Origin of the sequence: Rhizomicrobium palustre, assembly GCF_011761565.1 — a bacterium.
Classification (GTDB): Bacteria; Pseudomonadota; Alphaproteobacteria; order Micropepsales; family Micropepsaceae; genus Rhizomicrobium; species Rhizomicrobium palustre.
Map to the genome: position 1 here is coordinate 1,652,195 of NZ_JAASRM010000001.1, position 114,043 is coordinate 1,766,237.

The following is a 114,043-nucleotide window of genomic DNA, read 5'->3' on the forward strand; positions in this document are numbered from 1 at the left end:
CGGCGCTGGCGGCGGTGGGCGAGCCGACCCTGATCATCGACATCGATCCGCAAGGCAATGCCTCCACCGGTCTCGGCATCGGCCGCAACGAGCGCGATCTCTCTATATATGATGTGCTGATGGGGCAGGCGAGCGTGGCCGAGGCCATCCAGCCGACCCGCATCCCGAAGCTCTCCATCCTGCCGGCGACAGTCGATCTTTCCGGTGCCGAGCTTGAACTGATCGGGGCGGAGGGGCGCAATTACCGGCTCAAGGACGCGTTGGACGAATACTCCGCACACGGACAATCTCAATTCAAATATGCGCTGATCGATTGCCCGCCGTCTTTGACGCTGCTCACCGTCAACGCCATGGCGGCGGCGGATGCGGTGATCGTGCCGCTGCAATGCGAGTTCTTTGCGCTGGAAGGTCTTTCGCAGCTCCTCAACACCATCGAGCTGGTGCGCAACGGGCTTAATCCCGTGCTGGAAATCCAGGGCATCGTGCTGACCATGTTCGATAAGCGCAACAAGCTTTCCGATCAGGTCGCCGCCGATGTGCGCGAGCATATGGGCGATAAGGTCTATGACACGGTGATCCCGCGCAATGTGCGCATCTCCGAAGCGCCGAGCCATGGTCTGCCCGCGCTGGTCTATGACCTCAAATGCCCGGGCAGTCAGGCTTACATCAAACTCGCGGGCGAAATGATTCAGCGCGAAAGAAGCCGCGCCGCCGAAGCAGCGGAATAAGAACATCAACATGACGACGGAGGCGAAAGTGGCAGATGAACGCCCGCGCGGTTTAGGACGGGGATTGTCGGCGCTGATCGGCGGCGACGAGGGTGGTTCACGCACACCGGCGGGGAACCGTTCCCCGCGCACTGTGCCGACCGCGTTCTTGCGCCCCAACAAATTTCAGCCGCGCAAAACCTTTGTCGAAGAGGATCTTTCCGATCTCATCGCCTCGGTGAAAGACAAAGGCATTTTGCAGCCGATCCTGGTGCGCCCCATCGCGGGCGATGCCAATGCCTATGAGATCGTGGCGGGCGAACGGCGCTGGCGCGCGGCCCAGGCGGCTAAGCTTCATGAAGTGCCGGTGACGGTGAAGGAGCTGAATGACGGCCAGGCCCTCGAATACGCCATCATCGAAAATGTGCAGCGTTCCGACCTCAACGCGATTGAAGAGGGTATCGCCTATCAAGAGTTGATGGACCGCTTCTCCTACACCCAGGAGCAGCTCGCGGGTGCGGTCGGCAAATCCCGCCCCCATGTGGCCAACACCTTGCGGCTTTTGAAGCTGCCGGAATCGGTGCGGATTTTGGTGCGCGACGGCAAGCTTACCGCCGGACATGCCCGCGCGCTGATCGGCGATCCTGATGCGGAAGCCAAGGCGCTGGCGATCGTCGAAGGGGGCTTAAATGTGCGCCAGGCCGAACAGGCCGCAGTGAAGAAAAAGCCCAAAAAGCCCCACAGCCTGCCTGTGGAAGATCCCAACATCAAAGAGCTGGAACAGACCCTGGCCAGTGCCACCGGCCTGAAAGTCCAGATCACCGACGACCCCGATAAGGGCGGTGAAGTGCGGATTTTCTACAAGACCCTGGAGCAGCTCGACGACCTCGTCCTGCGTCTGAAACAGAAGTGGTAACAGCCTATCCACAGGCGGGCGAGGGGTGTGAGTTTTCCCTCTCCCCTTGAGGGAGAGGGATTGCGGCGCTTGACCCCTGCACCCGCCGTTGCGGAATATCGCGCTTTGGCCGCTAGGGGCCGGTGAAGGGGATTTTGATGCATTTGGTTTTTCGGGCGGCCGGATTTTCGGCGCTGCTGCTGTCCTCCGCGCTGACGCCTATTTTTGCGCAAGCCGCACCGGCGGCTGAGACCAATCAATCCGCTTCCAAACTCGACCCGGCCAAGATCACCGATCTGGTAGAGAAGGAAGTCACACGCCTCGGCGTGCCCTCGGCTTCGGTCGCAGTGGTGGTGGATGGCAAAATCCTCACCGCGATCACTGCGGGCAAATCGGCGCTCGGCCCGGATCGCGCTGCCAGCCCCACGGCGCGCTATGCCATCGGCTCCAACAGTAAGCAATTTCTCGCCGCCGCGCTGCTGCTTTTGCAGGAAGACGGCAAGCTTAGCCTGGACGACAAGGCGAGCAAATATTTCTCCGATCTCGGCCCGGCGGGCGAGGTGACCATCCGCCAGATGCTGTCGCATACCGCAGGCCTGACCGATTTCTGGCCGCAGGATTATGTCTTCGCCCAGATGCAGCACGACACTACGCCGCAAAAGATCATCGATGGCTGGGCCAAGCATAAGCTCGATTTCGCCCCCGGTTCGCGCTGGCAGTATTCCAATACCGGCTATGTGCTGGCGGGGATGATCCTGGAAAAGGTCAGCGGCCAATCGGTGTTTGATTTTCTGCAAAGCCGTATCTTCAAGCCGTTGGGCATGACCAGTGTGGTGAATTTCGATCAGGGCGGGCTCGGCACAACCGATGCGGTGGGCTACACGCGTTATGGCCTTGGCGCCTGGCATCCCGCAGCTCCCGAAGGCAAGGGCTGGATGTTCGCGGCGGGCGAGCTTGCCATGACGGCGGAAGATCTGGCGCGCTGGGATATCTCCATCATTAATCAAAGTCTTCTCAAGCCCGCCTCCTATCGCGAATTCGAAAAGGAAGTGGTGCTGACGAATGGCCTGGGGTCGCGCTATGGCCTCGGCCTTGCGGTGGCGCTGTCCAATGAGCGCCGCGTGCTGTCGCATGGCGGCGAGGTTTCGGGCTTTATCAGCCAGGCTACGATCTATCCCGATCAGCGCGTGGCCATCGTGGTTCTCACCAATGCCGATTCCAATTCCGCCGCCGATGTCATCACCGACAAGCTGAAGGATCTTGTCTTGAATGGCGTCAGCCCGGCGGACGAGGTGAGCGCGAAAGTGGCGCGGGCGATTTTCGATGGCTTGCGCGAGGGCAAACTCGACCGCACGCTCTTCAGCTCCAATGCCAATGCCTATTTCAGCGATGCGGTTATCACGGAGATTTCCTCCAGCACGTCACCGCTGGGCAAGGTGAAAACCTTCAAGCTCAGCCGCAGCGGCACGCGCGGCGGCATGGATTTCCGCGTCTATGAAGTGGAGCTGGAGAAAGCCAAATTCCAGCTCATCACCCGCGCACTACCCGACGGCACACTTGAACAGTTCATGCTGTTTCCGAAATAGGGGGTAACGCCCATCTCGCAGAGGCAGGTTAAAGTTGTCATGGCCCGCAGCTGCGGGCCATCCAGGTCTCGCGGCACCGTTGGTTCCGAAGATGCTTGAGCTTCTGCTTCTAGCATGAGCAACACCACCTGGGTCGCCCGCAGTCGCGGGCGATGACAGGTAGGGTTCAAGGGACGGGCTTTGGTCTCTCTACCCCTGCGTTGCTGCCGAACCGGCGAGGAGGCCGCCGTCGATGTTGAATTCGCTGCCGGTGATATAAGTGGCGTCATCGCTCGCCAGCAGCAGCGCCAGGGCGGCGACTTCTTCCGGTGTGCCGAAGCGCTTCAAGGGTGTGTCGGCGGTGAGGGCGCGCATTTTGTCTTCGCGCTCCGGCCCCGTGCCGAGCATCGGCTCCCAGATCGGCGTCAAAATCGCGGCGGGGTGGATGGAGTTGCAGCGGATTTTCCAACCATGCTGCGCGCAATAGAGGGCCACCGTTTTGCTATGATTGCGGATCGCTGCCTTGGAGGAGGCGTAAGCGGCGGCAAGCGGAATGCCCACCAGCCCCGAGCGCGAGGAGATGTTGATGATCGAGCCGGTGCCACGCGCCTTCATCGCGCCAATCGCATAACGGCAGCCCAGAAAGGTTCCGTCGAGATTGGTGCGATGCACCGCGCGCCAGTTTTCCAAACTTGCATGTTCGGGGTCGTGCGCGACGAGGCCGTCTTCAAAGCCGGTGATCCCGGCATTGTTCACCAGCACATCGGCTTGCGGCACGGTGTTGGCGAGACGCGCCCAGTCGTCTTCTGACCGCACGTCCAGCTTTTGAAATGCGCAGCCGATCTCGGCGGCGGTCTTTTCGCCCAGGGTGGCGTTGATATCGGTGAGGAGGACGCGGGCGCCTTCGGCATGAAACCGCGCGGCGATGGCGCGGCCAATCCCGCGCGCTGCGCCAGTGATGACGCAAATCTTATCTTTCAATGCTGGCATGATGATCTCGATATGAAGGGGAGGGGACGCGGGATGTTTGCCGCGTGCGACGGGCGTTAGTGGACCTGATCCATGTCGCGTACTCCTTGTGGCACTAGACTATGCGCCGCGCCTCGCTTCGGCAATCAAGCGCTTTGGATGTGCCGGAGGCCCAACGTCGCGGCGAGGTCGAAACAGTGTTTTCAGCTTTGGCCGCTACACTCCGCGCATGGGAAATCGGCGGGGATGTCGATGCAGGGCTTACGCCAAGTCATAAAACTTCTCCAAGCCATTGTGCCGGTGCTCTATTGCGGCGGCTTGCTCTATTATTTTCTTAGGCTTGGCGGGTCTTGGAAAGAAGCCACGGAAATGGGGCTTGGCCCCACCTTATGGGGGCTCGCGATTGTCGGCGGGCTGTTCTGTTTCCCGTTATTGCTGAAATTGGTTTGGCTTTTCGCGGGCTTACGTCCGCGCGGCGCGCCCGTCTCCGAAGATGCGTTTGATGCCGATGCGGTGATCGCGCGCCATTTAGCGCAGCGCGCGTCCGAGCCACCGCCGCAGCATCCGGCGCCCCGGCCCAGCTTCGGCAAAAGGCACAGATAAAGCGTTACAGAGCTCCTTATCCCCGTGGATCAACCAAACTATCAGCTTGCGAAACAGTGGCTCTCCACAAGCGCACGCCCAATCAAGGCGGACCCGTCAAAACTCAGATGGTGATCATCGCGATACAGCAGTTCGCCGTTCTTACGCATGGGATAGGAACCATTCTGTCGCAGATAGGGCGTTTGGCGGAAAACACAGATGTCTGCGCGCTCACCCAGTAAGCCATCCCAGAACGTCAGATATCCACGATTGCCAGATTCGACGGTTTCGCGTTTGACTGAGCAACGCATTCCGCTGGTGAGGCATAAGCGGGGCGATCTGCCGATATTGGGTCCGTCATAGCTGACAATGACCTTTTTGCCATGGGCTTCGAGGAAGGCGATATCAGCCTTCGCAATGGCCGACACCCGTCGGAACTTCTCTTCGATAGGTAAGGGCGTCCTGCGAGCATCGAAATACATATTTTGAATGTCCCAGTGCGCGAAACTGAGGATCACCGTTTTGATGCGCGGGTCTGTGGCCACATTCGCGTAGATGTGTTCGTTAATAACGTCACAATCTTTGTTCCAGGTAAAATCCCCATAAAGATGCCGGAAGGGTTCGCAGGTGCCTGCCCCGTAATTGGCAACACCTATTCCTTTGGAGGCAAGAGCATCACGTAATCCCGGATATAAAGAATTGGCCATGCTATCTCCCAGGACAGCCACAACCTCTTTTGAACCCGGTTTGGCAAGGTGGCAGAAGATAGTGTCAGACTTGGCTTCTTTGCTTAGGCCTAAGGCACTATAGCAGTTTGGCTCAGACTCCACCCATTTGAGCTGGGCAAGGTCTTTCATATTACCACGAAGAATGAAATGGCTATCGTTGGCAATTACCAGGCCAGCGGCTGCAAGGCTGAACGTCGCAAGACACAAAGCGGGTACTATCCAGCGAGATTTGCCGAAACGCAGCGGCCGCTCGATGAATTTGTATACAAGCCACGAAATCAATACCGACATCAGGACAGCAAAAATTCGCTGATTGATTGATGGCGAATTATTGGTGATACGCAAAAAAGCCAAAAGAGGCCAATGCCAAAGATAAATCGGATAGCTGAGTAAGCCGATAAACACCGTTACTGGATTGGCTAACACCACCCTGTTAAACCACGCCTTTGTCCCCGCAACGATGATGCAGGCACCCCCAAACGTAGGCAGGAGCGCCCACCATCCCGGAAACTTGCTTTCGCCGTTCAGAAAGAGGGCGGCGGCCATAATGAGCGTAATGCCCGCGAGTGACAGAACGTTGGAGAAGGCGGGATTTTCGATAGTGCGATGCACCCGAGCTCCCAGAGCGCTACCTGCGCCATTAAGAAAACCGCGATGCAGAATCGTGAAGTAGGCGATCGCCGCGCCTATCACCAATTCAAAGAAGCGCGTGTAAGGCAGGTAGAAATCGGCGGTGACGTTATGGTGAACCATGTAGATATTCGCAGCAAATGAGAGTGCGAAGCCGCCGATCAGGATGTATTTGAACGGAATGTTATACCGATAAACCAAGCATAACGTGATCGGCCAAATAAAATAGAACTGCTCCTCAATCCCCAAGGACCACATATGCAGGAGTGGATTGAACTGTGAGTCCGAGTTGAAATAGCCGGTATTATTCAGGAGGACGATATTGGCTACGAACCCAGCGCTGCCCGCGATGTATTTGCAGAGGTTCTGAAATTCGTCGGTCAACATAATGGCGGCGCCCAACGCATAACAGGCAACCAGCATCGCGATCAGAGACGGAAAGATACGCTTGATACGGCGAGCGTAGAATCGGGCGAAGGAGAAATCTTTATCTTCGATTTCGCTGAAGATAATGCTCGAGATCAGAAAGCCGGAGATGACGAAGAAGACATCAACCCCAACAAAACCGCCCGTCAGCTTGTTATTGAACGCATGATAAATGACTACAAGACCGACAGCCAGCGCGCGCAACCCATCTACATCGGGACGATACTTTTGGTGCCCAGCCGAGAGATGACTCGCCCCCGAACCCATGCCCACTCCAATACGCACCACTATACCCTCTTTGACTATGCAGATCACATGTTGGTGTATTTCGCCGTAGGCGGTAGTGAAGCCTACTGCTTGCCTGCGATCTTCAGCGCTTCGGCGGGATCGATGCGGCCGTCATAGAGTGCGCGTCCGACCACCACGCCTTCGATATTGGGCTCGGCGACCAGGGCTTTGATGTCCTCGATACCGCCGACGCCACCCGAAGCGATCACCGGAATGGTGAGGGCGGCGGCGAGGGCTGCGGTCGCCCCGACATTGACGCCTTTAAGCAGCCCGTCGCGATCGACATCGGTGAAGAGCACGGCGGCGACGCCCGCATCCTCGAAACGCTTACCCAATTCGATGGGGGTGACTTCGCTGGTTTCGGCCCAGCCTTCGGTGGCGATCTTGCCGCCCTTGGCATCGGCGCCAACCACGATCTTGCCGGGAAAGGCGCGCGCCGCCTCTTTCACCAGCGTGGGATTGGTCAGCGCGATGGTGCCGAGGATAACCCGCGTAATCCCGGCCTCAAGCCAAGCCTCGATCCCCTTCAGGTCGCGAATGCCGCCGCCAAGCTGGATGGGCAGGGTAATCGCGGCGCGGATGGCTTTGACCGCTTCCGCATTGACCGAGCGGCCATCGAAAGCGCCGTTGAGATCGACGCAATGCAGCCAAGAGAAGCCCGCATTTTGGAACTCGAGCGCCTGGGCGGCGGGATCGTCGTTGAACACAGTGGCCGACGCCATCTCGCCGCGCTTCAGGCGCACGCAATGGCCGTCTTTCAGGTCGATGGCGGGAAAGATGATCACGGGGTCCACGTAAGAAAGTTGCCGAGCAGGGTCAGGCCGGTGGCCTGGCTCTTTTCGGGGTGGAATTGGGTGCCGATGATGTTCTCGCGGCCCACCACGGCGGCAACCGTGCCGCCATATTCGGTGGTGGCGAGAAGGTGGCTCTTATCGGCAGCGCGGAACATGAAGGAATGGACGAAATAGGCGTGTACGCCATTTTCGAGCCCTTCCAAAACCGGGTGGGGTTTTAAGAGGCGAAGCTCGTTCCAACCCATATGGGGGATTTTGAGGTCAGGGTCGGCGGGCACCATGCGGATGACTTCGCCGGAAATCCAGTTAAGGCCCTTATGGTCGCCGAATTCGCGCCCGACGCTCGCCATCAGCTGCATGCCGACGCAAATGCCCAAGAAGGGAACTTTTTTGACCAGAACCGCCTCGCGCAAGGCTTCCACCATGCCGGGAAGCGCGGTGAGCCCTCCCATGCAATCGGCAAAGGCGCCGACGCCCGGCAGCACGATCCGGCCGGCCTTGGCGGCGACGGCGGGGTCTGACGTGACTGCGATTTGCGCGGAAATCCCGCGTTCTTCCGCCGCCCGCGCCAGGGCCTTTTCCGCCGAGCGCAGATTTCCAGAGCCATAATCGATCAGGGCGACGAGCGACATGAGAAGGTCCTTTGCCGCCCCCTGTTAGCCCAAATCGGGGGAGGGGCCAACAGCCCTATTTGCACTCCCCGGCAGGCGTCGGCTGCATCGCAACCCTGCGCCCCGCGACGACCAAATCGGGCTGAATGGGTGTGGCCGTCTCGAATTTGCCGGTCAAAAGATCCGAATATTCTCTGCCGCAGAGCTTGCCGTCGAACCGGCTGATAGCGGTCCACACGCCATCGGTCTCACGGAAAAGGACGATCTGCTTGTAATCGCCTGGTGCATCATCGCCATAGACCAGCACGACCTCGGTCTGAGGCGCGTTTCTGAGAATAGCGGTGCAATGCCAGCCTTCAAAGATGCCGCTGGCGAGACAGGGCATGGTGCTGGGATCGCGTTTCCAATCCTGCTTTAAGAAACTATCGGGCAATTTGGCGCCTGCTGGGTAAACCCTAATCCGCGCGGCGAGATCGACCGGTTCCGGCTTTTGCTCCGGCAACGTCCTATAACCAGCTTCGCTAGCCAGCGCGGTTTTCGCATTCGCAGCGAGTGTGGCGTTGGGCGATTTTGAAAGCTTCTCTAAAGTCTCTTTGCCAAAGCGTCCGCCTTCATGGCGCAGATACCAAACATCAAATTTCTCCGGTGCAACCTTGCCGCTTTCAAGCCGCGCGAGCTGGCTTGCAACGCCGATGCGCATGGGATCGGCCAGTGGCGAGAACAGCGCGGCGATGATGACGAGCACCAAGAATGAGGTTGCGACGTTCCAGATCTCGATTCGTTTCAGCCAGGCTTTCGGCGCCAGGGCCGCAATGGCGTAGCCAACAGCATAGGACGCAGCCACAACAATCACCGCCACCGCACTTATGCGATCTGCCGTCCAACCATATTGCGCGATACGAAGATAGGTGGCGTAGGCGGCGAGCGTCACGATGGGCAGCAACAAGACGCCGCCTAGGGAACTTGCGAGTCGCAGGATTTTCACCGGGCGGCGTTCTTCATCACCATCTTGATAGGCTGCATTGATCAGCACCGCCAAGCTTGCGGCGGCGGTGAGGAGAAGATTGGTCGCCATGCGGGTCTTCCACAAGGGCGCAAGGCCGGTGAAGACAAGGCTGAACAAAAATCCTGCCGCGATCACCACGATCAATAAAAGCAGCCAGGAGAAAAGCGCCAGCACCAGCGAACGCGCGCCGCGCACCAGATTGGCGCGCACGTCCGTGACATGCAGCGCGGCAGCTATCGCAAGCGTTGTCGCCGGAATGGCGAACCAGCGATGCTCAATCAGCTTTTCCAGGAAATCGAGATCGATCAGTTTGAACAGCGCCGCGCCGAGCCAGAGCAAGGCCCAGAAGACGCCGACAAAAACACCCGCGAGGGCAAATTGCAGGCCTTGCTTCCAGGCGGTATCGAAATAGCTCGGATAGGCAGCGATGAATTTCTTTTCCGCATCGCCTGCGATCACCAAGGCTTGGGCGATGAACAAAAATACGCCTGAGAAAAAGAAGGTGCCGAAGGCGGGAAGGTTCCGCGGCAAGGTTTCCGATTGGCTATGGATGAAGACCCGTTCCGTCGGCCAGCCATGCCAAATATCGTAAACAGCAAAACCGGCAATCACTGCCGCCGCAGCAGCAATCCAAATCGCCAGCGTGGCATTGCGCAAATTACCAAGGCCTTGGGAGACGGCGAGGGGAATAAACAGCGCCAGTATCACCAGCGGGGCGAAAATGAACCCGTTTGCCGCCACGGCACTGTGCGCCTCATAGGCCTCATAGAGAAAATAAAGCGTAACACCCTGGATCGCGCCCGCGATCAGACGGCCCGCGAATTGTCCTTGCGGCCCAATATTTTGCATGGACGCGCCCTCCCTTTGCCCCAGCCCATTCTATACCGGCGTGTGACACTTGTCTCTTCGCGCGCATAAAGCGCTTGCCCCGGCAGCGGCGGCGGGTTTTATCCGCTGGCCTTCCAACGGATGTTTTGTGTTGCGTCTTTCCCCCGCCCGCCAGGGTATTGGCCTTGGCCTGCTCGCCGCGATCATTTGGGGCGGGTTCTATACCGTCTCCCGCCACGCCATCGGCTCGGGGCTGGGCGCGGGCGATATCGCCTTCATCCGCTATGTCACCACCGCGGTGCTGTTGTTGCCTTTCGCGGCGAAACGGTTTGGCGCGCTCAAAGCGCTGGGCTGGAAAAAAGGTGTGACGCTCGCAGCCCTCGGCGGGCCGCTTTTCGTGATTGTCAGCGCCTTTGGCTATCACTTCGCGCCGTTAAGCCATGCCGCTGTAGTGCAGCTTGGCACCATCACCGCGCTCTGCGCTTTGGCCGGTCATTTATGGCTTGGCGAGAAGATGGGCGGGCAGGGCGTGATCGGGCTTTTGATTTTGCTCTTGGGCTTGTCCGCGGTGGCAGGGCCGGGATTTTTTGAAGGCCAGCAAGGCGCGATCATTGGCGACGGGTTTTTTGTCTTTGCCGGATTGATGTGGGCGGTCTTCACCGTGCTCTTGCGCTGGTGGAAGGTGGAAGCCCTCACCGCCACGCTCGCGGTGACGTTTTATTCCGCGCTGCTGTTCTGCCCGCTCTATATGATTTTTGGGGAGCCGAGAGCGCTACTTTCCGCACCGCCCTCCATCGTGTTCGAACAAGCCTTGGTGCAAGGCGTGCTCACGGGCATCGTGGCGCTCTTTGCCTATTCGCGCGCGGTGCTGTTGCTGGGCGCGGCGCGTGCCGCCGTCTTCACCGCCTTCGCACCGATGGCTTCGGTGCTGCTCGGCATCGTGCTTGTGCATGAGACACCTACGCTTGGCCAATGGCTGGGGCTGCTGGTCGCCAGCATCGGCATGGGCGCGATCTTGGCGCCCGCGCGACGCCTGCGTTAGGGCGGGTTACTCCGCCTTCTGCCAATCACCATCTACTGAACGCCAGCGCTGGCCGTTCTCATCCAGCCATTCGCCGATGGGCTGACCGGCTTTGCGGTCCGAGCCTAAGCGCAGCACATTGCCGTCGAGGTCCTCCACCTGCATCTCGCAGGACCAAGGATAATTGGTGGGGGGATTGCGGATCTTGGCGCCGGAGGCCTGATATTCTTCATAGACCGCATCGACATCTTCCACCCCAGCCCAAACCCAGGCGCGGCCCGCGCCCTGATCGCCTTGGCTGAGGAATATGCAGCAGCGCCCGCGCCCGACATTGGCGAATACGGGGCTTTGCCAACGGACCTGAAAGCCCAGCTTTTCGGTGTAATAAGCGATGGCGGCAGAAAGTTCGGCGACCCGCAAAACCGGGCTGACGCTTTCAAAGGCGGTGTTGCTCATGGCGCGCTCCCTCAGATTTGTAAGGAGCATAGCGGATTAGCGGCGCAGCGCCACGGGGAACACAGAGGTTCCAGATCGTTATGGCCGGGCTCGACCCGGCCATTCATTCCACCCCGAAAACGAGATGGCCGGCTCAAGGCCGGCCATGACGCAAGAATTGAAGTTGGGACAGGACCTAATCCTGATCCATCTTCAGCGCGGCGATGAAGGCTTCTTGCGGGATGTCGACCTTGCCGAACTGGCGCATCTTCTTCTTGCCCTCTTTCTGCTTGTCGAGGAGCTTGCGCTTACGACTGATATCGCCGCCATAGCATTTCGCCGTCACGTCTTTGCGCATGGCCGAAATGGTTTCGCGGGCGATGACCTTGCCGCCGATAGCCGCCTGAATCGGAATCTTGAAGAGGTGGCGCGGGATCAGGTCTTTCAGCTTCTCGCACATGCCGCGGCCGCGCGATTCCGCGCGCTGGCGGTTCACGATCATGGAGAGCGCATCCACCGGCTCGTCATTGACCAGGATGCTCATCTTCACAAGATCGCCCTCGTGATAGCCTTCGAGGTGATAATCGAAGCTGGCATAGCCGCGCGAAATGGATTTCAGGCGGTCATAGAAATCGAACACCACTTCGTTCAGCGGCAAGCGATAGATCACCATGGCGCGGTTGCCGGCATAGGTGAGTTCGATCTGCTCGCCGCGGCGGTCCTGGCACAGCTTCAAGACGGAGCCGAGATATTCGTCGGGCACCATCACGGTGGCGCGGATCCAGGGCTCCTCGATCTTGTCGATCTTGGTCACTTCCGGCATGTCGGCGGGATTGTGCAGCTCCATCACTTCGCCATCGGTGAGATGGATGCGATAGATCACGCTCGGCGCCGTCGCGATCATTTCGAGATTGAATTCGCGCTCCAGCCGTTCCTGGATAATTTCCAGGTGGAGCAGGCCTAAGAAGCCGCAGCGGAAACCGAAGCCCAGCGCCGCCGATGTTTCCATTTCATAGGTGAAGCTGGCGTCGTTCAAATGCAGCTTGGACAGCGCGCCGCGCAAATCTTCGAACTGCGCTGCATCCACCGGGAAGAGGCCGCAGAACACCACCTGCTGCGCGGGCTTAAAGCCGGGCAGGGCTTCGCTGGCGGGTCTCTTTTCATCGGTGATGGTGTCACCGACCTGGGTGTCGGCCACTTCCTTGATGGCAGCGGTGATGAATCCGACTTCGCCAGGGCCGAGCACATCGACCGAAACCTGTTTCGGGGTGAAGACGCCGACGCGTTCCACCGTGTAATAGGCATCGGCGGCCATCATCTGAATCTTCTGGCCCTTCTTCAGCTCGCCATCGACGATGCGCACCAGCACCACAACACCGAGATAGGCGTCATACCAGCTATCGATCAGCAGCGCTTTCAGCGGTGCTTTGGGATCGCCTTTGGGGGCGGGCAGGCGCGTGACGACGGCTTCCAGCACCGCATCGATGTTGATTCCGGTCTTGGCGGAAATCGGAATGGCGTCCGACGCATCGATGCCGATCACATCTTCGATCTGCTGCTTGACGCGATCCGGCTCGGCGGCGGGCAAATCGACTTTATTCAACACGGGCACGATCTCGAGCCCGGCATCGATCGCTTGATAGACATTGGCCAGCGTCTGGGCTTCCACGCCTTGGCTCGCGTCGACCACCAGAAGCGCGCCTTCGCAGGCAGCGAGGCAGCGGCTGACTTCATAGGCGAAGTCGACATGGCCGGGCGTGTCCATCAGGTTCAGGATATAGGTCTCGCCATCCTGGGCCTTATATTCGAGGCGCACGGTCTGGGCCTTGATGGTGATGCCGCGCTCGCGCTCGATCTCCATATTGTCGAGCACCTGCTCCTTCATCTCACGATTGGAGAGCCCGCCGGTGAACTGGATCAGCCGGTCGGCCAGGGTCGACTTGCCGTGGTCGATATGGGCCACGATCGAGAAATTGCGGATGCGGTTTAAGTCGGTCATTTTGTTCCGAAAAGGCCTTATAAGAACGCGCATATAGCGGTCCAGGCGCCCGCCCGTCCAGTTGTGTGGCGCCCGAACTTGCATCTGGGTGCTGAGCTCTGTCGGGAATGCCCCGAAAAGGCTAGGCTCCGCCGCAAAAAGGGGAGGGTTTCTGCCATGTTACGCGCCGTTTGGGGTGGGGTATTCGCCTTTGGGTTGCTGGCCGCCAGCGTCCTGACCACGAGCGCCTTTGCCGCGCCGGACACCGCGCCATTCCAAGGCAATTGGGTCAACGATGCCAGCCGGACGGTGCTGAACGCCCTTGGCGCCTCGGATAACGAGGATGTCGCCCGCATTGTGGTCACCCAAGAGGGTAAATCTCGCCTGCGTGTCCATCTTTATGGCCGCTGCGGGTCCAATTGCGATTGGGGCTCGGCCTTGGGCCATCCTTATACCGATGCGGCCTCCTCTGATATGGTCCGGGCGATCCGGGCAGATTTTCAAACACCAAGCGGAATCAAGCACTTGACCTTGCGCCCCGGATCGCGTTCGAGCCTTCGCTTCGAGCTGGTCACCGATTTCACCGACCGCTCCGGGCGGCATGACTACGAGACCAGCGGGTCCTTGCGCCTCGATAACGCCCCGCCGCCGCCCGAAAAGCCGATGCCGGCGCCGGTGGTCTTCGCCGCGCGTCCCAGCAATGCTCCCCAGGCCGCCGTGGCGCTTACCCCCACACCCCACCATGTCGCCGAACTGCCGCCCGCCCGCGATGAGGATGAGGAGTGCACCAAAGTCTATCCCCCGGACGTGATCGCCACCCCCACGCCGCGCGGCACCGTGGTGAAGGACTTCCTCCACACCCTGATCAATTTTGAGTCAGACAAGCTTGCCGCCGCCAAAACGGTGCAGGTGATCCGCCAATACCGCTTTGACGAGCAGTGCTTCATTGGGCGCGGCAAATCCAAATTCACCTATTGGCGGGTGGCGGGGCAGTTTCCCAAGACAGCGATGGCCGGATCGGACTGCGTCGAAATTCAGCCTGACGCGATCACCGCCCAAGGAGGCAAAGTCGTTGCCGCAAATCGCGTGATCGCGGATTTTGAAGGCGATACCGCCTCGGCCTCACGGGCCGTCCAGCTTTTGCGCAGTAACAAGGTGAACCGGCAGTGTTTTGCGGCCCGTCCCAACGAGAAGATGGTCTACTGGCTGGCGCGATGATGTTTCGTTCCGCTTTTCTGGCACTCGCTCTTACGGCGGGCGCGGCCGAGGCTGCGACTGAGGATTTTCTCGGCCATTGGCAGAACCCGGACCCGAAGGGGAGCGGGCTGACGCATTTGGCCGTCACGCCGAATGGCGGCAATGGGGTCGATCTGCGCGCCTATGGCGATTGCCGCGCCATCGAATGCGATTGGGGCATTGTGCAAGGCAAGGTCTATACCGCCTCGCCGAAATCAACCGATGTGCAGGTGGTAGAGGCGACCTTTCATTTCGGCTTTGCCCATCGCCACATCACCTTGCGCAAGGATGCGAGCGGCAAGCTGCGCTTCGATATGCTGATCGAGCTCGCCGATAATTCCGCCCGCCATGATTACGCGGTCTCGGGCGTCTTGAAGAAAACCTCCTGGGTTGGGCCGGTGACGCAGGTCTGGCAGAACCAGCCGGGGCTGCAGACGGGCTGGGGTGGTGGCGCACGCAGTGTTACCCCGCCTTCGCCCGATGAAAGCTGCACCATGATCGATACTACGGGCGCGCGGGCGGTAGCAGAAAACGGCTATTGGTTTGTCAAAGCCAAGGGCAAGGTCATTGTCGATGTCGGCAAGGATGAGAAGACCGCTATGCTCGCCGAAGCGGCCTTGCGCCATTACAAATTCGACCGGCGCTGCACCTCTGGCGGGCCGTTCAAGAGTTATTGGAAAAGCGCGTCGGGTTTCGCCACCGATAAGATGGCGGGCGCGATCTGCCTGAAATTCCAGCCGACCACGGCCCATCTCATCCGCTCCAGCAATAGCTGGAAGATCGTCGATGGCGCCGACACGCTGGTCGATCTCGGCGTGAATAAGAAAAAAGCTGATGCCATGCTGGGACTGATCCGCGCCAACCGGCTGAACGCGGAATGCTTTATCCGTTACCCCGATCCGGTGATGAGTTTCTGGCTGTCGACGCCGGCGGTGCCTTAAGCCTTCGCAGTAATCGCTTTGCTGAGCGGGATCAGCGCGAGAAGCTGCGCGGCGGTGGCGAGGACGACCAAGCTCAGAAGCGAGACATCGTAAAGCGCGCCGAGCAACGCGCTACCGAGGAACCAGGCGACGCCGAACAGCGCAGTGAAAATGCCATAAGCACGGGCGCGGGCATGCAGCGGCACCAGCGTTGCGACCGCGGCGGCCATCACCGATTCATGTACGCCAAGGGCCGCGCCCCAGATCAGGGTGGCGAGTGCCGCGCCCCAAAAGCCACCGAAGAACGCGAGCGGCGCCACGAACAGCCCGAGCGCCACGCCGCCATAAACGACTTTCAGCCCGGCTTTGTCGAACCAGCGCCCGAAGAGGAGCGAGGCGGCGCCGTCGGTCAGCATCGCGGCGGAATAGAAAAGCGCGATCATCTCACCACTAACGATCCCCGCCTTGCCGAAATGAAACGACATCAGGGTGAAATCGGCAAAGCCAAAGGCAATCAGCGCCGAAGCGATGGCATAGAACCAGAAGGCTTTGGGCAGGGTGGCGGTAGCATCGGCGTCGAGGGGGCGTTCGATTTTGCCTAAAGAGCCGAAACGTAAGCGTACCGCGAAGACGAGCAGCAATGTGGTGAGCGAGGGCAGGGCCAGCCAGGCAAAGGCGGTGCGGTATTCGCCGTGATGCGACAGCACCAGAAATGCGATCAAGGGCCCCGCGAAAGCGCCGAGCTGATCGAGCGCTTCATGCAGGCCGAAGGCCCAGCCATGTCCGATGGTTTCGCCGGCGCGCGAAAGCATGGCATCGCGCGGCGGATTGCGGATCGCTTTGCCGGCGCGCTCCAGGATGATGAGACCCGCCGCCACATACCAATTTCCCGCCAGCGCCATAGCGGGCACGGCCGCCATCTGCACGACATAGCCCGCGAGAGTGATCGGCCAATAAAGCCTCGTAGAATCCGCCATGCGGCCCGAGAAGAGCCGCACCATGTACCCGGCAAGTTCGCCGACACCTGCGATGACCCCGACCGCGAGGCCGGTGGCGCCAAGGCTCGCCAGGAACGGCCCGGAAATGCCGCGCATGCCCTCATACGACATGTCCGCGAACAAGCTGACGATGCCGAAGGCCAGAACAAAGCTAAGCGCTTGGCGCGAGGTGTAAGCCGTCATGGCGTATTGGGGTAGAAGGGTTCCAATACGCCATTATGACAGGAGATTGGCGGGGTGTAAGGCGGACCTTCAACCCTCCCCGGGGCTATCGATTTTGTGCCTACGAGCCCCATATTGTCATCCCGGACGCGCCCACGGAACTCTCTCCGTTTGGCACGAAGGCGCGATCCGGGACCCACTCCAAAATCTGAATATTGTTGAAGTGGGTCCCGGCTCTACGTGCGCTCTGCTTCGCAATGCGCACTGCGGCCGGGATGACAGCTTGAGTTAATCGCCCCAAAGCCGATCACCCTCCCTCAAAGGGAGGGTGGAGGAAGAAGCTATGCCCTGAGCGTTCCGCCGGTGGCTTTGGCGACGGCGGCGACGATCTTCTGCGCCACGCCTTCGATTTCCGGATCGGTCAGGGTCTTGTCCTTGGGCTGGAGGCGCACCGAAATGGCGAGCGACTTCTTGCCCTCGGGCACGCCTTTGCCTTCATAGACATCGAAGAGGCTGACGGCTTCGATCAGCACCCGCTCGGCATTCTTGGCGGCTTTGACCACGTCCTCGGCGGCCACCTTCACATCCACCACAAAGGCGAAATCGCGCTCCACCGCCTGATAGGGCGAGGCCGAGAAGCTGGTCCTTTTGGATTTGCTGTCGGGCACGTGATCGAGGATTAGCTCGAAGGCCGCGACGGGGCCGGAAAGATCGAAAGCCGCCACGATTTTCGGATGCAGCTCACCGAAGGTCGCGAGCACTTTCGGGCCCAGCGCCAAAGTGCCGGAGCGGCCGGGATGATACCAGCCAGGCGCACCGGCTTTGATGGGCGCGTTCATCGCGGCGCCCATGGCAGCTTCCAACGCGGCGAGCACATCGGCCTTCACATCGAAGGCGTCGGCGGGGTGGGTGGATTTGGACCAATTGCGCGGGCCATTACCGATGCGCAGCCCCGCAACAATGGTCTGCTGCGCGCCCGGCACGCCGGATTGGAACCCGGCCCCGATTTCGAACAGCATCAGATCGTTCACGCCACGCGCCTGATTGCGCTGGGCGGCGGCGAGGAGGGAGGGCAGCGGTGTGGGGCGCAGCGCATCCATATCCGCCGCGATCGGGTTGGCGATCTGGCGGGCATCATCGCCGCCACCGAACAAAGCGGCATGGGCACGCGGAATGAAGGAGAAGCTCACCGCTTCATTGAAACCGCGCGCGGCAATCGCCCGGCGGATAATGCGGCGGCGCTTTTGCGCAGAGGTCAGAACCGGGCGCGCGATGGCATCCGGGCGCTCCATCGGCACGGACTGGACATGCTCGAGGCCAAAGATGCGCACGACTTCTTCAACAAGATCGGCGGCGCCATCGATATCGCTGCGCCAAGAGGGCGGAACCACTTTCATGGTGGTGCCGTCGATCTCGGTCACGCCGAAGCCGAGATGGGTGAGAATTTCGACGATCTTCTTTTCTTCGACATCCAAGCCGCCGATGCGCTTGACCATGGCAGGGGTGAAGACGATTTCGCGCTTCCATTCCGGCACTTCGCCTGCGACCACAACCTCGGAAGCCTCGCCGCCGCACCAATCCAGGATCAGGCGGGTGGCGAGTTCGATGCCGGGGATGACAAATTCCGGGTCCACGCCGCGTTCGAAACGATAGCGCGCATCGGAATTCAGCTGCAGCTTGCGGCCCGTGGAGGCAACGCTCACCGGCACGAAGTAAGCCGATTCCAGGAACACATTGGTGGTGGTCTCGGTGCAGCCGGTTTCTTCGCCGCCCATCACACCCGCGATACCGCGCGCAGCGGCCTCATCGGCGATGACGCACATTTCGGCGTCGAGCTTATAGGTCTTGCCGTCGAGGGCGAGGAGTTCTTCGCCGTCTTTGGCCAGACGCGCCGAAACATTGCCAACCAGCTTATCGGCATCGAAAACATGTAAGGGGCGGCCGCGATCATGGGCGATGAGATTGGTCACATCGACCAGCGCGTTGATCGGGCGAAGGCCGATGGATTTCAGGCGATCCTGTACCCATTTCGGCGACGGCCCGTTTTTCACGCCTTTGATGAAACGTCCCGCGAAAAGCGGGCAGGCGGGTTTGCCGTCGAACTGAAGCGAAACGGTTTTGGGCGAAGGGAACTTGCCCTTCACGGTTTCCACCACCGGCGTCTTCAGTCTGCCAAGACCGGCTGCCGCCAGATCGCGGGCCACACCCCAGACGCTGGTGCAGTCGCCACGGTTCGGCGTGATGGAGATATCGATCACCGGATCATTGAGACCCAGCACCTCGGCGACCTTCTCGCCCACCACCGCGCTTTCGGGCAATTCGATGATGCCGTCATGATCGTCGGAGAGGAGAAGCTCACGGCCCGAGCACATCATGCCGCGGGATTCGACGCCGCGAATGGTGCCGATCTTGAGGGCCTCGCCCGTGACCGGAACCACCGTGCCGGGCTGCGCGAAGACCACCTTGATGCCCGTGCGCGCATTGGGGGCGCCGCAGACAACTTGAACCGGTTCCTTGCCGCCCGCATCCACCATGCAGAGGCGCAAGCGGTCGGCATTGGGGTGCTTTTCGGCAGAGACGACATAAGCGACGGTGAAATCCTTCAGCCGCGCACCCGCATCTTCCACGCTTTCGACCTCAAGGCCGATAGAGGTCAGCTTCTCGGCAATGGTGGCCGCATCGGCGTCGGTCTCAAGATGATCCTTGAGCCAGGAAAGGGGGAATTTCATCGGGAAAGCCCTCCATCGAGGGTGGGAAGATCGAGCGCAGCGAAACCATAAGCCTTCAGCCAGCGCAGATCGGATTCAAAGAAAGAGCGGATATCGGGAATGCCATATTTCAGCATGGCGAGGCGATCGATGCCGCCGCCAAAGGCATAGCCCTGATACTTGGCAGGATCGATGCCGCAGTTTTCCAACACGCGCGGATTGACCATGCCGGAGCCGGCCACTTCCAGCCAATCATTGCCGGTGCCGAATTTGATCTCGCCGCCGCGACGGTCGCAGCGGATATCCCATTCCACCGAAGGCTCAGTGAAGGGAAAGAAGCTGGGGCGCGCCCGAAGCTCAACCTTAGGGACTTCGAAGAAGGCTTTGCAGAATTCCTCAAGTACCCATTTGAGGTGCCCCAGATGCGTCACCTCATCGATGACAAGGCCCTCGAACTGATGGAACATCGGCGAGTGGGTGGCATCCGAGTCAACGCGATAGGTGCGGCCCGGCGAAATGATGCGGATCGGCGGTTTTTGCGCCAGCATCGTGCGCACCTGCACCGGCGAGGTGTGGGTTCTGAGCACATGCTGCGATCCGTCCGCCTGCTTGGCGACATAGAAGGTGTCGTGCATCTGCCGCGCGGCGTGATCGGGCGGCATGTTCAGCTTGGTGAAGTTGTAATCGTCGAATTCGACATCGGGGCCTTCGGCGACCGAGAAGCCGAGATCGGCGAAGATCGCCACGACTTCATCGAAGACCTGGCTCACCGGATGGATGGAGCCGACCGGCTCGGGGCGGACGGGCAGGGTGATGTCCACCCGCTCGGAGGCAAGGCGCGCATTCAGCGCGGCATCTTCCAGCGCCGTCTTCTTCGCCGCGATGGCGGTCTGCACCCGGTCGCGCAAAGTATTGAAGGCCGGGCCATTCACTTTGCGCTCATCCGGGCTCATGCCGCCCAGAGTCTTCAGGAGTTCGGAAATCGTGCCCTTTTTGCCCAGGGCGGAAACGCGCACCGCTTCCAGCGCGGCTTCATCGGCGGCGCCCGAAATGGCGCCCAAAATCTCTGCTTCGAGGGCTGTGATGTCTGTCATGTTTCGTCCCTTCGGGGCCCGTATCAATCATGCCGCCCCGGCAAAGCCAAGAAAAAACCCGGCAACGCGCGATTTGCGCTGCCGGGCTTCATCTTTTGGTCAAGACCAAGAGGATTAGGCAGCGAGCGCCTGATCGACCAAGGCCTTAAATGCTGCCGGTTCGCTGATGGCGAGCTCGGACAGGACCTTACGGTCGACCGAGATGTTCGCCTTGGCGAGGGCCGCGATGAACTGGCTATAGGTAATGCCATATTCACGGACGGCAGCGTTGATGCGCTGAATCCAGAGGGCGCGGAAGTTCCGCTTGCGGAGCTTGCGGCCGATATAGTTGTGCTGCATCGAACGATCGACGGCGGCATTCGCGACCGTGATCGTGTTCTTGCGGCGGCCATAAAAGCCCTTAGCGGCTTTCAGGACGCGCTTGCGGCGCAGGCGGCTCGGTACGGCGCGGGGAGCACGTGACATGGATTAGATACCTCCGCCATACGGCATCCAACGCTTCACGCGTTGGGTCTCAGAATCGGAAAGAACGCCCGTGCCGCGCAGGGTGCGGGTGCGTTCCGGCGTGTTGGAGATCAAACGGTGGCGCTTACCGGCCTGACCCGTCTTGACCTTGCCCTTCGCCGTAAACTTGAAGCGCTTTTTAGCGCCCGACTTGGTCTTCATTTTGGGCATTTCGGTCTCCTTGAGGACTGAACCTCGGTTGCCATTCGGAGCCGACACGGCATGCCCTTTTCGCCGGGCGGCTCGAAATGATTTTGCGCGCAAACCTTGCGGTCTGCGCGTGAGGGGGGCGTCTTATACGAAGGAGGCCCGTCTTTGCAAGGCGTGACGGCAATTTCCGGAGTCCTGAGAAAGCTTTAACTCTCCCGTCCGGGGTAAAGCGGCGTAAACTGCGCCCGGCAGACGGGGGGATGCGCGCCATGCGGGAAAAGCTGTTGAAAGCCATCCGGCTCGTCGCCGTCGTCCTGTTCTGGCCTGCCGTTGCGCTGGTCGCCTGGGGAGAGCTTGCCAAGACGCCGGGGGCGGTGGAAGGGCTCGTTTGGGATAAGGCCTTGCATTTCACCGCCTATTTCGGCCTTTCGGGGATGATCTGCCTGGCTTTTCAGGATTGGCGGCGGGTGCTGGCGGCGGCGGTGAATCTGGCCCTTTTCGCGGGGGCGCTGGAAATCCTGCAGGCCTATACCGGCCGCGACCCCGATTTTTTCGATGAAATCGCCAATTGCCTCGGCATTCTCGCGGGAACCGGGCTCGGCTTTCTGATCTTGTGGCTTTTGACCTCGAAACCTCTTGTGAAGGTCCACGCGCGCTAGCACGCTGGCGTTGTGGTGATTTGCGAAAAATCGGAGAGCTGAGCTTATGTTGAAGGATTTCAAGCAGTTCGCCCTCAGAGGCAACGTTATTGATCTCGCCATCGGTGTGATTGTCGGGGCCGCCTTCACCTCGATCGTGAACTCTCTGGTCAAAGACATTATTACCCCGCCCCTCGGGCTGATCACGGGAGGGCTCGATTTCTCCAATCTTTTCCTGGTCTTGAAGGGGCCGCAGACGACCACCTTGGCCGATGCCGCAAAGGCTGGGGCGGTCACCATCAATTACGGCATCTTCCTCAATAACGTGATCAGCTTTCTGATCGTCGCTTTTGTGCTCTTCCTGGTGATCCGCTCAGTGAACCGGCTCTTTGCCAACCCGCCCGCCCCCGCCGTTCCGCCCGCGCCGCCGGAAGACGTGGTGCTGCTGCGGGAAATCCGCGACCTTCTCAAAGCCAAACCCTGACAGCGCAGCACAGATTAATGCAGCTCTGGCAGCGGTCACGCGGGCTTGCCTTGATTTAGGCCAGACTGCCGCGTAGGCAGCGCTGTTCTCCCGCGGGTGGCTTGTGACGCCAGGATCCTCCTCTCTTCGTTTCGATCAAGGTCTGGCAGCGCTTTTGGCGGCGGCCATCGCGCTCGGCGCAGCCGTGATGACGCCGCGTGTGATCCAGGATGGCGAGCTTTACTGGCACATCGCCGCCGGGCGCTGGATGATCGAGAACTATGCCGTTCTTCGGATCGATCCCTTTTCCTACACCTTCACCGGTCATCCCTGGCACACCCAGGGCTGGCTCTCCCAGCTCATGCTCACCGGCGCCTATCTCGCCACCGGCTTCAGCGCGGTGATCGCGCTGGTCGCGCTGATGACGAGCCTTGCGGCGGGCGCTTTGGCCTTCGAGCTTGCCCGGTTTTTGAAAGGCATCCGGCTTTTCGGCGCGCTGGCGCTGGCCTTCATCGTGGCGGCGGGCGCGGTATCGGCGCGGCCTTATCTGATGGCGCTGCCCTTTGCCATTCTCTATGCGGCGGGGCTTGTACGCGCCCGGGCCGACGAGCGCCGCCCTTCTTATTGGCTTCTGGCGCTGATGCTGCTTTGGGCCAATCTCAACACCGGCTTTCTCATCGGTCTCATCATTACCTTCGCGCTCGGCCTCGAAGCCTATCTCAAACAGCGCGATCCGGCGGCAGGGCGCGATTGGCTGATCTTTTCCTCTTACGCGCTCATGATCAGCTTGGTGACGCCCTATGGCTTTGACGGGCTCCTCCATGCGGTGCGGGTGTTGCTGATACCGGCGGATGGGCATGTGCACTCCGTGCTGCCGCTGCTTTTGGCCTTGCCCGCGGGCTCGGTTCTCTTTGTGAAGAAAAAGACGCTGATCCGTGCCGCGCTTGTGGTGCTGCTGTTGGTTCTGGCGGTCTATCTGCCGGCGCAGCAGCTCCTCTTTGCCGCGATGGTGCCGCTTCTAAGCGCCGAAGCGCTTTCAACGGGCCGTTTTGAGCCCGTCCTCGCTTGGCGCCCCGTCGCGGCGCTGGTGGTCATCGCCCTGGTGGGGCTTGGCGCGCGCAGCGTCCTCCGCTTCGATCCGCCCGATTCAGCGGTGCGTCCGGCCACGGCACTGGCCCATGTTCCGGAGGCCGTGTTGCGCACGCCCGTCCTCAACGAGCCGAGCTTTGGCGGCTATCTTGTCTCGCAGGATGTGCATCCCTTCATCGACAGCCGCCCGATCTATGCGCACGCCTTCCGCGCCAGATTTGCCGGGCTTGGCGATGCGGCAGCCCTTGATCGCGTGACCCGCCGCTACCACATCCGCTGGACAATCCTGGCGCCGGAAAATCCCGCCGTGAAAACGCTGGATGGAATGGCGGGCTGGAAACGGCTTTACACCGGCCCCAACGCGGTCGTGCATGTCAAAAAAGAGGGTTCATGAGTACCAAGGCCGAGCTTTATCACGACCTGTTATTGGAGGCCCGCGGGCTGTTCGACGGCATCCGCGATCCCATCGCCAACGCCGCTAATCTTTCGGCGGTGCTCTGGCATGGCCTTCCGGATCTCAACTGGTCCGGATTCTATTTCACCAAAGGCGATGCGCTGCTGCTCGGTCCTTTCCAGGGCAAACCGGCTTGCGTGCGCATCGCGATGGGCAAAGGCGTCTGCGGTACGGCGGCGGCCAAGCGCCAGACCATCATCGTGCCGGACGTGCACGCCTTCGAAGGCCATATCGCCTGCGATAGCGCATCGAATTCGGAAATCGTCATCCCCCTGATCAAGAATGGGGTGGTGATCGGTGTGCTCGATCTCGATAGCCCGATTTTCAGCCGCTTCGACGAAGAGGATCGCGCAGGGCTGGAAGCGCTGTCGGAAGTCTTTCTCGCGGCCACGGATTTCTGAGAAAAGCTGCCCCGAAAAAGAGGAGGGCGGCGCAAAGGCCGCCCAAGTCCAGGGAGGAGTGACCAGCACTCACAAAAACTCTCGGACCAGGGAGGACCGAGGGCTGTGGCTGAAGATTAGCAAAAACGACTCAGTCTTACCAGAAATTTGACAGCGCTTTCCCGCCCTGTGCCAAATATATCGCTTTGCCAAAGGCTTAAGCGCTGCGCCCGGTATCTAAAAGGGGGTTAAAACTTTAGGCGCCCGGCGGGGGGACGGTGGATTCGCGCACCACCAGCTCGTGATCGAGGTGGCGTTCCATCGGCGCATCTTTTTGCGAGCGCTGGATCAGCATCGAGACGGCGGCTTCGGCCATTTCGCGGATGGGCTGGCGGCAGGTAGTCAGGCGCGGCGAGACCACTTGGGCGACCAGGCTGTCGTCGAACCCGGCCACGGAAAGCTGCTGGGGGATTTTCAGATTGAAGCGCTGCGAACAGGCCAGCACGGCAGCGGCCATGTCGTCGTTCGCGGCGAAGATGGCGGTCGGCGGATTGGGCAGGCTGAGGAGCTTTTCGCCCGCTTCAAGGCCCGACTGGTAAGAGAAGAAGCCCTGCACGCAGAGCTCTTCGACGAGCGGCATGCCGGCATGTTCCAACGCGGCGCGATAACCTGCAAAGCGTGCATTGGCGGCGCCATGGCCGGGATGGCCTTTGATAAAGGCAATGCGCTTATGGCCAAGCCCGATCAGATAGGCGGTCATATCATACGCAGCTTTGAAATCATCGATGCGGACATCGCAGGCTTCTTCGAGCCGCTTTTCCGGCGCGATGCGCACGAACGGCGTTTCGGCCTCCAGCAAGGCATCGATCACCGGCATGCAGTCGCTCAAAGGCGGGGTCAGGATCACGCCATGCAGCGAGGATTCGGTCACCAGCGAATGCACCTGACGCCCAATATTGGGCATGCCGGAATCCAAGGATTCGACGATCAGGTGATAGCCCTCTTCACGGCAGCGGGTCAGCACGCCCACCTGCAAGGCCGCGATATAGCCCGCCGACGGGTTGTCATAGAGCAGGCCGATCAGGAAGGAGCGCTCACTCGCCAGCCCGCGCGCGAAAATATTCGGGCGGTACGACAGCGCTTCCACGGCCTCCATGACTCGCTCGCGCGTGGCGTCCGAAACATTGGACTGGCGGTTGACCACGCGGGACACGGTTTTGATGGAGACACCGGCGCGCTTGGCCACATCATAGATGCTGGCGGGTTTCGGGGCGTCTGGACGAACGGGTTTCACGTCGGAGGGAAATCTCAAAACGCTAGGGTGCAAATCGCTATAGGGCCAATCATGCCCCGCGGCCAAGCATTAAACCAGACATCCGCGAGCTTTCGCCCCATCCGCGACGTATTTTTTAGACCAATTATATTATAAATACAGGGGATTACGAAGCTTTCGCCGTCCGCCCTGCTCCACTTCCCGCGTCACGTGCCGTGCCAGGGTGAGCCATAGCGCCGCAGTAGCGCTGAGCATGACAGGATAGGAATAGCGCACCTCACAGGCCTGGGGCAGGAGATAGAAGCTCGCTTCATAGGCGAGGGCGAAGAGGCAAAGTGCGGTAATTTCGGGCGAGGGCCGCCACAAGGCGATCCCGGCCAGGACCATCACATAAAGAAAAGCACGCAGGAAAAGCCCGGCGGGAAAAATCCGGCTGGTCAAAACCGCGGTGACGGGCGGATTTGCGAAAGCCTTGGCACCCACTGCGGCAGCCTCCACCTTTGGCAGCCAGGAAATTCCCGCCGTGATGGGGCGGCATTGATAAAGATCGCCAAAGCCCAAAACCCGCGCGAAAGCCTGATTGCGATGGGCGAGAAATCCGCCGGGATATTGCAGAAGAAGAAGCTTCCAGGTCGCGAAGATGGTGTGGTCCGGCACCTGCCACAAAAGCCCGAAAACGCCGCTTTGCGCGGTAATGGTGCCGCCACCTTTTTGGCCCTGCCATAAAGTGTCGACCCGCACCGGGCTGTAATCGCGCGCGATCATCGCTTTCAGCCCCGCGTCCTTCGGCGCAAGGGCGCTGAGATCGGCCTCCGGCCGGCGGACGCTGATGCCCGCGATATCAAACACCGCCACCTTGCGCAGCGATTGCTCGATATCGCTGGGGCCGCTCTGCACAAAAAGCGTCATCACGCCAAGACGAACGCCGACAAACACAAGCGCGACGCCGCAAATCGCGGCCACGATATGCGAGGCGCGGTCCACCTTCTGGCGCCAAAGGAAAAAGCCCAGCACAGCCAGCATCAGCCCAAGCTGATAGCGCATCAGAAAGGCAAGACACGCCGCGGCGAAAGCAGCAACCCAAAGCGTGCGTGTCTTTGCATGCAGCGCCAGGGCGAAGGCGAAGAGGGCCAGATGTGCGCCGAAAACATCTTTTACCGTCACGCCAGAGGTCGCCAGAAAGGGCGGGAAGATCACCAGCGCCCCATAAAGGATGATGGCGCGGCTAAGCGGGGCGGCGGTTTTCTCAACGATCAGCGCGGCAGCCAAAAACAGCGTCGCCAATTGCAGCGCGGTGAAAAGGAGGGGGCCTTTGACCAGATATTCGCAGAGCCGCCAGATCAGCACCAAAGCTGCGGGATGCTGGGCATAGAGCTTGCCCGTCTCCGCCTCATGCCACACCACAATACCGTCATAGGGCACATGTCCCGGGGCCTGCAGCACCAGGGCGGCCATGAAGGCGATGAACGCGACAAGTAAATGTATCCGCCGCGCCATGCCCGATTTCCCAAATCCCCGAGCATGGAAAATAGGCGATGGGCGATCTCTGCAGCGAGCCTGTCGCATAGATTGGGAAAAATAAATACTCCGCATACGTCAGGTAAGCTGCACTGCGATAAATTTGCGATACTTCCCGCAAATACGCAGAGGCGATGTGGCGCAATCGCGATTGTCACTGATCAGACATGAACCCCGCATAGTAATCCGGCCAGAGGGGCAACTGCCGCGATAGGGATGAAACGGACGAAGGCTATGCCTTCGCGGCCGCGTGCGGTTTTGCGTCTCCACGAGTCAACTAAACAGGGTGTCAAAGATGAATTTTACGGGGATCAACACGCGCCGCCTTCTTCTCGGCGTGGCTGGGGTTGCGATTCTGTCGTCCATGCCTGCAGTCGCGCAGATCAAGGATGCGGGTCTCGAACAAGTCGTGGTTACGGCAGAGCGCCGTTCCGAAAACCAGCAAAGTGTTCCGGTCTCCGTCTCCGTGCTCAATAGCGAAGCGCTCGACACCTTCACCGCCTCGGGCGATGACACGCTGCTCGCGCTCTCCGGCAAGGTCCCTGATCTTTATATCGAATCCACTACGGGCCGCATTTTCCCGCGCTTCTATATTCGCGGCCTCGGCAATGTGGACTTCTATCTCGGTGCCTCCCAGCCGGTCTCGATCATCCAGGACGACATCGTCATGGAGCATGTGGTCCTGAAATCGACACCGATTTTCGACGTCGGCCAGATCGAAGTTTTCCGCGGCCCGCAAGGCTCGCTCTTCGGCCGCAACACCACCGCGGGCATCATCAAATTCGACAGCATCCGCCCGAGCCAGACATTGCAGGCGCGCGCTTCGGCGAGCTATGGCGCTTATAACACCGTCGATCTCGACGCCGGTATCGGCGGCCCCATTGTGCCGGGCAAGCTCGCAATCCGCGTCTCCGGCCTTTATCAGAGCCGCGCCGATTATATCGACAACACCTATTCGGGCCCCAGCGCCGACGGCACTGTAACCGGCCAGAAGAACGCCACCGGCGGCTATAACGAACGCGATCTGCGCGTGCAGCTTCTCTTCACGCCCACCGACAGCCTCACCATGCTGACTTCAATGCATGGGCGCTGGTATGACGGCCCGGCGAGCGTCTTCCGCCGCGGCGCGATCAAGCTCGGCTCGCATAATGTCGATGGCGAGCATTGGAACAAGGCGCGCTGGGACGAAGCCGCCAATAACCCGCAAGGCTACAACACCTACGGCATCTCCGAGAACATCGCCTATGATTTCGGCGGCGTGACGCTGACTTCGATCACCGGCTATGAATCGACCAACGGCCAGAGCCGTGGCGATACCGATGGCGGCGCTGCGGCGGATTTCGGCAATATGGGCTTTGGCGAATCCATGGGCCGCGTTCGCGCGCTCGGCCAGTGGTCGGAAGAGCTGCGTTTGGCCAGCGCCAATGAAGGCAAGTTCAAATGGCAGGTCGGCGGTCTTTACTTCGATCAGCACGACATCACCGAATTCTATCAGCGCGCCTTCTTCCTGACCCCGCCCGCCAACAACCCGAACAATTGGGTGCGTTTGCGCGATGCCAACACCTCCTGGGCGCTGTTCGGTCAGGCGAGCTATGAAGTGCTGCCGGATTTGACGCTCACCGGCGGCGTGCGTGTCACCAACGACAAGAAGGACACGCTGCTCCTGAAGACCGCGAATACGGCGGCGGGCGTGGTCACCTTCCCGGCGACGGCGAACCGCAACCCGGTGCTCGAATCCACCAAGCCGAGCTGGGATATCAGCGCGCTTTATACGCTGAGCGATGATGTCAGCCTTTATGCCCGCGTTGCGACCGGCTTCCGCGGCCCGACCATTCAGGGCCGTTCGGCGGTGTTCAACTCGCCCTTCACTATGGCGAATTCGGAGACCATCCTCTCTTGGGAAGCGGGCATGAAAACCCAGCTCTCCAACACTCTGCGCTTCAACCTCTCGGGCTTCACCTATACGGTGGACGACATTCAGCTCAACGCCAACGATTCCAACGGCAATGGCGTCTTCTTCAATGCCAAGAAGGCGGAAGCTTATGGCCTCGAAGCCCAACTCGATTGGTTGCCGATCGAAAACCTCTCGCTGACGGCAGGCCTGTCGCTGCTGCACACCGAGATCAAGGATTCCACCGCCTTCGCGCAGATGGGCAGCTTCGCGGGCGCCCTGACGCTCACCCCGCTCAATCCCTATTTCACCAAGGGCTCGGGCACCGGCACCACCTATTTCGCCAAGATCGACGGCAACCCGCTGCCGAACGCGCCGGAATATAACCTCAACTTCTCGGCCCGTTACGACCTGCCGGTGTCTTCGCTCGGCGGCAATCTCTTTGTGGCGACCGATTGGAACCTGCAGGGCTACACCAACTTCGTGCTCTACCGCTCCAAGGAGTTCAATTCGAACGGTAATTTCGAAGGCGGCGCCAAGATCGGCTATTCCACCGATGCCTATGAAGTCGCCTTCTATGGCCGCAACATCACCAACAATAAGAACCTCAAGGGCGTGATCGAGAATTACGACGCCGCCATTCTCAACGAACCGGCGACCTACGGCATCACCCTCTCGGCCAAGCTGCAATAAGCAGGGCTGAAAAGATCAAGATCGGGGCGCTGGAAACGGCGCCCCTTTTCTTTTGGCGGCGCGCTCGGCATATGGAACGTAAGGAGCCGCCCATGAGCCTTGTGATTGCCCGCGATGATCTGAGCCGCGCAGAGACGCGCGATCTTCTCACCTATCACTACAGCCATATGCATGAGAACACGCCGCCCGAGCATGTTTTCGCCCTCGATTTGGAGGGGCTGAAGAAGCCCGGGATTACGCTGTGGTCGGCCTGGGAAGGCGAGAAGATCGCGGGCATAGCGGCCTTGCGGGATTTGGGCGACGGGCTAGGCGAAATCAAATCCATGCGCACCCATCCCGATTTTCTGCGCCGGGGCGTGGCGGGCAAGTTGCTCGATCACATCGTCGAAGCTGCGACGGCGCGGGGATATCGCCGCCTCAGCTTAGAGACCGGGGTGGGGGACGATTTTACCGCCGCCATCGCGCTCTATGAAAGCCGCGGCTTCGCGAAAGGCGAGAAATTCGCCGATTATCCGGCGACGGAATATAACCAGTTCTATCACCTGGATTTGACCGCGCCTGGCGCCTGACTTTGGTCGGGCTTTTGCCTGCGCCGTCACGCCATTAGCGTTCCCGCGCCAAGCCGGGGCGAAAAGATGCGGTTCCTACCAAACAGCCAGATCCATCGCCGCCGCTTTCTGGAGGGCGGGGCAGCGGCCTTGGTTGCGGCCCGCATTTCCTCAGAGCCAAGTTTGGCGGCTCAATCGCGCGAGATGCGCCTCCCCGACGGCAAGGGTTTTCCCCGCTGGGAACAGAAGCTGCATTTCACCAAAACCTATTACGTCGACAACACCTCGCCCGCCGCCGACGATCATGGCCCTGGCGATCAGGCGCGCCCGTTTCGCAGCATCGCCAAGGCGGCCGAGGTGCTGCAACCGGGCGAGCGGGTGGTGATCGCGGCGGGGATTTACCGCGAATGCCTCCGCCCTGCGCGCGGCGGCACGGGGCCTGATGCGATGATCTCTTACGAAGCCGCGCCCGGCGCGCAGGTCATCCTCAAAGGCTCCGATGTGCTGCGGGATGGCTGGACGGAGGAGAAAGTCTCCTTCGCCTTTCGCTTCCCGGGCGCTGCGAACGCGCCAGGGCCAGAGGTTACCGTGTGGCGGCATGCGCTTTCGGGCGCGCTCTTTCCTGATGGCTATAACCCCTTCGCTTTGCCCTCAATCATGGGGCAATGGGAATGGCTTGATCCCAAAACCACCGATATGGGGCCCTATCTGCGCCGCAGGGGCCTTGTCTTCGCCGATGGCAAACCCTTGGAGCCGATGGAGCAGCTGCGCGAGCTCGCAATGCCCAGCCTGCCGCCGGTGCCTGATTTCACGAAGGCCCCTGAGCCGCAAAACGGATTACCCGCGCGGCGGCGCGGCGGACCTTTGATGCAGGAAATCGGCGGGGTGCCCGAGGCGCGCTTCTGGACCGATTACGCCGGCACGGCGCTTTATGTGCGTCTCGCCTCCGGCACGCCCGCCGAGCACCACATTGAAATCACCACGCGTCAGAACACGCTTCTGCCGCAAAAAAGCGGCTTGGGGTTTATCCGCGTCAAGGGGCTCACCTTTCAACATGCCGGGAACGCCTATCCCTATCCGCAATTCGGAATGATCTCTTTTGCCGGCGGCGATCACTGGATTTTCGAAGACAACACGATCGAATGGGCCAATGGTATGGGGCTTTCCATTGGCTTTGACGGCAATAGCGCGGGTACGGCAAAAGCCGGGGCGTCTCACATCCTGCGCCGTAACACCATCCGCTTTTGCGGCGTGGAGGGCATCGGCGGTATGGGCACAACCGACACCTTGATCGAGGATAATCTCATCGAATGGTGCGGCTTTGCCGATGCCGAGCGCGGCTGGGAAGCGGCAGGCGCCAAATTCCACCGTGCACGGAACATGCTCTTCCGCCGCAATGTGGTGCGCCATATCCGCCATGGCAATGCCGCCTGGTGGGATTTCGGTAATACCAATTGCCGGATCACGAGCAATATCTTCGCCGATGTCGTCACGGTTTCGGCGGCGCTGCATATGGAGATGAACCGCGAACCCAACACCATCGACAACAATATCATCTGGGATGTGCGAAATGCCGAGCCAGGCACGCCTGGGCAGCGCGGATGTGCAGGCTCCGGGATTTTCGACAACGCCAGCGACAATCTTCTCATCACGCAAAATCTGATCGGGCGCTGCGAGAATGCGGGCATTTTCGCCATCAGCCGTCCCGACCGCAAAAACAGCGGCACCGGCGTGGGCAACAGCGTCACGAACAACATCTTCGCTGATTGCGGCCGCGCAGGGATTGTCTTTCTCGCGCCCGAGAACAAGGCCGAGGGCAATCTCTATTCCGGCTTGCCGCCTCAGTTCCAGGGCTTTGGCGAAGGCGCCGCGCTGCGTTTTCTTGATTGGAACGCCTGGCGCGGCCGCGGTTGGGACAAGACTTCTGTGATGGCTGATCTCACCATCCGTTTTGATAGTGAAAATCTGACTCTCTCGATCGCAGCGAAACAATCTCTGCCGCTTATGCCTGTGTCAGGCGCGATTGGCCCCGACCTACTCGGCAACGCCACCGTCGCCAAACGCCCACCAGGCCCGATTGCCGATCTCGGCCGCAAACGCCAGTGGCATATCGATCCACGTCAGCGCTGAATCCGGCGCACGGTTTGGCGCGAAGTTTGATGAACATATCGCGCCTGTTGGAGCGCTTTGAACAAGGCTGCGCATTCCAACATGAGGCTTTTGTAAGCCTCCGCGCGCTCAATAAAATCTCGACAAAACATCGACAGGGTTCTGACCAAGGCATGGAAGTGCTGGGTGATAGAGGAGAAATCTATGCCTGGCGATCAGCTTCCCCCCGACGCAAATGAGCTCCATTGGCTGAGACGTTTTTGGCGCGGGTGGGGATACGTTCGCGCCGCGCTTCCATATCTGGATCGTCAACTGCGCGGGCTTGATGTCGCCGAGATCGTCAAAACCAATCTCGAATTCCCCGCCCTTTGGCTGGGCAAGCTCCAAGATGGACGCCATCTGTACATACGCTATCAGCAGGGCCGTCTTGTTGTTGCGCTGGGTGTGACGGCGGCTGATATCGCCGTGACGGGGCAGGTGGTCTACGACGCAAGGCTGGGACCTGTCTGCGACGGCAATATGCGCTTGGCCGAGGTGCGCGCCTTCACCCGCCTTAAGATCTCTCCGGAACTGATTGCCTGTGCAGATGGGTATCTCGCCGACGGCAGGCCGTACTATTTGCAGGATAGCTGATGGCCAGTCGCGGCCTCCAAGAGGTCCCGCTGGCAAAGCCCGGATTTTGCATCTCTGAGAGAATCTGGCGCACCCGACAGGATTCGAACCTGTGACCTTCGCCTTCGGAGGGCGACACTCTATCCAGCTGAGCTACGGGTGCAGGCCGGGACCTGCCTTGAGACGGCAGACGGGCAGCTATAGCCGAACCACCCCGGGCGCGCAATTGCCTCCCGGGGTGCTAGTCGGATCGCGCAAGTCTTTTCCACCGCTGGAAAATTATCCGGGCAGGCGCTGCGGCTTTGGGGCCCTTATTGCAGAATCTGGCGGAAGGCGCCGTCCCAATCGGGGCCGGGCGGGTGTTCCTTGAAATAGGCGATGCGGCTTAGGTGCAGGTCATAGAGCTTCTGGCTGGCGCCGGAGAGCTTCCTGCACTGGGCGATCAGCTCGCGCGCCTTATGCCATTGCTGATCGCGCAAGGATTGGAAGATGTGGTCGTGGAAGGTAGCCAGCGCGCGGAATTTCGGGCTTGCCCGCATCACCGGGTTGCCCAGCATGGCGTAGAGCTTCACCGGGTCTTCCTGATACTCCAGCGCGATATAATCGACTTCCAGGAAAGCGAAACCGCGCTCGGCAAGTTTGCGCGTCTCTTCGCTGACGATCACCGCCGGGCCATAGCTCGACGACAGCGCCTGGATGCGGCTCGCCATCACGGCGCAATCGCCGTTCACCGAATAGACCTTGCGGCCATGCACATCGAAGCCGCCCGCGATCGCCGGGCCGCTCGAGATGCCGACGCCGATTTCCACCGGATCCAGCGCGACGCCATCGATGCGCCGCTCATGGATGATGATCTCATTGGTTTGGGCGATGGCTTCCATCATGCCCATCGCCGCCTCGCAGGCATGCACGGCATGTTCGGGATCGTCCAAAGGTGCATTCCAGAAGGCGGCAAAGCCATCGGGGGTCAGCTTGGCGATGGCGCCTTCATGCTCCAGCGCCTGGGCCATCAAGGGATCGAGCACGCGTTGGATCAGCTTGGTGAAAGCCGCCGGATCGCCCCGGAAAGAGGAGGCAAGCTCGGAAAAGCCACGCACGCCGCAGGAAAGATAGGTGACGGTGCGGGTCTCACCTTCCATTTTCATGGGCTCGGGCTGGCGCGCGATGATGTTGATCACCCGCTTGGGCAGCACATCGGTGAAGGCGCGCTTGAGCGCTCTTTTGGTCCGCCACATCTCGAAACCGCGAGCTGCCGCGGCGCTGATCCAGACCAGCCACAAAGCGAGGTTCATGCCCAGCGCATCGAACAGCACATGCTCGCTGGCATAGATGCGATAAGCGCCATAGCCCGTTGCCGCCGTCAGCACCACCAGAACGCCCGCTCCAGCCGTGACCCCCAGCCGCCCTATGACGAAGATAAGTCCCAGCCCGAGGAGCAGCAGCACCGCCAGCTCGCCTTGCGCCGCAGCGGCGGGGCGGCGCGACACTGTGCCCAGAAGCAGGTTTTCCAGGGCTTCGGCATGCACCTCCGCCACTTTGCGCGGGCCACCGGGTGTCGTCACCGTTTCCGTGGGATCGCCGATGTAAACGATGGCGTCTTTCACCGCGTCCGGCGGCAGACGATCCGCAAGAAGGGCAGAGGCCGAAAGCATCCGCGCCGCATTGGCCCCGCTATAGCGCAGCCAGATGGAGCCATCGGCGGCGGTGGGAAGGGTTGCGCCTGCGGTTTCAAGCGCCATCACGCCCGGGGCGCCGCCGAACAGCCCGCTATCGCCGTCATCGGCTTTCAGCATCAGTTGCGGCTTGTCTTCGATCAGGCGCAGCACCTCAGCTTCCAGCGAGGGCACGGCCTTGCCATTCGCGCGGAACACCAGCGGCATGCGCCGCACCTGCCCATCGGGATCGGCGATCAGCTTCAAGCCGCCAAGACCGGCACTGGCCGTCTCGATCTCAGGCAGGGAACCTTCCGCGCCAAGCTGATCTTTCAGGCTCAACACTGCGGAGCGCCCGCCCGCCCAGCCGATCTCGGCTTTCACCTTGACCGGGGTAACGCTGCCGCCAAGAGCAAGGCCAGTGACGGATTTCACCCCGGAAAGCGCCGTGACCAGGGCGGTATCGGGTGAGGGGAGCTGGCTGAGGGCCTGGCGCGCCGGATCATAATTCGGGCCGGGAGGCACCATGGCCAAGAGATTGCGCGGCGAGAGCGGGTCGGGGCGGTCCACCCGTCCCACCAGCACCACCACCGAGGCGCCGTGGCGCTTCAAACTGTCGACTACACCTGCCAGCGCCGCATGCGGCCAAGGCCAAGCGCCGAATTGCCCCGCTGCCGCCGGATCGACATCCAGCACCCGCACGGGATGACCTTTGACGGCGGTGTCTTCATAGAGGCGGGGGCTTAACCGCATGAAACTGTCGAACAGGCTTCCACGCAGGCGCGAGGCCATGTCACCCACATCCGCACCCAGAATGATCAGGGTAAGGAGCAAGGTGACCAGCGGCGAGACCCAAACAGCCAGTCTTCTGTCACGAAAAAGCATTACATCCCCCGGCGCCCGCGCACCGATCCAATTGATTTATCGCGCCTATTTTTTCAAAGCGGAAGAGGGATTCCGTGTCTTAGCTTAACGTTTGCGCCGCTAGCGCCGCGATAGGGCAGCCGCCACATGGGTCAACGCGAAAAGCGCGCCTGCGGCAAGCACAATGGAGGGACCGGCGGGCGCATCGGCGGCATAGGCGGCGGCAAGTCCAAGCGGGGCCGAGACCGCGCCAATCGCCGTCGCCCACAGCGCCATGGCTTCCGGCGTGCGCGCCAAAGGCCTTGCCGCGGCCGGCGGAATGAGCAGCAGCGCCACGATCAAAAGCGCGCCGACAACTTTCAATCCGAAGGCGACCAGAAGTGCAGTGAGAATAAGAAACGCCGTCTGGGTGAGGGGGCTCGATTTGCCTTCCGCCGCCGCGATGGCACCGCCCACCGCGCTGCGCAGCAGGGGCTTCCAGAGAACCGCCATGGCGAGCAGGACAGCGATCCCCGCCGCCGCGATGCCAAAGATGTCTTTTTCGGTGAGGGCCAAGACATCGCCAAAGAGATAGCCCAAGAGATCCGCGCGCACGGTTTCCATCAGCGAGAGCACAATGAAGCCCAGCGCCAGACCCATATGGCCGATGATGCCGACAAAGGTCCCGGCCGGAATGGTGCGGTCGCTGGCGCGTGACATGACCAGGGCGGCGATGACCGCCAAAGCCGCTGTGCCCCAAAGCGCGTTGACCCCGATCAACAACCCGACCGCGGCGCCCAGAAGCCCCATATGGGCAACCGATTCCCCGACATAGGCCATACGCCGCCACAGGATGAAGCAGCCCACCGGGCCTGAGGCTGCCGCCAGAAGCCCTGCCCCCAGCGCGGCGCGCCATAAGAATCCATCGAAGAGGAAGCTAGTGGTCATGGCTATGATCGTGGTGATGTGGATAGACGGCGAAGGCCCCGCGGGCGCCGAACAGCTCGATAAAGGCGGGGTCCTGCACCACGCTATGCGCATCGCCTTCGCAGCAGACATGGTGGTTGAGGCAGATCACGCGATCCGATTTGGCCATCACGATATGAAGATCATGGCTGACCAGAAGAATGCCGCATTGAAGCTCGTCGCGCAGTTCCGCGATCAACTGATAAAGCGCGGCTTCGCCAGCCACATCGACGCCGGTCAAAGGCTCATCCAGCACCAGAAGATCTGGCTTGGCGGCGATGGCCCGCGCCAGCATCACCCGGGCAAGCTCACCGCCTGAAAGGGCCGAAACCTGGCGCTGGCCGGTGGCCTCATCGATACCGACGCGGCGCAAGGCTTTCTCGCGCGCCGCTCTATCGGCGAAGAGGTCCAGGAAGCGGTTGACGGTGATGGGCAGCGACAGGTCGGGGGCGAATTGCTGCGGCACATAGCCGATGGAAAGCCCGGGCTTGCGGATTACCTCGCCGCTCGAAACGCGCATCAAACCCAGTAGCGCTTTTAAAAGGCTGGTCTTGCCTGAGCCATTCGGCCCGATCAGGGTGACGATCTCGCCCGCATGGAGGACAAGCGAAACGTCTTCCAGGATAACGAGACGCCCAGCGGTGAGCCGCAGGTTCCTCGCCTCGATCAGCATATCGCCCATCAAATCTTCTCCGGCCGGGGCTTTGCGAAAACCGCCACCGCCAACAGAAGCAATGACAACGCCAGGGCAAGATACGCAAGGCTGTCGCCGATCTGGCCGTAAAGTGTTTTGCCGGGCCCGCGCGGAAGGTCGCCGCGCAAAAGCACCATGCCGCCCTTCGCGGTGCTGTCGACCGCCAGAACGCGGCCATAGGCATCGCTCAAGGTCAAAAGCCCATCATTGGCGGAACGGGCGACGGCAAAACCGTTTTCCACCCCGCGTAGGATGGCCAGCCGCGCATGCCAGATCGCATCGCGGTCGAAATCCCAGGCGGGCACGGCATAAAGATTGGGTCCCAGAAGCGCGTCGCCGCGCAGCATCTCGGGGAAATCCATATCCTTGCAGATGGCGATGCCGGTGCGCTCGCCGGTCATATAGCTCTGCGCGCCGGGCACGAAGGTGCTTTCCAGCCCCGGCACGAGGTGCCGTTTGACATAGCTTTCCGGCGCCATGCCATTGGAGAAATAGACGAGGGCGCTGTTCTTGCGGGCCTCGCCGCGTTCATCGGCGCCCGCCACCACCATGGCATGGCTCATATGGGCCAGGGTCTCGAACTCGGCATTGACCGCGCCTTTCCAGGCCGGGCGCAAGACAAAGATCTTTTCCGGGAAGATGATCAGATTGGCGTTTTGGGACGCCAGCGCTTTTCCGGCTTGAGCATAGGCTTTGACGACTGTAAGCGCACTTTTCTCGTCATCCTTCAGGCCGGTGCGGACCAGGCTGTCATCAGCAGCAAGGCCCACGCGCACACTCTCGGTCTTGGGCGCGTTCGCCATGCGGATATGGCCATAGCCAAGATTGAGCGCCAGCACCGCCAGCGCGAGGAGGGCGAAGCTTTGCGCGCGGCGGGCAATTCCCATGGCCAGCGCAGCGGAGAAAAGGCCCATCACCGCGGTGATCGCCCAGAGGCCGAACACGGAGGCGCCCTGGATCATCCAAGGCATCTCGATCTGGCTATAGGCGGGGGAGGAGGCCGCGCCGTTCGGACCCTGGCTCAAGAGATAATCGGCAGCCGTCCAAATCGCCGCGAAGGCGATGATCCCGGAAATAGGGGCGACACGGCGGGCCACATAGCGCGCGCCTGCAACCGCCGCCGTAAAGCCCAGTGCCGGGGTGAGGATCGCCATGACAAGCACGATGGCGGGCAGGGTGCCGGCATAGGCAGAAAGAATATTCGCCGTGCCGATGGCCGAAGCGATAAAGGCCGCCAGCGCCGCGAGCCAGCCCCGGCTCTCGCCACGAAAGGCAAACCACAGCACGGGAACAGGGGCGAGAAGGGCCAATACCCAGGAAAACCCAGGTGAAGTTGTTACCGCGCCGCCAAGTCCCATCGAGGCGAATATCGCAATGCCGCTGAGGCCAGCCGAAAGGGCCGCGAGAAGCAGGGTCATGGATGTGTCCTAAAGCCGGAAGGTGGGCATGCAACAGGAACGGGCCGCCATTATGGCAGAACCCGGCGATGCCGCCATGACGGAGCCCCGGTTATTTATTGAGCCGGATCATCACCTGGGCGAGAAGCACCTTGGCGCCCTTCGCGGCGAGGTAGCGGTCGGTCACCGCCTGGAGTTTGTCCGCCAAATCCGTGACTTCCGGCTGACGATAAGCACGCGTATTGATCGCGGCGAAAGCCATCAGGCTGCGCACATAGGCATCGCGCAGGCGGGGCATTTCGGTGTTCACCCGCTCGCGCAATTGCGCGTTGGGAATGTCGAGCCCGATGCCGACCATCAAAAGCCCCTGCGGACGTGAGCCATCCATGATCGAGGCATAGAAGGGCTCCAGCATCACATAGCTTTCAGACTGCGTGATCTTGTGTGTCGCGGGCTTTTTCTTCTCGTCTTTTTTCTCGCCCGACTTCTCTTCCTTCGCGTCATCCTTCTTGGACTCGCTGGCGTGAGATTTCTCGCCGCCTTCCGATGCCCAAGCTTTTTGGGCCGGCAACGCCAGGGAAAGGAGCATCAAAAGGAAGAGAGCTTTGCGCATGACACAGTGTTCCTCCTTTAGGCTTTAGCGCGACTTGGTAAACTCAAGATGAAGATGAGGTGGGACCTGCGATGATCTTAGGATTTAAGGCCAAATTCCTCCGCGTAAGCCTTGCCGCCACCGCGATTGTTGGGGTTCCGGCGTTTTCAGCCGATGCGCCGGGGCAGCGCTTTTCGATTTCCCCCGCGAGCCTTCCCGCCCCTTACGCCACCCCCGGTGTGGCCAATAATTCCCAAGTGATCCCCCGCCCGGCCGGGGCCCTGCCGCAAGTTCCCAAGGGGTTTTCGGTGGAGCCCTATGTTACCGGCCTCTCCAATCCGCGCTTCATGGCGCTGGGGCCTGCTGGGGAAATCTTTCTCACCGAATCCGGCGCCAACAAGGTGACGGTGATCACAAATGGTAAGCCCGCCACTTTTCTCGAGGGCTTCAACCGCCCCAGCGGCATCGCGGTGCATCAGGGCGCGCTCTATATCGGCGATCTTGATGCGGTCTGGCGTATCGATCTGAAAACCAAAGCCAAGACGCGGATCACCAAGGATAGTTTCGGCGGCAATAGCGGCCACACCACGCGCGATATCACGTTCGGGCCGGATGGAACGCTCTATCTCGCCATCGGCAGCGCCTCCAATGTGGCTGAGGAGAATGCGCCGCGTGCCTCCGTGCAGGTGGTCGGTAAGGACGGGCATTTAAAACCCTTCGCCACCGGCACCCGCAATCCCGTCGGCATCGCGATCTATCCGGGCTCGAACACGCTCTATGCCACGGTGAATGAACGCGATGGCTTGGGCGATGGCCTGCCGCCCGATTATCTTTCAAGCTTGAAACAAGGCGATTTTCTCGGTTGGCCTTATGCCTATATCGGCAAGCATCCCGATCCAGATTACGGCAGCAAACGTCCCGAGCTTGTCGCCAAAACCAAAACGCCGGAGGTTTTGTTCCAGCCCCATTCCGCGCCCTTGGCGCTGGCGTTTTATGAAGGCAGCCAATTTCCGGCGGAGTACAAAGGCAATGCCTTTGTCGCCCTGCATGGCTCCTGGAACGCAGGCAAGCCCACCGGCTACAAGGTGGTGCGGGTGAAGTTTGCCAATGGCAAACCCGAAAACGCTTATGAGAATTTCGTCACCGGTTTCTGGGCCAAGGGTGGTGAGCCTGCGGAAGTCTGGGGCCGACCGGCGGGGCTTGTGGTCGACAAAGATGGCAGCCTTCTCATCGCCGATGACGCAGGCAAGACCATCTGGCGCGTGCGGTACAGCGGCAGATGAAAAAAGCCCTTCTTCTGGGGGCGGTGATGTTTGCGGGCCAGGGTTTGGCGGAAGATCTGCCGGGCCAGCGATTTGTTGTGGATGCACATAAACTGCCCAGGCCTTTTGCAACGCCCGCCAAAGACAATGGCGGCAATATGGTGCCGCGCCCCAATGGGGTGATGCCGAAAGTGCCCAAAGGCTTTGTCATCGAGCCTTATATTAGCGGCCTTGATAATCCGCGCTTCATGGCGCTGGGGCCGGACGGCGTGTTCCTCGCGCAATCCCGCGCCGACAAGATCACGCTCCTAAAAGGCGGCAAGGCCTATCCCTTCGCGGCGGGATTTCATTATCCCCATGGCCTCGCGGTGCGGAACGGCGCGCTTTATGTCGGCGATCTCGATGCGGTGTGGCGGATCGATCTGAAAACCAAAGCCCGCACGCGCGTTACCAAGGATAGTTTCGGCACCCGCAGCTATCACATTACCCGCGACATCGCGTTTGACTCTCAAGGTGCGCTCTACATCGCCATCGGCAGCGCCAATAACGTCGCCGAGGAAAAGCCGCCGCAAGCAACCGTGCAGAAGGTCTCGCCCGATGGGCATATGAAAACATTTGCCGCGGGGCTTCGAAATCCCGTCGGCATCGCGTTTTATCCCGGCACGGATGATCTTTATGTCACCGCCAATGAGCGCGATGGTTATGGCGATGGCTTGCCGCCGGATTTTTTCACCAGCCTCAAGGCGGGTGATTTCCTCGGCTGGCCTTATGCCTATGCCGGGCCTCACCCCGATCCTGATTTCGGCGCCAAGCGGCCCGATCTTGTCGCCAAAACCAAAACCCCGGATGTGCTCTTTCCCGCCCATTCCACCGCTCTGGGGCTCGTCTTCTATGACGGCCAGGCCTTTCCCAAGGACTATCGCGGCGATGCCTTCATCGCGCTGCACGGCTCCTGGAATTCCGGCAAGCCGACCGGCTTCAAGGTGGTGCGGGTGCGCTTCAAGGATGGCAGGCCCGAGCGGGGGTACGAAAATTTCGCCACTGGTTTCTGGCTGAAGGGCGAGTCGCCGCCAGTGGTCTATGGCCGCCCCGCCGGGCTCTTGGTGGACCGTGACGGCTCGCTCCTGATCGCCGATGACCAGGGCCGCACCGTCTGGCGGGTGCGCTATGCCGGCGGGCGCTGACCCGGCGCTTTGCGGATTTCCGCGAAAATCCGGGGGTGTGGCAGAAAAAATAGCTCCAGCGGCAATGCGTTGTGCGATCCTGGCTTGACAGAGGAAAGCCAGCTTCCCTACATACGCGCCCCTGCCCCAAATACCCAATCGGGCAGGAACCCTTGGCAAGGGGCTGTAGCTCAGTTGGGAGAGCGCCTCGTTCGCAATGAGGAGGCCAGCGGTTCGATTCCGCTCAGCTCCACCAGCCTTCGCCCGCTTTGCGGGCTACGGCTTGGCAAGCCCCCCCTGTCCATTTCGTGCCCCCTACCATTTCGTGAACCGCTCTTTCGCCCTTGGCCCGTGTCCTGTCTTGCGGGCGGGCGGCGAACAGGTTAGGTCGTCAGCACCTCGTGGAGCGCGCATATGTACGGCCCCCTGAACAATCCTTTTGTCTGGCTGATCGTCACCCTTTTGGACCTCTATTCCTGGGTCGTCCTGGCGGCGGTGATCATGAGCTGGCTGCTCGCCTTTAACGTGGTGAATTACCACAACAATATCGTGCGCAGCATTATGCGCTTCCTCGATATTCTGACCGAGCCGGTGTTCCGCGCGGTGCGCAAGGTGATCCCCACCATGGGTGGCCTCGATCTGTCGCCCATCGTGGTCTTCCTTGGCATCGTCTTCCTGCAGAAGCTGGTGATCTGGCTGGCCTTCCACTTCCTGGCCTACTGACGTTTCCCTGATGGATGAAACCGTCACCTTCCATGTCCGGCTCACGCCCAAAGGCGGGCGCGACGCGGTGGAGGGCTGGGAAACCGCTTCCGACGGCAGCCGTCATGTGAAAGCGCGGGTGCGCGCCGTGCCCGAGGATGGCAAAGCCAATGCCGCGTTGGTGCAGCTCCTTGCCAAGACCTTGGGCGTGCCGAAATCGGCGATAGAAATTGTTGCGGGCGCCACCGCGCGCCTCAAACGCATTGAAGCTAGGGGCGAAAACTTGCGCGCCCGGTTGGAGGCCCTATGACCGCCCAAAATTCCAAAGCATCGATCATTGATGGCAAAGCTCATGCTGCCAAACTCAAAGCCTCCATTGCTGCCGAAGCGGCCAGGCTGAAGGCTGAGCATGGCTTGGTCCCGGGCCTTGCTACGATCCTGGTCGGCAATGATCCGGCCTCGGAAGTCTATGTTCGCAACAAGAACAAGACCGCCGAGAGCCTCGGCTTCAAATCCGTCCATCATCATCTTCCCGCTGATGTCAGCGAGGCCGAGCTGCTCGCGCTGGTCAAAGCGCTGAACGCTGATCCTAGCGTGCACGGTATTCTGGTGCAGATGCCCCTTCCTAAGCATATTCGCGAGGAAGCCGTGCTCGACACGCTTGATCCGGCCAAGGATGTGGATGCGCTCACCCCCTATAATGCCGGGCTCCTGCTTTCGGGTCGCGCACATCTGGTCTCCTGCACGCCGATGGGCGTGATGATGCTGCTTAAGGAGACGATTGGCTCGATTGCCGGGATGGAGGCGCTGGTGATTGGCCGCTCTCTCCTCTTCGGCAAGCCCGCTGCGCAGCTTCTTCTCGCCGCCAATGCCACTGTCACCATGGCTCATTCGCGCACCAAGGATCTCGCCGAGGTTTGCCGCCGCGCCGATATCCTGGTCGCCGCCATCGGCAAGCCGGAATTCGTCCGTGGGGATTGGGTCAAACCCGGCGCGACCGTGATCGATGTCGGCATCAACCGGGTCGATGCGGGGGACGGAAAATCCAAGCTCGTCGGCGATGTCGCGTATGGCGAAGCCGCCGAGCGTGCTGCCCATATCACCCCGGTTCCGGGCGGGGTCGGCGCCATGACCATCATCTGCCTGATGCGCAACACCTTGATCGCGGCAGCGGCTTTGGCGGGTCTGCCGCCGCTTTCGCTCTGATTTCAGGGACCTGAGATTTTGACCTTACGGGCGTAGCGCGTGTTACGTGTAAAAGCACAGCAATGACCCGATAAAAATTGTGGCCAAGTGACACCGCAGGACACAATTTGGCCTGTTTGCCGCACTATTTGGGCAGGGCCGTATTCTTTACGTGCTTGTAACGGAAGAAAATTCGGCCATGAAAACAAGGCCTAGTGTTGCGACCAATACGTATTGCGAAGTAGGTCGCACCCCTGGCTGATAAGGGCATGGAAACCATGTCGCAGTCGGCTAGTTCAGACATCCCGGAAGAAGAATCCGGTGGTCACTCTCGCGGATTTTCGGCCCCGCGCCCGCTTCCGATCGCCCCTGCCTCGGCGATACGGGGCCGGGTTCGTTTACGCACCCTGACCAATCTGCGCTGGATGGCGACCTGCGGGCAGACCGTGGCCCTCTTCCTGGTCTATTTCGGCTTCCAATATGATCTGCCGATCTGGGCCTGCCTGACCTGTGTGGTTTTCAGTGCCACCCTCAACATCATTCTGGCGCTGCGCTACCCGCCGCATCATCGCCTGACCAACCGCGAAGCCACCATCTACCTCGCCATAGACGTGTTGCAGCTCGCGGCGCTGCTTTATCTTACAGGTGGCATCTCCAACCCCTTCGCCATGATGTTCGTGGCCCCGGTGGTGATCGCGGCCTCGACCCTTAATCTCGGCAACACCATGATCCTGGGCGCGATCTCGCTCGCGGCTGCCTCGATCATCGCGGTGGTGCATGAGCCCCTTCCCTGGGCGGGTGAGCTGGTGCTGCCGGCACTCTATCAGGCCGGGTTGTGGGCCTCGCTGGTGCTCGGCATCGGCTTCACCTCGGTTTACGCCTGGCGCATCGCCTCCGAAGCGGCGCGCATGTCGGCGGGGCTTGCTGCCACCCAGCTCGCCCTTGCCCGCGAGCAGCGCCTCTCCACCATTGGCGCGCTGGCGACCGCCGCCGCCCATGAACTTGGCTCGCCGCTTGGCACCATCGCAGTGGTCGCCCATGAGCTGGAACGCACCCTTCCCGCCGGTTCCGCCGAAGCCCAGGACGCCCGACTTTTGCGCGCTCAGGCCGAGCGCTGCCGCATGATCATCATGAAGCTCGCCCGCCCGGATGAGCCCATGCTTGGCGGCACCGCGCGCCTTCCCATCTGCGCCCTGCTCGACGATATGGCCGATCAATATCGCGACGAGGAACTTGAGATCGTCATCACCGCCGTCCCCGGCGACCGCGATGCGCCCCAGCCGCAAGTCTGGCGCGCGCCGGAATTGCTGCATGGCCTCGGCAACATCATCGAGAACGCCGCCGATTTCGCCCGCACCCGCGTGCGTATCGAAGTCTCTTGGGATGGCCAGCGCCTGAAAGTTTCCGTCGAAGATGATGGTCCCGGCTTCGCGCCCGACATCATCGAACGCATCGGCGAGCCTTACACCACCTCGCGCCCCTCGAAATCCGCACCGGGCGCTGCCGAGATCAACCCGCCCGCGGCCAAGATCGGCAAGCAGGAAGGCATGGGGCTCGGATTTTTCATCGCCAAGACGCTGCTGGAGCAGACTGGCGGCACGGTCAAAGCAATCAACCCGCCCGGCGGCGGAGCGCGCGTCAGCGTCTCTTGGCCGAGAGGCCAGATCGATGGGGACAAAGAGCCGCCCCGGGGCGAGGAGGAATGAAAGTCTTCAACAACCTGCGAAACGAGTAAGGAACAAGAACAATGATGGAAGAAAAAACACTTCTGATCGTGGAAGACGACCGCCCGCTGCGCGAACGTCTTGCCAGGGCTATGGAAACACGCGGATTTATCGTGACGATCGCCGAAGGCGTCGCCGAGGGCAAAGCCCGCGCCAAGGAAGCACCCCCGGCCTATGCCGTGTGTGATCTGAAACTCGAAGACGGCAATGGCCTGGATGTGGTGGAAACGCTGCACACGGTTCGCCCCGATTGCCGCGTGGTGGTCTTGACCGGCTTCGGTAATATCGCGACTGCGGTCGCCGCCGTGAAATATGGCGCCGTCGATTATCTGCCCAAGCCCGCCGATGCGGACGACATTACGGCTGCCCTTCTGGCCGCGCCCGGCTCCAAGCCGAAGCCGCCGGAAAACCCGATGTCGGCAGACCGCGTGCGCTGGGAGCATATCCAGCGCGTGTACGAGCTCTGCGGCCATAACGTGTCCGAGACGGCCCGCCGCCTCAACATGCACCGCCGTACCCTGCAGCGCATCCTCGCCAAGCGCTCCCCGCGCTAGGCCTACCCACCTCGTTTCGCATCGCGTAAGCGGGAAAGTGATTTTGCTTTCCCGCTTGCACGACCCGCTTATTGCGGCAGCATGCTGAGATAGGGCCGGAAATCCGTGAAATTTCCGCGCTCCTTGATTTCGGCCTCACTGCCCAGGCGCTTCACCGTTTCCGGTGTGCCGTCGAACGGCTTCCAGTCCGATTGACGTTCGCCATTGGGATTTCCGGTTTTGGCGAAATTCGTCCAATAGCCGAGCATTTCGGCCTGAAGCGCCAGATCGTCCGCACTCCAATCGCGTTCTCCCGGCCATAAAAGACCATAGGCAAAACGGATTTCCGCACCATGCCCGGCCTTGCAGCCATAGCCGCAAGGAGATTCCTTGGGCGGTTCCACCGGCGAGTGGACATAGTGATAAAGATAAGTCGGGTCTGCCTTGGCATTCGCGCGCATTGTCGCCCAGCCAAAATGCTGCAAGCCGATCATATCGGTGACCAGGCGTTGGGCTGAGGCTTGGGCCTCATCATCACTCTTGCCGGGATATTGCGCGAGGATCGGCGGTGGAATCTGCGGCCCAAACAGCTTGTGCAATCCGGCTTCATAAGTGGCAGTCGTAATCGTCTTGGCGCCGAAGAAATCGCCCGCGAGATCTACACCTTCATCCGCATTCCATCCCAAAAGCACCGGGACCTTGTTCTGATGGCCTTTGGCAAAGCTGTCGCGCGGCGACTCCGTCAAGACAACGCCATCCGTGACGGGGAACGTCACCCAATCCTTTTTGAGAAGCTCCTCCGTGCTGAGCTTGCGCAGATCGGCCAAGCGTGACGTGCCCACGGTTTTGGCGGCGGCATCGGTGTTAAATTTCTCGGCCTCAGCCAGTGGCGGCAATGGACCCGACACACCGCTTTCGGAAATACCCCGCTGGAAAAGGCCGTTGGCCAAGGGGGAAACGGTCAGCGCGGCAACCGAACTGCCGCCAGCCGAACAGCCCGCAATGGTGACGTTGTTGGGATCACCGCCAAAGGCCGCGATGTTGCGCTTGACCCATTGAAGGGCCGCGATCTGATCGCGAAAGCCTTGATTGCCCGAAGCATGATCGGGGGATTCCGCGGAAAGCTCGGGATGCGCGAAGAAGCCGAACACACCCAGGCGGTAATTGATCCGTACCAGGATCATGCCCTTCTCCGTAAGAGCCTTGCCGCCGAGTGGGCCCCACTCGCTTCCGGTTCCGCTTGTAAGCCCGCCGCCGTGAATCCAAACCAGCACCGGATAAGGCTTTTTGCTTTTGGCATTTGGCGTGGTGATGTTCACGAACAGGCAGTCTTCGCTTCTTGAGTCTTTCACCCAGGTCGCAGTTTGAGAGCAGGCCGGGCCAAATTGGCTGGCATCGCGCACGCCCAGCCAAGGCTTCACCGGCTGCGGCGCTTTCCAGCGCAACTCGCCCACAGGCGGTGCGGCATAAGGAATGCCAAGAAAGCGGACGATGCCGTTTTCCTCCACGCCCTTCAGCTTGCCGCTATCGATGGTCACTTCGGGTGCGGATTGCGCCGCCGCACTTACCGCCAGAGCGGCAAACAGCGCCAAGCCGCAAAGCTTGCGAAACATGATGACGTCTCCCCTGCCTATATGTTTTGGGGAGAGCGTGGCGCGTAACGGCCGTCATCGCAAGCAGCGCGTGCGATAAATTACTTGCACGCGCATCGCGTTAAAGGTTGGGCGCCGCTCTGAGCTAGGGCATCATTTGCAGATAAGGCCGGAAGTCGGTGAAGTTCCCGCGCGCTTTTACTTCCGCGTCACTGCCAATCCGCAGCACAGTCTCTGGTGTCCCGTCGAAGGCTTTCCAGGTTGGTGTGGTTTCGCTGTTTGGGTTTCCGGTCTTGGCGAAGTTCGTCCAGTAGCTGAGCATTTGATCGGCCACTTTGCGGTCGTCAGCGGTCCAGGCGCGCGGCTCCAGGAAAAGCTGATCGAAGGCAAAGCGGATCTCCGCCCCATGACCAGCCTTGCAGCCATAGGTGCAGGGCGTTTTGGGCTCCGCGGGTGAATGGACGAAGAAATAGAGATAAGCCGGTTCGCTCTTGGTCTGGGCTTGCCAATTGGCCCAGCGATAATGGGTAAAGCCCATAATGTCGGTGACAAAGCGATAGGTTGAGCTTTGCGCGTCCGCGTCGGTCTTGCCGGGATAGGCCTGAAGAATGATGGCTGGCGCCGAGCCGCCGAAGACGCTGCCGATTACCGCGGCATGGTTGGCGGCGCTGAAGCTATTGGTGTGGAGTGTTTCGGCCGCCAAATCGAAGCCTTCATCGGCATTCCAGCCGAGCAGCATGGGCACATGGTTCCAGCGCCCCGCTATGTAGCTCGCTCTGGGATTTTCCGGCAGCACCGAATTATCGAGATGAACGGTCGGGCCCCAGGGCTGATGGATCAGGGTGTCGGCATCGATTTTGCGCGCCTCCGCGATGTGCTCAAGCTTCTGCTGGCGCAGGAATTCGCTGCCGCGCTTTTCGGCTTCGGCAAGCGCGAACATATCGCCTGCCGCGCCGCTTTCCACAATCGCGCGCTGGAAGAGGCCTTTAGCCTGCGGGGAGAGTGTCAGCAGCGAAACAGAACCGCCGCCTGCTGATTGGCCTGCGATGGTGACCCGCGCGGGATCGCCGCCAAAGGCTGCGATATTCTTCTGAACCCATTTGAGGGCCGCGATCTGATCGCGAAGGCCTTGATTGCCCGAGGCGTGGTCGGCTGCTTCGGCGGAGAGTTCGGGATGGGCAAAGAAGCCGAACACGCCTAAGCGATAATTGAGGGTGACCAGGATCACGTCCTTCTTCACGACGGAGTTTCCACCCTCCTTGCCCCACTGGCTGCCCGATCCGCCGAAAAAGCCACCTCCATGAATCCACACCATGACCGGATATTTGCCGGGCTTCTTCGGCGCCCAGACATTCAGCGTCAGGCAGTCTTCGCTTTGCGGCTCCTTGATCCAATTCACGATCTGGCGGCAGACCGGGCCAAATTCCGTGGCCTGACGAATGCCTTGCCAGGGTTTTACGGGCTGTGGTGCCTGCCAGCGCAAATCGCCCACTGGGGCTGCGGCGTAAGGAATGCCGAAAAAGCGCTGCACGCCGTCCGTCTCGCTGCCCGCAAGCGTGCCGCTATCGATGGTGATGCTGTGGGCATTGGCCGCAAGGCTGAAGGCAGCCGTCATCACCGCCATGGAGACGGCGCGGGGCAATAGGCGCATAGGCATTCCCTCAATCGTGTTCTGAGCCCGAAGGGCTATTTGTGCTTGTATAGATAAGCAGCCTTCCGCAACGGCGGGCTAAGCTCACGGCATCGTGAAGCTAAAGGGTTTGGGTGGCCGCCAGAATCTGGCTCAAGCGCTCCGCCGCCACCCGGGCGAAACTGAGCGTCACCGCCTTGCGGCGCGAGGGATGCAGCACCGTTTTCGGCGAGGGCCGCACAATGGCCCCGCCATAGCGGTCGGCGACGATCAGCCCGGTTTCCGGCGGGACATATTCATCGGGAAAATCAGGCGGGATGGCGAAATAGAAGAGCTCGCAGAACTCAAGATATTCGGGCCATTTGGTATCGCCTTTAAGGTCGGCGAGCGCGACCTTGATCTCGACGCCCACCATGGTGCCATCCGGCCCCAGCGCCGCCACATCCAGCCGCCGCCCATTGGCGAGTGTGAATTCCAGGATCGGCGAATAGCCTTCCTGAATCAAAAGGCGGCTAACCCCGCGCGCCACGCCAAGCGCATTTTCGCAAGAGCATCCGTTCTGCATGGGGTGATTAGAACGGAGAGGGAACGTGTGGTCAACAGAGAGGACAAGCTGACATTTCACCCTCCCCGTGAGGGAGGGTCGAAATTTGCGGCGCGCAGCGTTGCGAATTTCGGGGAGGGGTATGTCGCGCTCTGCACAATTGAAGCGAGTTTTTTATGCGCGTCGACGTTGCAACCCTAAAGCCTCCACGGCAGACCCCTCCCCGAAAAACACTGACGCGTTTTTCGACCCTCCCTCAGGGGGAGGGTTGAAGGAGCCAAATCGCCTCAATCCTCCTCGCCGAGCACGCCCTTGGTCGAGGCGACGCCGCCTTCCAGGCGCTCATCGGGGGTGATGGCCTGGCGCAGGGCCCGCGCGGTGCCCTTGAAGCAGGTCTCGACGATGTGATGGTTGTTCTCGCCGTAAAGATTTTCGATGTGCAGGCATATCCCGCAATTCTGCGCGAAAGCCTGGAACCACTCCTTGAAGAGTTCGGTATCCATCTCGCCAATCTTGGGGCGCGAGAAATCGACTTTCCAGACGAGATAGGGCCGGCCCGAAACGTCGATGGCGACGCGGCTGAAGGCTTCGTCCATGGGAATGGCGGCGGCGCCAAAGCGGGTGATACCGGCAAAATCGCCCAGCGCCTTTTTCACCGCCTGGCCGATGACAATGCCTGTGTCCTCGGTGGTGTGGTGGAAATCGATATGCAGATCGCCCTGCGCCCGCACTTTCAGATCGATCATGGAATGGCGCGCGAAGGCTTCCAGCATATGGTCCAGAAACCCGATGCCGGTGTCGATATCGGCCTCACCGGTACCGTCCAGGTCCAAAGAGACGGCGATCTCGGTTTCGCGGGTCTTCCGCTCCACAGTGGCTGTGCGCATGGGCGTCTCGCAAATCATTGACGGGTCTTCATAGCAAAGCCCGCCTTAAACAAGAACCAAAGCCTTCAGTTCTTTGAAGAACGTCGGGAGCGTTAGGCCGGATGGACGAAAACCTCGGTGACCGGGGTCGTGCCTGCCGTGCCCATTACCTTCAGCATGCCGGTGGCGGCATTGGCGATCATGACGAGGCGGCTATTCACATTGGCGATGGGGGCCTCGAACCAGGAAAGATTGTTCTCGCCGCCTTCCAGCAGCATCGCTTTTGAAAGCCGCCCCGCGCTGTCGATAGGCCGGGCCTTCCAGCCAAGCTCGCTTTCTTTCAGCCTTGTTTCGAAGGAATTGGCGGCGCAGACCCGCCCCTCATCCATTTCGCGCACGGCATAGGCGTCCTCGGTCCGCTCGATCACACAGCCTTCGCCGGGTCGGGTGCCGCTCAGGGTGAAAATGGCAGGCACGGCCAAGGGGCTCATCATCAGCAGGGATTTGGCGGAAAGAAAGTCTTTGGCGCTCTCAAACACCCGGCGAAGCAAATGCACCGGCGGCAGCGCGCGGGTGGAGGCGGTTTTGACCCGCCCGGAAATCCAGGCCCCGGCAAAGCCGCCCGCATGTTTGCGCCGTGGCGCCTGGTTCAAGGCGGCGGCGAAACGCTCCGGCGCCATAGCCTGCAAAACGCCAGAAAATCCCGGCCAGGTCACCGAAAAATAGTCCCCCGCCTGATGGCGGAACTGGGCGACCACGGGAAATTCCCCCAGCCGCGGGAAGGGCCAATCGAGAACACGGCGTAAGAGCGGCCCCGAACTCGTTGCCCAGGCGCCCGAGGTGCAGCCCCACTCGACGCAAGTGTTGAGGACATAGGCCCCGGGGCGGCGCAGCGCCGAAGCGATCAGGCCGATTTCCTCCAGATAGGGGTTGTTTGCCTTGGCGAGCCAGCGGCGCGAGGCGGCATCGGTCAGGCTGGCGATCAGGTGGCCCGGCCCCTTGCCGACCAGCGACAGCGCGCCATCGGCGAGCAGATGGGCCTCTTTGCGGAAAAGATAGAGCAGCTCCAGCGGCGAGTAGCCGCGAAGGTCCACATAAGGGATTTTCGGCAAAGTTTTGCGCAAGGCCTGCATATTCGCGAATCCCACCCTATATTCGCACCACTATGACCGATCAAAAATGGCGTTCTACCACCATCCTCTCCGTCCGTAAGGGCGGAACCGTAATCGTCGCCGGTGACGGCCAAGTAAGCTTGGGCCCAACCGTGATGAAATCCAATGCCCGCAAGGTGCGAAGACTTGGCAAAGGCGATGTTCTGGCCGGTTTTGCCGGGGCGACGGCCGATGCTTTCGCCCTCTTCGAGCGGCTGGAAGCCAAGCTGGAGCAGCATCCGGGCAATCTGGCGCGCGCATGCGTCGAACTCGCCAAGGATTGGCGTACCGACCGGTATTTGCGCCGCCTTGAGGCGATGATGGCTGTGGCTGATGCCAAAACCTCGCTGATCCTTTCTGGCACCGGCGATGTGGTCGAACCCGAAGACGGCATCATCGGCATCGGCTCAGGCGGGGTCTATGCCCTCTCGGCAGCGCGCGCCCTCATCGATCTCGATTTTTCCGCCGAGGAAATCGCCCGCAAGGCGATGAAAATCGCAGGCGATATCTGCATCTACACCAATGAGAATGTGGTGCTCGAAAGCCTGAAAACCGGCTGAACCCGGTCAGGAAGCCGCTTGGTTGAGGCTTTTCCGGCGTGGATGTAGGATGGCGCCGGATAAAGGTGACCCATGAACGTCCGGATCAGCGACCCCAAGATCGACCAACTCGCTGCTGAACTTGCCAAGCGGACAGGCGAAGACCCAACCGCGCTGGTGATCCGTACCCTGGAGGAACGGCTGCAGGCCGAGCCTGTGCCGCTGCGGGACGAAGCAGCGGTGCGCGCGGATCGTGAAAAACGCAAAGCGGAAATCCTTCAAATCCTCGCGCGAATCGACAGCATGCCGGTGGTGGATAACCGCCCGCCGGACGAATTGCTGTACGATGCGCAGGGGCTGCCCGGCTGATGGTGGTTGATAGTTCCGCGATCTTTGCGATTTTGCTGAACGAGCCGGAGAGGTCCCTGTTTCTCGATGCAATCCTGTCCGCAAAATCGGCATCCCTTTCGGCGGTAACACTCCTCGAATGCCGGATTGTCGCCTTGCGCAGAACAGGTAGGGATTGGGATACCGAGTTATCGGGACTTCTTCAGCGGCTGCCGCTGACAATCATTCCTTTCGACGACAAGCAGTCGGTTCTTGCGGCGGAAGCCTTCCGGGCCTTTGGCAAATCACGTCATAAGGCAGCACTCAATTTTGGTGATTGCATCTCCTACGCCCTCGCCAAATCGCGCGGCGAACCTCTCCTCTATAAAGGCACAGACTTCGCCGAAACCGACATAGCGTCAGCCTTGGCGTGAAACTGGACAGCGCGCCCCTTCGCTCCCATATACCTTCCTATGACTGCTGCATTTACCCCCCGCGAAATCGTCTCGGAACTTGATCGGTTCATTATCGGCCAGCATGAGGCCAAGCGCGCTGTAGCCATTGCGCTGCGCAACCGCTGGCGGCGTCAGCAGCTTTCGCCCGAATTGCGCGATGAGGTGCTGCCCAAGAACATCCTGATGATCGGACCGACCGGTGTCGGCAAAACCGAAATCTCGCGCCGTCTGGCCAAACTCGCCCAAGCGCCATTCCTGAAAGTGGAAGCGACCAAATTCACCGAAGTCGGCTATGTCGGGCGCGATGTGGAACAGATCGTGCGCGATCTTCTTGAAGCCGCCATCGCTCAGGTGCGCGAGAAAAAGCGCCGCGAGGTGGAAGCCAAGGCGGAAGATCTCGCCGAAGACCGCATTGTGGAGGCTTTTGCCAAATCCACCGCGTCTTTGCGCGATACCTATAGAAAACAGCTGCGCGCGGGCGAGCTCGAAGATCGCGATATCGAGATCGAGATGAAGGACGCCGGCGGGATGCCGCAATTCGAAATTCCCGGCATGCCCAACGCCAACATCTCCATGGTCAATATCGGCGATATTTTCGGTAAGGCCTTTGGCGGCCAGAAGAAGCCCCGCCGCATCAAGGTGAAAGATGCGCGCCCGCTCATTCTCGCCGAGGAGGCCGATAAGCTCCTCGATAACGATGCCATCACCCGCGAGGCGATCGACGTCACCGAGAATAACGGCATCGTGTTTCTGGATGAGATCGACAAGATCACCGCGCGTTCCGATATGCGCGGCGGCGGTGATGTTTCCCGCGAAGGCGTGCAGCGCGATTTGTTGCCCCTGATCGAAGGCACTACGGTCGCCACCAAGCATGGCCAGGTGAAGACCGATCACATTCTCTTCATCGCCTCGGGCGCATTCCACATCGCCAAGCCCTCTGACCTTCTGCCGGAGCTGCAGGGGCGCTTGCCCATCCGCGTCGAATTGAAGGCGCTGACCCGCGACGACTTCAAACGCATCCTCACCGAGCCCGAAGCCAGCCTGATCAAGCAATATGTGGCGCTGATGGCCACCGAAGGCGTGAAGCTCGAGGTCACTGAGGATGGCATCGCGGCCATCGCCGATGTCGCCGCCTTGGTGAACGACACCGTGGAGAATATCGGGGCGCGGCGCCTGCAAACCATCATGGAGCGGGTGCTGGACGACATCTCCTTTGTGGCGAGCGAAAAACAGGGCGAAACGGTCACCGTGGATGCGGCTTACGTCCGCGCCCGGGTGGACGATTTGGCCAAGGACCAGGATTTGTCCAGGTTCATTTTGTAAAATCTGCGCTTCGGCGCCGCATCTCCTGTGAAAACATATGCAGAAATCTGCATATGCTTATTGACCCCCGGGGAAATTGCTGCGAGGAGTCCGCCCAAACGGAGCGCCACCCGGGGTGTGCGCGAGCAAGAGGGCATATCATGGCGCGGCTGAATTACCTGTTCACCAGCGAAAGCGTGTCGGAAGGTCATCCGGATAAGGTCTGCGACCGGATCTCTGACGAGGTTGTGGATCTGTTCTTCCGGGAAGGCCCCAAAGCCGGGTTCTCTCCTTGGGATATCCGCGTGGCTTGCGAAACGCTCGCGACCACCAATCGCGTTGTGATCGCCGGTGAGACCCGCGGTCCCGCCTCCATCACCCCCGCCATGGTCGAAGCTGTCGCCCGCGCCGCCATCAAGGATATCGGCTACGAGCAGGACGGCTTCCATCACGCCAATGCCAAGGTGGAAGTGCTGCTGCACTCCCAGTCCCCCCACATTGCCCAGGGCGTCGACGCCGCTGGCAATAAGGACGAAGGCGCTGGCGACCAGGGCATCATGTTCGGTTATGCCTGCAACGAGACGCCCAGCCTGATGCCGGCGCCGATTTTCTACAGCCACAAGATCCTGGAACTGATGGCTGCCGCCCGCCACTCCGGCAAGGCCCCGCAGCTCGGCCCCGACGCCAAGAGCCAGGTGACCGTCCGTTATGAGAACGGAAAGCCGGTGGAAGTGACCCAGATCGTGGTCTCCACCCAGCACCTCGACGAAAAGCTCACCTCGGCCGACGTTCGCGCCATTGTGGAGCCCTATGTGCTCGAAGCTCTGCCGTCCGGCTGGGTCAATGCCAAGACCGTCTGGCACGTCAACCCGACCGGCGCCTTCGTGGTCGGCGGCCCGGATGGCGACTGCGGCCTGACCGGCCGTAAGATCATCGTGGACACCTACGGCGGTGCAGCCCCCCATGGCGGCGGCGCCTTCTCCGGCAAGGATTCCACCAAGGTGGACCGTTCGGCTGCTTATGCCGCGCGCTACCTCGCCAAGAACGTGGTCGCTGCCGGCCTCGCCGACAAGGCCACCATCCAGCTCGCTTACGCGATCGGCGTCTCCGATCCGCTCTCGGTCTATGTCGATACGCATGGCACCGGTAAGGTCGATGAAGCCAAGCTGGAAGCGATCCTGCCTGAGCTCGTCTCGCTGAAGCCGCGCGGCATCCGCGAGAAGCTCGACCTCAATAAGCCGATCTTCGCCCGCACCGCCGCTTATGGCCATTTCGGCCGTACGCCGGATGCCGAAGGCGGCTTCTCCTGGGAAAAGACCGATCTGGTCGAAGCCCTCAAGGGCGCGTTTTAATTTTGCCGGACCTGCGCTAATGCAGGTCCGAGCAGCCGACTGGCTGCCGCGCCCCGTGGCGCGAGCCCAGCGGCGCGTGAGCGTAATAATGGGCGGGCCGGGTTACCGGCTCGCCTTTGTTTTTGAGTGACGCGATGGCGAACGAAGAAGGCACCCCCTTCCAAAAGAAGCTTTATGGCCGCCGCAAGGGCCCTAAGCTCTCGGCCCATAAGGATAATCTGCGCCAGACGCTGCTCCCGCAGCATCGCCTGAACATTGTTCAGGGAGCCGATCCCAAAAGCTATTTCGCGGTTCCGGTCGAGGAAGTCTGGCTGGAAGTCGGCTTTGGCGCGGGTGAGCACATGCTGGCCAATGCCCGCAATCACCCCAAAGCGGGCATGATCGGGGCCGAGCCCTATGAATCGGGCGTCGCCAAGCTCCTCAGCCATATGGAAGACGACCCGCCGCCGAATTTGCGCATCCATGAAGGCGATGCCCGCGATATTCTCTTGGCGCTGCCGGATCATTCCCTCGCCAAGGTTTTCGTGCTCTTTCCCGATCCCTGGCCCAAGACCCGCCACCACAAGCGCCGCTTCATCCAAACCGAAATGCTGACGGAGTTCGCGCGGGTTTTAAAACCGGGCGGCGAATTTCGTTTTGCCAGTGATGACGCGGGCTATTTGGGTTGGACCTTGGAACGCGGGCTCGCCCATGCGGATTTCATCTGGACCGCCAAGGCTCCGGGCGATTTCGAACAGCGCCCCGCCCATTGGCCGCCGACCCGATATGAAGCCAAAGCGCTGCACGGCCCGCCGGTCTATCTCTCGTTTCTGACCAGGACTAAGGTAACGCCATGACCCAATCCGACGACGACAAAGAGCACCGTTTCGTCTGGCCGCATCCGGGCGACTTTGGTGCGATCCTGTTCGCGGCCGTGTTTCTTGCCGGGATGATCGGGGCGGTGCTGTTTCTCTTCTCCAGCCCCACCCCCGTCGAAGACCTGTTCGGGCATAAGCCCGCCGCCCAGCAGGAAAAGTCGAACGAAGTGATCCTCGACCTGCAAAACCAGAAGAAATAAAGCGGGGTGCGAGTGCCCTTCCTTTATCGTCATGGCCGGGGCGGCGCCCGGCCATGACGGGATAGGTCTACTCCACCAGGGCCGCATTGCCCCAGGCGGTCACCACAGAGGCGGTGCTGGTGGCGACGAGTTCGATGATCTTCACGCCTTTGACCTTCACATTCAGGCTTTCCGGCTTCTCGCCGAAGGCTTTGGGCGCTGTCTTGTAGAGCAGCTTGCCATCGCCATAGACCGAGAAGATCACTGGCGCGCTTTTATCCGGCGTGGAATCGTCGACACCCACTTCAGCGGTAAAGAGCTTGGCGCCGGCATTTTTCACTTCCAGCCGCGAGTTGGAGAGAATGCCGATGCCCGTATCATAGGGCTTGCCGCCCAAGGCGATGGTCTGACCATAGGGGGTCTGATCAACCTGCGCGCCGCCCCAGCCGCCATATTGGGGATGCGCCCCCGTGCCATGGGTACCGATCCAGGCCTGGTGGCGATGCACCAAGGGATCATGCATCGGCACGGTCACGCCGTCCTCAGCCGGATTCACCCGGCCGGGGATTTCCGAAAGATAGAAGCCGCCTTCCAGCCGCCGCTTGCCATCCACCAGGAAGATCTTGGTTTCGCGCGAAGCGAGGGCGAGTTTGGTTTCTTTGCGGAAATGGCTCTGCTGTTTGGTCCAAAGATCGGTGAGGGTGATGTCGCTATCTGCGGCCAGCTTCAAATGCTCCGCGGTAAGATCCACATCCATCGCGCCTTGGCCGCGATTGAACACAGCGACGGCTTTTTTGCCGTTGGCGAGGGTTTTCACGAAGATCTGCACGTCCTCGGCATCGAAGGCGATGGTGGCCTGGTTGCCGGCCTTATCCTGGTTGAGTGCGATGACATCGCTGTTGCCCACGATATCGAGCAAAGGCCCCTGCATGGCGCGGATGTCATTGCCGAGGATCAGCGGCGCGTTGATGATCGCCCACATTGCGAAATGCGATTTGGCTTCGGTCAGGTGCTGCGCATCGAAATCGCCATAGCCGACATAGAGCATATCGGGGTCGTTCCAGCCGCCGGGATGGCCATAGAGCGGGCGGCGCGCGGAGCTGTCGAAATTATGCAGCATGCGCGACCAGTTTGGGCCGAGATCGTCGCTGGTGCGCGAGATATTGCCGACATTCTTGCCCCAACTGCGCACATCGGAAGAGCCCCAGGAGCAAACCGAGAAAATGAAATCGTCATTGGGGCGGGCGGTTTCGATGGCTTCGGCCACTTGGTGATAGAGGTCGCGCACGCCCGCGATATTGGTGTTGTTGAGGTTCCAGCCATAGATCAGGGGATCGAGCACGCGATAGCGCCCTTCCTTGGTGCGCTCGCTGCCGGGGGCGTAATCGCGAATGCCGCAAGCATCCACTTTGAGGAAGTCAAAGCCCCAGGTTTTGAAATAGAGTGTCACGTCCTGCTTGATGTGGCCGTAAAGGGCGATTTCGCGTTCTTCGACGCTGCCTTTAGGCAGATAGCCATCGGGGGAGGGGTAGGCTTGTGAGCAGGAATTGCGCCCGAGATCGGAATAGATGCCTGCCTTCAGCCCCATTTTGTGCAGCTTGTCGGTAAACGGCTTGAAGCTGGTTTCTTCAGCCCCGCCAACCGCCGCTGAAGGAAACTGATCGGCGCGGATTTGCATCCGCCCGTCGGGCTGGCGCCGATGCGCCCACCAGCCATCGTCCAGGTTGATATAGCGATAGCCTTTGGCGGCGAGGCCCGTCTTCACCACGGCATCGGCGACGCCCAGGATGCGATCTTCCGAGATATTGGTGGCGAAGGTGTTCCAGCTCGACCAGCCCATCGGCGGTGTCGCCGCCGCGCCGTGTTGATAGGCGGTCCATTGCCCGCTGGGGGTGAGCTGAGAAGGACCAGCTAAAGCCGTGCCACAGCAAAGCATCAGGCCCAACAGAGCCACTGCTGATTTCGCCATCTATTTTCCGTCCCTGTGTTATCTATTTTGTATGATAAATGTACGTGCCACCCGCCGCCTGTCAATTCACGGCTGTGTCAATTGGCGGGAAAATACTAAGCCCCTCGGGGTCGCCTTGTCTTTTGACGCGATTGGGACTACATAGCCGCCATCCCAAACAACAAAATCTGTTGTGTGGCGGTCCGAAAGGTCCGCCGCGGGGAAAGGGTTTGGCTTTTTACCGAGGATGACCACCATTCTTTCGACTGTGCCCCATTTGGATCCGATCCTGACGCCCATCATCGAGGCGGCCGGGTTCTCCTTGGTGCGCCTCAGGCTGATGGGCACCAAGCACAAGACCCTGCAGATCATGGCGGAAAAGCCCGATGGCACGATGGATGTGGAAGATTGCGCCCGGCTCAGCCATGCGCTCTCCGACTTCCTCGACACCGAGCCCGATATCATCGAAGGCGAGTATTCCCTGGAAGTGTCCTCGCCGGGCATCGACCGTCCGCTGACGCGCCTGAAAGATTTCGCGCGCTGGTCCGGCCATCAGGCCAAACTCGAATTGTCCGCACCGCTTGATGGGCGCAAGCGTTTCAAAGGCACGCTTCTGGGCCTTGATGGCTCCGATGTGGTGTTCGATACCGGCAAAGAGCGGCTCAATCTGCCCTTCGCCTCCATCAGCGATGCCAAGCTGATCCTGACCGACAAGCTGATCGAAGAAGATTTCAAGGCGCGTGAGGGCGCCGAACCAAATCAAGACGCACAAGCTGCGCACCGGGAGCATTGATCATGGCGATTGCCGCTAACCGTACCGAACTTCTGCAGATTGCGGATGCCGTCGCGCGCGATAAGTCGATCGACAAGCAAGTTGTGCTCGCCGCCATGGAAGAGGCGATGCAGCGCGCTGCCAAGGCCCGTTATGGCGCCGAAAACGAAATCAAGGTCGAGATCGACCCCAAGACCGGCGAAACCCATGTTTCGCGTTATCTGCACGTTGTGGAGCAGGTTGAGAACGACAAGACCGAAATCAGCCTCGCCGAAGCCCAGGGCCGCAATCCGAGCGCCATGATCGGCGACATCATCGCCGAAACCCTGCCGCCGGTGGAATTCACCCGTATCGCCGCGCAGGGCGCCAAGCAGGTCATCGTGCAGAATGTGCGCGAGGCCGAGCGCGCCCGCCAGCATGAAGAATATAAGGACCGCATCGGCGAAATCATTCACGGCATCGTCAAGCGTTCGGAATTCGGCTCGGTGGTGGTCGATCTCGGTCGCGCCGAAGGCGTGGTGCGCCGCGATGAGATGATCCCGCGCGAAAACTTCCGCACCGGTGATCGCATCCGCGCCTATATCTATGACGTGCGTAAGGAAGCCCGCGGGCCGCAGATTTTCCTCTCGCGGTCGCATCCCCAGTTCATGGTCCGCCTCTTCGCGCAGGAAGTGCCGGAAATCTATGATGGCATCATCGAAATCCGCGCCGTGGCCCGCGATCCGGGTTCCCGCGCCAAGATCGCGGTGATCTCCAAGGATTCCTCCATCGATCCGGTCGGCGCTTGCGTCGGTATGCGCGGCGTGCGCGTGCAGGCGGTGGTGCAGGAACTGCAGGGCGAGCGTATCGACATCATTCCGTGGAGCAACGAACCGGCGACCTTCATCGTCAATGCGCTGGCCCCGGCGGAAGTCTCCAAGGTGGTGCTGGATGAAGATGCCCATCGCGTCGAAGTCGTGGTGCCGGACGAGCAGCTCTCGCTCGCTATCGGCCGCCGCGGCCAGAATGTGCGCTTGGCCTCCCAGCTCACCGGCTGGCAGATCGATATCCTGACCGAAGCCGAGGAATCGGAACGCCGTCAGAAGGAATTCGCCACCCGCACCAACCTCTTCATGGAAGCGCTCGACGTCGACGAGACGGTCGCCCAGCTTCTCGCCTCCGAAGGCTTCGCCGAAATCGAAGACGTTGCCTATGTCGACCTCAACGAGCTCGCCTCGGTGGAAGGCTTTGACGAGGAAACGGCGCAGGAGCTGCAAACCCGCGCGGTCGAGCATATCGAAGCCCGCAACAAGGAAATGGACGACAAGCGGCGCGAGCTGGGCGTGGAAGACGCCGTGCTCGAAGTCGAAGGCGTCACCACCGCGATGGCGGCCTCTTTGGGCGAACATGAGATCAAGACGCTGGAAGATCTCGCCGGTTGTGCAACCGACGATCTGCTCGGCTATTCTGAAACCAGCAAGGGCGCCGATGGAAAGACGGAGCGCGTGCGCGTTCCGGGTGCCCTGGAAGGTTTCGACCTCACCCCTGATGACGCCAATGCCATCATCATGAAAGCGCGTGTCAAAGCGGGCTGGATTGAGGCGGAAGAGCTCGAAGAAGCCGCTGAAGAAGGTGAAGACGCCCCGGCGGACGGGGAAGACGTTTCGGAAGGTGAGGCATAAACACCTGCCTCATCACCGCGTTTTGGTCATAGGCAAGCTCATTGGGACCGGATATAAGACCCGGCCTTAATGATCCGGATTTAACGAATAGGAGTAGCGCCGCTGTTTTTCGCTCTTACATCAGATATCACGGGGAGGGCGCCTCATGCTGGCGGCCACCTCGGACGATGAGAGCGCCTTGCGCGAGCGGCGCTGCATTGCTTCCGGCGATATAGCGCCGGAAGACAGGCTCGTTCGGTTTGTCGTCAGCCCGGACGGCGAGGTCGTACCCGATCTCGACGGCAAGCTGCCTGGCCGTGGCCTCTGGCTCACGGCGGATGCCAAGGCTTTCGCCAAAGCCCTCGCCAAGAACGATTTTTCCAAAGCCGCCAAGACCAAGGTCACGGCGCGTTCCGATCTTTTGGAGCATGTGGAGCGGCTTCTGACGGCCCGGCTCTTATCTGATCTCGGCATGGCGCGCAGGGCAGGGCTGGTGGATAGCGGTTTCGACCAGGTGGTGCGGGCGCTCGACAAGAAAATCCCGCCGGTGGTGTTTTTCCACGCCTGCGATGGGGCCGAGGATGGCTATCGCAAGATCTTCGCCGCGCTGCATTCGCGCGAACTTAGCGGTGAAACCATCGGAATTTTGAGCCGTGACGAACTCTCCTTGGCGTTGGGCAAGGAGAATGTGGTACATGCCGCCATCCGGCCTTCGGCCCTGGCGAATCGACTGGTTCTGAACGCGAAGAGATTGGCGGGCCTGCGCGGCTCTCGCCCCGAATTGCAAAAGACCGAATTACAAAAGAACAGCAAGCCGAACAGCAAGGAGCCCCGTCCGAAGGGGGCAAACGAAAGTAGCTTATGAGCGACACGAACGATCCCAAAAAGCCCTCCGGCGCGCATAAAACGCTGTCGCTGAAGAAGACCGAGACCTCCACGGTCAAGCAGAGCTTCAGCCATGGCCGCACCAAGGCTGTGGTGGTGGAGAAGAAGCGTACCCGGGTTGAGCCCGGCAAGCCCGCACCTGCCGCGGCTGCTCCCGCACCGGCTCAGCCCCAGGCGAGCCAGACCAAGGTCAATCCGCCGGCTAATACCGCCGCGCCTGTGACCCCGCCGCCGCAGAACCGCCCCGGCGTGGTGCTGCGTCAGCTCACTGACGAGGAAAAGGCGCGCCGTGGCGCGGCCCTCGCCGGTGCCCGCGAAGCCGAAGTGGAAGCCCGCAAGGCTGCCGAGGAAGACGCCAAGCGCCGGGCCGAAGAAGAAGCCCGAGCCCGCGCCGAACGTGAAGCGGCCGCCAAGCGCAAAGCCGAAGAGGAAGCCCGCAAGGCCGCGGAAGAAGCTGCCAAGCGCCGCGCCGAGGAAGAGGCGCAGCGCCGTCTGGAACGTGAGGAGCGCGAAGAGCGCGCCCAGGCCGCGCCGCAGTCCGAACGTCCGGCGCAAGCTCCGCAAAATACTCAACAATATCAACAGCGTCCGGCTCAGCCGCCGCGTGCTCCGCAAGGTGATCGCCCGCAAGGGGACCGTCCGCAGGGCGGTGGTTACCAGGGCGATCGCGGCCCGCGTCCGGCTGGCGGTGGTTATCAAGGTGGCGGCGATCGTGGTCCGCGCCCGGCCGGTGGTGGCTATCAGGGCGGTGGCGATCGTGGTCCTCGCCCGGCTGGTGGCGGTTATCAGGGCGGCGGTGATCGTGGTCCGCGTCCGGCTGGTGGTGGCTATCAGGGCGGCGGCGATCGTGGTCCTCGCCCGGCTGGCGGTGGTTATCAAGGTGGCGGGGACCGTGGTCCGCGTCCGGCTGGCGGTGGTTATCAGGGTGGCGGCGCTGGCGGTGGTCAGCGTGGTCCTGGTGGTTTCGGCGGTGGTGCAGGTGCGCGCGGTGGGGCAGGTTCGCCTCCGCCCGCAGCCAAGCCCGCAACGGGTGGTCCCGACGCGCCGCGTCGCCGCGCGCCCGGGGCAGAGGATGATGACCGCAAAAAAGGCGGCGTGAAAGCTCCGGTCAAAGCGCCTGCAGCCAAGAAGACTAACGAAGGTGATCGCCGTCGCGGCAAGCTGACGGTGACCAAGGCCTTGTCGGATGATGACGAGCGTACGCGTTCGGTCGCCGCCTATCGCCGTCATTTGCAGCGCCTCAACAAGGGCCAGGCCGCGCAGGCCGCGGGTCCGGTTGGTCCGCGTGAAGTCACCATTCCTGAAAACATCGCCGTTTCGGAACTGGCCAACCGTATGGCCCGCCGTGCGGTGGATGTGATCAAGGTCTTGATGAAGAACGGCATTATGGCGACGGTGAACGATATCATCGATGCCGATACCGCCGAGCTGGTGGCGACCGAATACGGCCACACCGTCAAGCGCGTTGCCGATAGCGACGTGTTGGAAGGCCTTAAGGGCGGCGATGATGATGCCGAGGATATGGTGGTGCGTCCGCCGGTCGTGACCGTCATGGGTCACGTCGACCACGGCAAAACCAGCCTGCTCGATGCCTTGCGCGCGACCGACGTGGCCGCGGGCGAAGCGGGCGGTATCACCCAGCACATCGGCGCCTATCAGGTGCAGATGCATAACGGTGCCCGCATCACCTTCCTCGACACGCCGGGCCACGCGGCCTTTACCGCGATGCGCGCGCGCGGCGCCAAGGTGACCGACATCGTCGTGCTGGTGGTTGCTGCCGACGACGGTGTGATGCCGCAAACGGTGGAAGCCATCGCCCATGCCAAGGCGGCGGGCGTTCCGATCATCGTGGCGATCAACAAGATCGATAAGGGCGACGCTGATCCGATGCGGGTCAAGACCGAGCTCTTGCAGCACGAGATCCAGGTGGAAGACCTCGGCGGCGAAACCATCGCCGTGGAAGTCTCGGCCAAGAAGCATATCGGCCTCGACAAGCTGGAAGAATACATCCTGCTCCAGGCTGAGGTGCTCGATCTGAAGGCCAATCCCTTGCGTTCGGCCGAAGGCGCCATCATCGAAGCCAAGCTTGATCGCGGCCGTGGGCCTGTGGCCACCGCCCTTGTCCAGCGCGGCACGTTGAAAGTCGGCGACATCGTCGTGGCCGGTTCCGAATGGGGCCGCGTCCGTCTGTTGCAGAACGATCGTGGCGAAACCGTCCTCATCGCGGGTCCCGCGGTGCCGGTGGAAATCCTCGGCCTTTCCGGTGCGCCGGAAGCCGGTGACGAATTCGTGGTGGTGGAAAACGAAGCGCGCGCCCGCGAGGTTACGGAATACCGTGCCCGCAAGCGCCGTGAAGCCCGCCAAGCCTCCAATTCGCGCCTCACCCTCGACCAGCTTCTCAAGACCCGCGCCGCGGGCGAAAAGAAGCTCCTGCCGCTGGTCATCAAGGCCGACGTGCAGGGGTCTGCGGAAGCCATTCAGGGTGCGCTCGCCAAGCTCGGCACTGACGAAGTGGGTGCGCAGGTGCTGCAATCCGGCGTCGGCGGTATCACCGAAAGCGATGTGATCCTGGCCCATGCCTCGGGCGCGGCGATCATCGGCTTCAACGTTCGCGCCGATAAGCAGGCGCGTGAACGGGCCAAGCGCGATGGCGTCGAAATCCGCTACTACAACATCATCTACAATGTGGTGGATGACATCAAAGCGGCGCTCTCGGGCATGCTCACCCCGGAGACCCGCGAAAAGTTCCTCGGCAACGCGGAAATCCTCGAAGTCTTCTCGATCACCAAGGTCGGCAAGGTTGCGGGCTGCCGCGTCACCGAAGGCTTGGTGCGTCGTGGTGCCAAGGTCCGCCTCATCCGCGATCACGTCGTGATCCACGAAGGCGAGCTTTCCACGCTGAAGCGCTTCAAGGATGAAGTGAAGGAAGTGCAGACCGGCCAGGAATGCGGCATGGCCTTCACCAACTATCAGGACATCATGAAGGGCGACATCATCGAAGCCTTCGAAGTCGAGACCATCCAGCGCGCCCTGTAATCGCGCGGGTTCAGTATTCCGGCCATCTCGCGCGCAAAAGCGTGGGGTGGCCGGAAATTTTTTTGACCCACCAGGTTCCAATCCTGGGTTCCTCGCGCCGGCGCGGGGAATGCTCTTCGGGAGTAGAAAAATGCCCCGTCCTCGTTCCAGAGGAAATTCACGCCCCAATCAGGGTCCCACCCAGCGCCAGCTGCGCGTCGGCGAAACGCTGCGCCATGCGCTCGCGACGGTGCTGTTTCGCGGCGATATCCGCGATCCTGATCTCGCCGGTGTCTCGGTGACGATCACCCAGGTCGTGCCCTCGCCCGACATGCGCCACGCGACCGTCTTCTGCGAGCCTTTGGGCGGCAAGGAAGCCGACAAGATCGTTTCGGCCTTGAACCGCAACAAAGCCTATTTGCGCGGCCAGATGGGCCATCTCATCGATCTCAAATTCACCCCTGATCTGCGCTTCATCGAGGATAAGTCCTTCGCCGAGGCCGAAAAAATCGAGACCATCCTGAAATCGGCCCGGGTCCAGCAGGATCTGGCCGCCGAAGAGGGCGAAGACGAAGAACAAGAAGGCGAAGAGCCCGGGGAAGAGCATGGGAAGGCGTAAAAAGGGCAATCCCGTCCATGGCTGGGTGATTGTCGATAAGCCTTTGGGCGTGACCTCTACCCAGGCCGTTTCCATCGTCCGGCGGATTTTCGATGCCCAGAAGGCGGGCCATGCCGGGACCTTGGACCCGATGGCGACCGGCGTTCTGGCGGTGGCGCTCGGGGAAGCGACCAAAACCGTGCCCTACGCCATGGACTCGGCGAAAACCTATCAGTTCACCGCCACTTGGGGGGAATCCCGCGATTCCGACGACACCGAAGGCGCTGTCACCGGCACCTCCGACAAGCGCCCGACGCGGGAAGAGATCGAAGCCCTTTTGCCCCGCTTTACCGGGCCTATCTCTCAGATTCCACCCAGCTATTCGGCGATCAAGGTCGATGGCGAGCGGGCCTATGACATCGCCCGGGACGGCGAAGAGGTCCATTTGGACGCCCGAACAGTGTTCGTTTCCTCGGTCCGGATCGTGGATATGCCTGATCCAAACCAAACGCTGTTCGAAATGCATTGCGGGAAGGGCACTTATGTACGTGCCTGGGCCCGCGATATGGGTCAGGCGCTCGGCTGCCTGGGCCATGTTTCAGCCTTGCGCCGGACGCAGGTGGGGTCATTCCGCGTCGAAGACGCCACCCCCCTGGAAACCTTGAAGGGTTTTATGCATAGTCCGGCCGCTTTTGAGCACTTGCGGCCCTTATCGACGGCGCTGGACGGCATCCCGGCGCTTGCCATTACGGGCCAAGACGTTACTCGCCTAAGAAGCGGTAATCCGATTCTGATCCGTCCGAACATGTTCGCGCGGATCACGGAAAGCCATTCCGGTGACGACGTCCAAGGGCTCACGGTCTATTGCGCGACCGGTGAAGGCGAACCCGTGGCACTCACGGAATTCGCAGCCGGCGAGTTAAGGCCGTTTCGCGTGTTTAACTTCGGATGACCGGAAAGAAATACAATGACGATTACCGTAGAACGTAAAGCTCAGCTTATCTCTGAATATGCGACGAAGCCGGGCGATACCGGTTCGCCGGAAGTGCAGGTGGCGGTGCTCTCCGAGCGCATTACCAACCTGACGGAGCATTTTAAGGGTCACGCCAAAGACCATCACTCGCGCCGCGGTCTGATCAAGATGGTCAACCAGCGCCGCAGCCTGCTCAACTACATCAAAGGCATCGACGTGAAGCGCTATGAAGCGCTGATCGCGCGTCTGGGACTGCGCCGCTGATCGCGGGCCGATCCAAACAAGCTTTGAATGGAAGCACGCGCCTCCTTGTGGGGGCGCGTGCGCTCGGATTCTTGCCCGCCTGAAGCGCGGCTTGAAAATGCCGCACGGCAATCCGGCCGCGCGGGAATGAAGGAATACATCTGAAATGTTCAATATAACCCGCGAGGAAATCGACTGGGGCGGCCGCAAGCTGGTGCTTGAAACCGGCAAGATCGCTCGTCAGGCCGACGGCGCCGTTCTGGCCACCTATGGTGAGACCGTTGTGCTGGCCACTGTCGTCGGCGCCAAGGCTCCGAAGCCCGGCATCGACTTCTTCCCTCTGACCGTCAACTACCAGGAAAAGTATTTCGCCGCGGGCAAGATCCCGGGCGGCTATTTCAAGCGTGAAGGCCGTCCGACGGAGCGCGAGACCTTGATCTCGCGCCTGATCGACCGCCCGATCCGCCCCTTGTTCGCCGATGGCTACAAGAACGAGACCCAGGTCATCGTGACCGTTCTCTCCCATGACATGGAGAACGACCCCGATGTGCTCGCGATGGTCGCCGCTTCTGCCGCCCTCACCATTTCCGGTCTGCCGTTCATGGGTCCGATTGGTGCTGCGCGCGTTGGCTATATCAATGGCGAATACGTCCTCAACACCACTGTCGATCAGTTGCCGGAATCTCAGCTCGAACTCACCGTCGCCGGTACCGCCGATGCGGTGCTGATGGTGGAATCCGAAGCTCAGGAACTCTCCGAAGAGATCATGCTCGGCGCCGTGATGTTCGGCCATAAGTCGTTCCAGCCGGTGATCGATGCGATCATCCGTATGGCCGAGAAGGCCGCCAAGGAACCGCGCGATCTGCCCGTCAACGACACCAAGGACATCATTGCCAAGGTGAAGGATTTCGTCGGCGCTGAATTGCTGGCTGCTTTCCAGATTCCGGAAAAGCAGGTCCGCTACGCCAAGAAGGACGAGATCAAGGCCAAGGCCGCCGCTGAGTTCACCGGCGAAGGCAAGCTCGACGACAACAAGTTCGGTGCCGTTTGGCACGATGTCGAAGCCCAGGTCATGCGCAACATGGTGCTCGACACCAAGAAGCGTATCGACGGGCGCGATCTCGTCACCGTCCGCCCGATCGTGGCTGAAGTCGGCATCCTGCCGCGCACCCATGGTTCGGCGCTGTTCACCCGCGGTGAAACCCAGGGCCTCGTTGTTGCCACCCTCGGCACCGGCGAAGACGAGCAGATGATCGACAGCCTGGAAGGCACCTACAAGCAGAACTTCATGCTGCACTACAATTTCCCCCCCTATTCGGTGGGTGAAACGGGCCGCATGGGATCGCCGGGCCGCCGTGAAATCGGCCATGGCAAGCTTGCCTGGCGCGCCATCCATCCGATGCTGCCGAAGAAGGACGAGTTCCCCTACACCATTCGTCTGGTCTCCGAGATCACCGAGTCCAACGGCTCGTCCTCGATGGCGACGGTGTGCGGCTCCTCCCTGGCGCTGATGGATGCGGGCGTTCCGATTTCGCGTCCCATCGCCGGTATCGCCATGGGCCTGATCCTCGAAGGCGACCGCTATGCGGTTCTCTCCGACATCCTGGGTGATGAAGATCACCTCGGCGATATGGACTTCAAAGTGGCCGGCACCGAAATGGGCGTCACCTCTTTGCAGATGGACATCAAGATCGCCGGCATCACCGAAGAGATCATGAAGGTTGCCCTGCATCAGGCTAAGGGCGGCCGCATGCATATCCTCGGCGAAATGGCGAAGGCCATCACCTCGGCCCGTTCGGAACTTGGCGAACATGCCCCGCGCATCGAAACCATCCACATTCCAACCGATAAGATCCGTGAAGTGATCGGCTCGGGCGGCAAGGTGATCCGTGAGATCGTCGAAAAGACCGGCGCCAAGATCAACATCGAGGACGACGGCACGGTGAAGATCGCCTCTGCCGAAGCCGAGTCGATCCGCGCCGCTCTGAAGTGGATCAAGTCGATCGTGGCCGAGCCGGAAATCGGCGAGATCTACGACGGCAAGGTCGTGAAGGTGATGGATTTCGGCGCCTTCGTGAACTTCTTCGGACCCAAGGACGGCCTCGTCCACATCTCCGAATTGGCCGCCAAGCGCGTCGCCAAGACTTCGGACGTGGTCAAGGAAGGCCAGGCTGTGAAGGTGAAGCTTTTGGGCTTCGATGATCGCGGCAAGGTGCGCCTCTCCATGAAGGTCGTCGATCAGGAAACCGGCGAAGACCTCACCAAGAAGCAGGCCGAAGAAGCCGCCGCAGCGGCCAGCGAAGCGCCCAAGGCTGAATAAGCTTTAGGTTCTTGCGTTATATGAAACCGCCCGGCGAGCAATCTCCGGGCGGTTTTGTTTTGAATTTCACCTCGCCCCCTTTGGGGGAGAGGTCGAAATGCGCAGCATTTCGGGTGAGGGGGCTGTCAACGTCCGAAAAACCTCATCGAGAACAACCTCCGGCATCCGCAGGAATTCGTCATTCCAATAGCGCAGCACGACAAAGCCACTTGCCTTCAAATACGCGGTGCGTTCCGCGTCGTACTCTTCATGCTCAGCCAGCCCATGCTGGCCGCCATCAAGCTCGACGATCAGCTTCTGTTCGATACAAACGAAATCGGCGATGTATGGTCCAATCGGATATTGGCGCTTGAATTTGTGGCCGCCGAATTTTCGCCCGCGCACCGCGAACCAGAATTTCTTTTCCGCATCGGTGGGGTCATGGCGCATGCGCCGCGCATGTGAAATCAGCCTCTGTCCGGCTGCGCGGCGATGTATCGTTTTCTGAGAGACCATCGCTCCCCCTCACCCGCCCGGCTACGCCGGTCGACCTCTCCCCCAAGAGGGGGCGAGGTTAGCACGTCTTTCACCTCTCCCCATTTCCGGGGGGAGAGGTCGGAGCGAAGCGACGGGTGCGGGGGTATCTACGCTTGGAAACGTATTCCAGAAACACAACCACCCCTTGAAATCCAGATTTCAGTCCTAAATCCATAAGGGTCGTCGGTTTGGAGTCCCGGAATGAACACGTCTGGTCCGGCAGAGAGCGCCCTTTTCGATGCCCCTGAGGCTATCCTGCTGCATGCAAAGTTTCTGGCGATGCGGCAGGAACTTCAGGGACTTATGGTCAAAAAGGCCGACTGGAACGTCAAAAAAGCAAAATTGAAAAAGCGTCGCCGCTGGAGCACGAAGCGCCAGCTTGTTCCGCCCGCCCAGCGGCACAAACTGCTTCGTCCCTCCGGTGCGCAGGAGGGTAATGAGAACCGGCTTAGCCACGGCAAACGCACCCGCGACCGCGAACTTTTCCGCGCCATGATCCGCAGCCATGTGCGCGCGGGCAAAATCCTTGTGACCGCGGTGCGGGTGGAGCGGAAAAAGAAGAAAGAGGCTGCGCGCGCCGCATAGCGCCTCCCGCAAAACCGGGCTTGCGCCTTTAGGCAAAGCTCCGCGAAGCTCATCGTGCCAAGAAGGAGAGGCCCATGCCCAAGATCGACATTGCATCTGTGCCCGAGATCAAGCGTTGCGGCTATCCTTCACCGCTCGATCAAAACTGTCTCGATCGTGTGCGCAAAGCCTTGGGCGATGCAGGTGGGCTCACGCAGTTCGGCGTCAATCTTCTCACCTTGATGCCCGGCGTGTGGTCCTCGCAGCGCCATTGGCATGATGTGGAAGACGAATTTGTCTTTGTGCTTTCAGGCGAGGTGACGCTTGTTAGCGATAAGGGCGAAGAGATTTTGAAAGCTGGCGAATGTGCTGCTTTCCCGAAGGGCGTCCCCGATGGGCATCATCTGATCAACAAATCTTCGGCGCCCGTGGTGGTGCTGGAAATCGGCACGCGCACGCCGGGTGATACCGACATGTGCTATTACCCCGATCAGGATCTGGTATGGGATGGCCCCAAAGGCGTCTACACCCACCGCGATGGCACGCCTTACCCGCCCAAAAAATGACGAGCGGCGCATAAGATGGTTAACCGCGCGCCTTCCCCTTGTTTACGCTAATCGCCTGAACTAGCGTCACAAAAGCGGGGTAGGTCTGGGGCACGGGGGAAGACCATGTACGCGTTCATGCGCCTGTTCAGTCTGTTTCTGGTGGTCATCGCGCTGATGTTTTTGGGCGCTGATGCCATCACCTCTCTCGAGCATCCGGGCCGCATCACAGTGCGCTCCTTCGAAGTGGTTTGGGGCCTCTTCGATACGGGCTCACTCGCAGGCTTTAAGGCCTGGGTCGCGACTCTGCCGGGTTGGCTTGCCAATATCGTCTATTCTGCGCTCGCCATTCCGGCTTGGGCGATTGGCGTGATCGGCGTGGTGCTGGCCTTCGTCTTTGGCCGCAACCGCGAAGACGAAGCCTAATCGCGGTTCTTGCCTGGCACCCAAAGCACGTCATCGCCTTTGTTAGCGGCGCGGCTCATTACGAAGAGATGGTCAGAAAGCCGGTTGATGTAGCGCAGCGCCGGCGCGCCGACCAATTCGTGTTTGGCGAGAGAGACCATCAGCCTTTCGGCGCGGCGCACAATGGTGCGGGCGAGGTGCAGCTCCGCCGCCAGCGCTGTTCCGCCCGGCAGCACGAAAGAGTTGAGCGGGGCGAGGGCTTCGTTCATCGCATCGATCTCGTGTTCCAGCCGCTCGACCTGCGATTCCTGGATACGCAGATGCGGGCCTTCCTCGCCCTCTTTTTCCGGCACGCAGAGATCGGCGCCAAGATCGAAAAGATCGTTCTGGATGCGAAAGAGCATGCCATCCCAAGGGGCATTTTCAGGTCCGGTCGCGCAAAGCCGGGCAATCCCCAGCGCCGCATTGGCCTCATCCACCGTGCCATAGGCTTCCACCCGAAGGGCATCCTTATCCACGCGGGAGCCGTCACCTAATCCGGTTTGACCTTGGTCGCCGGTTTTGGTGTAGATGCGGTTGAGTTTGACCATGTTCCCGACCTTATAGCGCCGCTTCTGCCTGTCAAAGCGGTTGCCTCCCGGACGGGGCAGATTATCATCCTGCCGCCCAAGAGAATGGACCTGAAACCATGGCCGTTGAAGCGCCCGAAATCATCGAAGTGGACACCACCCGCGTCGTCTGTGACGGGTCTGGAGGCGCGCTCGGCCATCCTCGCGTCTATCTGGAGATGGGCGATGAGGGTTTTGTCGAATGCCCCTATTGCGACCGCCGCTATGTCTTGAAGGCCGGGGCTGAAGGCCAAGGGCATTGAGCACCCTGAAAGCGGGGGATCACCTCTATCTCATCGACGGCTCGGGCTATCTCTTCCGGGCCTATCACGCCTTGCCGCCGCTGACGCGCAAATCCGACGGGCTGCCCACCGGGGCAGTTTCCGGTTATTGCAACATGCTGTGGAAGCTGCTCGAGGACATGAAGGACGGCGATAAGCCGACTCACCTCGCGGTGATCTTCGATGCGGCCAAACAGACCTTCCGCAACGACATTTACCCCGCCTACAAGGCGAACCGTCCGCCGGCGCCGGAAGATTTGATTCCCCAATTTCCCCTGGTGCGCGATGCGACGCGCGCCTTTGGCGTGGCTTGTGTGGAGCTGCCGGGCTTCGAAGCGGACGATCTTATCGCCACCTATGCGCGGCTGGCGCGCGAGGCGGGCGCCCGCTGCACCATCGTCTCTTCCGATAAAGACCTGATGCAGCTTGTCGAAGATGGCAAGGTCCAGCTCTTCGACACCATGAAGAACAAGCGCATCGGCTCGGCCGAGGTGATGGAAAAATTTGGCGTGCCGCCTTCGAAAGTGATCGATGTGCAGGCCCTCGCCGGCGATAGCGTCGATAATGTGCCGGGCGTGCCGGGCATCGGCATCAAGACTGCCGCCGAGCTGATCAACACCTATGGCGATCTCGAAACCCTGCTGACGCGGGCGGGCGAAATCAAGCAGCCCAAGCGGCGCGAGACCTTGCAGGTCAATGCGGAGAACGCCCGCGTCTCCTATCGGCTGGTGCGGCTCGAAGATCACGCCACCATCACCGAACAACCGGACAGTTTCGCAGTGCGCGAGCCGGTCGCGTCTGAGCTGGTGGCATTTCTCACTGCTATGGAATTTGCTTCGCTGACCAAGCGCGCCATCGCCCATTACGGCATCAGCGATGCCGATGCGGTGGTGGCCGAAGTTGGGCTCGCCGCGGAAAGCAACAAGCAGGTCGCGGCAGCGGAAGCGGTGAAATGCGAAGTCGGCGTGGTCGCCCATCGCGACGCCATCTTAGCTCCCGTCGATCACTCTAAATACGAAACCGTCACGAACCCTGAACGGCTCGATTGGTGGATTAGCCGCGCCCGTGCCCAAGGCTATGTTGCTGTCGATACCGAGACGACCTCGCTCGATGCCATGCAGGCCGGGCTTTGCGGCGTGTCGCTGGCGATTGCCCCGAACGAGGCGTGCTATATCCCTTGCGGCCATGTCCCGCCGGGCGGGCTTGATCTCATGGGCGGCGGCGAAACCACGCTCACCCAGATGCGCGAGGCGGTGCTGCTGGACCAGTTGAAACTGCTCTTGGAAGACGATTCCGTTCTCAAGATCGGGCAGAACTTCAAATACGACTTCACCATCTTCCAGCAGCGCGGTATTCGCGTCACGCCTATCGATGACACCATGCTGATGAGTTATGTCCTCGATGCGGGGCTGCATGGCCATGGCATGGATGAGCTCTCCGAGCTGCATTTCCAGCACAAGCCGATCTCGTTTTCCGAAGTTGCGGGCAAGGGCAAAGACAAGATCACCTTTGACTGCGTGCCGATTCCGGAAGCAACCCGCTATTCGGCGGAAGATTCCGATGTCACTTTGCGGCTTTGGATGCTCTTGAAGCCGCGCCTCCTCGCCGAGAAAAAACGCACCGTCTATGAAACCCTCGAGCGGCCGCTTCTGCCGGTGCTGGCGGATATGGAGCGCGAAGGCATCACTATCGATCCTGACCTGTTGCGCCGCCTCTCCAATGATTTCGCACAAAGCATGGCGGGTTTCGAAAAAGAAATCGCAGAGCTCGCGGGCGAGACATTCAATGTCGGCTCGCCCAAACAGCTTGGCGATATTCTCTTCGGCAAGATGAAATTGCCCGGCGGGCAGAAGACCAAGACCGGTGCCTGGTCCACCGATGCCAGCGTGCTCGAGGATCTCGCCGCGCAAGGTCACGAACTGCCGCAAAAGGTTTTGGAATGGCGCACGCTTTCAAAGCTGCGCGGCACCTATACCGATGCGCTGCCAACCTACATCAACCCCAAAACGGGCAGGGTGCATACGAGTTTCGCCATGGCCGCGGCGGCGACCGGGCGTCTGGCCTCCACCGATCCCAATATCCAGAACATCCCGATCCGCACGGCGGAAGGGCGCAAAATTCGTCAGGCCTTCATCGCGCCCAAGGGCAAGAAGCTCATCAGCGCCGACTATAGCCAGATCGAGCTGCGCCTCTTCGCCCATATCGCCAATATCCCGGAACTCAGGAAAGCCTTTGCCGACGGGCTCGATATTCATGCCATGACGGCGTCGGAAATCTTCGGTGTGCCAGTGGAAGGCATGCCGGGCGAAGTGCGCCGTAGAGCCAAGGCGATCAATTTCGGCATCATCTATGGCATCTCATCTTTTGGCCTTGCCAATCAGCTTGGTATCGGGCGCGGCGAGGCGGACGAGTACATCAAGAAGTACTTCCAGCGGTTCCCCGGCATCCGCGACTACATGGAAACGACCAAGGCCTATGCGCGCGAGCATGGCTATGTCGAAACCCTGTTCGGGCGCCGCGTGCATATCCGCGAGATCAATTCCAAGCAGCCGGGCTTTCGCGGCGGGGCTGAACGCGCCGCCATCAATGCGCCGATTCAAGGTACTGCGGCAGATATCATCCGCCGCGCCATGATCCGCATGCCTGGAGCACTGGCGGAGGCGGGGCTATCGTCCCGCATGCTTCTGCAGGTGCATGACGAATTGGTATTCGAGGCCTGCGATGCGGAGGTCGAGAAAACCCAGGCCGTCGCGGTGAAGGTGATGGAGCAAGCACCGCTGCCGGTGATGCAGCTCTCGGTCAAACTCACTGTGGAAGCGCGCGCCGCCGATAATTGGGACGCCGCGCACTAACCCCGCGCTAGGCTGCGATCGTCTTCAGCGTCGCCTGCGAAAGCCCCGCCTTGGAAAGGCTGTCGAGGAGGCCGCTGACGGCTTCCTCGCGGTCTGGCGCTTGCGCGATATAGCCGGTGAGAAAGCCTGGTTGGCCGATATAGCTCGCCAGCATCTGGCGCGCTTTGGTGGTCATCCTCGGTGTGGTGAAGGTGCCCGCCGTCATCAGCTTTAAGATAAGCTGGGTTTTTTCCACCCCACTCACCGGCTTTTTGTCGATGCTTTCGAAGATGCGGTTCTTGGCTTCGACATTGGCGGCGATTTTGTCGAGGACTTCGGCGATTTCCGCGCGCTGGTTTTCCTGCAAGCCGGAGCGCTTCACGCGATCCTGCAATGCACCAAGCTGCTGTAAGCGCTGCACCGGCGGCAGTTTCGAATTCTGGTAATACTCCTCGAAACCCGAGCCCGTGATCACCGGTGCCACGAAATCGGCGAGCCGGCGCTTGTTTTCTGCACCGATGATGTTCTCCTCGACGAACAGAATGCGCTCGAGTTTGGTGTCTGGCGGGATGCCCGTCAGATAAGGCGCGAGCGTCTCCGCAGTGATGAGACGCTGGCTTCTCAGCACGAAGGCCGAGATCAGGTCTTCATGGCTGAGATATTTGCCGATCCCTCTGACCAGAAGATTGGCGATCTGGCGCAGGGTCTTGAATTCGTCTTCCAGGGAATTGGGGCAAAGCCGCTTGAAGGAGCGGATTTCGGTCAGAATGCGCTGTGCGATGGCGATGCGCGCATTGGGCAGGCGATCGGCACCGAATTGGCGGGTCAGCGCCACCAGCCCTTCGCGGCCCTCGCTTTCGTCGGGCTCGCGTCCCAGAAAGAGCTTCACCAGCGCCATCAGCGCGGTGCCGTGGGTCTCCTTATCGCCGATCACTTCGCGCAGCCCCGCGGCCCCGTTCAGGACTTCGGAGATGAGATTATCAACGCAGGCAAATAACAGCTTGGCGCCCGGCGTTTCACCTTCAGCCTCAGCCATCAACTGCATCAGCCGGGCAACTTTGTCGTCCCAGCCCTTGGCATCCTTGGCAAGGTAATAGGCAAGCGAGCCGTTCAGGAGATAGGTGCCTTCCGGCGTCTCCGCGAGCTTTTCGGCCAGCGGCAGGAAACCGCCAGGCATGGTCTCGACGAAGCGCCCCTTCTCATGATCGCGATAGACGCGATGCATCGCCTGGGTGGTGAGTTCGTGTAAGCCGCGGATGATCTTGGTGAGCTGGTTTTCTCCGCTCGCTGCTTGCGCCACGGCTACACGCTGGATGGCATGCTGCAGGGCGGTGCCAGTCGCTTCCAGCCGCTCCAGAAGATCAGCGCGATGGCCGAGCTCGGTCACCGTCACCTTGTAGCGGGAGAGGAAGTCCGGCAGCACCTGCGCGATGGTCTTGCGCGCATGATAGGAATAAAGGTCATCGACCTTGAAACAGGGAGAGCTTGGCACGTCTTCGTGCAAACCACGCGTTTTGGCTTTCACTTCGCCATGCTCGAAAACTTTGAGGGAGAGATAATCGCCGGTCTCTTCATTGAATGTTTCCTTGATCACCTTCACGCCAACGGCATCGCCGTTAATTAGGCTCTGGGCGAATTTAAGCGCATCCTCGCGTTCCTCGCGCACCTCTACGAGGGACCAGCTTCCTGCCGCCCCCCGCCGGCGGAAGATCTCGTAGTGGATTTGTTTCGCCATTTTATGTCAGTCCCGGACCCCAATTTACTGGAATTAAGCTAAGGGACGGCTTTTAAGCGCTGGTTAAATCTATGCTCTGGGCTTTCCACAAAGCGGGCAATTCGGATCAGGTTTTAAGGTGAGTGTCCGAAAGCGCGTATCCAGTGCTTCATAGATCAAAAGTTTGCCAGCCATACTTTCACCCGCGCCGGTTATTTCTTTCAAGATTTCCAGAGCTTGCAGTGATCCCATAACGCCCGCCGCAGCGCCCAGCACACCTGCTTCTGTACATGGGCGTACTGCGCCGCGCGGCGGCTCTTCCGGAATAAAGCAGCGGTAACAAGGTTTGCCGCCCTCATGAAATGTCGCGAGCTGGCCGGAAAACTCCGTCACCGCAGCGCTTACAAGTGTTTTTTTGAGCGCAAAGCAGGTGTCGGCGATGAGAAAGCGGGTGGTGAAATTATCTGATCCATCGGCCACGATATCAAAGCCGCCGATGATCTCTTTCGCGTTTTCCGCTGTCAGCTTGGTGCGAAAGGTCTCTATCTTCACGTTGGGGTTGATGGCGTTGGCATTGTCCTTGGCCGAGTCGATTTTCAGCCGTCCGATATCGGCGGTGCGATGGGCAATCTGGCGCTGCAGGTTGGAAAGGCTCACCGCATCGAAATCGACGATGCCGATGGTGCCGACACCGGCTGCGGCGAGATACAGGATCATCGGGCTGCCGAGCCCTCCCGCGCCCACCACCAGCACCTTGGCCGCTTTGATTTTCGCCTGTCCGGTTCCGCCCACCTCGCGCAACACGATGTGGCGGGCATAACGCTCAAGTTCGGTTTCGGAAAAACTCATGGCTTGCTCTTACTCCAGCGGGCCCGCTTCGGCCACGCAAGATTGTGAGGGGAGTGCGACAATTCCGGCTCTAGGATTGCGGGAATGATGCGGGAAATATCTCGCAAGTTTCTCGTGTTGCGGTGAAACAATGCGCCTCCTAGGCTTTGGCAGGCGGCGGGAGGACCGGCATGGCCGAGATCGCAAACAGCACGAATTTCAGGGATTTGGAAAAAGCGAACGCTGTTCGCCAGAACCTATCAGAGCCGCGTCTGGTGGAGCTTTCCCTTTTGCGAGGAGAGGCGCGGTTATCGTGCGACGGCGCGCTGGTGGCGCTCACCGGCCAGCATACGGGCCGCTCAGCTTCCGACAAATACGTCGTGAAGGACGCCGCCACCGAGGAAAAAGTCTGGTGGGAGGCAAATAAGGCGCTCTCGCCGGAAGCTTTCGCCCGGCTCAGAGACGACATGCTCGCCTATGCGGCGAACAAAGAACTGTTCATCCAGGATTTGTGGGGCGGGGCTGATCCCGCCCATCGTTTACCGGTCAGGGTGTTTACCGAATATGCCTGGCACTCGCTCTTCATCCGCCATCTGCTTATCCGCCCGGACGCGGTGGGGCTGAAGGATTTTGCGCCCGAGTTCACCATTCTTGGTCTTCCCGGCTTCAAGGCCGAACCGGCGCGCCACGGCTGCACCAGCTCCACCATCATCGCCATCGATATTTCCCGGCGCCTCGTTCTGATCGCGGGCACGTCCTATGCGGGCGAGATGAAGAAATCCGTCTTCACGCTCCTCAATTACCTATTGCCGGAAAAAGGCGTGATGCCGATGCATTGCTCGGCCAATGCTGGGCAGAAGGGTGATGTTGCGATCTTCTTCGGCCTTTCCGGCACCGGCAAGACGACGCTTTCCGCAGACTCCTCACGCGAGCTCGTCGGTGATGACGAACATGGCTGGGGCGAGAACGGCATCTTCAATTTCGAAGGCGGTTGTTACGCCAAGGTGATCAAGCTCTCACGCGAAGCCGAGCCCGAGATTTACGCCACCACCGAACGTTTCGGCACGGTCTTGGAGAATGTCGTCTGCCATCCTGAGACCGGCGCGCTTGATCTTGATGATGACCGCTATACCGAAAACACCCGCGCGGCCTATCCCATTCATTTCATCCCGCATGCGAGCGAGACCGGGCGCGTCGGCCATCCCGCCAATGTGATCATGCTGACGGCGGATGCCTTTGGTGTCTTGCCGCCGATCGCAAAACTCTCGCCCAGCCAGGCGATGTATCACTTCCTCTCGGGCTTCACCGCGCGTCTGGCAGGCACGGAAAAAGGCATGGGCCGCGAGCCCGAGCCGACTTTCTCCACCTGTTTCGGCGCGCCCTTTATGCCGTTGCACCCGAGCGTCTATGGAAATCTCTTGCGCGATCTGATCGACAAACATGATTGCGATTGCTGGCTGGTCAATACCGGCTGGAATGGCGGCCCGGCTTCGGCGGGCGGCAAACGTATGCCAATCAAACTAACCCGCACGCTGCTGCATGCCGCCCTCGATGGCTCTTTGGCGGAAAGCGAATGGGTGCATGATCCGGTATTCGGTTTCCGCATTCCCAAAGCGGTGACGGGCGTCGAAACGAATGTGCTGTTCCCGCGTGAATCCTGGCCGGATAAAGCCGCGTATGACGCGCAAGCCAAACGCCTCGCCGATCTCTTCCGCGATAATTTCAGGAAGTTCCTGCCTTATGTCGACGAACGCGTCCTGCGCGCCGCCGAACACATCGCAGGTGCGGCGGGGTAGTGCGTGCTCCGAGGCCAAATCGCAGCGCAATTCCGCGTGCTTGAACGCGCGGCTGCGAAGCATTCATCCCCGCCGGTACACCCACACCGCCGCGGGCGGCAGGTTTTTCCAGATGCGCGTCGCTTTATGCACTGTCGCGCCTTCGGGCGGCTCAACTGGAGCGTTCCAACCATAAGAGAACTGCACGAAAGGCGCGCCCTTTGGCATCGCCATCAGCGCGGATGCGATCAGCGCACGGTCTTCATCGCGTCCGTAATTGAGCAGTGGCAAGCCGGAGATAACGCTGGAAAAGCGCAAGCCCGGTGTCAGCGCCGCGAATGAAAACGCATCGCCTTGCAGGATGCCAACGCCCGGAAAACGTCTGCGCAAAGCCGCCGCGAAGCTTGCATCATATTCGATGGCGGTGAGGCGTGAGGGAGGAAGACCCGCTTCTAACAGCGCCGCCGTGAAGGCGCCGCTGCCCGGGCCAAGCTCCAGGACATCGCCAGAGAGATCGGCTTCCGCCACCACGGCGCGCGCCAGAAAAGCGCCCGAAGGGGCGATCGCACCAACACGCTTGGGGTGAGCCAGGAAGCGCGCAAAGAAGGGCGCGCTTGCCATCTTAATGCTTCGTCGCGGTGCCGTCCCAGAAGGCTTTCACCTTGGTGAAAAAGCCCTCGCATTCGGGCTGGCAGCCTTGGGTGGTTTCCTCGAACTGGCGCAGCAATTCCTTCTGCGCCTTGGAGAGCTTGCAGGGCGTCTCGACGAAAATTTCGACAAAGAGATCGCCGCAGAGACCATTGCCGCGCAAGACCGGCATGCCTTTGCTGCGGACGCGATATTGGCGGCCCGTCTGGGTGCCTTCCGCGATCTTCACCGGCACTTTGCCGCCGTCGAGGGTGGGCACATCCACGCTGCCGCCAAGCGCAGCGGTGACAAAGCTCACCGGCACGCGGCAGTAAAGATCATGCCCGTCGCGCTGGAAGATGGGATGCTGTTCGACAGAGAGGAAAACATACAAATCGCCATTTGGCCCGCCATTGAAGCCTGCCTGGCCTTCGCCCGAAAGGCGGATGCGGGTGCCTTCTTCCACGCCCGGCGGAATATCCACCATCAGCGTGCGTTCCTTCTGCACATGGCCGACGCCACCGCAGGTCTTGCAGGGTTTTTTGACGACGCGGCCCTTGCCCTGGCAATGCGGGCAGGTGCGTTCGATGGTGAAGAAGCCTTGGGAGGCGCGCACCTTGCCATGACCTTGGCAGGTCGGGCAGGTCTCGGCGCTGGTGCCCGCTTCGGCGCCGGTGCCCCGGCAGGGTTCGCAGGCGACCGCGGTCGGCACTTTGATCTCGGCCTTGGAGCCGTTGAACGCTTCTTCGAGAGAAATCGATAAATTGTAGCGCAGGTCGCCGCCGCGGTTCTGCCGCTTGGCGCCGCGCTGGCCGCCCATCATCTCGCCGAAAATGTCCTCAAAGACGTCGGCGAAGGAGCCAGCAAAATCGAACGGATTGCCGCCTTGTCCATGGCCATTACCCATACCGCCATCGAAGGCGGCGTGGCCGAAGCGGTCATAGGCGGCACGCTTCTGCTCATCCTTCAGGATGTCGTAAGCCTCGTTGATTTCCTTGAACTTGGCTTCGCAGGTTGTGTCACCGGGATTACGGTCGGGATGCAGCTCCATGGCGAGCTTGCGATAGGCGCTTTTGATCTCGGAGATCGGCGCGCCTTTTTTGCAACCCAGGACGTCGTAGTAGCAACGCTTGCTCATCGATCTTCACAATACTCGTCCGCCGCCCTCCGGGATTGAAGAGCGGCGGAGTACAAGAGGATTTAGGCGTTCTTCTTCGTGTCGTCGACTTCGGAGAACTCCGCATCGACCACATTGTCATCGGCGGGCTTGGCCTCGGCGCCGGGTTCGCCGCCTTCGGTCTGCTGCGCCTTATACATGGCCTCGCCGAGCTTCATGGAAGCCTGCGCCAGGGTCTGGGTCTTCTGCTGGATTTCTTCGGCGTTCTCGCCTTTCAGAGCTTCCTTGACCGCGGCCAGGGCGTCGGCGATGGCGGTCTTTTCCGCTTCACCCACCTTGGAGCCGTGTTCGGCCAAGGCCTTCTCGGTCGAATGCACCAGGCTGTCGGCCTGGTTCTTGGCTTCGGCCAACGCCTTGCGGTTCTTGTCGTCCGCGGCATGGGCTTCAGCTTCTTCGACCATCTTCTTGATGTCGGCGTCGCTAAGACCGCCGGAAGCCTGGATGCGGATCTGCTGTTCCTTGTTGGTGGCCTTGTCCTTCGCCGTCACCGACACAATGCCGTTGGCGTCGATGTCGAAGGTCACTTCCACCTGCGGCACGCCGCGGGGCGCCGGGGGGATGCCCATCAGATCGAACTGGCCGAGCATCTTGTTGTCGGCGGCCATTTCACGCTCGCCCTGGAAGACGCGGATCGTCACGGCGGTCTGATTGTCCTCAGCCGTCGAGAAGGTCTGGCTCTTCTTGGTCGGGATGGTGGTGTTGCGGTCGATCAGGCGGGTGAAGACGCCGCCCAGGGTCTCGATGCCCAGCGACAGCGGGGTGACGTCGAGGAGCAGCACGTCCTTGACTTCGCCCTTGAGCACGCCCGCCTGAATGGCGGCGCCGATGGCGACCACTTCGTCCGGGTTCACGCCCTTATGGGGCTCTTTGCCGAACACCTGCTTCACGACTTCCTGCACCTTCGGCATGCGGGTCATGCCGCCGACCAGGATCACTTCGTCGATCTGGTTCGCGGAGACGCCGGCATCCTTGAGGGCCTGCTTCACCGGGCCGATGGTGCGCTGGATCAGGTCATCGACCAGGGCTTCCAGCTTGGCGCGGGTGATCTTGATGGTGAGATGCTTCGGGCCGGAAGCGTCTGCCGTGATGAAGGGCAGGTTCACTTCGGTCTGCATCGAGGAGCTGAGCTCGATCTTGGCCTTTTCAGCGGCGTCCTTCAGGCGCTGCAGGGCCAAGCGGTCGGCGCGCAGGTCGATGCCATTTTCCTTTTTGAACTCGTCCGCCAGGTAATTGACGATGCGCAGGTCGAAGTCTTCACCGCCGAGGAAGGTGTCGCCGTTGGTGGACTTCACTTCGAAGACGCCGTCGCCGATTTCCAGCACGGAGACGTCGAAGGTGCCGCCGCCAAGGTCGTATACGGCAATGACGCCCGAACCCTTCTTGTCCATGCCATAGGCGAGCGCCGCGGCGGTGGGTTCGTTGATAATACGGAGAACTTCGAGACCGGCGATTTTGCCCGCGTCCTTGGTGGCTTGGCGCTGGGCGTCGTTGAAGTAGGCTGGAACGGTGATCACGGCCTGCGTGACTTTCTCGCCGAGATGAGCTTCAGCGGTTTCCTTCATCTTCTGAAGGGTGAAGCCGGAGATTTCGGACGGAGCGTATTTCTTGGAATCACGGCCCGCGACCCAGGCATCGCCATTGTCAGCCGCGACGATGGAATAGGGGACCATGCCCTTATCCTTCTGGGTCAGCGGATCTTCATAGCGGCGGCCGATCAGGCGCTTGATCGCGAAATAGGTGTATTCGGGGTTGGTGACCGCCTGGCGCTTGGCCGGCTGGCCGATGAGGCGTTCGCCGTCATTGGTGAAGGCGACGATAGAGGGCGTCGTGCGGGCGCCTTCCGAGTTTTCGATGACCTTGGGGGCCGAGCCCTCCATGACCGCTACGCACGAATTGGTCGTGCCGAGGTCGATGCCGATCACTTTTGCCATAGTTCTCTTCTTCCTTCCTTCAAGGGCAGCGGGTCTTGGGCCTCACCAGAGCGCCGGAAAGTGCCCGCCCCACGGATGTGACGGAACAGGGCCCAAATGAACCCCGCCCCTAGTGTCGAGGGGTATATAGGAAGGGGGTATGGCGCTCGCAAGGTCGTGAGGGCGGTGTCAGCGCGGTAATTTTAGAACAAAGCAAGTACCTGGAAGGGGTTACACCATTTTCTGCGGCCCATGCACTCGCGTCAGGGGTTGAGCTGCCAAATCCAAAAGTTGAGCACCCCTGCAAAGCTCACCCAGGCGAGATAAGGCAGGAGCAGAAGTCCGGCCAATGTGTCGATCCGCAAGAAGGCGATCATGGTCAGAAGGATCGCGACCCACATCACGGTGAGCTCGAAAAACGCCGCCATGGGTTGATGCGCGCCAAAGAAAATGAAGCTCCAGGCGAAGTTAAGGGTGAGCTGGAAGAGCCATAAGGCCATGGTGAAATTACCAATTCCGAGACGGCGCCAAATCCGCCATGCGGCGATCGCCATCAGCACATAGAGCGTGGTCCAGACCGGCATGAAGAGCCAGTTGGGCGGATTGAAGCTCGGCTTGGCGAGACCGGCATACCAAGTCGGGATATTGGGCGCGGTCACCGCCCCGCCAGTCCAGCCGATCGCCAAGGTAAAAAGCAGAAATCCGCTCAGAAAGAGGATGCTGAGACCTTGGCTGGGGCGGCTGACACTGTGAGTGGACATCGCGGGCTCGTCGGAAAAGTCGGCACAAGCATAACGCGCGGCGCGTGTGGCTGGATCAATTAAGACGCGGGCAGGACGCGGCTTTTCCGTATTGCGCAGGCGGGAACGTAGGCGTAATCCATGAATAATGATATTTAAAACAACAAAGGGCGCTGATCAGGCATCTCTTTGGAGCGCCTTCACCCCCAAACTCATCACCGTTTTCCAGGAAGGCTATGGCGCGGACCGGCTGAAAGCCGATCTCTTCGCAGGTCTCACCGTCGCCATCGTGGCCATGCCGCTTTCCATGGCGCTGGCCATTGCCAGCGGCGTCGGGCCGGAGCGCGGCCTTTTCACTGCCATCGTGGCGGGCTTCTTCATTTCGGCGTTGGGCGGCAGCCGCCACCAGATCGGCGGGCCCACCGGCGCCTTTGTCGTGGTGGTCTATGGGGTGGTGGCGCACCATGGCTATGACGGGCTGGTGATCGCCACCATCATGGCCGGGTTGATGCTGATGGCGGCAGGCTGGGCAAAGCTCGGCACCTTCATCAAATATATCCCCTATCCCGTGGTCACCGGCTTCACCACCGGCATCGCGCTGATCATCTTTTCGAGCCAGGTCGGTGATTTGCTCGGCCTCACCCTCAACCACCCGCCCGCCGATGTGCTGGAGCGCTGGGAGGCCTATGCCGCCGCGATTGGCACCTTCCATTGGCAGGCTTTGCTCATCGCCGCGATGACCCTTGGGCTGATCGTGGGGGTGCAGCTGCGTTGGCCGAAGCTTCCCGCTTTTTTAATCGCCATCGCCGCGATTGCGCTCTTCTGCCATGGCCTTTCCGTGCCGGTGGAATCCATCGGTTCGCGCTTTGGCGGCATCCCGCGCATGCTGCCGCCGCCGCATCTGCCGGTGCTGGGTTTTGCCAAAATCCGCGAGCTGTTTCCCGCCGCGCTCACCATAGCATTGCTGGGCGGGATCGAGTCGCTGCTCTCGGCTGTTGTCGCCGATGGCATGACCGGGCGCCGCCACCGCTCCAATGTCGAACTCGTAGCCCAAGGTTTTGCCAATATGGCGAGCGCGGTGATGGGCGGCATTCCGGCGACGGGCGCGATTGCCCGCACCGCCACCAATATCCGCGCTGGGGCGCGCACACCGGTCTCTGGCATGATTCACGCCGCCGCCGTGCTGGCGATGATGCTCGTCTTGGCGCCGTTCGTTTCCTACATCCCGCTCGCGGGCCTTGCCGCCGTGCTGGTGATCGTGTGCTGGAACATGGCGGAGTTCTCCGCCTTCCGCGCCATTCTCAAAGGCCCGCGCGGTGATATGGCCTTGCTGCTCATCACCTTCCTCCTCACCGTGCTGGTCGATCTTTCGGTCGCGATCTGCGTCGGCGTGGTTCTCTCGGCGCTGTTCTTCATGCACCGCATGGCTGAGACGGTAGCGCTGGAAAAATCCATCCCGCTGCTCGCAGCCGATGAAGCCGAGGCTTTGCCTGATGCCGCCAACCGGCTTGAACGCCGCGCGCTGCCGCATGGGGTGGAGGTTTTCCGCCTCAACGGGCCATTCTTCTTTGGCGCCGTGGCGCAATTCGAAGAGGTTCTCTATCGCGCTGGCGGCCGTCCCCGCGCCATCATCCTGGTGTTGGAAGACGTGCCGCTGATCGATGCTTCGGGCGTGATGATCTTGAAGAAATTCTTGAAGGCGGCGGCGGGCGGCCACACCAAGGTGGTGCTGGCTGGCGTGCAGCCGGGCCCGCAAAAAGTGCTGTCTGACATGGGCGTATCTGTCGCCCAGGCCGAAAGCCTCAACGCTGCGCTGGCCCAGTTTTCCTGATCACATATGGCCGGTTAGAAGCCAGATAATGATGATGATCGGGATCGGCACGCCGACCGCGTAAAGAAGACAAGAGCGCATGGTGCATCCGCATGTTAAGGCGGACACGGAACGGGCGGCTCGGCAGGAAAGTTCCCAGCCAAACAAAAGCGCGGCAGTTGCCCGCCGCGCTTTCGGTATTGCGAGACGCTAAGCCCTTATTTCTTGGCGTGATCGGCCAGGATGTCGGCGATGGAGGCGGAAACCTTCTTCGCTGCGCCGATATGCAGGAATTCGTTCGGGCCGTGGGCGTTGGAGTTGGGGCCGAGGACGCCGGTGACGACGAACTGCGTGCCGGGGAATTTCTCGCCCAGAAGCCCCATGAAGGGGATCGAGCCGCCTTCGCCCATGAAAGCCGCGGGCTTGCCGAAATGGGTGCTTGAGGCTTTGGCGAGGCTCTTTTCCAGCCAGGGCGTCAGCGTCGGGGCATTCCAGCCGCCTTGGCCGCGCTCGGCGTCGAACTCCACCACCGCATCGTAAGGCGGGTTTTCTTCCAGCACCTTCTTCAGGGCGGCGATGGCCTTATCGGCATCCAAGGTCGGCGGCAGGCGCAGTGACAGCTTGGCGCTGGCATAAGGCAAGAGCACATTGCCCGCGCCTTGAATGGCGGGATAGCCGTCCATGCCGATGACCGAAAGCTGCGGCCGCCAGGTGCGGTTCAGGATCATGTCTTCATGGGTGGCAGCCATCGGCTTGGTCGAGCCCGCGAAGGGCAGGCGGTCGTAGACAGCGGTGCCGAGGGTTGCTGCCGCGGCTTTGGCCTGGGCGAGACGGTCCGCCGGGATGTCGACGAAGAAATCGGCGCCCTTCATCGCGCCGCTGGCTTCGTCTTCGATGCGGGAGAGAAGCTGGCGCAGGATGCGGAAGGCGCCCGGCACGATGCCGCTGGCATCGCCTGAATGCACCCCTTCGGTCAGCACGCGGATGTTGAGGACGCCCGCCGCGATGCCGCGCAAAGAGGTGGTGAGCCAGAGTTGCTCGTAATTGCCGCAACCGGAATCCAGGCAAACCACCAGATCGATGGCGCCAAGCTGGTCCGACAGGGCGTCGATGTAATAGGCCAGATCCGGCGAGCCGGATTCTTCGCCCGATTCGATGGTGATCACGCAGCGGGCATGCGGGCTGCCGCTCTCATGCAGCGCCAGAATGGCCGAGAGCGCCGCGAACATGGCATAGCCGTCATCGGCGCCGCCGCGGCCATAAAGCTTGCCGTCCTTCAGAACCGGGGTCCACGGGCCCATGCCGTCCGACCAGCCTTTCATCTCCGGCTGCTTATCCAGATGCCCATAGAGCAGGACATTGCCCGGCGCGGTGCCCGGAATTTCGATCAGAATCAGGGGGGTACGCCCCTCGGGGCGGATCACTTCCACCTTGGCGCCCGCAACCTTGGCCAGCTTTGCCTTCGCCCAGCCCTCGAACAGCGAAACCGCCTTCTCCATATGCCCATGCGCCTGCCATTCGGGATCGAAGAGGGGCGATTTGTTCGGGATCAGGATGTAGTCGGAAAGCGTGGGGATGATGTCCTCGTCCCACAGGCGGTCGATGAAGCTGGTCATAGGGCTTGGCCTTTGTTGTTGTCCGTCACCGTCCAGGGGCTAAGCAGTCTCAGCCCGAACGGCTCGAATTCGGCGCGATGGCGCGTCACCAAGCTCAAGCCATGCACCAGCGCGGTAGCGGCGATCAAGCTATTCCGTTCCGGGCGGCGGTGGAGCACCTGCAAACTGGCGGCGCGGCGGGCGGTTTGGCTGTCGATGGCGAGGATGCGCCCGGCAAAAGCGGGCACCACCTTGGTCTCCAGCCAGAGCCGCAATGGTTGGGCCCGGGCCGATGAACGCTGTTCAAGCGAGACCAGACCCATCTCCAGCTCCATCAAAGAGAGGGCGGAGAGGTAGAGATCGGCAGGCGCGACGCTTGCCGCCCATTCGGCGAGGCCTTCATCCACCCTCTCGCGGCGGCGAAGCTCCGTCACAACATGGGTGTCGAGGAGGAACATCAGCCAAACTGCGCCGGTTTGATGGGGCTGCCGGGAAGCGTTTCCGCCATGAACTCCTCCGGCTCCCCCCTCGGCGGGCCCGACTTCTGGTCCAAAAGGGTCAGGATGGAGGTGGCCGAACCACTCTGGGCGCGGAAGGCGGCATAGCTCATCAGGACAAAGGCGGGCTCGCCCCGGTCGGTGATGATCACCGGGGCCTCGGCGGCCAGCCGCTTGGCCTTGCCGACATCCTGATTGAATTCGCGGGCGGAGAGCTTCTGCATCGCGCTGATTCCAAAGATTGTTCCTACAATACTACATACTTTGCCCTGTGGCGACTGCGGGTTAGTCCGTAATAGGTAGTAACGTTGCTACATGTGGCCAGATACAGTTCTGGCCCGCGAAACTGGGTCTCGCAGGCCAGTGAACACTGTTCAGTGCTTCCGACTACAGCGAGGCGACCAGCGCCGCGTTGTAGATCTCGCTCATCTTGGCGCCCAGGGTGACGATCTGGACCGGCTTCTCCAGCCCGACCAGGAATGGCCCCAGCATGGAGGTGCCGCCGACCTGCTGTAAGAGCTTGGTGGCGATATCCGCCGAATGCACCGCCGGCATGACCAGCACATTGGCCGTGTCGGTCAGGCGGCAGAAGGGATAGAGCTTGAGCTTGTCCCGGCTGAGGGCCACATCCACCGCCATTTCGCCGTCATACTCAAAGTCCACCTGACGGCGGTCGAGGATGTTCACCGCTTCCACGATGCGCTCCGAGCGCTCATTGCGGGGGTAACCGAAGGTCGAGGAGGCCAAGAGGGCGACGCGCGGCGTATAGCCGAAATGCTTCGCGACTCTGGCAGATTGTACAGCAATATCAGCCAGTTGCTCGGAGGTCGGATGTTCGTGCACGCTGGTATCGGCAACGAAGATCACCCGTCCTTTGGCGAAGAGGATCTGCACCCCCATCGGGCGCTGCCCGGTCGGAGAATCCATCACCTGGCGAACATCGTTCAACGCCGCCGCATAGGCGCGGGTCATGCCCGTCACCATGGCGTCAGCCTCGTCTGCCGCCAGAAGGCTGGCCGCATAAATATTGCGATCGTTGGTGACCATGCGCACGCAGTCACGATAAAGGGCGCCGCGCCGTTGTAGGCGTTGATACAGCGCCTCAATATAAGGAGCGGCTTCGGCGGCCGAATGCGGCACCCGGATTTCGAGATCGGCTTCCTCAAGCCCTGCATTCTTGATGGTGGCTTTCACCACTTCCCGGCGGCCAACCAGAATGGCCTTGCCGAGACCGGCCTGCTGGAAGGCGGCGGCGGCGCGAACCACGCAAGGCTCCTCACCTTCAGCAAAGACCACCCGCTTGGGATTGGCCCGGACGCTGGTGGTGAGGCGGTGGAAGAGGTTGGCGGAAGGATCGAGGCGGGCGGAAAGCTCGGCGCGATAGCGCTCCCCGTCCGGAATGGCGCGGCGCGCCACCCCCGATTTGATCGCCGCCTCGGACACCGCCGAGGACACCCGCGAAATCAGCCGGGGATCGAAGGGGGAGGGGATGATGTATTCCGGCCCATAGGACGGACGGGCGCCGCGATAGGCGGTGGCCACCTCATCGGGCACGTCTTCCCGGGCGAGCGCCGCCAGGGCTTCGGCCGCCGCCACCTTCATGGGCAGGTTGATTTCCCGCGCCCGCACGTCGAGGGCGCCGCGGAAAATATAAGGGAAACCGAGGACGTTATTGACCTGGTTGGGGTAATCGCTGCGCCCGGTCGCCACGATGGCGTCGGAGCGGACGGATTTGACCTCTTCCGGGGTGATTTCCGGGTCGGGATTGGCCATGGCGAAAATGATCGGCGCCTTGGCCATGGTTTTCACCATTTCCTTCGTCACCGCGCCCTTGACCGACAGGCCCAGGAACACGTCGCAATCGACCAGCGCCTCTTCCAGGGTGCGGGCGGTGGTGTCCACCGCATGGGCGCTCTTCCACTGGTTCATGCCAGAGGTGCGGCCGCGATAGATCACGCCCTTGGAATCGCACAGCACCGCATTGGCGCTGGGCAGGCCCATGGTCTTTAAGAGCTCAAGGCAGGCGATGCCCGCAGCGCCCGCGCCGTTCACCACTACCTTGATCTCGGAAATCTTGCGGCCGGTGAGCTGCAGCGCATTGATGATGCCCGCCGCGCAGATAATCGCGGTGCCATGCTGGTCATCGTGAAAGACCGGAATGTCCATCAACTCGCGCAGGCGCTCTTCGATCACAAAGCAATCGGGCGCCTTAATGTCTTCCAGGTTGATGCCGCCAAAGGTGGGGCCGAGATAACGCACGCAATTGATGAAGGCCTCGACATCGGTGGTATCGACTTCGATATCGATGGCGTCCACATCGGCAAAGCGCTTGAAGAGAACGGCCTTGCCCTCCATCACCGGCTTGGAGGCCAGGGGGCCAAGATCGCCCAGGCCCAAAATGGCCGTGCCGTTGGAAATCACCGCGACGAGATTGCCCTTGGAGGTATAGTCATAAACCGCCTCCGGGCGTTCAGCGATGGCCCGCACGGGCACCGCCACACCGGGCGAATAGGCAAGGGCCAGGTCGCGCTGGGTGGCCATCGGCTTGGAGGGGACCACGGCGATCTTGCCGGGCTTGTCGCCGGCATGAAAGGCGAGGGCTTCTTCCTCCGTGAAGGAGGGGCGGTCGTTCTGTTGTTCCATTCTTCTCTTCCGGGGAATCTTGTCCACAGGATATCAGCTTATCGGGGCTTTGTACGTCCATCCCACGCAACGCATCTATGCACCTTAGTCTGATAGTTTTCGTCCATGAGCTCCGATAAAACACCCGCCGAAACCGCCGAACCTACGCCCCCCGCATCGTCCCCTGCGGGGCTTTCAACCGAGGGTGCCACACCCTCGATGGCGCAATTTCTTGAGATCAAGGCGACTCACAGCGAATACCTCCTGTTTTACCGGATGGGGGATTTTTACGAGCTGTTTTTCGAGGATGCCGCAAAGGCAGCCGAAGCGCTCGATATCGCTCTGACCAAGCGCGGCAAGCATCAGGGTGTCGATATCCCGATGTGCGGCGTGCCGGTGCATGCCAGCGAACAGTATTTGGAGCGTCTCATCCGCAAAGGCTTTCGCGTCGCGATTTGCGAGCAGATGGAAGACCCGGCTGAGGCGAGAAAGCGCGGCTCCAAAGCGGTGGTGCGGCGTGAGGTGGTTCGTCTCGTTACCCCTGGCACGTTGACCGAAGAATCCCTGCTCGAGCCTAAGCAATCCAACACGCTCGCCAGCCTTGGCCGCGCCGGGGGCGAGTTGGCGCTTGCCGCCGCTGAGATGAGCGCGGGTCAGTTCCGCGTTGCAGCCGTCGCGCCGGGAGATCTCGGTGTAGAGCTGGCGCGTCTCAGCCCGTCAGAGCTGATTGTGCCGGATTCCCTCTTTGCCGATCCCGAGATGGCGTCGGTTCTGAATGCATTGGCCGGTGCAGTCACGGTTTTGCCTGCGCTGAAGTTTGAATCCTCCACCGGCGAACGGGCGCTGAAGAGTTTTTATGGCGTCAATGAGCTGGCGGGTTTTGGTGCTTTCTCGCGCGCGGAAGTCTCGGCGGCGGGCGCGCTGATCGGCTATTTGGAGCTGACGCAGAAAGGCAAGCTGCCTGCGCTGTCGCCGCTCGCCCGCGAAGGCGCGGCTGCCTATATGGCGATCGATGCTGCCACGCGGCGCAATCTCGAACTGGTGCAGACTTTGGGCGGGGAGCGGCGCGGCAGCTTTCTGCATGCGATTGATCGGAGCGTGACCGCAGCAGGTGCGCGGTTGCTGGCCGCAAGATTGGCTGCACCGCTTACAGATGTCGCCGCGCTTCAACATCGCCAGGAGTCGGTCGCCCATTTTCTCAAGGCGCGCGAAACCAATGAGGAATTGCGCGAGAAGCTGCGTGCCGCGCCCGATATCGCGCGCGCGCTGGCGCGTCTGTCGGTGCAGCGTGGCGGTCCGCGCGATCTTGCGGCTTTACGCGATGGTATTTCGGCGGCGCATGCGGTGCGCGCGCTGGTGCCGCAAGCACCCGGTGAAGCGGGCGATGCGATTGGCGCGATCCTGGAAGGTCTCGTCGCGCTGTCGCCACTCGCCGATAAGCTCACCCATTTGCTGATCCCTGAGCCGCCGTTTTATGCGCGCGATGGAGGCTTTGTGCGCCCCGGTGCGCATGCGGCGCTGGATGAAATCCGCTCCTTGCGCGATGAATCGCGCCGCGTCATCGCCACGCTCGAAGCCAAATACCGCGATGAAACCGGCACGCCCTTGAAGATCAAGCATAACGGTGTGCTTGGCTATTTCATCGAAGTGACGCCGCAGCATGGCGATAAGCTGATGGCCCAAGGCTATCGCCATCGCCAGACCATGGGCGGGGCGGTGCGCTTTTCGACCGATGAGCTTTCCAGCCTCGCCAATCGCATCAGCCAAGCGGGCGATCAGGCGCTGGCGCTTGAGAAACAGCTCTTCGATGAGATGTGCGCCGATGCCTTGGCCTCGGCACTCCCGCTCTCCAAGATCGCGGAAAGCCTCGCCATATTGGATGTGGCCTCAAGCCTTGCCGATCTTGCGCGCGTCAAGAACTACACGCGGCCCAAGATCGACAACAGCAAAGCCTTCAGCCTCAAGCGCGCCCGCCATCCTGTGGTGGAAGCCGCTTTGCTCGCCAGCCACACGCCTTTTGTGCCCAATGATGCCGATCTTTCCAGCGACCGTCGTCTGTGGCTGGTCACTGGTCCGAATATGGCTGGTAAATCGACCTTTCTGCGCCAGAACGCGCTGATCGCCATCCTCGCGCAGATGGGCTCTTTCGTGCCCGCGGAATCGGCGCATATCGGCATTGTGGATCGCTTGTTCAGCCGCGTTGGTGCGGGCGATGATCTTGCCGCCGGCCGTTCAACCTTCATGGTCGAGATGGTGGAGACTGCCGCCATTCTTAATCAGGCTACGGAGAAAAGCCTCGTCATCCTGGATGAGATCGGGCGCGGCACAGCGACCTTTGACGGTCTCGCCATCGCCTGGGCGACCGCCGAGCATCTTTGCCTCAAGAACAAATCCCGTGCGCTCTTCGCCACGCATTACCACGAAATGACGGCACTCGCCGAACGCCTGCCTGCCATGGCTTGCGTCACCATGAAGGTGCGCGAGTGGAATGACTCCATCGTCTTCCTGCATGAAGTCATTCCGGGCGTGGCGGACCGGTCTTATGGTATCCATGTCGCCAAGCTGGCGGGCTTGCCGCAAGCGGTGGTCAGCCGCGCGGGTGAGGTGCTGAAGGCGCTGGAAGATGGCCGCGAAGGTCATAAGCCGCTCGCCCGTATCGACGATCTGCCGCTCTTCTCCGCCACCGCGCCGGTCAAAAAAGAGCAAAACGCCGTCGAGGAAGCCCTGCGCGCCATCGATCCCGACGCCCTCACCCCCAAGGCGGCGCTGGAGGCGCTTTACGAGCTGAAAGCCAAGCTGCCGCTCAATTGAAAGCAGCTTGCTCCCCGGCTGGGGATGGTGGATTCTCCAGCCATGCCTGCATCCGTGCGCAAATTCCTGGTGGTGGTGGATAAGACGGCCGAATCGAAAGTGGCCGTGCGCTTTGCCGCGCGCCGGGCCCAGCATACGGGCGGGCGGGTGTCGCTCCTCTGTGTCGCCCATCCGGTCGATTTCCAGCAATGGGGCGGGGTGGAAGAGATCATGATGGACGAGGCCCATCAGGAGGCCGAAGCCCGCATTTATGACGCCGCCAAGCTGATCAACGAGCTGACCGGCATCACCCCGGAACTGATCATCGCCCATGGCGAGGAGACCGAGGTGTTGCTCGACCTCATCGCCAAGGATAGGGCGATCTCCATCCTGGTGGTGGCCTCTTCGGGCGCCAAAGAGGGGCCGGGGCCGCTGGTCAAGCTCTTCGCCACCAAGATCCAGGCCATCCCGGTCACCATCGTCCCGGGCAATTTGACCGACGAGCAGGTAGACGAACTCGCCTGACACCCGTTTCCGGACAGGAATCCAGCGGAGGATATGAAGATGGCTGGCAACATCGCGATCCTGGTCATGCTGGGGATTGTGGCCGTCATTCTCCTGGGTGGGATCGCGGTTATGGCGCTCGGCGGCGAGGCTTCGGCCAAATGGTCCAACGTCTTGATGCGGTACAGGATTCTCGCCCAGGCCATAGCCCTGGTTGTGATCGGTCTGGTGGTTTATGTCGCGAGTGGCCGCTGACGGTGTAAGGGTCTTGCGCTAAAGGCCGCTCTGGTGTTGTTAGGCCCCCTGTTTGACGGGAAAGGCCGCCTTCTATGGGCAAGACGCTGTACGATAAGATCTGGGACGCGCATCTGGTGCATGAGGCGCCGGGGGAATCCTCGATTCTTTATATCGACCGCCATCTTGTGCATGAGGTGACGAGCCCCCAGGCCTTTGAAGGCCTGCGCAATACCGGCCGCGCCGTGCGCCGCCCGGAAAAGACTCTGGCGGTGGCTGATCATAACGTGCCGACACTCGGCCGTGCCAAGGGCATCGAAGACCCGGAAAGCGCCGAGCAGGTCGCCACCCTCGAACGCAATACCAAGGAATTCGGCGTCGAATACCTCGCCATGGACGATATCCGCCAGGGCGTGGTGCATATCGTCGGGCCGGAACAGGGCTTCACCCTGCCGGGCACGACTATCGTCTGTGGCGATTCCCACACCTCCACCCATGGCGCCTTCGGCGCTTTGGCGCATGGTATCGGCACCTCGGAAGTCGAGCACGTCCTGGCGACCCAGACATTGCTGGCCCCGAAATCCAAGAATATGCGCGTCACCGTGAAGGGTGCGCTGCCCGAAGGCATCACGGCGAAGGACATGGCGCTCGCCATCATCGCCAAAATCGGCACTGCGGGCGGCACCGGCTATGTCATCGAATTTGCGGGCGAGGCGGTGACCGGGCTTTCCATGGAAGGCCGCATGACCCTCTGCAACATGACCATCGAGGCGGGCGCGCGCGCTGGGCTGATCGCGCCCGATGATGTGACCTTCGCTTATATCGCTGGCCGTCCGCGTGCGCCCAAGGGTGCAACTTTTGAAGCGGCGGTTGCCACTTGGCGTCTTCTCAAAACCGATGCCGATGCCGTGTTCGATGCAGAGATCACTCTTGAGGCCTCTGAGATCGCGCCGATGGTGACCTGGGGCACGTCCCCGGAACAAGCTCTGCCCGTCACGGCCACCATCCCCGACCCGGCCACGATGAGCGATCCGGCCAAGAAGAGCGCCGCCGAACGCGCGCTCGCCTATATGGATTTGAAGCCCGGCACCCCGCTGACCGAGGTCAAGATCGATCGCGTCTTCATCGGCTCCTGCACCAATGGCCGTATCGAAGATTTCCGCGCCGCCGCGAAAATTGCCAAGGGCAAGAAAGTGGCCGCCCATGTCAGCGCCATGATTGTTCCGGGCTCGGGCCTTGTGAAGCATCAGGCCGAGGAAGAAGGTCTGGATCAGATTTTCATTGCCGCTGGCTTTGAATGGCGCGAGCCGGGCTGTTCCATGTGTCTTGCGATGAATGCTGATCGCCTCGCCCCTGGGGAACGCTGCGCCTCCACCTCCAACCGCAATTTCGAAGGGCGGCAAGGGCGTGGCGGTAGGACGCATCTGATGAGCCCGGCCATGGCGGCGGCGGCGGCGATTGCCGGCCACCTCGTGGATGTGCGTGGCCTGGACTAAGGCTTACGTCATCTTCATGCGCAGGCGGATAACGGCGAAAGAATAGCCGTTCCGTGTGCGCATGGATTCGACTACAAGATGTACGCCGTTATTACGGGGGATTTCATGTTACGTCGTATTGCCGCCGTCGCGTTTGTTGCGTGCGGACTTGCCGGTTGTACCGATGCCGATTGGGATCATGCTTTCAGCTATGCCGGCATGGGGTCTGATAGCGCTGCGCCCGTCACGCCGGCATCCACCGCGGCTCCGGCATCTCCTGCAACCGCCACACCGGCAGCCTCGGCTCCTGCGGCGGCTATGGCATCTGCGCCTGATGACCGGTGCCAGATCTCGGCCAATGCCGCAGCGCTCGAAGTCAAGGAATTGGGCTTCGATGAGAAGACTCAGAAAAACAGGGCAGATCAGGCGCTGAAACAGTGCCAGACCGCGCGCTGAGCCGTTAGAAGAAACTCACTGGATCGACATCCACCACCAGACGCACCGATTTTGGAATGGTCGCGTCTTTCAGCCAGGTCCTGAGATAGGCTTGGATGTCGATGCTCTTTTCAGTCTGCACCAAAAGCCGTTCTCGGGTTTGGCCGCGCAAGAGCGCATAGAAAGCGGGCGTCGGCCCCCACACTTTGATGCCGCGCGCTGACGGCGCCGTCTTGGCCAGGACACGCCCAGCCTCGCGCACCGCTTCCCCATCATGACCGGATAGAATGAGCGCAGCCAGCCGCCCGAATGGCGGGGCATGAATGATTTCGCGATATTTGCGCTCTTGTTCGTAGAAGGCATCGCGGTCGGAAGCGGTCAGCGCCTGCATCACCGCATCCTTGGGATTGCGGGTTTGCAAAAGCACCAGCCCCGGCTTTTCCGCACGTCCCGCACGTCCTGAGACTTGGTGCAAAAGCTGAAAGGTGCGCTCGCGGGCTCTGAGGTCGCCGTCGGAGCCGCCAAGATCCGCATCCACTACGCCGACCAAGGTCAATTGCGGGAAGTGGTGGCCTTTGGCGACGATCTGGGTGCCGATTAGAACATCGATCTCGCGTTTTTGCATGGCGCGGATGGCAGCTTGCATTTCGGCAGGCCCCCCCATGGTGTCGGAGGAGGCAATCGCCATGCGCGCGTCGGGGAATAGCGCCTTGAACTCTTCGGCGACGCGTTCCACGCCTGGACCGCAGGCAATGAATTTTCCTTCCGTGCCGCATTGAGGGCAGGCTGGAGGCAATCCCGTTTCATAGCCGCAATGATGACAGACAAGGCGCTTTCTATAGCGATGCTCCACCAGCCAAGCCGAGCATTGGCGGCAGACAAGCTTGTGGCCGCAAGCTTCGCATAATGTCAGCGGAGCATAGCCGCGCCGGTTCAAGAACAGCATTGCCTGTTCGCCCGCCGCCACGGTGCGCGCGATATTCTCGCGCAAAGTCGGCGAGAGAAATGTGCCAGGGTCGCCGCGATCCTCGCGCAAATCGATCAGGCGTACCTCTGGTAATTCGGCCGCGCCATGGCGATTGGTCAAAGTCAGATGAGCATAGCGCCCGTTCTTCGCATTGACATAGCTTTCCAGCGATGGCGTGGCGCTTGCCAGGATTACCGGACATTGCGCGAAACGTGCGCGCACAACGGCCATATCGCGGGCATGATAGATGGCGCCGTCTTCCTGCTTATAGGCTTGCTCATGCTCTTCATCGACCACGATCAGGCCAAGATCGGCGAAAGGCAGAAACAGCGCCGAGCGCGCACCCACCACGATTTTGGCTTCGCCGCTCATCACCGCGCGGTAAACTCGCCGCCGCTCGCGCGGTGAAAGGTCAGAATGCCATTCGGCCGGGCGCACGCCAAAGCGCGCGGCGAAGCGGTCGAGAAACTGCACCGTCAGCGCGATTTCCGGCAAAAGGATCAAGGTTTGGCGCCCTTCGCGCAGCGCTTCTGCCACAGCTTCGAAATAGGTCTCGGTTTTGCCCGAACCGGTGATGCCGTCCAACAGGCTGACGCCGAAACGCCGTCCCCTTACCGCACCCCGCATCACCTCTGCGGCGAGCGCCTGCTCGGTATTGAGCTTGGGTACATCGAAATCAGGATCAGGTGGACGATAAGGATCAAACTCGGGAAGCTCGATGGCTTGCAAGGCGCCGCAATCGACAAGACCGCGCACCACCGCCGGCGTGACATTGGCCTCTTCCGCCAATTGCGGCACAGAGCGCGCCAGCCCGTCTTTTGCGGTGTCGAGCACGCGCTGTCGGGCGGGCGTCATTTTCGCAGGAACACCGTTTCCTGAAATGTACGCGGTGCGCATCGTTTCCGGCTCAAAGGCTTGGCGCGAGCGCAAGGCCATCGCCAGCACCATACCCGGCAGGGTCAAGGTGTACTGCGCCACCCAATCGATGAAATCGCATAGGGAGCCGGGCAGATGCGGTGCGCCATCGAGCGGCTCGGCCAGCTTCAGCTTTGCTTCCGCAACGCCGCCTTCCGCGCTTCCCCAAACGACGCCAAGGCTCTGGCGCGGGCCCAGCGGCGCTGTGACAATTGCCCCGCGCTTCGCCGGAAGCGTCAGCTTGTAGTCATAAGCGCCCGAAAGGGGTAGCGGCAGCAGCACGCTTGCGCGATAGTCCCCGGCGCGCGTTGGGTTGTCAGCACTCATGCGGTACAATTCGAATCACAGATGTTTGGTCGAATCACGGAACCTTGGTCGAATCACGAATCCTGGGCGATGCCCGTCATAATGGTCTAGCATGAGCGAAAGCGCGCCGTCCCGGGAACCTCTCATCAGCGCCGCTGACGCGGTGAAGGCGTATATTCGCCTGCACCGGGATTGGGCCTTGAGCGATGGCGAGCTCTTGTCGCTGCTCCTGCCGGAGCGTTTCCAGGATAGCGATATCAGTGACTTGCAGCGCTACGCCATGGAAAAATTGCGCGGCGAAAATCAGGCGCTGCGGGCTGAACTCCTCGCATTGCAGGCACAGCCCCGCCGCGGCGCGCTCTCCGAGGGTGTAAAAAAAGCCGTCCTGGATTTGATCGACGCCAGAAGCTTTGCCGAAGCCATAGCGGCGGTCACCAGTGCCGCACCCGCTTTTGGCGCGGATCGCGCGGTGTTCTGCATTGAAGCAGCGGATGGATTTGCTGCCGCCACATCTTCGGATGGGGTGCGCCTCATCGCGCCGGGCACGGTAGCCGCGGTAGTGGGACCCGAAGGCATGGGCGCGATCCTTTCGGGTGGTGGGGAATTACTCTTTGGCCGCACCGGCTATCGTTCCATCGCCGCCTTCCGCCTTCGCATCGGCGCGTCGGCGCCACCCGCCTTGTTTGTGCTCGGCTCGCGCGTCGATGGGCGCTTCGATGGGCAGGATAGCGAAACCGATCTTGGTTTCTTCGCGCGCGCGCTCGAACGGGCAATCAGGGCATGGCTCGATCTTCCCAAGGCCTGAGGGCTGAATGGCTGTCCAGCCTCGCCCATGAACGCAAGGCCAGCCCGCATACGCTGCGCGCCTATGGTGATGATCTCACGCGCTTCTTAGGCTTCATAGCCGGTCATACCGGCACGACCTATGATCGCGTCGATCTGAAAGATCTCACCCCGGCCGATATTCGTGCCTTCATCACGAGCTTGCGCCGCGAAGGTTTGGGCCCGCGCAGCGTGCAGCGCGCCATGGCGGCGGTGAGGAGCTTTTTTCGCTTTCTTGCGCGCGAAAGCATTCTTGAAAACGCTGCCGCCCGCGCGGTGCGTTCGCCGCGGCTTCCGCGCACGCTGCCAAGGCCTCTGAGTGAAATCGATGCCGCCCGCACCCTCGAAGAAGCCGCAAACCACGATGTCGAATGGTTGGGCTTGCGCAACACGGCCTTGCTGACCCTGCTCTACGGTGCCGGGCTTCGTATTTCGGAGGGGCTTAGTCTACGGCGCGGGGATGTGCCGCTCGGCGACAGCATCAGTGTGATCGGTAAGGGCCGCAAGGAACGCGTGGTGCCGCTATTGCCGGTGGTGCGCGAGGCGGTGGCCGCCTATGCTGAGGCTTGCCCTTTTAAGCCGGGACCGCAGGAGGCGTTATTTTTATCGCGCACCGGCAAGCCCATGAGCCCGCGCGAGGCGCAAAACCTGATGCAGACCTTACGGTCGCGGCTCGGGCTTTCTGAACGGGCCACGCCGCATGCCTTACGCCACTCCTTTGCCACCCACCTTTTGGCGAATGGCGGGGATTTGCGCGCAGTGCAGGAATTACTGGGTCACGCCTCGCTTTCGACCACCCAGACCTATACCGAAATCGACGCCCGCCGCCTGATGGATGTGTACGCAAAGGCGCACCCGCGTTGCAAAACCGCGCCGTGACAGCGAAAACAGATTCGGCGAAAAAAGCTGCCTCAGCGCGGTGCAACGCCTTGGATCAAGCCTAGTCACGGAATTATACAGCGTGAGCATTCCGAGCAATATTGAGATCGCCCGCACGGCGAAAATGAAACGGATTACCGCTGTCGCCGAAACCCTCGGCATTTCCGAAGAGGCGGTGATTCCCTATGGGCACACAAAAGCCAAGCTCGACCTCGAAAAGCTCGATCTTAAGGCTCGCCCGGACGGCAAATTGATCCTGGTCACCGCCATCACGCCGACCCCGGCGGGCGAGGGCAAGACCACCACCACCATCGGCCTTAACGATGCCCTGAACCGCATCGGCAAACGTTCCCTGGCCACCTTGCGCGAGCCTTCGCTCGGCCCCTGCTTTGGCATCAAGGGTGGGGCGGCTGGTGGCGGTCATGCCCAGGTGGTGCCGATGGAGGATATCAATCTTCATTTCACCGGCGATTTTCACGCCATTACCTCGGCCAACAATCTTCTCGCCGCGCTGATCGATAATCACATCAACTGGGGTAATGCCCTGGGCCTCGACACCCGCCGCATCACCTGGCGCCGCTGTCTCGATATGAACGACCGGGCGCTGCGCAGCATCGTCTCTTCGCTTGGCGGGCCCGCCAATGGCTATCCGCGCGAAGATGGTTTCGACATCACCGTCGCTTCGGAAGTGATGGCGATCCTCTGCCTTGCCTCCGATCTGAAAGATCTGGAACGCCGCTTAGCGCAGATCGTGATCGGCAAAAATCGCGAGGGTCGCTTTGTTACGGCAGGCGATTTGAATGCGGCGGGCGCCATGGCGGTGCTCCTCAAAGACGCGATGCTGCCCAATCTGGTGCAGAGTCTCGAAAACAATCCGGTCCTCATCCATGGCGGGCCGTTTGCCAATATCGCCCATGGCTGCAACTCACTGATCGCCACGCGCACCGCGCTGAAGCTCGCCGATTACGTCGTCACCGAAGCCGGTTTCGGCGCCGATCTTGGGGCGGAGAAATTCTTCAACATCAAATGCCGCAAGGCCGGACTGAAACCCGATGTCGCGGTGCTGGTGGCAACCGTCCGTGCCCTGAAATTTCATGGCGGGATGGAGCGCGCTGATCTTTCCAAGGTTAATATCGAGGCGCTGAGCAAGGGCGCCGCCAATCTGCAGCGCCATATCGGAAACTTGCGCAAATTCGGCGTGCCGGTGGTGGTGGCGATCAACCATTTCGCGGGCGATAGCGATGGCGAGATCGCAAAGCTGATCGAGATCGCTGAAAGCTTCGGCTGCGTGGCGCATGTCTGCAAAGGCTGGGCGGAAGGCGGCAAAGGGGCTGTCAGTCTTGCTGAGGCCGTGGTTGCCGAATGCGATAAGGCTGCGGCCGATTTCAAGCCGCTTTATCCCGACCACCTGCCCCTGATCGAAAAGGTGCGTGTCGTGGCGCGCGAGATTTACGGCGCCGCCGATATCGCGGCCGATGTCTCGGTGCGGCAGGCATTCTCCGATCTGGAACTGGCCGGCTTCGGGCGTCTGCCGGTATGCATGGCCAAGACGCAGTATTCCTTCTCCACCGATGCCAAGCTCAGGGGCGCGCCGGAAGGCCATGTGGTGAAGCTGCGCGAAGTGCGCCTTTCGGCGGGCGCTGAATTCGTGGTGGTGATCGCGGGCGATATCATGACCATGCCCGGCCTGCCGCGCGTACCCGCCGCCAATGGCATCGGCCTCAACAAAGATGGCCAGATCGAAGGGCTGTTCTAGACCTAGATATGGTCGACGGTTTCTTCGGCCTCGCCATGGATGATGCGCCCGCCATTCCAGGTCCGTGAGAGCAGCACGGCGAAGCCCATGGCGATCACCCCGCACGCCGCGGAGGTGAGATAGGTCTTACCGTCCCAGGCGGCGTAAAGCGCGCCGCCCGCCAGGGTCATGATCCCCATCATCACGCCTTGTGCGCCGACGAAATAAAGGCTCTGACCGGTGGCGGCGAGGCGCTGCGGTACCGCTTTCAGGACAAAGAACACCGCCCCCAGATGGGCCAGCGCGAAAGTTCCCCCATGCAGGAATTGCGCGAAGATCACCACCGGCAAAGGCGGGTCGAAAGCCAAAATGGTCCAGCGGATGGCGCAGATCATGCCACCCAGAAAGATCAGCTTGGGCGGAGAAAGTCGTGCCTGCACTTTGGGGGCGATGGAGAAGAGGGCGATCTCGCCCAAGACGCCCAAAGGCCAGATCAGCCCGATCAGCAATTCGGAATAGCCGATACTGCGCCAATGAAGGCCGCCATAACCGTAATAGAAGGCGTGGCTGGCCTGTTCAAAGCTAGCGGCGGCAAGAAAGATGAGAAACACCGGCGCCTGCAAAAGCTCGCGCGTTTCCGCCCAGGTCGCTTTGAAACGCTGTGACAGCTTGGTGCTGTGTTCATTGGACGGCGCTTTGGGCAACAGCAAGGTGGAGAACACGGCGACGGCCGCCGCTACCGCCAGCATGGGCGCAATTACACCCAAACTCAAAAACTTGATGGCGATGCCCCCGCCGACATTCATCACCACAAACAGGGTGGAGGCCCAGATCCGCACGCGCCCGTAATCAAAGCCATAGCGCTCAGCGAGGCGCACCGACACGCTCTCCAGAAGTGGCGTTGCCGCGCCATAAGCGACATAGGCGGCAACGGCGGTGATAAAGATCAGGATGGGCGAATTGACCACGCAGAGGGCGCCAAATCCGGCCAGGGTGATCCAATAGAGCACCAGCATCATGAAGCGGCGGTCGTTGCGCGCATCCGCCATGATGCCGCTCAGAGGTCCGCCAAGGGCCCTCAGGATCAGGGCGGTGGAGAGCAATAGGCCGATCTGGTCGGGCGAAATCCCGCGAAAGGCGAGCGAGGCCGAAAAGAAGGGGGTGAAAACGCCGGAAATCGAGCCGGACGCGGCCTGGCTGAAGCTGAGGCGTGTGGAGAGGTGTTTCACCCTTGTGGGATCCCGGTCTCTTGTGATGACTCTTATGACGTGGGGCACCGGGTTAGACGATAGCCGGGGCCAAGGTAAAGGCCGGGTTTTCCTCAAAATCGAGGCGCCATCTGGGCGAAACACCCCCCTCAGGTCCGCTTCACCCTGTCGCTGGTGGGCAGAAGGCCGGCTCGAGCTCGCGAAAAGCGCCGAAATCCTCACCAAGGGCTGTTGCAGAACCGCCCCTGGTTAGGGTATCTCCGCCGCCCTGGGTCGCCCTTTCGGGGCGCATCCGATAGTGTACCCCTTCAGGGGTCTTGGGCCGCCTTAGCTCAGCCGGTAGAGCACCGCATTCGTAATGCGGGGGTCGCGTGTTCGAGTCACGCAGGCGGCACCAGTTTTTTCGAGACGTGCGATGTCTGCCGCAGCCGACAGCATGGCCTATGACGTCGTGATCGTCGGCGGGGGCCCCGCCGGTCTTTCCGCAGCTATCCGTCTCAAGCAATGCGCTTCCTCCGCGGGGCGCGAGATCAGTGTCTGCCTCCTCGAAAAAGGCTCCGAGATCGGGGCGCATATTCTCTCGGGCGCGATTATCGATCCGGAACCGCTACGCACGCTTCTTCCCGATTGGCCGGAATGCTTCAGCGCGGGCGGTCCGCTTGAGACGGAAGTGGCCGAGGAGCGCCTTCTCTATCTCACCCGCAATGCCGCTCTAGCGCTGCCCCAGATGCTGCTGCCCAAGGCGATGCAAAATCACGGCATGCGCATCGGCAGCCTTGGCAGGCTCTGCCGCGCCCTGGCAGAGAAAGCCGAAGCTCTGGGGGTGGAGATCTATCCAGGTTTCGCGGCGGTGGAGATTCTTTACGGCGCGGCCGGTGAAGTCACAGGCGTCGTCACCGGGGCTTTTGGCATTGCCAAGGACGGCCATCACAAACCCAGCTATACGCCAGGGCTTCAAATCGAGGCCAAATACACGCTTCTGGCCGAAGGCGCGCGCGGCTTTCTCAGCGAAGCGCTGATCGAACGCTATGGCTTGCGCGAGGGGCCGCAAAAATACGGCATCGGCATCAAAGAGCTTTGGGAACTTCCGCCGGAAAAGCATCGAAAAGGGTTGGCACTGCATACGCTCGGCTGGCCGCTCGATAACAAGACCTCCGGCGGCATGTTCGCCTATCACTGGGGCGAGGCCTATTGCGCCCTCGGCCTGGTGGTACATCTCGATTACGAAAACCCATATCTGTCGCCGTTTTCTGAATTCCAGCGTGCCAAGAGCCATCCCGTCATCCGCCATATGCTCGAAGGCGGGCGGCGGGTCGGCTATGGCGCGCGCGCCATCGCCGAAGGTGGCCTGCAATCACTGCCCGAACTTGTTTTTCCCGGCGGTGCCTTGATCGGCTGCGCTGCGGGCTTTCTCAACCTGCCGCGTCTGAAGGGCAGTCACAACGCAATCCGTTCGGGCATGGCGGCGGCAGAGGCGGTGGCGGACGCGCTCGTTGAAGGGCGGCAAGGCGACAGGCTCTCTCACTATGCTTCCGCCGTAGCGCACGGCGCCATCACGGCGGATTTGAAGCCGGTGCGCAATGTAAAGCCGTTATGGTCGCGCTTCGGTACGCTCTTCGGCGTTGCTCTGGCCGGGTTTGATCTTTGGAGCCATCAGCTCTTTGGCGGCAGCCTGTTTGGCACGCTCAGCCACACCAAGGCCGATTGGCAGAGCCTGCGTGACGCCAAAGATGCTGCGCCGCTGCACTATCCCAAGCCTGATGGCGTGATCAGTTTCGACATCGCCTCCAGCCTTTATTGTTCGGGCACAGATCACGAGGCCGATCAGCCGGTCCATTTGAAACTCGCCGATCCGGGGGTGCCGCTCGGGGTGAACCTGCCGCGCTACGGCGAGCCTGCCCAGCGCTATTGCCCGGCCGGGGTCTATGAGATCGTCGATATCGAGGGCGCCGCGCAGTTTCAGATCAATGCCGCCAACTGCCTGCACTGCAAAACCTGCGAGATCAAAGACCCCTCCCAGAACATCCGATTCGCACCGCCGGAGGGGGGCGGGGGGCCGAATTACGCCGATATGTAAGCCGTTCGGGGTGCAATCTGACCCATACTAGTAGTTGTACTTATACCCTGCAGGCGAATTCTGGCGGGACGCTGTAAAATTACGTCGCGTCAATGATCTAGCCGTCCTGCGCGCCCTGTAAATCCTCAGCCTTTCAGCCAAATCCGGGGAAAATTGGGGTTTTTTAATCATGGTAACGGTGCCACAAGGACACTTTTTCGCCATATTGCCGGCCTGTACACCGTTCAGTAAGGTCGGGGCAATTGGCAGTGCCCATAGTTTGTGTCAACTTGTAATTCATACGGGAATCATTTCCTTCCCGTAAAAGGAAAGCAAATCCGGTGCCCCGCACACTCAGCCAAGAAGACATCGCGGAATTTCGGGAGCAGGCTTGCGCTGCCGCCAGCCGGCTCTTTGCCGAGCGAGGGACAGATGGCGTCACCATGCGCGCGCTCGCCGAGGTGATGGGCATCTCCCCGATGAAGCCCTATCACTACTTCCGCGACAAAGAGGAAATCCTCGCAACCTCCGTCATGCGTGCGTTCAACCGCTTTGTGTCTGCGGTGGAGGAGGCGGAAAAAGAGCCGGGGTCAGCCCTGGAACGCGCTTACGCGAAGCGCCGCGCCTATGTCGCCTTCGCACTGGCCGAGCCGGATTCCTATCGCATCATGTTTGAGATGCCCTATCCCGATTTGAACAAATATCCAGAGCTCGCCGAAGCGGTAGAACGCTGCCGCTGGACCATGCGCCGGAGCATGGATGCGCTCATCGCCGAAGGGCTGGTGGAAGGAAATCCCTCCACCTTGGGCTATGTCTTCTGGTGTTCGCTGCATGGCCCGGTGAGTCTCTATCTCGCCGGAAAACTCGATTCCGAAGCGCAACTCGAAACCCTTCTCGATCTTGGCATCAAAGGGCTGCTCGCCGGGCTCGCGCCTGCGCAGGCTTAGATTTTCGCCAAAGCTTTGGCATGCGCCGCGATGATTTTCAGGGTCGAGCCATCGCTGGCGAAGACGGAATTGCGCCCTTGCGGTTCTTGCGGCGGATCGCCGACATAGGTGGTGTCGCCGGGCTTCATCACATAATCGGGATGCAGGGCTTGGCCTTCGCCGCCCCAAGCCCAGAAATTACTCCCGGCAAGCGGGCCGCCTTTCTTGGCGCTCTCTTCCACCGCCTTATAGACCATCGCGAAAAAGCGATCCCGATGCGTGGTGAGCGCCTCGGGCCCATTGCGGTTTTCCTCGCGCGGAAAGCCGAATTCCTCAAGCACCAAAGGCTTTTTGAGCGTTTCGGCGAGCTTGATGTGGGTATTGATATAGGCCCGGCATTTGGCTTCACCGCTCTCATAGCTGGTGTCGAGCTTTAAGGGATCGATCCAGCTCCAATTCTGCGGCCACATATGGAAGGTGACGTAATCAATCGCTTTCGGCGCGTGGGCTTTAAGGACGCATTCGGTGCTTTCCAAGCAGCCCATGACCCCTTCATTGCCGGTGGAGACGAGGTGGTTTGGATCACGCGCCTTGATGAAGGCCGCGGTGCGGGCAAGAAAGGCGTAGAAGGCGGCGAACTTCTCCTTGGAAGGCGTGCCGCCCGGGCGCGGCTCATTGGCGATCTGCCAGGACATGATGGTGGGATCGTCGCGATAGGCTTTGCCCGTCACCGTGTTCACCCGCGCGATGATCGCGGCGATATACTCCTCGTACAGAGCAATCGCCTTGGGGCTGACATAAAAACCAGCGGAGAAATCGGCAAATTCGGGCCAGGGATGGGCTGGATCGTTCAGATTGATGAAATGGCCACCATTGGTCCAGGCCTGATAGGTGACCATGCCGCCTGACCATTCCCAGAAATTATTGAGGAAGAGCACGGCCTTCATGCCGCGCCCCGCCATTTCAGCAAGGGTGAAGTCGAGCCCTTGCAGCAGCTCCTCGTTATAAGGCGGCTTGGGTCCATGAATGGCAGGCTTCAAGGAATTGTCGAGCGGCGACTCCTCGCCCGAGGCCAGAATGCGCAGATTGCTGAGGCCGTTCCTCTTCAGCACATCCAACTCGCGCTTTAATCTTTCGCGATGGCCGAGTTTTCCTTGGCTGCCGAGATACGGGGCGTACCAAAGATTGGTGCCCGCGAAGCGATATGGCTTTCCGCCGTTCAAGAATCCGGTGCCGGAGACGCTGACAAAAGCAGAGGGTGGGATCACTGCCGCACCGCTCGAAGAGGCGCATAAACCCGCCGTTCCTGCCACAAATCCTCGCCGCGTCAGCATCGGCTTCTCCCCACCAGATCTACCCGAACGCCAGTCCTACCACTGCTTGCGTGTTCGCCGTAGAGTATGCACGACAAAGGCGAAGATTTGTCCGGCGCCCCGCCGCCGTGGCCCAGAGTCGCAGTATTCATGGACTGTGCATCGCTTTTCAGCGCTGAATGTGGTTTATGCTGGCGTGGTTGTAAGGGGTTCTGATGATCAGTTCGGGACAACTCAGGGCAGCGCGTGCGCTTCTGGGTCTAGATCAGCGTCAACTTGCCGATATAGCAGGCCTTTCGGTGCCCACCATCCAGCGGATGGAGGCTTCGGACGGGGTCATCCGGGGCAATGTCGATTCGCTGATGAAGCTGATCGGCGCCCTGGAATCGGCCGGCATCGAGTTGATCGGTGAAGGCGTGGCTTCGCCTGCCGGTGGTCGCGGCATCCGGCTGAAAAAGAAGCCCTGACCCGGCTTTTCACGGGTATTCTCATGTTTCTCTGGCGCAGGCATCGCCGCGCCCAAAAGGTTCCATCATGTCCGCTCGTCCCACCATTCGCGTCAAACCCAAGGAAGGAAAGCGCGCCCGCGCTGGTGCCCCTTGGCTGTTCTCCAACGAAATCGAGATGGCCAAGCAGCTTGCTCCCGGCAGCCTCGTTAATGTGATGCTGGATGACGGCAATTCTCTCGGCACCGGCTTCTTCAATCCCAAGAGCCTGATCGCGGTACGCCTCATCGATTCCGCGCTGGATCGCGCCATCGATGAAGCTTTCTTCGTGGAGAAGCTGTCGCGCGCGCTGGCCATTCGCGAGGCGCTGTTTGAAGCGCCCTATTACCGTCTCGTCCATGCCGAGGGCGATGGTCTTCCCGGCCTCAACATCGATCGCTTTGGCACCACCTTCACGGTGCAGATCTCGACGGCGGGCATGGAAGCGCTGAAAGACGTGATCCTCTCGGCGCTGAAGAAGGTTGCCGCGCCGGCCAAGATCATCTTGCGCGCCGATGCGCCGTCGCGTGCCCTGGAAGGGCTTGAGAGCTATGTCGATGGCACGGGCCGCATCACGGTGGAAGAAAACGGCGTCACCTATTTTGCCGATGCGGGCGCGGGCCAGAAGACCGGCTGGTATTACGATCAGCGCGAGAACCGCGCCTTTATGGCGAAACTCGCCAAAGGCAAGACCGTGCTTGATGCCTATTCCTATGTCGGTGGTTTCGCGCTCGCCGCAGCAAATGCGGGCGCCAAGGAAGTAGCAGGTCTGGAAAGCTCAGGCCCGGCGGTAGCGCTGGCTGAGGAAGCGGCCGCGGCCGCGCATCTGCCTGCCAAATTTTTGAAGGTCGATGTTTTCGACGAGCTGGAGCGCCTCGTCTCCGCCAAAGAGACTTTCGATGTTGTGATCGGTGATCCGCCGCCTTTCGTCAAAGCAAAGAAGGATTTGGAGGCCGGCGCCAAAGCCTATCGCAAGCTGGCGCGGCTTTGCGCGCAAACCACGGCGCCCGGCGGCTTTCTTTTCCTCGCCTCCTGCTCACACAATATTGCGATGGATCGCTTGGCCTATGAATGTGCCATGGGTATCGCGCGCGCGGGCCGTCAGGCGCGGCTCATCCATCAGGCAGGTGCGGGCCCGGATCACCCGGTCCACCCCATGCTGCCCGAAAGCGCCTATCTCAAGGCGCTGGTCTACGCGCTGGATTAACCCGCGCGAACGGCTCTTATCTGTTTGTAGGTATGGCCGGGCTTTGACCCGGCCATTTCTTCTAGATCGTCACCTGTGCGCCAAGCTCGACCACGCGGTTCGGCGGCAGGCGATAGAAGCGTGCTGGCGACAGCGCGTTCGAAGCGAGCTGGATATAAAGCCAGGTGCGCCAACGGCCCAAGGTTGGATTCTCGCTCGGCACCAGCAGCTCCCGCCCCACGAAGAAGGTCGTGGTTTCCGGATCGATAGCGAGGCCCCAGCCGCGCGCCTCTTGCAGCGTCTTGGGCACGTCGGGCACTTCGAAGAAGCCGTGATGGATCATCACGGTGTAAAAGCCTTTGCCCAGCTTCTCGACCGTCAGGCGTTTTTGCGGCGCCACGAAAGGCGTGTCATCGACCACGACCTGCGTGATCAGCACGCGTTCATGCAGCACTTTGTTGTGCTTGAGATTGTGTAAGAGCGCGCCCGGCACCACATCGGCGCGCGCGGTCAGGAACACTGCGGTTCCAGCAACCCGCACCGGCGATTTATCGGCGCGTTCCAGGAAGAGCGCCATCGGCATGGATTCATTGCGGATGCGCTCAAGCTGATTGCGCCGCCCCATGCGCCAGGTTCCCATCAAGGTGTAGACGCAGGCCGCGATAAAGAGCGGCAGCCAGCCGCCTTCGGTGATCTTCAGCGCATTGGAGCTGAGGAAGAAAAGATCGATCAGGCCCAAAAGTCCGAACACCGGAATCGCCATCCAGCGGTTCCATTTCCAGGTTCTGACCGCCACCAGGCCCACCAGCATGGTGGAGATGAACATCTCACCGGTCACCGCGATGCCATAAGCGGCGCCCAAGGAGTTCGAGCTCTTGAAGATCAGCACGATCAGAACGACGCCGACGCAAAGCACCGCATTCATGCGCGGCACATAGATCTGGCCGTAATCGGTCGCTGAGGTGTGGCGGATTTCCATGCGCGGCAGCATGCCGAGCTGCACGGCCTGACGGGTGATGGAGAACACGCCCGATATCACCGCTTGGCTGGCGATGGAGGCGGCAATGGTGGCCAGCGCTACCAGCGGGAGCTGGGCCCAATGCGGCGCCACGGCATAAAAGGGATTGGCAAGACTGTGGGGATCGCGCAAGAGCGCCGCGCCCTGGCCGAAATATTCCAGGAACAGCGCGGGCAGCACGAAGAAAAGCCAGGCGGCGCGGATCGGCCCTTTGCCGAAATGGCCCATATCCGCATAAAGGGTTTCGCAGCCCGTTACCGCCAGCACGATGGAGCCCAGGCTCACAAAAGCGGTCCAGGGCTCATCGACAAACAGCAAGAGCCCGTAATGGGGCGAGAGGGCCGCGAGGATCTCTGGCGTCTTGGAGATGGAGACCGCGCCCATCACGCCCATGACCAGGAACCACAGCACCATCACCGGGCCGAACACCTTGCCCACCTGGGCTGTGCCGCGCGATTGCAGCGCGAAAAGGCCAAGCAGGATCACCAGCGACAAGGGAACGACCAGCGCCTCGAAATGGTGGTTGGTGGCCGAAAGCCCTTCCACGGCGGATAACACGGTGATCGCCGGGGTCAGCATGCCGTCGCCGAAGAACAGCGACAGACCCAGAATGGCGCCAATGCCGATAGCGACCTTCAGCCGCCGGTCGAGGCCCTGAATGCGATGCGCCAGAGACGCCAGCGCCAGCTCGCCGCCTTCGCCGTCATTGTCGGCGCGCATGATGAGGGTGACGTATTTGAACGTCACCACGATCAGCAGCGACCAGAAGATCAGCGAGACCACGCCATAGATGGCCTGATCCAACGGGGCGTGCTGCTGGGCGGCAAGCGCAGATTGATGCAGCGCATAAAGCGGGCTGGTGCCGATGTCGCCGAACACCACGCCCAAGGCCGCGAGCGTCAGAAAAGCTTTCCTGCGGAAGGTTTGCGCTTCGGGCGCATGATGGCCACCCAGCGCGGCTGCCCCTTCCAGGGGATCGTCGGGTAAAGCTTTTTCGGGATTAGGCTGATCGGGGGGAAGGGAAGTGCTCACGGCGCCATCGTCAAAGGGTTGAGGGCCAATATTTCGCGCGCGCGGACAATATCCACCCCCACGCCCCCGTCAATCGGAGCTCTCCCTCATGTGTATGGCCTATCAGTTGGGTAAGGCATCATCCAGGACGTCGTCGGCCAAAAGGGCGGCGATGGCATCGCGCTTACGCCCGCCTTCAGCCACCGGGACATCCTCCGGGCTACGGCTTGGAACTGTCGAATCACCCCGGCCTGGTCCGATAAACCCTTGAACGGGATAAAGTTTTGTTCCCCAGGCGCCGGTGCGCTGATTGAACACCCGAACCAGACTCCAATCATTGGCTGGGCTGACATCGCGCACCGGATCGTCGGTATAGATCGCCCCATCATCCAGCCAATTGGCGTGATCGACCCGGATTTCGCGGGGATCGGTGATCTCGCGCACCACCGCCACATGGCCGCGGTTCGGTCCGGCATAGTTATAGAGCACCATCACGGCGCCTTCCGCAGGGGTGTAGCCGCGGACATAGCGTCCTTCGGCCTTATCCCACCAGGTATAGGCATCGCCGGTCAATTTCACCTGGGAGTGATCGCGCGCATAAGGCACACATTGCAGCACGCCGCTTTTCGGCGCCGGACGCGCGCCGCGCTGAGCCGACGGGCCGTAATCGCTATCGTAGCCCGGCCCGCTGGAAACGCAGCCAGATAAGGCAAGGCATAAAAGCCCGGCCAATGTGAGCCGTGGAACAATCCCCACCATCTTAGATCCTCGCACCCCAAGCTCTGCGACGTTGGTGGAACGCTAGCAAAGCCCTTTCAAGGCCACGTTAGGCAATTGTCTCGAATTTGACGGAAATTGCGCGTCACGGAAAGTCCGTATCTGGCGCAGCAGGCAATCCATCGCACTCTGTTCGCCCTGTTTACACTGTCTTCGCATGCTGTCTCCAAAGCCTTGATATGTCTTGTGACCTATCTTGGCACAGAGGTTGCGAAAGCAGGGGTCACATCTGAACATCCAAGTCAGGGGACCCCATGAAACGCCTAGGGCTGCTTCTACTTTCCGTAAGCTTCATTTCCAGCGCATCGGCAAGCGCACTCGATCCCGCCGCGCTGCTCGCGAGCTATAATCTCATCACGGCGGGCAATGCCACCACGAATGGCGATATTGAAGGTGCCATGCTCGTCGGTGGCAATTTCACTGGCGCGGCAGGCACGGCCAATCTCTTCAACAATACCGCGCACCTGCCGTCGGACAAAACGAGCTACATCTACGGCAACAATTCCAGCGGCATCAATGTCGATAATGGCGGGCGGCTTTATATCGGCGGCAACAATAACGGGCCGGTCAACCTCAACGCCAAGGGCAGCATTCAGGTCGCGGGCAATAACGCCGGCAATATCAACGGCTCCGGTGCGCCCGGCTTCATCGCGGTGGGCGGGAGCAATTCAGGCTCCATCAACTTCAATGGCGCCGCCAATCTGATGGGCAATAGCACGGCCATTGTCCCGGTGGCCTCGCTCAGCGACGTGGTCAGCACACTGACGTCCTATTCGGTTACACTCGCGGCAAAGACGGCGAATGGCACCACCAGCAAGGTTGGGAATATCGCCAAGTTCGAATATGCAGGTGCAGGCCCCGCGATCTTCTCGTTGACGGCGAACGATCTCACCACGCTCGCCACCAACGCCAATATGGATTTCCTGGTGCCCGCCGCCGATACGCCGGTAGTGGTCAATGTGGATCTGCAAGGCGCGAGTTGGACGGCGCCTTCGAGCGGCCATTTCGTCAGTGGTTCTCCGCTGCAGAACGTGCTGTTCAATTTCTACAATGGCAGCGGCAGCACGCTCAGCTTCTCGACGCTGTGGGAGGCTTCGATCCTGGCCATGGGCTCCGAGGTGATCAATGGCACGCCTATCGAAGGCAGTGTGGCCGCGGCGTCGTTCACTGGCCATGGCGAGCTGCATAATTATCCGCTGCAGCATCCCCCTGGCGATGGCGGCAATGAGAATCCGCCCCCCGCCATCCCGGAACCGGCGCCGCTCGGCATGATGTTTGGTGCGCTGCTTGTCTTGGCTGGAATGCTCCGGCGCAAAGCGATCCGGGCGTAATCAGTCCCGCGTGATCTGGCGTGTCGCTTGCCGCCGTGGCAGCGATGCGCCGGTCGCACCCGAAAAGCCCATGAGACCAATCGAAATGAGCCCGGACACCGCGAAGGTGAAGAAGGGCAGGCTCCAGACCGATTCGGCAAAGGCAAAGGCCGGCAGAAACACACCAGCGGCGAGTTCGGGGCCGCCGCGCCAGCCGCCTTTGTAGCGCTCGCCCGCGCGCAGGGTGCGCTGGAAATACATTTGGCGGGAGAAGTAGGCGTCAAAGGTCGCCCGCGTATTGGCGAGGATCAGACCGCTCGGGAACACAGCGGAGAGCAGTAGCGCGCGGTGCAAGCCGATCATGCGCTCGCGGCCCAGAAGCTTCTGGCCAAGCCAGACATAGGTGAAAGAGGCGCCGAGACCGAAGAAGGTGACAAATAGGCCGAGCCGCGCCACGGCATCGATATACACCGCGCCGATATACATCAGCGAGAGGCTGATCGCGGCCGAGAAGAAGGCGAGGGTATAGAAAGCGAACTGGCACATCTGCAGCGTCAGCGCCGCTTTCAGCGCCAGCGGCAGTTCGCTCTGCCAAACCATGGGAAGAAGCTTCTTGGCGCATTGGGCATGGCCCTTGGTCCAGCGGCCCTGCTGCGAACGCCAGGCGGCGGCCGATTCCGGCAATTCGCCATAGGCCACCACATCGGCGGCGAAGGCACTGCGCCAGCCCTTGAGGCAGCAGCGGACGGAAAGGTCCAGGTCTTCGGTCAGGGTGTCGCCATGCCAGCCGCCCACGCTGTCGATGGCGGCGCGGCGCCAGATGCCGCCAGAGCCGTTGAACGAGAGCGGCAGACCGGCGCGGAAGCGGGCTTCCTGTTCCACCGCGAAATGGGAATCCAGCAGCAGGCCCTGGGCCCGGGTCAGCCAGTTGGCATCGCGATTGGCATGGCCCCAGCGGGATTGGACAAAGGCAAGGCCGTCATCGCCGATCAGCACCGGCATCATGCGGCGCAGGAAATCGGGCTCCGGCGCGAAATCGGCGTCGAACATGGCGATGAAGGGCTCGTCGGATTGGGCGAGGCCAAAGCTCAGATTACCGGCCTTGAAACCGGTGCGCTCGCCCCGGCGCAGCACGTCGATGCGGGTTCCGGGGGGAATCGCGGCCAGAATGGCGTGCTTAAGCGATTCGTGGGCTTCCTCGTCGCCGTCATCCAGCACCTGGATGTGGAGCTTATCCTGGGGCCAGTCCATTTCGGCGGCGGCAACCGCCACCCGCACGGCCAAGGGGCCTTCATTGCGGACGGGAAGTTGCACCAGAACGGGCGGCAGGGCGGCATCGGGAAGGGTAGGGCGGCGCAAGGAGCGCCCTGGCGTGAACAGACGCAAGGAACCCAGCAGCAAAAGCTGCGCGGAAAGTACGGCCAGAAGCACCAGCACGACGGCTAGCCCGTACTGCAGAATCAGAGACAGGTCTGACATGCGGACGGATCGTCCCCCATTACCGGCATTGCCCGGTTTTTCGCCTTGGCCAAACTGTCTTACGCGGCAGGCATTTGCGCAAGTGGCCGGGCAGCGGTTTAGCCCAAATCGGGCGCCGTTTCACCAGAACAAAGCGGCCCGGCTAGGGCGGAACCTGGGATTTATGAGGTTTGTCTGCGGCAAGGGGCTGCACCAGCGGGCAAAATTCCCACAATTATTAAGATGTCGGCTGCTGGCAAAATGAACGGGCTCCCTGCTTCAATCCAGGGTTTGACGGAACCTTGAGATAGCAATCCCGCCCGCCACCACCAGAAAGGCGAGCATCGGCCAGGTATCGGGCCAAACCTCGCCCCAGCCATTCCC

The 114,043-nt window shown here is 61.0% G+C and carries 101 protein-coding genes and 3 tRNA genes (2 of these 104 cut by a window edge); 59 read left to right on the plus strand and 45 right to left on the minus strand.

The window, feature by feature from the left end; genetic code table 11:
* The 3 genes from FHS83_RS07555 to FHS83_RS07565 form a co-directional block, all read left to right on the plus strand.
* Positions 1-728, plus strand: the 3' portion of a protein-coding gene (locus FHS83_RS07555; RefSeq protein ID WP_167082383.1) for a ParA family protein. Its footprint begins 88 nt before the window's first position; only the last 728 of its 816 coding nucleotides appear in the window; its start codon lies off the left edge, out of view; the stop codon is at positions 726-728.
* Positions 729-756: 28 nt separating this feature from the next.
* Entirely contained in the window at positions 757-1,623 is an 867-nt protein-coding gene (locus FHS83_RS07560; RefSeq protein ID WP_208414289.1) for a ParB/RepB/Spo0J family partition protein, read from the plus strand.
* 137 nt (positions 1,624-1,760) lie between these two features.
* Positions 1,761-3,188 carry a serine hydrolase domain-containing protein gene (locus tag FHS83_RS07565; RefSeq protein ID WP_167082385.1) on the plus strand — a complete coding sequence of 476 codons (1,428 nt, stop codon included), beginning with the start codon at positions 1,761-1,763 and terminating at the stop codon, positions 3,186-3,188.
* Positions 3,189-3,377: 189 nt separating this feature from the next.
* On the opposite strand, the gene FHS83_RS07570 is transcribed toward FHS83_RS07565, so the two are convergent.
* Positions 3,378-4,157: an SDR family oxidoreductase gene (locus tag FHS83_RS07570; protein ID WP_167082386.1), complete on the minus strand. Its 780-nt coding sequence runs from the start codon at positions 4,155-4,157 to the stop codon at positions 3,378-3,380.
* 231 nt (positions 4,158-4,388) lie between these two features.
* Here FHS83_RS07570 and FHS83_RS07575 point away from each other — a divergent pair, with 231 nt between their 5' ends.
* The gene (locus FHS83_RS07575) at positions 4,389-4,739 is read left to right on the plus strand and encodes a hypothetical protein (protein WP_167082387.1); all 351 of its coding nucleotides are present in this window, start codon (positions 4,389-4,391) and stop codon (positions 4,737-4,739) included.
* A 41-nt stretch (positions 4,740-4,780) separates the two neighbouring features.
* On the opposite strand, the gene FHS83_RS07580 is transcribed toward FHS83_RS07575, so the two are convergent.
* The 4 genes from FHS83_RS07580 to FHS83_RS07595 all read right to left on the minus strand — a co-directional run bounded on the left by FHS83_RS07580 (position 4,781) and on the right by FHS83_RS07595 (position 10,050).
* Positions 4,781-6,790: an SGNH hydrolase domain-containing protein gene (locus FHS83_RS07580; protein ID WP_167082388.1), complete on the minus strand. Its 2,010-nt coding sequence runs from the start codon at positions 6,788-6,790 to the stop codon at positions 4,781-4,783.
* 62 nt (positions 6,791-6,852) lie between these two features.
* A complete protein-coding gene (gene hisA, locus FHS83_RS07585; protein ID WP_167082389.1) occupies positions 6,853-7,575 on the minus strand; it encodes a 1-(5-phosphoribosyl)-5-[(5-phosphoribosylamino)methylideneamino]imidazole-4-carboxamide isomerase in 723 nt (240 codons plus the stop codon).
* On the minus strand, positions 7,572-8,216 hold the full coding sequence (gene hisH, locus FHS83_RS07590) for an imidazole glycerol phosphate synthase subunit HisH (protein WP_167082390.1): 645 nt from the start codon (positions 8,214-8,216) through the stop codon (positions 7,572-7,574). Before hisH ends, hisA begins: the two co-directional genes overlap by 4 nt.
* 55 nt (positions 8,217-8,271) lie before the next feature.
* A complete protein-coding gene (locus tag FHS83_RS07595) occupies positions 8,272-10,050 on the minus strand; it encodes a DUF4153 domain-containing protein (RefSeq protein WP_167082391.1) in 1,779 nt (592 codons plus the stop codon).
* Between the two features lie 127 nt (positions 10,051-10,177).
* Between FHS83_RS07595 and FHS83_RS07600 the strand changes: the two genes are divergently transcribed.
* Positions 10,178-11,071: an EamA family transporter gene (locus FHS83_RS07600; RefSeq protein WP_167082392.1), complete on the plus strand. Its 894-nt coding sequence runs from the start codon at positions 10,178-10,180 to the stop codon at positions 11,069-11,071.
* 6 nt (positions 11,072-11,077) lie between these two features.
* Here the strand turns inward: FHS83_RS07600 and FHS83_RS07605 are convergent, their stop codons facing one another.
* Positions 11,078-11,506, minus strand: a complete 429-nt coding sequence (locus FHS83_RS07605; protein WP_167082393.1) for a glyoxalase superfamily protein — start codon at positions 11,504-11,506, stop codon at positions 11,078-11,080.
* A 175-nt stretch (positions 11,507-11,681) separates the two neighbouring features.
* Positions 11,682-13,484, minus strand: coding sequence for a translation elongation factor 4 (gene lepA / locus FHS83_RS07610; RefSeq protein ID WP_167082394.1), 1,803 nt, complete (start codon positions 13,482-13,484; stop codon positions 11,682-11,684).
* A 156-nt stretch (positions 13,485-13,640) separates the two neighbouring features.
* Here lepA and FHS83_RS07615 point away from each other — a divergent pair, with 156 nt between their 5' ends.
* On the plus strand, positions 13,641-14,681 hold the full coding sequence (locus FHS83_RS07615; RefSeq protein WP_167082395.1) for a hypothetical protein: 1,041 nt from the start codon (positions 13,641-13,643) through the stop codon (positions 14,679-14,681).
* Positions 14,678-15,640, plus strand: a complete 963-nt coding sequence (locus FHS83_RS07620; protein WP_167082396.1) for a hypothetical protein — start codon at positions 14,678-14,680, stop codon at positions 15,638-15,640. The genes FHS83_RS07615 and FHS83_RS07620 overlap by 4 nt, the downstream gene beginning before the upstream one ends.
* Here the strand turns inward: FHS83_RS07620 and FHS83_RS07625 are convergent.
* From FHS83_RS07625 to rpmI, 5 genes are all read right to left on the minus strand, one after another.
* On the minus strand, positions 15,637-16,800 hold the full coding sequence (locus FHS83_RS07625; RefSeq protein ID WP_167082397.1) for an MFS transporter: 1,164 nt from the start codon (positions 16,798-16,800) through the stop codon (positions 15,637-15,639). The two genes, FHS83_RS07620 and FHS83_RS07625, sit on opposite strands and share 4 nt — an antisense overlap.
* 320 nt (positions 16,801-17,120) lie before the next feature.
* On the minus strand, positions 17,121-19,508 hold the full coding sequence (pheT, locus tag FHS83_RS07630) for a phenylalanine--tRNA ligase subunit beta (protein WP_167082398.1): 2,388 nt from the start codon (positions 19,506-19,508) through the stop codon (positions 17,121-17,123).
* A complete protein-coding gene (gene pheS / locus FHS83_RS07635) occupies positions 19,505-20,581 on the minus strand; it encodes a phenylalanine--tRNA ligase subunit alpha (RefSeq protein ID WP_167082399.1) in 1,077 nt (358 codons plus the stop codon). Before pheS ends, pheT begins: the two co-directional genes overlap by 4 nt.
* 114 nt (positions 20,582-20,695) lie before the next feature.
* Entirely contained in the window at positions 20,696-21,046 is a 351-nt protein-coding gene (gene rplT, locus FHS83_RS07640) for a 50S ribosomal protein L20 (RefSeq protein WP_167082400.1), read from the minus strand.
* Positions 21,047-21,049: 3 nt separating this feature from the next.
* Complete coding sequence (rpmI, locus tag FHS83_RS07645) at positions 21,050-21,256, minus strand: 50S ribosomal protein L35 (RefSeq protein WP_167082401.1); 207 nt, start codon at positions 21,254-21,256, stop codon at positions 21,050-21,052.
* Positions 21,257-21,504: 248 nt separating this feature from the next.
* Between rpmI and FHS83_RS07650 the strand changes: the two genes are divergently transcribed.
* From FHS83_RS07650 to FHS83_RS07665, 4 genes are all read left to right on the plus strand, one after another.
* Positions 21,505-21,894 carry a VanZ family protein gene (locus FHS83_RS07650; protein ID WP_167082402.1) on the plus strand — a complete coding sequence of 130 codons (390 nt, stop codon included), beginning with the start codon at positions 21,505-21,507 and terminating at the stop codon, positions 21,892-21,894.
* Positions 21,895-21,940: 46 nt separating this feature from the next.
* Positions 21,941-22,357: a large conductance mechanosensitive channel protein MscL gene (gene mscL / locus FHS83_RS07655; protein WP_167082403.1), complete on the plus strand. Its 417-nt coding sequence runs from the start codon at positions 21,941-21,943 to the stop codon at positions 22,355-22,357.
* A 103-nt stretch (positions 22,358-22,460) separates the two neighbouring features.
* The gene (locus tag FHS83_RS07660; RefSeq protein ID WP_167082404.1) at positions 22,461-23,819 is read left to right on the plus strand and encodes a hypothetical protein; all 1,359 of its coding nucleotides are present in this window, start codon (positions 22,461-22,463) and stop codon (positions 23,817-23,819) included.
* Complete coding sequence (locus tag FHS83_RS07665; protein WP_167082405.1) at positions 23,816-24,280, plus strand: GAF domain-containing protein; 465 nt, start codon at positions 23,816-23,818, stop codon at positions 24,278-24,280. The genes FHS83_RS07660 and FHS83_RS07665 overlap by 4 nt, the downstream gene beginning before the upstream one ends.
* Positions 24,281-24,515: 235 nt before the next feature.
* Here FHS83_RS07665 and FHS83_RS07670 read toward each other — a convergent pair whose 3' ends face one another.
* Positions 24,516-25,553, minus strand: a complete 1,038-nt coding sequence (locus FHS83_RS07670; RefSeq protein WP_167082406.1) for a substrate-binding domain-containing protein — start codon at positions 25,551-25,553, stop codon at positions 24,516-24,518.
* Between the two features lie 129 nt (positions 25,554-25,682).
* A complete protein-coding gene (locus FHS83_RS07675; protein WP_167082407.1) occupies positions 25,683-27,029 on the minus strand; it encodes a hypothetical protein in 1,347 nt (448 codons plus the stop codon).
* Between the two features lie 316 nt (positions 27,030-27,345).
* On the opposite strand from FHS83_RS07675, the gene FHS83_RS07680 reads away from it, so the two are divergent.
* The 4 genes from FHS83_RS07680 to FHS83_RS07695 all read left to right on the plus strand — a co-directional run bounded on the left by FHS83_RS07680 (position 27,346) and on the right by FHS83_RS07695 (position 32,924).
* Positions 27,346-29,634 carry a TonB-dependent receptor gene (locus tag FHS83_RS07680; protein ID WP_167082408.1) on the plus strand — a complete coding sequence of 763 codons (2,289 nt, stop codon included), beginning with the start codon at positions 27,346-27,348 and terminating at the stop codon, positions 29,632-29,634.
* 92 nt (positions 29,635-29,726) lie between these two features.
* On the plus strand, positions 29,727-30,203 hold the full coding sequence (locus FHS83_RS07685) for a GNAT family N-acetyltransferase (RefSeq protein ID WP_167082409.1): 477 nt from the start codon (positions 29,727-29,729) through the stop codon (positions 30,201-30,203).
* Positions 30,204-30,269: 66 nt separating this feature from the next.
* Positions 30,270-32,312 (plus strand): right-handed parallel beta-helix repeat-containing protein, encoded by a 2,043-nt coding sequence (locus FHS83_RS07690; protein WP_167082410.1) that lies wholly within the window; start codon positions 30,270-30,272, stop codon positions 32,310-32,312.
* 183 nt (positions 32,313-32,495) lie between these two features.
* Positions 32,496-32,924, plus strand: a complete 429-nt coding sequence (locus FHS83_RS07695) for a hypothetical protein (protein ID WP_167082411.1) — start codon at positions 32,496-32,498, stop codon at positions 32,922-32,924.
* Positions 32,925-32,989: 65 nt separating this feature from the next.
* On the opposite strand, the gene FHS83_RS07700 is transcribed toward FHS83_RS07695, so the two are convergent.
* The 6 genes from FHS83_RS07700 to FHS83_RS07725 form a co-directional block, all read right to left on the minus strand.
* Positions 32,990-33,066, minus strand: a tRNA-Arg gene (locus FHS83_RS07700).
* Positions 33,067-33,214: 148 nt separating this feature from the next.
* Positions 33,215-35,440 (minus strand): CHASE2 domain-containing protein, encoded by a 2,226-nt coding sequence (locus FHS83_RS07705; protein ID WP_167082412.1) that lies wholly within the window; start codon positions 35,438-35,440, stop codon positions 33,215-33,217.
* A 99-nt stretch (positions 35,441-35,539) separates the two neighbouring features.
* Positions 35,540-36,346 (minus strand): metal ABC transporter permease, encoded by an 807-nt coding sequence (locus tag FHS83_RS07710; RefSeq protein ID WP_167082413.1) that lies wholly within the window; start codon positions 36,344-36,346, stop codon positions 35,540-35,542.
* Positions 36,336-37,046 (minus strand): metal ABC transporter ATP-binding protein, encoded by a 711-nt coding sequence (locus FHS83_RS07715; protein ID WP_167082414.1) that lies wholly within the window; start codon positions 37,044-37,046, stop codon positions 36,336-36,338. Before FHS83_RS07715 ends, FHS83_RS07710 begins: the two co-directional genes overlap by 11 nt.
* Complete coding sequence (locus FHS83_RS07720) at positions 37,046-38,476, minus strand: nitrilase-related carbon-nitrogen hydrolase (RefSeq protein WP_167082415.1); 1,431 nt, start codon at positions 38,474-38,476, stop codon at positions 37,046-37,048. The genes FHS83_RS07715 and FHS83_RS07720 overlap by 1 nt, the downstream gene beginning before the upstream one ends.
* A gap of 91 nt (positions 38,477-38,567) precedes the next feature.
* Complete coding sequence (locus FHS83_RS07725) at positions 38,568-39,068, minus strand: flagellar basal body-associated FliL family protein (RefSeq protein ID WP_167082416.1); 501 nt, start codon at positions 39,066-39,068, stop codon at positions 38,568-38,570.
* A gap of 71 nt (positions 39,069-39,139) precedes the next feature.
* On the opposite strand from FHS83_RS07725, the gene FHS83_RS07730 reads away from it, so the two are divergent.
* The 8 genes from FHS83_RS07730 (at position 39,140) to FHS83_RS07765 (ending at position 45,637) form a co-directional block, all read left to right on the plus strand.
* A complete protein-coding gene (locus FHS83_RS07730) occupies positions 39,140-40,330 on the plus strand; it encodes a PQQ-dependent sugar dehydrogenase (RefSeq protein WP_167082417.1) in 1,191 nt (396 codons plus the stop codon).
* Positions 40,327-41,493: a PQQ-dependent sugar dehydrogenase gene (locus FHS83_RS07735; protein WP_167082418.1), complete on the plus strand. Its 1,167-nt coding sequence runs from the start codon at positions 40,327-40,329 to the stop codon at positions 41,491-41,493. The genes FHS83_RS07730 and FHS83_RS07735 overlap by 4 nt, the downstream gene beginning before the upstream one ends.
* Positions 41,494-41,652: 159 nt before the next feature.
* A tRNA-Ala gene (locus tag FHS83_RS07740) sits at positions 41,653-41,728 on the plus strand.
* 158 nt (positions 41,729-41,886) lie between these two features.
* Positions 41,887-42,195, plus strand: coding sequence for a YggT family protein (locus FHS83_RS07745; protein WP_167082419.1), 309 nt, complete (start codon positions 41,887-41,889; stop codon positions 42,193-42,195).
* 10 nt (positions 42,196-42,205) lie between these two features.
* Positions 42,206-42,484, plus strand: a complete 279-nt coding sequence (locus FHS83_RS07750) for a DUF167 family protein (RefSeq protein WP_167082420.1) — start codon at positions 42,206-42,208, stop codon at positions 42,482-42,484.
* Entirely contained in the window at positions 42,481-43,380 is a 900-nt protein-coding gene (gene folD / locus FHS83_RS07755; protein WP_167082421.1) for a bifunctional methylenetetrahydrofolate dehydrogenase/methenyltetrahydrofolate cyclohydrolase FolD, read from the plus strand. Before FHS83_RS07750 ends, folD begins: the two co-directional genes overlap by 4 nt.
* Positions 43,381-43,637: 257 nt before the next feature.
* Positions 43,638-45,065, plus strand: a complete 1,428-nt coding sequence (locus FHS83_RS07760; protein ID WP_167082422.1) for an ActS/PrrB/RegB family redox-sensitive histidine kinase — start codon at positions 43,638-43,640, stop codon at positions 45,063-45,065.
* A 41-nt stretch (positions 45,066-45,106) separates the two neighbouring features.
* Positions 45,107-45,637 carry an ActR/PrrA/RegA family redox response regulator transcription factor gene (locus tag FHS83_RS07765; RefSeq protein WP_167082423.1) on the plus strand — a complete coding sequence of 177 codons (531 nt, stop codon included), beginning with the start codon at positions 45,107-45,109 and terminating at the stop codon, positions 45,635-45,637.
* A gap of 68 nt (positions 45,638-45,705) precedes the next feature.
* On the opposite strand, the gene FHS83_RS07770 is transcribed toward FHS83_RS07765, so the two are convergent.
* The 5 genes from FHS83_RS07770 to FHS83_RS07790 form a co-directional block, all read right to left on the minus strand.
* Positions 45,706-47,229 carry a carboxylesterase/lipase family protein gene (locus tag FHS83_RS07770; RefSeq protein WP_167082424.1) on the minus strand — a complete coding sequence of 508 codons (1,524 nt, stop codon included), beginning with the start codon at positions 47,227-47,229 and terminating at the stop codon, positions 45,706-45,708.
* Positions 47,230-47,353: 124 nt separating this feature from the next.
* Positions 47,354-48,859 (minus strand): carboxylesterase/lipase family protein, encoded by a 1,506-nt coding sequence (locus FHS83_RS07775; protein WP_167082425.1) that lies wholly within the window; start codon positions 48,857-48,859, stop codon positions 47,354-47,356.
* Between the two features lie 100 nt (positions 48,860-48,959).
* Positions 48,960-49,403, minus strand: a complete 444-nt coding sequence (locus tag FHS83_RS07780; RefSeq protein WP_167082426.1) for an MmcB family DNA repair protein — start codon at positions 49,401-49,403, stop codon at positions 48,960-48,962.
* A gap of 266 nt (positions 49,404-49,669) precedes the next feature.
* The gene (gene hisB, locus FHS83_RS07785; RefSeq protein WP_208414291.1) at positions 49,670-50,269 is read right to left on the minus strand and encodes an imidazoleglycerol-phosphate dehydratase HisB; all 600 of its coding nucleotides are present in this window, start codon (positions 50,267-50,269) and stop codon (positions 49,670-49,672) included.
* Positions 50,270-50,361: 92 nt separating this feature from the next.
* On the minus strand, positions 50,362-51,381 hold the full coding sequence (locus tag FHS83_RS07790; RefSeq protein ID WP_167082428.1) for an Ntn hydrolase family protein: 1,020 nt from the start codon (positions 51,379-51,381) through the stop codon (positions 50,362-50,364).
* A 32-nt stretch (positions 51,382-51,413) separates the two neighbouring features.
* Here FHS83_RS07790 and hslV point away from each other — a divergent pair, with 32 nt between their 5' ends.
* The 7 genes from hslV (at position 51,414) to FHS83_RS07825 (ending at position 56,431) form a co-directional block, all read left to right on the plus strand.
* The gene (gene hslV, locus FHS83_RS07795; protein ID WP_167082429.1) at positions 51,414-51,959 is read left to right on the plus strand and encodes an ATP-dependent protease subunit HslV; all 546 of its coding nucleotides are present in this window, start codon (positions 51,414-51,416) and stop codon (positions 51,957-51,959) included.
* A gap of 72 nt (positions 51,960-52,031) precedes the next feature.
* Positions 52,032-52,307 carry a type II toxin-antitoxin system VapB family antitoxin gene (locus tag FHS83_RS07800; protein ID WP_167082430.1) on the plus strand — a complete coding sequence of 92 codons (276 nt, stop codon included), beginning with the start codon at positions 52,032-52,034 and terminating at the stop codon, positions 52,305-52,307.
* Entirely contained in the window at positions 52,307-52,699 is a 393-nt protein-coding gene (locus FHS83_RS07805) for a type II toxin-antitoxin system VapC family toxin (protein ID WP_167082431.1), read from the plus strand. The genes FHS83_RS07800 and FHS83_RS07805 overlap by 1 nt, the downstream gene beginning before the upstream one ends.
* A 39-nt stretch (positions 52,700-52,738) precedes the next feature.
* On the plus strand, positions 52,739-54,043 hold the full coding sequence (gene hslU / locus FHS83_RS07810; RefSeq protein WP_167082432.1) for an ATP-dependent protease ATPase subunit HslU: 1,305 nt from the start codon (positions 52,739-52,741) through the stop codon (positions 54,041-54,043).
* Between the two features lie 140 nt (positions 54,044-54,183).
* Positions 54,184-55,374: a methionine adenosyltransferase gene (gene metK, locus FHS83_RS07815; protein WP_167082433.1), complete on the plus strand. Its 1,191-nt coding sequence runs from the start codon at positions 54,184-54,186 to the stop codon at positions 55,372-55,374.
* A 134-nt stretch (positions 55,375-55,508) separates the two neighbouring features.
* Entirely contained in the window at positions 55,509-56,210 is a 702-nt protein-coding gene (gene trmB, locus FHS83_RS07820; protein WP_167082434.1) for a tRNA (guanosine(46)-N7)-methyltransferase TrmB, read from the plus strand.
* Entirely contained in the window at positions 56,207-56,431 is a 225-nt protein-coding gene (locus tag FHS83_RS07825; RefSeq protein ID WP_167082435.1) for a hypothetical protein, read from the plus strand. The genes trmB and FHS83_RS07825 overlap by 4 nt, the downstream gene beginning before the upstream one ends.
* Before the next feature lie 67 nt (positions 56,432-56,498).
* Here FHS83_RS07825 and FHS83_RS07830 read toward each other — a convergent pair whose 3' ends face one another.
* A complete protein-coding gene (locus FHS83_RS07830) occupies positions 56,499-58,379 on the minus strand; it encodes an NPCBM/NEW2 domain-containing protein (RefSeq protein ID WP_167082436.1) in 1,881 nt (626 codons plus the stop codon).
* Between the two features lie 226 nt (positions 58,380-58,605).
* Between FHS83_RS07830 and rimP the strand changes: the two genes are divergently transcribed.
* The 8 genes from rimP (at position 58,606) to pnp (ending at position 68,804) form a co-directional block, all read left to right on the plus strand.
* Positions 58,606-59,151, plus strand: a complete 546-nt coding sequence (gene rimP, locus FHS83_RS07835; protein WP_167082437.1) for a ribosome maturation factor RimP — start codon at positions 58,606-58,608, stop codon at positions 59,149-59,151.
* A 2-nt stretch (positions 59,152-59,153) separates the two neighbouring features.
* A complete protein-coding gene (nusA, locus tag FHS83_RS07840; protein ID WP_208414293.1) occupies positions 59,154-60,791 on the plus strand; it encodes a transcription termination factor NusA in 1,638 nt (545 codons plus the stop codon).
* Positions 60,792-60,936: 145 nt separating this feature from the next.
* Positions 60,937-61,635: an RNA-binding protein gene (locus FHS83_RS07845; RefSeq protein ID WP_167082438.1), complete on the plus strand. Its 699-nt coding sequence runs from the start codon at positions 60,937-60,939 to the stop codon at positions 61,633-61,635.
* The gene (gene infB, locus FHS83_RS07850) at positions 61,632-64,691 is read left to right on the plus strand and encodes a translation initiation factor IF-2 (protein ID WP_167082439.1); all 3,060 of its coding nucleotides are present in this window, start codon (positions 61,632-61,634) and stop codon (positions 64,689-64,691) included. The genes FHS83_RS07845 and infB overlap by 4 nt, the downstream gene beginning before the upstream one ends.
* A gap of 130 nt (positions 64,692-64,821) precedes the next feature.
* Positions 64,822-65,289 carry a 30S ribosome-binding factor RbfA gene (gene rbfA / locus FHS83_RS07855; RefSeq protein WP_167082440.1) on the plus strand — a complete coding sequence of 156 codons (468 nt, stop codon included), beginning with the start codon at positions 64,822-64,824 and terminating at the stop codon, positions 65,287-65,289.
* A complete protein-coding gene (gene truB, locus FHS83_RS07860) occupies positions 65,276-66,220 on the plus strand; it encodes a tRNA pseudouridine(55) synthase TruB (protein WP_167082441.1) in 945 nt (314 codons plus the stop codon). Before rbfA ends, truB begins: the two co-directional genes overlap by 14 nt.
* A gap of 15 nt (positions 66,221-66,235) precedes the next feature.
* Positions 66,236-66,505 carry a 30S ribosomal protein S15 gene (rpsO, locus tag FHS83_RS07865; RefSeq protein WP_167082442.1) on the plus strand — a complete coding sequence of 90 codons (270 nt, stop codon included), beginning with the start codon at positions 66,236-66,238 and terminating at the stop codon, positions 66,503-66,505.
* Positions 66,506-66,650: 145 nt separating this feature from the next.
* On the plus strand, positions 66,651-68,804 hold the full coding sequence (gene pnp, locus FHS83_RS07870) for a polyribonucleotide nucleotidyltransferase (RefSeq protein ID WP_167082443.1): 2,154 nt from the start codon (positions 66,651-66,653) through the stop codon (positions 68,802-68,804).
* Positions 68,805-68,870: 66 nt separating this feature from the next.
* Here the strand turns inward: pnp and FHS83_RS07875 are convergent, their stop codons facing one another.
* Positions 68,871-69,299 (minus strand): endonuclease domain-containing protein, encoded by a 429-nt coding sequence (locus tag FHS83_RS07875; protein WP_167082444.1) that lies wholly within the window; start codon positions 69,297-69,299, stop codon positions 68,871-68,873.
* A 222-nt stretch (positions 69,300-69,521) separates the two neighbouring features.
* Between FHS83_RS07875 and FHS83_RS07880 the strand changes: the two genes are divergently transcribed.
* The 3 genes from FHS83_RS07880 to FHS83_RS07890 all read left to right on the plus strand — a co-directional run bounded on the left by FHS83_RS07880 (position 69,522) and on the right by FHS83_RS07890 (position 70,855).
* Positions 69,522-69,905 carry a hypothetical protein gene (locus tag FHS83_RS07880; RefSeq protein WP_167082445.1) on the plus strand — a complete coding sequence of 128 codons (384 nt, stop codon included), beginning with the start codon at positions 69,522-69,524 and terminating at the stop codon, positions 69,903-69,905.
* Between the two features lie 74 nt (positions 69,906-69,979).
* Positions 69,980-70,450 carry a cupin domain-containing protein gene (locus FHS83_RS07885; RefSeq protein ID WP_167082446.1) on the plus strand — a complete coding sequence of 157 codons (471 nt, stop codon included), beginning with the start codon at positions 69,980-69,982 and terminating at the stop codon, positions 70,448-70,450.
* A 105-nt stretch (positions 70,451-70,555) separates the two neighbouring features.
* Entirely contained in the window at positions 70,556-70,855 is a 300-nt protein-coding gene (locus FHS83_RS07890) for a hypothetical protein (protein WP_167082447.1), read from the plus strand.
* Here the strand turns inward: FHS83_RS07890 and FHS83_RS07895 are convergent.
* Positions 70,852-71,424 (minus strand): cob(I)yrinic acid a,c-diamide adenosyltransferase, encoded by a 573-nt coding sequence (locus FHS83_RS07895; RefSeq protein ID WP_167082448.1) that lies wholly within the window; start codon positions 71,422-71,424, stop codon positions 70,852-70,854. The two genes, FHS83_RS07890 and FHS83_RS07895, sit on opposite strands and share 4 nt — an antisense overlap.
* Positions 71,425-71,522: 98 nt before the next feature.
* On the opposite strand from FHS83_RS07895, the gene FHS83_RS07900 reads away from it, so the two are divergent.
* A complete protein-coding gene (locus FHS83_RS07900; protein ID WP_167082449.1) occupies positions 71,523-71,705 on the plus strand; it encodes a zinc-finger domain-containing protein in 183 nt (60 codons plus the stop codon).
* Complete coding sequence (polA, locus tag FHS83_RS07905) at positions 71,702-74,575, plus strand: DNA polymerase I (protein WP_167082450.1); 2,874 nt, start codon at positions 71,702-71,704, stop codon at positions 74,573-74,575. The genes FHS83_RS07900 and polA overlap by 4 nt, the downstream gene beginning before the upstream one ends.
* A 7-nt stretch (positions 74,576-74,582) precedes the next feature.
* On the opposite strand, the gene FHS83_RS07910 is transcribed toward polA, so the two are convergent.
* Both FHS83_RS07910 and FHS83_RS07915 read right to left on the minus strand, forming a co-directional pair.
* Positions 74,583-76,289 (minus strand): hypothetical protein, encoded by a 1,707-nt coding sequence (locus FHS83_RS07910; protein ID WP_167082451.1) that lies wholly within the window; start codon positions 76,287-76,289, stop codon positions 74,583-74,585.
* A gap of 69 nt (positions 76,290-76,358) precedes the next feature.
* Complete coding sequence (locus tag FHS83_RS07915) at positions 76,359-77,117, minus strand: HesA/MoeB/ThiF family protein (RefSeq protein WP_167082452.1); 759 nt, start codon at positions 77,115-77,117, stop codon at positions 76,359-76,361.
* A 170-nt stretch (positions 77,118-77,287) separates the two neighbouring features.
* Between FHS83_RS07915 and FHS83_RS07920 the strand changes: the two genes are divergently transcribed.
* On the plus strand, positions 77,288-78,892 hold the full coding sequence (locus FHS83_RS07920) for a phosphoenolpyruvate carboxykinase (protein WP_167082453.1): 1,605 nt from the start codon (positions 77,288-77,290) through the stop codon (positions 78,890-78,892).
* A 63-nt stretch (positions 78,893-78,955) separates the two neighbouring features.
* Here FHS83_RS07920 and FHS83_RS07925 read toward each other — a convergent pair whose 3' ends face one another.
* From FHS83_RS07925 to FHS83_RS07940, 4 genes are all read right to left on the minus strand, one after another.
* Positions 78,956-79,492: a class I SAM-dependent methyltransferase gene (locus FHS83_RS07925; protein ID WP_167082454.1), complete on the minus strand. Its 537-nt coding sequence runs from the start codon at positions 79,490-79,492 to the stop codon at positions 78,956-78,958.
* A gap of 1 nt (position 79,493) precedes the next feature.
* Positions 79,494-80,636, minus strand: a complete 1,143-nt coding sequence (gene dnaJ / locus FHS83_RS07930; RefSeq protein WP_167082455.1) for a molecular chaperone DnaJ — start codon at positions 80,634-80,636, stop codon at positions 79,494-79,496.
* A 62-nt stretch (positions 80,637-80,698) separates the two neighbouring features.
* On the minus strand, positions 80,699-82,606 hold the full coding sequence (gene dnaK / locus FHS83_RS07935; RefSeq protein ID WP_167082456.1) for a molecular chaperone DnaK: 1,908 nt from the start codon (positions 82,604-82,606) through the stop codon (positions 80,699-80,701).
* A 242-nt stretch (positions 82,607-82,848) separates the two neighbouring features.
* The gene (locus tag FHS83_RS07940; protein ID WP_167082457.1) at positions 82,849-83,346 is read right to left on the minus strand and encodes a TspO/MBR family protein; all 498 of its coding nucleotides are present in this window, start codon (positions 83,344-83,346) and stop codon (positions 82,849-82,851) included.
* Between the two features lie 127 nt (positions 83,347-83,473).
* Here FHS83_RS07940 and FHS83_RS07945 point away from each other — a divergent pair, with 127 nt between their 5' ends.
* On the plus strand, positions 83,474-85,156 hold the full coding sequence (locus FHS83_RS07945) for a SulP family inorganic anion transporter (protein ID WP_167082458.1): 1,683 nt from the start codon (positions 83,474-83,476) through the stop codon (positions 85,154-85,156).
* 197 nt (positions 85,157-85,353) lie between these two features.
* Here the strand turns inward: FHS83_RS07945 and FHS83_RS07950 are convergent, their stop codons facing one another.
* From FHS83_RS07950 to FHS83_RS07965, 4 genes are all read right to left on the minus strand, one after another.
* A complete protein-coding gene (locus tag FHS83_RS07950; protein ID WP_167082459.1) occupies positions 85,354-86,751 on the minus strand; it encodes a M20/M25/M40 family metallo-hydrolase in 1,398 nt (465 codons plus the stop codon).
* The gene (locus FHS83_RS07955; protein ID WP_167082460.1) at positions 86,748-87,188 is read right to left on the minus strand and encodes a type II toxin-antitoxin system VapC family toxin; all 441 of its coding nucleotides are present in this window, start codon (positions 87,186-87,188) and stop codon (positions 86,748-86,750) included. The genes FHS83_RS07950 and FHS83_RS07955 overlap by 4 nt, the downstream gene beginning before the upstream one ends.
* A complete protein-coding gene (locus tag FHS83_RS07960; RefSeq protein WP_167082461.1) occupies positions 87,188-87,451 on the minus strand; it encodes a type II toxin-antitoxin system Phd/YefM family antitoxin in 264 nt (87 codons plus the stop codon). The genes FHS83_RS07955 and FHS83_RS07960 overlap by 1 nt, the downstream gene beginning before the upstream one ends.
* Positions 87,452-87,614: 163 nt before the next feature.
* Positions 87,615-89,870, minus strand: coding sequence for an NADP-dependent malic enzyme (locus FHS83_RS07965; protein WP_167082462.1), 2,256 nt, complete (start codon positions 89,868-89,870; stop codon positions 87,615-87,617).
* A gap of 105 nt (positions 89,871-89,975) precedes the next feature.
* On the opposite strand from FHS83_RS07965, the gene mutS reads away from it, so the two are divergent.
* The 5 genes from mutS to FHS83_RS07990 all read left to right on the plus strand — a co-directional run bounded on the left by mutS (position 89,976) and on the right by FHS83_RS07990 (position 95,308).
* Positions 89,976-92,660, plus strand: a complete 2,685-nt coding sequence (mutS, locus tag FHS83_RS07970; RefSeq protein WP_167082463.1) for a DNA mismatch repair protein MutS — start codon at positions 89,976-89,978, stop codon at positions 92,658-92,660.
* Positions 92,661-92,702: 42 nt separating this feature from the next.
* On the plus strand, positions 92,703-93,164 hold the full coding sequence (locus FHS83_RS07975; RefSeq protein WP_208414297.1) for a universal stress protein: 462 nt from the start codon (positions 92,703-92,705) through the stop codon (positions 93,162-93,164).
* Between the two features lie 39 nt (positions 93,165-93,203).
* Complete coding sequence (locus tag FHS83_RS07980; protein ID WP_167082465.1) at positions 93,204-93,398, plus strand: HIG1 domain-containing protein; 195 nt, start codon at positions 93,204-93,206, stop codon at positions 93,396-93,398.
* A gap of 74 nt (positions 93,399-93,472) precedes the next feature.
* Positions 93,473-94,873 carry a 3-isopropylmalate dehydratase large subunit gene (gene leuC / locus FHS83_RS07985; RefSeq protein ID WP_167082466.1) on the plus strand — a complete coding sequence of 467 codons (1,401 nt, stop codon included), beginning with the start codon at positions 93,473-93,475 and terminating at the stop codon, positions 94,871-94,873.
* A gap of 105 nt (positions 94,874-94,978) precedes the next feature.
* The gene (locus FHS83_RS07990) at positions 94,979-95,308 is read left to right on the plus strand and encodes a hypothetical protein (protein WP_167079623.1); all 330 of its coding nucleotides are present in this window, start codon (positions 94,979-94,981) and stop codon (positions 95,306-95,308) included.
* 4 nt (positions 95,309-95,312) lie between these two features.
* Here FHS83_RS07990 and FHS83_RS07995 read toward each other — a convergent pair whose 3' ends face one another.
* Positions 95,313-97,496, minus strand: coding sequence for a primosomal protein N' (locus FHS83_RS07995; protein WP_167082467.1), 2,184 nt, complete (start codon positions 97,494-97,496; stop codon positions 95,313-95,315).
* 91 nt (positions 97,497-97,587) lie between these two features.
* Between FHS83_RS07995 and FHS83_RS08000 the strand changes: the two genes are divergently transcribed.
* The 3 genes from FHS83_RS08000 (at position 97,588) to FHS83_RS08010 (ending at position 100,932) form a co-directional block, all read left to right on the plus strand.
* Complete coding sequence (locus FHS83_RS08000) at positions 97,588-98,280, plus strand: DUF484 family protein (RefSeq protein ID WP_167082468.1); 693 nt, start codon at positions 97,588-97,590, stop codon at positions 98,278-98,280.
* The gene (locus FHS83_RS08005; RefSeq protein WP_167082469.1) at positions 98,256-99,176 is read left to right on the plus strand and encodes a tyrosine recombinase XerC; all 921 of its coding nucleotides are present in this window, start codon (positions 98,256-98,258) and stop codon (positions 99,174-99,176) included. Before FHS83_RS08000 ends, FHS83_RS08005 begins: the two co-directional genes overlap by 25 nt.
* Positions 99,177-99,258: 82 nt before the next feature.
* Positions 99,259-100,932, plus strand: coding sequence for a formate--tetrahydrofolate ligase (locus FHS83_RS08010; RefSeq protein ID WP_341801548.1), 1,674 nt, complete (start codon positions 99,259-99,261; stop codon positions 100,930-100,932).
* A gap of 2 nt (positions 100,933-100,934) precedes the next feature.
* Here FHS83_RS08010 and FHS83_RS08015 read toward each other — a convergent pair whose 3' ends face one another.
* Positions 100,935-102,140: an MFS transporter gene (locus FHS83_RS08015; protein WP_167082471.1), complete on the minus strand. Its 1,206-nt coding sequence runs from the start codon at positions 102,138-102,140 to the stop codon at positions 100,935-100,937.
* A 300-nt stretch (positions 102,141-102,440) separates the two neighbouring features.
* Between FHS83_RS08015 and FHS83_RS08020 the strand changes: the two genes are divergently transcribed.
* The 3 genes from FHS83_RS08020 to FHS83_RS08030 all read left to right on the plus strand — a co-directional run bounded on the left by FHS83_RS08020 (position 102,441) and on the right by FHS83_RS08030 (position 105,122).
* Positions 102,441-102,516: transfer RNA gene (locus tag FHS83_RS08020), tRNA-Thr, on the plus strand.
* A gap of 18 nt (positions 102,517-102,534) precedes the next feature.
* Positions 102,535-104,196, plus strand: coding sequence for an electron transfer flavoprotein-ubiquinone oxidoreductase (locus FHS83_RS08025; RefSeq protein ID WP_208414298.1), 1,662 nt, complete (start codon positions 102,535-102,537; stop codon positions 104,194-104,196).
* Between the two features lie 320 nt (positions 104,197-104,516).
* Complete coding sequence (locus FHS83_RS08030) at positions 104,517-105,122, plus strand: WHG domain-containing protein (RefSeq protein ID WP_167082472.1); 606 nt, start codon at positions 104,517-104,519, stop codon at positions 105,120-105,122.
* Here the strand turns inward: FHS83_RS08030 and FHS83_RS08035 are convergent.
* Positions 105,119-106,435 (minus strand): glycoside hydrolase 5 family protein, encoded by a 1,317-nt coding sequence (locus FHS83_RS08035; RefSeq protein ID WP_167082473.1) that lies wholly within the window; start codon positions 106,433-106,435, stop codon positions 105,119-105,121. The two genes, FHS83_RS08030 and FHS83_RS08035, sit on opposite strands and share 4 nt — an antisense overlap.
* A 194-nt stretch (positions 106,436-106,629) precedes the next feature.
* Between FHS83_RS08035 and FHS83_RS08040 the strand changes: the two genes are divergently transcribed.
* Both FHS83_RS08040 and FHS83_RS08045 read left to right on the plus strand, forming a co-directional pair.
* The gene (locus tag FHS83_RS08040; RefSeq protein ID WP_167082474.1) at positions 106,630-106,881 is read left to right on the plus strand and encodes a helix-turn-helix domain-containing protein; all 252 of its coding nucleotides are present in this window, start codon (positions 106,630-106,632) and stop codon (positions 106,879-106,881) included.
* Positions 106,882-106,948: 67 nt separating this feature from the next.
* Complete coding sequence (locus tag FHS83_RS08045) at positions 106,949-108,106, plus strand: class I SAM-dependent rRNA methyltransferase (RefSeq protein ID WP_167082475.1); 1,158 nt, start codon at positions 106,949-106,951, stop codon at positions 108,104-108,106.
* A 61-nt stretch (positions 108,107-108,167) separates the two neighbouring features.
* On the opposite strand, the gene FHS83_RS08050 is transcribed toward FHS83_RS08045, so the two are convergent.
* A complete protein-coding gene (locus FHS83_RS08050) occupies positions 108,168-110,135 on the minus strand; it encodes a KUP/HAK/KT family potassium transporter (RefSeq protein ID WP_208414300.1) in 1,968 nt (655 codons plus the stop codon).
* Positions 110,136-110,237: 102 nt separating this feature from the next.
* Positions 110,238-110,873, minus strand: a complete 636-nt coding sequence (locus FHS83_RS08055) for a CHAP domain-containing protein (protein WP_167082476.1) — start codon at positions 110,871-110,873, stop codon at positions 110,238-110,240.
* 272 nt (positions 110,874-111,145) lie between these two features.
* On the opposite strand from FHS83_RS08055, the gene FHS83_RS08060 reads away from it, so the two are divergent.
* Positions 111,146-112,222, plus strand: coding sequence for a collagen-binding domain-containing protein (locus FHS83_RS08060; protein ID WP_167082477.1), 1,077 nt, complete (start codon positions 111,146-111,148; stop codon positions 112,220-112,222).
* On the opposite strand, the gene FHS83_RS08065 is transcribed toward FHS83_RS08060, so the two are convergent.
* Together FHS83_RS08065 and FHS83_RS08070 are read right to left on the minus strand one after the other, a co-directional pair.
* On the minus strand, positions 112,223-113,680 hold the full coding sequence (locus FHS83_RS08065; protein ID WP_167082478.1) for a glycosyltransferase family 2 protein: 1,458 nt from the start codon (positions 113,678-113,680) through the stop codon (positions 112,223-112,225). It lies immediately after the preceding gene.
* Positions 113,681-113,938: 258 nt separating this feature from the next.
* On the minus strand, positions 113,939-114,043 hold the final stretch of the coding sequence (locus FHS83_RS08070) for an ABC transporter permease (protein WP_167082479.1). The gene runs 1,035 nt beyond the window's last position; only the last 105 of its 1,140 coding nucleotides appear in the window; its start codon lies beyond the right edge, outside the window; it ends in the stop codon at positions 113,939-113,941.

Excerpts from the sequence above, each read along its gene's own strand:
- FHS83_RS07565 (WP_167082385.1), top strand. The coding sequence starts at position 1,761 with ATGCATTTGGTTTTTCGGGCGGCCGGATTTTCGGCGCTGCTGCTGTCC.
- FHS83_RS07570 (WP_167082386.1), bottom strand. The coding sequence starts at position 4,157 with ATGCCAGCATTGAAAGATAAGATTTGCGTCATCACTGGCGCAGCGCGC.
- FHS83_RS07575 (WP_167082387.1), top strand. The coding sequence starts at position 4,389 with ATGCAGGGCTTACGCCAAGTCATAAAACTTCTCCAAGCCATTGTGCCG.
- hisH (WP_167082390.1), bottom strand. The coding sequence starts at position 8,216 with ATGTCGCTCGTCGCCCTGATCGATTATGGCTCTGGAAATCTGCGCTCG.
- FHS83_RS07595 (WP_167082391.1), bottom strand. The coding sequence starts at position 10,050 with ATGCAAAATATTGGGCCGCAAGGACAATTCGCGGGCCGTCTGATCGCG.
- FHS83_RS07605 (WP_167082393.1), bottom strand. The coding sequence starts at position 11,506 with ATGAGCAACACCGCCTTTGAAAGCGTCAGCCCGGTTTTGCGGGTCGCC.
- lepA (WP_167082394.1), bottom strand. The coding sequence starts at position 13,484 with ATGACCGACTTAAACCGCATCCGCAATTTCTCGATCGTGGCCCATATC.
- FHS83_RS07615 (WP_167082395.1), top strand. The coding sequence starts at position 13,641 with ATGTTACGCGCCGTTTGGGGTGGGGTATTCGCCTTTGGGTTGCTGGCC.
- FHS83_RS07620 (WP_167082396.1), top strand. The coding sequence starts at position 14,678 with ATGATGTTTCGTTCCGCTTTTCTGGCACTCGCTCTTACGGCGGGCGCG.
- FHS83_RS07625 (WP_167082397.1), bottom strand. The coding sequence starts at position 16,800 with ATGACGGCTTACACCTCGCGCCAAGCGCTTAGCTTTGTTCTGGCCTTC.
- pheT (WP_167082398.1), bottom strand. The coding sequence starts at position 19,508 with ATGAAATTCCCCCTTTCCTGGCTCAAGGATCATCTTGAGACCGACGCC.
- pheS (WP_167082399.1), bottom strand. The coding sequence starts at position 20,581 with ATGACAGACATCACAGCCCTCGAAGCAGAGATTTTGGGCGCCATTTCG.
- rplT (WP_167082400.1), bottom strand. The coding sequence starts at position 21,046 with ATGTCACGTGCTCCCCGCGCCGTACCGAGCCGCCTGCGCCGCAAGCGC.
- rpmI (WP_167082401.1), bottom strand. The coding sequence starts at position 21,256 with ATGCCCAAAATGAAGACCAAGTCGGGCGCTAAAAAGCGCTTCAAGTTT.
- FHS83_RS07650 (WP_167082402.1), top strand. The coding sequence starts at position 21,505 with ATGCGGGAAAAGCTGTTGAAAGCCATCCGGCTCGTCGCCGTCGTCCTG.
- mscL (WP_167082403.1), top strand. The coding sequence starts at position 21,941 with ATGTTGAAGGATTTCAAGCAGTTCGCCCTCAGAGGCAACGTTATTGAT.
- FHS83_RS07665 (WP_167082405.1), top strand. The coding sequence starts at position 23,816 with ATGAGTACCAAGGCCGAGCTTTATCACGACCTGTTATTGGAGGCCCGC.
- FHS83_RS07675 (WP_167082407.1), bottom strand. The coding sequence starts at position 27,029 with ATGGCGCGGCGGATACATTTACTTGTCGCGTTCATCGCCTTCATGGCC.
- FHS83_RS07680 (WP_167082408.1), top strand. The coding sequence starts at position 27,346 with ATGAATTTTACGGGGATCAACACGCGCCGCCTTCTTCTCGGCGTGGCT.
- FHS83_RS07685 (WP_167082409.1), top strand. The coding sequence starts at position 29,727 with ATGAGCCTTGTGATTGCCCGCGATGATCTGAGCCGCGCAGAGACGCGC.
- FHS83_RS07690 (WP_167082410.1), top strand. The coding sequence starts at position 30,270 with ATGCGGTTCCTACCAAACAGCCAGATCCATCGCCGCCGCTTTCTGGAG.
- FHS83_RS07695 (WP_167082411.1), top strand. The coding sequence starts at position 32,496 with ATGCCTGGCGATCAGCTTCCCCCCGACGCAAATGAGCTCCATTGGCTG.
- FHS83_RS07705 (WP_167082412.1), bottom strand. The coding sequence starts at position 35,440 with ATGCTTTTTCGTGACAGAAGACTGGCTGTTTGGGTCTCGCCGCTGGTC.
- FHS83_RS07710 (WP_167082413.1), bottom strand. The coding sequence starts at position 36,346 with ATGACCACTAGCTTCCTCTTCGATGGATTCTTATGGCGCGCCGCGCTG.
- FHS83_RS07715 (WP_167082414.1), bottom strand. The coding sequence starts at position 37,046 with ATGGGCGATATGCTGATCGAGGCGAGGAACCTGCGGCTCACCGCTGGG.
- FHS83_RS07720 (WP_167082415.1), bottom strand. The coding sequence starts at position 38,476 with ATGACCCTGCTTCTCGCGGCCCTTTCGGCTGGCCTCAGCGGCATTGCG.
- FHS83_RS07725 (WP_167082416.1), bottom strand. The coding sequence starts at position 39,068 with ATGCGCAAAGCTCTCTTCCTTTTGATGCTCCTTTCCCTGGCGTTGCCG.
- FHS83_RS07730 (WP_167082417.1), top strand. The coding sequence starts at position 39,140 with ATGATCTTAGGATTTAAGGCCAAATTCCTCCGCGTAAGCCTTGCCGCC.
- FHS83_RS07735 (WP_167082418.1), top strand. The coding sequence starts at position 40,327 with ATGAAAAAAGCCCTTCTTCTGGGGGCGGTGATGTTTGCGGGCCAGGGT.
- FHS83_RS07745 (WP_167082419.1), top strand. The coding sequence starts at position 41,887 with ATGTACGGCCCCCTGAACAATCCTTTTGTCTGGCTGATCGTCACCCTT.
- FHS83_RS07750 (WP_167082420.1), top strand. The coding sequence starts at position 42,206 with ATGGATGAAACCGTCACCTTCCATGTCCGGCTCACGCCCAAAGGCGGG.
- folD (WP_167082421.1), top strand. The coding sequence starts at position 42,481 with ATGACCGCCCAAAATTCCAAAGCATCGATCATTGATGGCAAAGCTCAT.
- FHS83_RS07760 (WP_167082422.1), top strand. The coding sequence starts at position 43,638 with ATGTCGCAGTCGGCTAGTTCAGACATCCCGGAAGAAGAATCCGGTGGT.
- FHS83_RS07765 (WP_167082423.1), top strand. The coding sequence starts at position 45,107 with ATGATGGAAGAAAAAACACTTCTGATCGTGGAAGACGACCGCCCGCTG.
- FHS83_RS07770 (WP_167082424.1), bottom strand. The coding sequence starts at position 47,229 with ATGTTTCGCAAGCTTTGCGGCTTGGCGCTGTTTGCCGCTCTGGCGGTA.
- FHS83_RS07775 (WP_167082425.1), bottom strand. The coding sequence starts at position 48,859 with ATGCGCCTATTGCCCCGCGCCGTCTCCATGGCGGTGATGACGGCTGCC.
- FHS83_RS07780 (WP_167082426.1), bottom strand. The coding sequence starts at position 49,403 with ATGCAGAACGGATGCTCTTGCGAAAATGCGCTTGGCGTGGCGCGCGGG.
- hisB (WP_208414291.1), bottom strand. The coding sequence starts at position 50,269 with ATGCGCACAGCCACTGTGGAGCGGAAGACCCGCGAAACCGAGATCGCC.
- FHS83_RS07790 (WP_167082428.1), bottom strand. The coding sequence starts at position 51,381 with ATGCAGGCCTTGCGCAAAACTTTGCCGAAAATCCCTTATGTGGACCTT.
- hslV (WP_167082429.1), top strand. The coding sequence starts at position 51,414 with ATGACCGATCAAAAATGGCGTTCTACCACCATCCTCTCCGTCCGTAAG.
- FHS83_RS07800 (WP_167082430.1), top strand. The coding sequence starts at position 52,032 with ATGAACGTCCGGATCAGCGACCCCAAGATCGACCAACTCGCTGCTGAA.
- FHS83_RS07805 (WP_167082431.1), top strand. The coding sequence starts at position 52,307 with ATGGTGGTTGATAGTTCCGCGATCTTTGCGATTTTGCTGAACGAGCCG.
- hslU (WP_167082432.1), top strand. The coding sequence starts at position 52,739 with ATGACTGCTGCATTTACCCCCCGCGAAATCGTCTCGGAACTTGATCGG.
- metK (WP_167082433.1), top strand. The coding sequence starts at position 54,184 with ATGGCGCGGCTGAATTACCTGTTCACCAGCGAAAGCGTGTCGGAAGGT.
- trmB (WP_167082434.1), top strand. The coding sequence starts at position 55,509 with ATGGCGAACGAAGAAGGCACCCCCTTCCAAAAGAAGCTTTATGGCCGC.
- FHS83_RS07825 (WP_167082435.1), top strand. The coding sequence starts at position 56,207 with ATGACCCAATCCGACGACGACAAAGAGCACCGTTTCGTCTGGCCGCAT.
- FHS83_RS07830 (WP_167082436.1), bottom strand. The coding sequence starts at position 58,379 with ATGGCGAAATCAGCAGTGGCTCTGTTGGGCCTGATGCTTTGCTGTGGC.
- rimP (WP_167082437.1), top strand. The coding sequence starts at position 58,606 with ATGACCACCATTCTTTCGACTGTGCCCCATTTGGATCCGATCCTGACG.
- nusA (WP_208414293.1), top strand. The coding sequence starts at position 59,154 with ATGGCGATTGCCGCTAACCGTACCGAACTTCTGCAGATTGCGGATGCC.
- FHS83_RS07845 (WP_167082438.1), top strand. The coding sequence starts at position 60,937 with ATGCTGGCGGCCACCTCGGACGATGAGAGCGCCTTGCGCGAGCGGCGC.
- infB (WP_167082439.1), top strand. The coding sequence starts at position 61,632 with ATGAGCGACACGAACGATCCCAAAAAGCCCTCCGGCGCGCATAAAACG.
- rbfA (WP_167082440.1), top strand. The coding sequence starts at position 64,822 with ATGCCCCGTCCTCGTTCCAGAGGAAATTCACGCCCCAATCAGGGTCCC.
- truB (WP_167082441.1), top strand. The coding sequence starts at position 65,276 with ATGGGAAGGCGTAAAAAGGGCAATCCCGTCCATGGCTGGGTGATTGTC.
- rpsO (WP_167082442.1), top strand. The coding sequence starts at position 66,236 with ATGACGATTACCGTAGAACGTAAAGCTCAGCTTATCTCTGAATATGCG.
- pnp (WP_167082443.1), top strand. The coding sequence starts at position 66,651 with ATGTTCAATATAACCCGCGAGGAAATCGACTGGGGCGGCCGCAAGCTG.
- FHS83_RS07875 (WP_167082444.1), bottom strand. The coding sequence starts at position 69,299 with ATGGTCTCTCAGAAAACGATACATCGCCGCGCAGCCGGACAGAGGCTG.
- FHS83_RS07880 (WP_167082445.1), top strand. The coding sequence starts at position 69,522 with ATGAACACGTCTGGTCCGGCAGAGAGCGCCCTTTTCGATGCCCCTGAG.
- FHS83_RS07885 (WP_167082446.1), top strand. The coding sequence starts at position 69,980 with ATGCCCAAGATCGACATTGCATCTGTGCCCGAGATCAAGCGTTGCGGC.
- FHS83_RS07890 (WP_167082447.1), top strand. The coding sequence starts at position 70,556 with ATGTACGCGTTCATGCGCCTGTTCAGTCTGTTTCTGGTGGTCATCGCG.
- FHS83_RS07895 (WP_167082448.1), bottom strand. The coding sequence starts at position 71,424 with ATGGTCAAACTCAACCGCATCTACACCAAAACCGGCGACCAAGGTCAA.
- FHS83_RS07900 (WP_167082449.1), top strand. The coding sequence starts at position 71,523 with ATGGCCGTTGAAGCGCCCGAAATCATCGAAGTGGACACCACCCGCGTC.
- FHS83_RS07910 (WP_167082451.1), bottom strand. The coding sequence starts at position 76,289 with ATGGCGAAACAAATCCACTACGAGATCTTCCGCCGGCGGGGGGCGGCA.
- FHS83_RS07915 (WP_167082452.1), bottom strand. The coding sequence starts at position 77,117 with ATGAGTTTTTCCGAAACCGAACTTGAGCGTTATGCCCGCCACATCGTG.
- FHS83_RS07920 (WP_167082453.1), top strand. The coding sequence starts at position 77,288 with ATGGCCGAGATCGCAAACAGCACGAATTTCAGGGATTTGGAAAAAGCG.
- FHS83_RS07925 (WP_167082454.1), bottom strand. The coding sequence starts at position 79,492 with ATGGCAAGCGCGCCCTTCTTTGCGCGCTTCCTGGCTCACCCCAAGCGT.
- dnaJ (WP_167082455.1), bottom strand. The coding sequence starts at position 80,636 with ATGAGCAAGCGTTGCTACTACGACGTCCTGGGTTGCAAAAAAGGCGCG.
- dnaK (WP_167082456.1), bottom strand. The coding sequence starts at position 82,606 with ATGGCAAAAGTGATCGGCATCGACCTCGGCACGACCAATTCGTGCGTA.
- FHS83_RS07940 (WP_167082457.1), bottom strand. The coding sequence starts at position 83,346 with ATGTCCACTCACAGTGTCAGCCGCCCCAGCCAAGGTCTCAGCATCCTC.
- FHS83_RS07945 (WP_167082458.1), top strand. The coding sequence starts at position 83,474 with ATGATATTTAAAACAACAAAGGGCGCTGATCAGGCATCTCTTTGGAGC.
- FHS83_RS07950 (WP_167082459.1), bottom strand. The coding sequence starts at position 86,751 with ATGACCAGCTTCATCGACCGCCTGTGGGACGAGGACATCATCCCCACG.
- FHS83_RS07955 (WP_167082460.1), bottom strand. The coding sequence starts at position 87,188 with ATGTTCCTCCTCGACACCCATGTTGTGACGGAGCTTCGCCGCCGCGAG.
- FHS83_RS07960 (WP_167082461.1), bottom strand. The coding sequence starts at position 87,451 with ATGCAGAAGCTCTCCGCCCGCGAATTCAATCAGGATGTCGGCAAGGCC.
- FHS83_RS07965 (WP_167082462.1), bottom strand. The coding sequence starts at position 89,870 with ATGGAACAACAGAACGACCGCCCCTCCTTCACGGAGGAAGAAGCCCTC.
- mutS (WP_167082463.1), top strand. The coding sequence starts at position 89,976 with ATGAGCTCCGATAAAACACCCGCCGAAACCGCCGAACCTACGCCCCCC.
- FHS83_RS07975 (WP_208414297.1), top strand. The coding sequence starts at position 92,703 with ATGCCTGCATCCGTGCGCAAATTCCTGGTGGTGGTGGATAAGACGGCC.
- FHS83_RS07980 (WP_167082465.1), top strand. The coding sequence starts at position 93,204 with ATGGCTGGCAACATCGCGATCCTGGTCATGCTGGGGATTGTGGCCGTC.
- leuC (WP_167082466.1), top strand. The coding sequence starts at position 93,473 with ATGGGCAAGACGCTGTACGATAAGATCTGGGACGCGCATCTGGTGCAT.
- FHS83_RS07990 (WP_167079623.1), top strand. The coding sequence starts at position 94,979 with ATGTTACGTCGTATTGCCGCCGTCGCGTTTGTTGCGTGCGGACTTGCC.
- FHS83_RS07995 (WP_167082467.1), bottom strand. The coding sequence starts at position 97,496 with ATGAGTGCTGACAACCCAACGCGCGCCGGGGACTATCGCGCAAGCGTG.
- FHS83_RS08000 (WP_167082468.1), top strand. The coding sequence starts at position 97,588 with ATGAGCGAAAGCGCGCCGTCCCGGGAACCTCTCATCAGCGCCGCTGAC.
- FHS83_RS08005 (WP_167082469.1), top strand. The coding sequence starts at position 98,256 with ATGGCTCGATCTTCCCAAGGCCTGAGGGCTGAATGGCTGTCCAGCCTC.
- FHS83_RS08025 (WP_208414298.1), top strand. The coding sequence starts at position 102,535 with ATGTCTGCCGCAGCCGACAGCATGGCCTATGACGTCGTGATCGTCGGC.
- FHS83_RS08035 (WP_167082473.1), bottom strand. The coding sequence starts at position 106,435 with ATGCTGACGCGGCGAGGATTTGTGGCAGGAACGGCGGGTTTATGCGCC.
- FHS83_RS08040 (WP_167082474.1), top strand. The coding sequence starts at position 106,630 with ATGATCAGTTCGGGACAACTCAGGGCAGCGCGTGCGCTTCTGGGTCTA.
- FHS83_RS08045 (WP_167082475.1), top strand. The coding sequence starts at position 106,949 with ATGTCCGCTCGTCCCACCATTCGCGTCAAACCCAAGGAAGGAAAGCGC.
- FHS83_RS08055 (WP_167082476.1), bottom strand. The coding sequence starts at position 110,873 with ATGGTGGGGATTGTTCCACGGCTCACATTGGCCGGGCTTTTATGCCTT.
- FHS83_RS08060 (WP_167082477.1), top strand. The coding sequence starts at position 111,146 with ATGAAACGCCTAGGGCTGCTTCTACTTTCCGTAAGCTTCATTTCCAGC.
- FHS83_RS08065 (WP_167082478.1), bottom strand. The coding sequence starts at position 113,680 with ATGTCAGACCTGTCTCTGATTCTGCAGTACGGGCTAGCCGTCGTGCTG.